Origin of the sequence: Flavobacterium sp. WC2421, assembly GCF_040822115.1 — a bacterium.
Taxonomy (GTDB): domain Bacteria; phylum Bacteroidota; class Bacteroidia; order Flavobacteriales; family Flavobacteriaceae; genus Flavobacterium.
The window spans coordinates 346,028-461,370 of sequence record NZ_CP162004.1; the positions used below are offsets into that span (position 1 = coordinate 346,028).

The 115,343-nt window shown below is 32.7% G+C and carries 94 protein-coding genes, 1 tRNA gene and 1 riboswitch (2 of these 96 running past the window's edge); of the genes, 31 read left to right on the plus strand and 64 right to left on the minus strand.

Annotated elements, in window-relative coordinates; genetic code table 11:
- The 27 genes from AB3G33_RS01615 to AB3G33_RS01745 form a co-directional block, all read right to left on the minus strand.
- Nucleotides 1–277: the 5' portion of a DUF420 domain-containing protein gene (locus AB3G33_RS01615; protein WP_367772149.1), read on the minus strand. 269 nt of this gene lie to the left of the window's left edge; only the first 277 of its 546 coding nucleotides appear in the window; the start codon lies at nt 275–277; its stop codon lies off the left edge, out of view.
- A gap of 6 nt (nt 278–283) precedes the next feature.
- Complete coding sequence (locus AB3G33_RS01620; RefSeq protein ID WP_367755351.1) at nt 284–970, minus strand: SCO family protein; 687 nt, start codon at nt 968–970, stop codon at nt 284–286.
- A 1-nt stretch (nt 971) separates the two neighbouring features.
- Nucleotides 972–1,622, minus strand: coding sequence for a hypothetical protein (locus AB3G33_RS01625; protein ID WP_367772151.1), 651 nt, complete (start codon nt 1,620–1,622; stop codon nt 972–974).
- A gap of 74 nt (nt 1,623–1,696) precedes the next feature.
- A complete protein-coding gene (locus AB3G33_RS01630; protein WP_367755355.1) occupies nt 1,697–2,047 on the minus strand; it encodes a cytochrome C oxidase subunit IV family protein in 351 nt (116 codons plus the stop codon).
- An 18-nt stretch (nt 2,048–2,065) separates the two neighbouring features.
- Entirely contained in the window at nt 2,066–3,094 is a 1,029-nt protein-coding gene (locus tag AB3G33_RS01635) for a cytochrome c oxidase subunit 3 (protein ID WP_367772152.1), read from the minus strand.
- A gap of 42 nt (nt 3,095–3,136) precedes the next feature.
- Nucleotides 3,137–3,724, minus strand: coding sequence for a heme-copper oxidase subunit III (locus AB3G33_RS01640; protein ID WP_367755359.1), 588 nt, complete (start codon nt 3,722–3,724; stop codon nt 3,137–3,139).
- A gap of 2 nt (nt 3,725–3,726) precedes the next feature.
- Complete coding sequence (cyoE, locus tag AB3G33_RS01645; RefSeq protein ID WP_367774184.1) at nt 3,727–4,629, minus strand: heme o synthase; 903 nt, start codon at nt 4,627–4,629, stop codon at nt 3,727–3,729.
- Nucleotides 4,630–4,813: 184 nt separating this feature from the next.
- Nucleotides 4,814–6,937, minus strand: coding sequence for a gliding motility protein RemB (locus AB3G33_RS01650; protein ID WP_367772154.1), 2,124 nt, complete (start codon nt 6,935–6,937; stop codon nt 4,814–4,816).
- 19 nt (nt 6,938–6,956) lie between these two features.
- Nucleotides 6,957–7,700, minus strand: coding sequence for a deoxyribose-phosphate aldolase (deoC, locus tag AB3G33_RS01655; protein WP_367772156.1), 744 nt, complete (start codon nt 7,698–7,700; stop codon nt 6,957–6,959).
- A 140-nt stretch (nt 7,701–7,840) separates the two neighbouring features.
- Nucleotides 7,841–8,212: a VanZ family protein gene (locus tag AB3G33_RS01660; protein ID WP_367755362.1), complete on the minus strand. Its 372-nt coding sequence runs from the start codon at nt 8,210–8,212 to the stop codon at nt 7,841–7,843.
- Complete coding sequence (gcvH, locus tag AB3G33_RS01665; protein ID WP_367755363.1) at nt 8,205–8,585, minus strand: glycine cleavage system protein GcvH; 381 nt, start codon at nt 8,583–8,585, stop codon at nt 8,205–8,207. The genes AB3G33_RS01660 and gcvH overlap by 8 nt, the downstream gene beginning before the upstream one ends.
- A gap of 87 nt (nt 8,586–8,672) precedes the next feature.
- Nucleotides 8,673–15,818 carry a cell surface protein SprA gene (gene sprA / locus AB3G33_RS01670; RefSeq protein WP_367772158.1) on the minus strand — a complete coding sequence of 2,382 codons (7,146 nt, stop codon included), beginning with the start codon at nt 15,816–15,818 and terminating at the stop codon, nt 8,673–8,675.
- Between the two features lie 24 nt (nt 15,819–15,842).
- Complete coding sequence (gene ruvA / locus AB3G33_RS01675; protein WP_367755367.1) at nt 15,843–16,424, minus strand: Holliday junction branch migration protein RuvA; 582 nt, start codon at nt 16,422–16,424, stop codon at nt 15,843–15,845.
- A 44-nt stretch (nt 16,425–16,468) separates the two neighbouring features.
- Nucleotides 16,469–18,763 carry an NADP-dependent malic enzyme gene (locus tag AB3G33_RS01680; protein ID WP_367755369.1) on the minus strand — a complete coding sequence of 765 codons (2,295 nt, stop codon included), beginning with the start codon at nt 18,761–18,763 and terminating at the stop codon, nt 16,469–16,471.
- Nucleotides 18,764–18,918: 155 nt separating this feature from the next.
- Nucleotides 18,919–19,353, minus strand: a complete 435-nt coding sequence (locus AB3G33_RS01685; RefSeq protein WP_367755371.1) for a CBS domain-containing protein — start codon at nt 19,351–19,353, stop codon at nt 18,919–18,921.
- A 69-nt stretch (nt 19,354–19,422) separates the two neighbouring features.
- A complete protein-coding gene (locus AB3G33_RS01690; RefSeq protein WP_367772159.1) occupies nt 19,423–21,294 on the minus strand; it encodes a trehalase family glycosidase in 1,872 nt (623 codons plus the stop codon).
- The gene (locus AB3G33_RS01695) at nt 21,291–22,505 is read right to left on the minus strand and encodes a sugar MFS transporter (protein ID WP_367772161.1); all 1,215 of its coding nucleotides are present in this window, start codon (nt 22,503–22,505) and stop codon (nt 21,291–21,293) included. The genes AB3G33_RS01690 and AB3G33_RS01695 overlap by 4 nt, the downstream gene beginning before the upstream one ends.
- Before the next feature lie 29 nt (nt 22,506–22,534).
- Nucleotides 22,535–23,473: a carbohydrate kinase family protein gene (locus AB3G33_RS01700; protein WP_367772163.1), complete on the minus strand. Its 939-nt coding sequence runs from the start codon at nt 23,471–23,473 to the stop codon at nt 22,535–22,537.
- Between the two features lies 1 nt (nt 23,474).
- Entirely contained in the window at nt 23,475–24,650 is a 1,176-nt protein-coding gene (locus AB3G33_RS01705) for a fructofuranosidase/invertase (RefSeq protein WP_367772165.1), read from the minus strand.
- Nucleotides 24,643–25,947 (minus strand): MFS transporter, encoded by a 1,305-nt coding sequence (locus AB3G33_RS01710; RefSeq protein WP_367772167.1) that lies wholly within the window; start codon nt 25,945–25,947, stop codon nt 24,643–24,645. The genes AB3G33_RS01705 and AB3G33_RS01710 overlap by 8 nt, the downstream gene beginning before the upstream one ends.
- A 164-nt stretch (nt 25,948–26,111) precedes the next feature.
- Nucleotides 26,112–27,023, minus strand: coding sequence for a hypothetical protein (locus tag AB3G33_RS01715; RefSeq protein ID WP_367772169.1), 912 nt, complete (start codon nt 27,021–27,023; stop codon nt 26,112–26,114).
- Between the two features lies 1 nt (nt 27,024).
- Complete coding sequence (locus AB3G33_RS01720) at nt 27,025–28,350, minus strand: vanadium-dependent haloperoxidase (RefSeq protein ID WP_367772171.1); 1,326 nt, start codon at nt 28,348–28,350, stop codon at nt 27,025–27,027.
- Between the two features lie 35 nt (nt 28,351–28,385).
- Nucleotides 28,386–31,643, minus strand: a complete 3,258-nt coding sequence (locus AB3G33_RS01725; RefSeq protein ID WP_367772173.1) for a VCBS repeat-containing protein — start codon at nt 31,641–31,643, stop codon at nt 28,386–28,388.
- Complete coding sequence (locus AB3G33_RS01730; RefSeq protein ID WP_367772175.1) at nt 31,636–34,800, minus strand: FG-GAP-like repeat-containing protein; 3,165 nt, start codon at nt 34,798–34,800, stop codon at nt 31,636–31,638. The genes AB3G33_RS01725 and AB3G33_RS01730 overlap by 8 nt, the downstream gene beginning before the upstream one ends.
- A 319-nt stretch (nt 34,801–35,119) precedes the next feature.
- Nucleotides 35,120–36,640, minus strand: a complete 1,521-nt coding sequence (locus AB3G33_RS01735) for a RagB/SusD family nutrient uptake outer membrane protein (protein WP_367772177.1) — start codon at nt 36,638–36,640, stop codon at nt 35,120–35,122.
- A 10-nt stretch (nt 36,641–36,650) separates the two neighbouring features.
- Nucleotides 36,651–39,623, minus strand: a complete 2,973-nt coding sequence (locus AB3G33_RS01740; protein ID WP_367772178.1) for a SusC/RagA family TonB-linked outer membrane protein — start codon at nt 39,621–39,623, stop codon at nt 36,651–36,653.
- Between the two features lie 509 nt (nt 39,624–40,132).
- Nucleotides 40,133–42,139 (minus strand): glycoside hydrolase family 65 protein, encoded by a 2,007-nt coding sequence (locus AB3G33_RS01745; RefSeq protein WP_367772180.1) that lies wholly within the window; start codon nt 42,137–42,139, stop codon nt 40,133–40,135.
- Nucleotides 42,140–42,319: 180 nt separating this feature from the next.
- Here AB3G33_RS01745 and AB3G33_RS01750 point away from each other — a divergent pair, with 180 nt between their 5' ends.
- The 6 genes from AB3G33_RS01750 (at nt 42,320) to AB3G33_RS01775 (ending at nt 50,376) form a co-directional block, all read left to right on the plus strand.
- The gene (locus tag AB3G33_RS01750; RefSeq protein WP_367772182.1) at nt 42,320–43,918 is read left to right on the plus strand and encodes a glycoside hydrolase family 32 protein; all 1,599 of its coding nucleotides are present in this window, start codon (nt 42,320–42,322) and stop codon (nt 43,916–43,918) included.
- A gap of 38 nt (nt 43,919–43,956) precedes the next feature.
- Nucleotides 43,957–45,294, plus strand: coding sequence for a sugar porter family MFS transporter (locus AB3G33_RS01755; protein WP_367772183.1), 1,338 nt, complete (start codon nt 43,957–43,959; stop codon nt 45,292–45,294).
- Entirely contained in the window at nt 45,284–46,186 is a 903-nt protein-coding gene (locus AB3G33_RS01760) for a carbohydrate kinase (protein ID WP_367772184.1), read from the plus strand. Before AB3G33_RS01755 ends, AB3G33_RS01760 begins: the two co-directional genes overlap by 11 nt.
- Before the next feature lie 51 nt (nt 46,187–46,237).
- Nucleotides 46,238–47,929: an alpha-glucosidase gene (locus AB3G33_RS01765; RefSeq protein WP_367774186.1), complete on the plus strand. Its 1,692-nt coding sequence runs from the start codon at nt 46,238–46,240 to the stop codon at nt 47,927–47,929.
- A 149-nt stretch (nt 47,930–48,078) separates the two neighbouring features.
- Complete coding sequence (locus tag AB3G33_RS01770; protein ID WP_367772185.1) at nt 48,079–49,098, plus strand: LacI family DNA-binding transcriptional regulator; 1,020 nt, start codon at nt 48,079–48,081, stop codon at nt 49,096–49,098.
- Nucleotides 49,099–49,344: 246 nt separating this feature from the next.
- On the plus strand, nt 49,345–50,376 hold the full coding sequence (locus tag AB3G33_RS01775; RefSeq protein ID WP_367755402.1) for a LacI family DNA-binding transcriptional regulator: 1,032 nt from the start codon (nt 49,345–49,347) through the stop codon (nt 50,374–50,376).
- Nucleotides 50,377–50,396: 20 nt separating this feature from the next.
- On the opposite strand, the gene queG is transcribed toward AB3G33_RS01775, so the two are convergent.
- The 10 genes from queG to AB3G33_RS01825 form a co-directional block, all read right to left on the minus strand.
- Nucleotides 50,397–51,320, minus strand: a complete 924-nt coding sequence (gene queG / locus AB3G33_RS01780; protein ID WP_367774187.1) for a tRNA epoxyqueuosine(34) reductase QueG — start codon at nt 51,318–51,320, stop codon at nt 50,397–50,399.
- Between the two features lie 104 nt (nt 51,321–51,424).
- On the minus strand, nt 51,425–52,447 hold the full coding sequence (gene ruvB, locus AB3G33_RS01785) for a Holliday junction branch migration DNA helicase RuvB (protein ID WP_367755404.1): 1,023 nt from the start codon (nt 52,445–52,447) through the stop codon (nt 51,425–51,427).
- A 78-nt stretch (nt 52,448–52,525) separates the two neighbouring features.
- Nucleotides 52,526–54,322, minus strand: a complete 1,797-nt coding sequence (locus tag AB3G33_RS01790) for a cbb3-type cytochrome c oxidase subunit I (RefSeq protein WP_367772186.1) — start codon at nt 54,320–54,322, stop codon at nt 52,526–52,528.
- A gap of 28 nt (nt 54,323–54,350) precedes the next feature.
- Nucleotides 54,351–55,505 (minus strand): cytochrome c oxidase subunit II, encoded by a 1,155-nt coding sequence (locus tag AB3G33_RS01795; RefSeq protein WP_367772188.1) that lies wholly within the window; start codon nt 55,503–55,505, stop codon nt 54,351–54,353.
- Nucleotides 55,506–55,524: 19 nt separating this feature from the next.
- Entirely contained in the window at nt 55,525–56,883 is a 1,359-nt protein-coding gene (locus tag AB3G33_RS01800) for a quinol:cytochrome C oxidoreductase (protein WP_367772190.1), read from the minus strand.
- Between the two features lie 27 nt (nt 56,884–56,910).
- Complete coding sequence (locus AB3G33_RS01805; protein WP_367755412.1) at nt 56,911–57,456, minus strand: cytochrome c; 546 nt, start codon at nt 57,454–57,456, stop codon at nt 56,911–56,913.
- Between the two features lie 7 nt (nt 57,457–57,463).
- Nucleotides 57,464–57,988 carry a DUF3341 domain-containing protein gene (locus AB3G33_RS01810; RefSeq protein ID WP_367755414.1) on the minus strand — a complete coding sequence of 175 codons (525 nt, stop codon included), beginning with the start codon at nt 57,986–57,988 and terminating at the stop codon, nt 57,464–57,466.
- Nucleotides 57,981–59,384, minus strand: coding sequence for an NrfD/PsrC family molybdoenzyme membrane anchor subunit (gene nrfD, locus AB3G33_RS01815; RefSeq protein WP_367772192.1), 1,404 nt, complete (start codon nt 59,382–59,384; stop codon nt 57,981–57,983). Before nrfD ends, AB3G33_RS01810 begins: the two co-directional genes overlap by 8 nt.
- Nucleotides 59,385–59,422: 38 nt before the next feature.
- A complete protein-coding gene (locus AB3G33_RS01820) occupies nt 59,423–62,476 on the minus strand; it encodes a TAT-variant-translocated molybdopterin oxidoreductase (RefSeq protein ID WP_367772194.1) in 3,054 nt (1,017 codons plus the stop codon).
- 32 nt (nt 62,477–62,508) lie between these two features.
- Complete coding sequence (locus AB3G33_RS01825) at nt 62,509–63,828, minus strand: cytochrome c3 family protein (RefSeq protein WP_367772196.1); 1,320 nt, start codon at nt 63,826–63,828, stop codon at nt 62,509–62,511.
- A gap of 217 nt (nt 63,829–64,045) precedes the next feature.
- On the opposite strand from AB3G33_RS01825, the gene AB3G33_RS01830 reads away from it, so the two are divergent.
- Nucleotides 64,046–64,435 carry an SPOR domain-containing protein gene (locus AB3G33_RS01830; RefSeq protein WP_367772198.1) on the plus strand — a complete coding sequence of 130 codons (390 nt, stop codon included), beginning with the start codon at nt 64,046–64,048 and terminating at the stop codon, nt 64,433–64,435.
- Nucleotides 64,436–64,816: 381 nt separating this feature from the next.
- On the opposite strand, the gene AB3G33_RS01835 is transcribed toward AB3G33_RS01830, so the two are convergent.
- The 4 genes from AB3G33_RS01835 to rimP form a co-directional block, all read right to left on the minus strand.
- On the minus strand, nt 64,817–65,443 hold the full coding sequence (locus AB3G33_RS01835; protein ID WP_367772199.1) for a hypothetical protein: 627 nt from the start codon (nt 65,441–65,443) through the stop codon (nt 64,817–64,819).
- Nucleotides 65,444–65,614: 171 nt separating this feature from the next.
- Nucleotides 65,615–68,482, minus strand: coding sequence for a translation initiation factor IF-2 (gene infB / locus AB3G33_RS01840; protein WP_367755426.1), 2,868 nt, complete (start codon nt 68,480–68,482; stop codon nt 65,615–65,617).
- A gap of 110 nt (nt 68,483–68,592) precedes the next feature.
- A complete protein-coding gene (gene nusA, locus AB3G33_RS01845; protein ID WP_367755428.1) occupies nt 68,593–69,846 on the minus strand; it encodes a transcription termination factor NusA in 1,254 nt (417 codons plus the stop codon).
- A 13-nt stretch (nt 69,847–69,859) separates the two neighbouring features.
- A complete protein-coding gene (gene rimP, locus AB3G33_RS01850; protein ID WP_367772200.1) occupies nt 69,860–70,324 on the minus strand; it encodes a ribosome assembly cofactor RimP in 465 nt (154 codons plus the stop codon).
- Nucleotides 70,325–70,498: 174 nt separating this feature from the next.
- On the opposite strand from rimP, the gene AB3G33_RS01855 reads away from it, so the two are divergent.
- The gene (locus tag AB3G33_RS01855) at nt 70,499–71,323 is read left to right on the plus strand and encodes a universal stress protein (RefSeq protein WP_367772201.1); all 825 of its coding nucleotides are present in this window, start codon (nt 70,499–70,501) and stop codon (nt 71,321–71,323) included.
- 267 nt (nt 71,324–71,590) lie between these two features.
- A complete protein-coding gene (locus AB3G33_RS01860; RefSeq protein ID WP_367772202.1) occupies nt 71,591–72,985 on the plus strand; it encodes a phage integrase SAM-like domain-containing protein in 1,395 nt (464 codons plus the stop codon).
- Nucleotides 72,986–72,997: 12 nt separating this feature from the next.
- Here the strand turns inward: AB3G33_RS01860 and AB3G33_RS01865 are convergent, their stop codons facing one another.
- Genes AB3G33_RS01865 through AB3G33_RS01875 form a run of 3 tightly spaced genes read right to left on the minus strand, consistent with a single transcriptional unit; the run spans nt 72,998 to nt 74,715 of the window.
- Nucleotides 72,998–73,468, minus strand: coding sequence for a hypothetical protein (locus tag AB3G33_RS01865; protein WP_367772203.1), 471 nt, complete (start codon nt 73,466–73,468; stop codon nt 72,998–73,000).
- Between the two features lie 25 nt (nt 73,469–73,493).
- Nucleotides 73,494–74,066, minus strand: coding sequence for a hypothetical protein (locus tag AB3G33_RS01870; RefSeq protein WP_367772204.1), 573 nt, complete (start codon nt 74,064–74,066; stop codon nt 73,494–73,496).
- A gap of 10 nt (nt 74,067–74,076) precedes the next feature.
- Nucleotides 74,077–74,715, minus strand: coding sequence for a hypothetical protein (locus tag AB3G33_RS01875; protein WP_367772205.1), 639 nt, complete (start codon nt 74,713–74,715; stop codon nt 74,077–74,079).
- A gap of 277 nt (nt 74,716–74,992) precedes the next feature.
- Here AB3G33_RS01875 and AB3G33_RS01880 point away from each other — a divergent pair, with 277 nt between their 5' ends.
- Nucleotides 74,993–75,589, plus strand: coding sequence for a recombinase family protein (locus AB3G33_RS01880; RefSeq protein WP_367772206.1), 597 nt, complete (start codon nt 74,993–74,995; stop codon nt 75,587–75,589).
- 308 nt (nt 75,590–75,897) lie between these two features.
- Here AB3G33_RS01880 and AB3G33_RS01885 read toward each other — a convergent pair whose 3' ends face one another.
- The 5 genes from AB3G33_RS01885 to AB3G33_RS01905 form a co-directional block, all read right to left on the minus strand.
- Nucleotides 75,898–76,059 (minus strand): hypothetical protein, encoded by a 162-nt coding sequence (locus AB3G33_RS01885; protein WP_367772207.1) that lies wholly within the window; start codon nt 76,057–76,059, stop codon nt 75,898–75,900.
- Nucleotides 76,037–76,249 carry a hypothetical protein gene (locus AB3G33_RS01890; RefSeq protein ID WP_367772208.1) on the minus strand — a complete coding sequence of 71 codons (213 nt, stop codon included), beginning with the start codon at nt 76,247–76,249 and terminating at the stop codon, nt 76,037–76,039. Before AB3G33_RS01890 ends, AB3G33_RS01885 begins: the two co-directional genes overlap by 23 nt.
- A gap of 2 nt (nt 76,250–76,251) precedes the next feature.
- Nucleotides 76,252–76,764 (minus strand): hypothetical protein, encoded by a 513-nt coding sequence (locus AB3G33_RS01895; protein ID WP_367772209.1) that lies wholly within the window; start codon nt 76,762–76,764, stop codon nt 76,252–76,254.
- 209 nt (nt 76,765–76,973) lie between these two features.
- Complete coding sequence (locus AB3G33_RS01900; RefSeq protein WP_367772211.1) at nt 76,974–77,159, minus strand: hypothetical protein; 186 nt, start codon at nt 77,157–77,159, stop codon at nt 76,974–76,976.
- A 240-nt stretch (nt 77,160–77,399) separates the two neighbouring features.
- Nucleotides 77,400–77,470: transfer RNA gene (locus tag AB3G33_RS01905), tRNA-Gln, on the minus strand.
- A 238-nt stretch (nt 77,471–77,708) separates the two neighbouring features.
- On the opposite strand from AB3G33_RS01905, the gene AB3G33_RS01910 reads away from it, so the two are divergent.
- A complete protein-coding gene (locus tag AB3G33_RS01910; protein ID WP_367772212.1) occupies nt 77,709–81,020 on the plus strand; it encodes a DUF2723 domain-containing protein in 3,312 nt (1,103 codons plus the stop codon).
- Nucleotides 81,021–81,100: 80 nt separating this feature from the next.
- Complete coding sequence (locus AB3G33_RS01915) at nt 81,101–81,739, plus strand: polysaccharide deacetylase family protein (RefSeq protein ID WP_367772213.1); 639 nt, start codon at nt 81,101–81,103, stop codon at nt 81,737–81,739.
- Between the two features lie 12 nt (nt 81,740–81,751).
- On the opposite strand, the gene AB3G33_RS01920 is transcribed toward AB3G33_RS01915, so the two are convergent.
- The 3 genes from AB3G33_RS01920 to AB3G33_RS01930 all read right to left on the minus strand — a co-directional run bounded on the left by AB3G33_RS01920 (nt 81,752) and on the right by AB3G33_RS01930 (nt 84,980).
- Nucleotides 81,752–82,048: a thioredoxin family protein gene (locus AB3G33_RS01920; protein WP_367755436.1), complete on the minus strand. Its 297-nt coding sequence runs from the start codon at nt 82,046–82,048 to the stop codon at nt 81,752–81,754.
- 73 nt (nt 82,049–82,121) lie between these two features.
- Nucleotides 82,122–83,354, minus strand: a complete 1,233-nt coding sequence (locus AB3G33_RS01925) for a metallophosphoesterase (protein ID WP_367772214.1) — start codon at nt 83,352–83,354, stop codon at nt 82,122–82,124.
- 180 nt (nt 83,355–83,534) lie between these two features.
- Nucleotides 83,535–84,980, minus strand: coding sequence for a hypothetical protein (locus tag AB3G33_RS01930; RefSeq protein WP_367772215.1), 1,446 nt, complete (start codon nt 84,978–84,980; stop codon nt 83,535–83,537).
- 386 nt (nt 84,981–85,366) lie between these two features.
- Here AB3G33_RS01930 and polA point away from each other — a divergent pair, with 386 nt between their 5' ends.
- Nucleotides 85,367–88,207, plus strand: coding sequence for a DNA polymerase I (gene polA / locus AB3G33_RS01935; protein ID WP_367772216.1), 2,841 nt, complete (start codon nt 85,367–85,369; stop codon nt 88,205–88,207).
- A 75-nt stretch (nt 88,208–88,282) separates the two neighbouring features.
- Here the strand turns inward: polA and AB3G33_RS01940 are convergent, their stop codons facing one another.
- Nucleotides 88,283–89,308, minus strand: coding sequence for a LacI family DNA-binding transcriptional regulator (locus AB3G33_RS01940; RefSeq protein WP_367772218.1), 1,026 nt, complete (start codon nt 89,306–89,308; stop codon nt 88,283–88,285).
- Nucleotides 89,309–89,660: 352 nt separating this feature from the next.
- On the opposite strand from AB3G33_RS01940, the gene rplM reads away from it, so the two are divergent.
- The 14 genes from rplM (at nt 89,661) to AB3G33_RS02010 (ending at nt 101,186) form a co-directional block, all read left to right on the plus strand.
- Nucleotides 89,661–90,116 carry a 50S ribosomal protein L13 gene (rplM, locus tag AB3G33_RS01945; protein ID WP_367755447.1) on the plus strand — a complete coding sequence of 152 codons (456 nt, stop codon included), beginning with the start codon at nt 89,661–89,663 and terminating at the stop codon, nt 90,114–90,116.
- Nucleotides 90,116–90,502 carry a 30S ribosomal protein S9 gene (gene rpsI, locus AB3G33_RS01950; RefSeq protein WP_091083100.1) on the plus strand — a complete coding sequence of 129 codons (387 nt, stop codon included), beginning with the start codon at nt 90,116–90,118 and terminating at the stop codon, nt 90,500–90,502. Before rplM ends, rpsI begins: the two co-directional genes overlap by 1 nt.
- A gap of 171 nt (nt 90,503–90,673) precedes the next feature.
- A complete protein-coding gene (gene rpsB, locus AB3G33_RS01955; protein ID WP_367772220.1) occupies nt 90,674–91,480 on the plus strand; it encodes a 30S ribosomal protein S2 in 807 nt (268 codons plus the stop codon).
- Between the two features lie 139 nt (nt 91,481–91,619).
- Nucleotides 91,620–92,444, plus strand: coding sequence for a translation elongation factor Ts (tsf, locus tag AB3G33_RS01960; protein WP_367755452.1), 825 nt, complete (start codon nt 91,620–91,622; stop codon nt 92,442–92,444).
- A gap of 170 nt (nt 92,445–92,614) precedes the next feature.
- Entirely contained in the window at nt 92,615–93,271 is a 657-nt protein-coding gene (locus AB3G33_RS01965) for a queuosine precursor transporter (protein WP_367772222.1), read from the plus strand.
- Nucleotide 93,272: 1 nt separating this feature from the next.
- Nucleotides 93,273–93,833 (plus strand): DNA-3-methyladenine glycosylase I, encoded by a 561-nt coding sequence (locus AB3G33_RS01970; protein WP_367772224.1) that lies wholly within the window; start codon nt 93,273–93,275, stop codon nt 93,831–93,833.
- A gap of 113 nt (nt 93,834–93,946) precedes the next feature.
- Nucleotides 93,947–94,043, plus strand: a riboswitch (TPP riboswitch).
- A gap of 64 nt (nt 94,044–94,107) precedes the next feature.
- Nucleotides 94,108–94,314, plus strand: coding sequence for a sulfur carrier protein ThiS (thiS, locus tag AB3G33_RS01975; RefSeq protein WP_367772226.1), 207 nt, complete (start codon nt 94,108–94,110; stop codon nt 94,312–94,314).
- A 339-nt stretch (nt 94,315–94,653) separates the two neighbouring features.
- Nucleotides 94,654–96,477, plus strand: coding sequence for a phosphomethylpyrimidine synthase ThiC (thiC, locus tag AB3G33_RS01980; RefSeq protein WP_367772228.1), 1,824 nt, complete (start codon nt 94,654–94,656; stop codon nt 96,475–96,477).
- Nucleotides 96,478–96,504: 27 nt separating this feature from the next.
- A complete protein-coding gene (locus AB3G33_RS01985; protein ID WP_367772230.1) occupies nt 96,505–97,086 on the plus strand; it encodes a thiamine phosphate synthase in 582 nt (193 codons plus the stop codon).
- Complete coding sequence (locus tag AB3G33_RS01990; protein ID WP_367772232.1) at nt 97,059–97,814, plus strand: hydroxymethylpyrimidine/phosphomethylpyrimidine kinase; 756 nt, start codon at nt 97,059–97,061, stop codon at nt 97,812–97,814. The genes AB3G33_RS01985 and AB3G33_RS01990 overlap by 28 nt, the downstream gene beginning before the upstream one ends.
- Nucleotides 97,807–98,439 (plus strand): thiamine phosphate synthase, encoded by a 633-nt coding sequence (locus AB3G33_RS01995; protein WP_367772234.1) that lies wholly within the window; start codon nt 97,807–97,809, stop codon nt 98,437–98,439. Before AB3G33_RS01990 ends, AB3G33_RS01995 begins: the two co-directional genes overlap by 8 nt.
- Nucleotides 98,426–99,196: a thiazole synthase gene (locus tag AB3G33_RS02000; RefSeq protein ID WP_367772236.1), complete on the plus strand. Its 771-nt coding sequence runs from the start codon at nt 98,426–98,428 to the stop codon at nt 99,194–99,196. Before AB3G33_RS01995 ends, AB3G33_RS02000 begins: the two co-directional genes overlap by 14 nt.
- Nucleotides 99,197–99,285: 89 nt before the next feature.
- Nucleotides 99,286–100,410 carry a 2-iminoacetate synthase ThiH gene (gene thiH / locus AB3G33_RS02005; protein WP_367772238.1) on the plus strand — a complete coding sequence of 375 codons (1,125 nt, stop codon included), beginning with the start codon at nt 99,286–99,288 and terminating at the stop codon, nt 100,408–100,410.
- Nucleotides 100,411–100,475: 65 nt separating this feature from the next.
- Nucleotides 100,476–101,186 carry a ThiF family adenylyltransferase gene (locus AB3G33_RS02010; protein ID WP_367772239.1) on the plus strand — a complete coding sequence of 237 codons (711 nt, stop codon included), beginning with the start codon at nt 100,476–100,478 and terminating at the stop codon, nt 101,184–101,186.
- A gap of 357 nt (nt 101,187–101,543) precedes the next feature.
- On the opposite strand, the gene aat is transcribed toward AB3G33_RS02010, so the two are convergent.
- The gene (gene aat / locus AB3G33_RS02015; protein WP_367772241.1) at nt 101,544–102,185 is read right to left on the minus strand and encodes a leucyl/phenylalanyl-tRNA--protein transferase; all 642 of its coding nucleotides are present in this window, start codon (nt 102,183–102,185) and stop codon (nt 101,544–101,546) included.
- Between the two features lie 88 nt (nt 102,186–102,273).
- On the opposite strand from aat, the gene AB3G33_RS02020 reads away from it, so the two are divergent.
- Nucleotides 102,274–103,005, plus strand: coding sequence for a phosphatase PAP2 family protein (locus AB3G33_RS02020; RefSeq protein WP_367772243.1), 732 nt, complete (start codon nt 102,274–102,276; stop codon nt 103,003–103,005).
- A gap of 67 nt (nt 103,006–103,072) precedes the next feature.
- On the opposite strand, the gene AB3G33_RS02025 is transcribed toward AB3G33_RS02020, so the two are convergent.
- Together AB3G33_RS02025 and AB3G33_RS02030 are read right to left on the minus strand one after the other, a co-directional pair.
- A complete protein-coding gene (locus AB3G33_RS02025; protein ID WP_367772244.1) occupies nt 103,073–103,444 on the minus strand; it encodes a DUF3127 domain-containing protein in 372 nt (123 codons plus the stop codon).
- 28 nt (nt 103,445–103,472) lie between these two features.
- Nucleotides 103,473–104,348, minus strand: a complete 876-nt coding sequence (locus tag AB3G33_RS02030; RefSeq protein ID WP_367772246.1) for a flavin reductase family protein — start codon at nt 104,346–104,348, stop codon at nt 103,473–103,475.
- Between the two features lie 183 nt (nt 104,349–104,531).
- Between AB3G33_RS02030 and AB3G33_RS02035 the strand changes: the two genes are divergently transcribed.
- On the plus strand, nt 104,532–105,692 hold the full coding sequence (locus tag AB3G33_RS02035; protein ID WP_367755482.1) for a sensor histidine kinase: 1,161 nt from the start codon (nt 104,532–104,534) through the stop codon (nt 105,690–105,692).
- Here the strand turns inward: AB3G33_RS02035 and AB3G33_RS02040 are convergent.
- From AB3G33_RS02040 to greA, 3 genes are all read right to left on the minus strand, one after another.
- The gene (locus AB3G33_RS02040) at nt 105,682–106,845 is read right to left on the minus strand and encodes a transglutaminase domain-containing protein (protein WP_367772248.1); all 1,164 of its coding nucleotides are present in this window, start codon (nt 106,843–106,845) and stop codon (nt 105,682–105,684) included. The two genes, AB3G33_RS02035 and AB3G33_RS02040, sit on opposite strands and share 11 nt — an antisense overlap.
- 88 nt (nt 106,846–106,933) lie before the next feature.
- Nucleotides 106,934–107,323, minus strand: a complete 390-nt coding sequence (locus tag AB3G33_RS02045) for an HIT family protein (protein WP_367755486.1) — start codon at nt 107,321–107,323, stop codon at nt 106,934–106,936.
- Between the two features lie 49 nt (nt 107,324–107,372).
- Entirely contained in the window at nt 107,373–107,849 is a 477-nt protein-coding gene (gene greA / locus AB3G33_RS02050; protein ID WP_367755488.1) for a transcription elongation factor GreA, read from the minus strand.
- A 256-nt stretch (nt 107,850–108,105) separates the two neighbouring features.
- Between greA and AB3G33_RS02055 the strand changes: the two genes are divergently transcribed.
- A complete protein-coding gene (locus AB3G33_RS02055; RefSeq protein ID WP_367772250.1) occupies nt 108,106–108,519 on the plus strand; it encodes a Rieske (2Fe-2S) protein in 414 nt (137 codons plus the stop codon).
- A gap of 57 nt (nt 108,520–108,576) precedes the next feature.
- On the opposite strand, the gene AB3G33_RS02060 is transcribed toward AB3G33_RS02055, so the two are convergent.
- From AB3G33_RS02060 to AB3G33_RS02080, 5 genes are all read right to left on the minus strand, one after another.
- Entirely contained in the window at nt 108,577–110,787 is a 2,211-nt protein-coding gene (locus AB3G33_RS02060) for a TonB-dependent receptor (RefSeq protein ID WP_367772252.1), read from the minus strand.
- Between the two features lie 289 nt (nt 110,788–111,076).
- Nucleotides 111,077–111,481, minus strand: a complete 405-nt coding sequence (gene arfB, locus AB3G33_RS02065; protein ID WP_367772254.1) for an alternative ribosome rescue aminoacyl-tRNA hydrolase ArfB — start codon at nt 111,479–111,481, stop codon at nt 111,077–111,079.
- 24 nt (nt 111,482–111,505) lie between these two features.
- Nucleotides 111,506–113,620 (minus strand): DUF4301 family protein, encoded by a 2,115-nt coding sequence (locus tag AB3G33_RS02070; RefSeq protein WP_367772256.1) that lies wholly within the window; start codon nt 113,618–113,620, stop codon nt 111,506–111,508.
- A complete protein-coding gene (gene pnuC / locus AB3G33_RS02075) occupies nt 113,581–114,204 on the minus strand; it encodes a nicotinamide riboside transporter PnuC (RefSeq protein ID WP_367772258.1) in 624 nt (207 codons plus the stop codon). The genes AB3G33_RS02070 and pnuC overlap by 40 nt, the downstream gene beginning before the upstream one ends.
- Nucleotides 114,201–114,938 carry a geranylgeranylglyceryl/heptaprenylglyceryl phosphate synthase gene (locus AB3G33_RS02080; protein WP_367772260.1) on the minus strand — a complete coding sequence of 246 codons (738 nt, stop codon included), beginning with the start codon at nt 114,936–114,938 and terminating at the stop codon, nt 114,201–114,203. The genes pnuC and AB3G33_RS02080 overlap by 4 nt, the downstream gene beginning before the upstream one ends.
- A gap of 102 nt (nt 114,939–115,040) precedes the next feature.
- Between AB3G33_RS02080 and AB3G33_RS02085 the strand changes: the two genes are divergently transcribed.
- On the plus strand, nt 115,041–115,343 hold the 5' portion of the coding sequence (locus tag AB3G33_RS02085) for a Crp/Fnr family transcriptional regulator (RefSeq protein ID WP_367772262.1). 294 nt of this gene lie beyond the right edge of the window; the window shows 303 of its 597 coding nt (coding positions 1–303); it begins with the start codon at nt 115,041–115,043; the stop codon falls past the right edge of the window.

Consider the following 115,343-nt stretch of genomic DNA (forward strand, 5'->3'; position numbering starts at 1 on the left):
GAAAAGCAATAGAACAGCCTACTGCTCCTTTCATTAAGTTCTCATGCAATTTCCTGTTTCCGTTTTTTATAGCTAAAACAGCCGAAACAAGCAAGACAGCAGTAATACCATTAATTGTTGCGTAAATAGGTGGCAAAAAAGTAAGAGGCTCAACATCAAAACCCATCTTACGCAAATTAACACTAAAAAGCAAAACGACCACTAAAGGAATTGCAACTGACAACAGCACAATCCATTTATTATATTTATTTTCTAAATTTTGTTCACTCTCCTTCATATTCCTTTATTCTTCTAATAAAACATTAATATCTTGTTGAATATCTTTAACTCCTTTTTTGTCAAGACCATCATAATATAAGATTGGATTTCCAAAATCATCTCTTCTGCAACGTATATTACCGTCTTTATCTATTAAAGCAAATAATCCTGAATGTTCAAATCCTCCAGCAACATTACTATTGGCTGCAGCATAAAGGTTAAATCCTTTATTAGCCAAACTATATATGTATTCACGATCACCAGTTAAAAAATTCCAATTAGAGGATTTCACACCTAATAACTCCGCATGATCCTTTAAAACTTTTGCAGTATCGTGATTTGGATCAATTGTAATTGAAGCAATACCAAAATTAGGGTTTCCAAAAAATTTCTTTTCAATAAGCAACATACTTTGATTCATTTTCGGGCAAATTGAAGGACATGTAGTAAAGAAAAACTCTAAAACGTATACTTTCCCTTTATAGCTATCATTAGTAATCTTTTCATTATTTTGATTAACCAATTCAAACTTAGGAGCAGGACCAATTTTCACTAATTTACCCTCTTTATTAGATACAGTTTTAACCAGATCTAAACGATCTGCCTTTACAACTTCCCCATTTTGTATTCTATCAATAATTTTAGGAACAGCATAAATCCCAAAGATTAAAATAACAAATGAAATACCGATATATGATTTATTTTTAAACATATTACTCTTTTAATAGTTGTTTAGTAGCATTATGATTTTTTTTAAGAGCAGCACGATACTCATATAAAATTACTTTAAAATCATCTAACATTTCATTACTCAAGTCTGCAGGGTGAAAAGTATTATAGCCTTCTTTATATTCTTTCTTCTTCTTTCTTCCTCTAAGATTTCTTTCTTTATCAATAATATAAACAAGTGGAGTTCCTGAATTTTTATCAAGGGTTCCTACTAAATTAAGTTGTTTATAATATCCATTAATTTCTTGGGGAGTAGTAAAAACAAAATGCCATTGTGAAACATCTGTAAATTCATCAAGTGCATCTAAAATACTTTTGATATCGTTTTCAGCACCAAGTGGACAAATCATTACAAATTGCAAATCTTTGAATGTATGATAACGCTGGTAAATTTTTTCATTTAGATTAAATAGATTACCTCTGTTTTTTAAAACATCACTTCCAGAAAAACCCAAAATAGTTATTTTATTATCTAAAGTAACTTTTTCATTATTTAAAGACTCCCAATTTCCAAGGTCAGCAACTTTTGGGGTAATAACAGGTAATTTTGTAAAACTATTTATACCTGAAGCAAAAAACAAATAAGCAACGATAGGTAAAATAAAAAGAATAAAAAGAACAATATTTTTTTTCATTACTGGATAAAAATTAAAGTACAAAAATAAAAAAAGGCACGCAATGCGTACCCTTTTTTTGAATTAATATATTGTTAAAAATTCCATTTAATGGTCGAATCTTTAAAAACCCCATAAATATAATGCCCTTCAGTCAAAAGAATGAAAAGTAAATATAAAATTAAGAAAATAACAGGCAAAACAACCGCCCATCTTAGACTACTTTTTTCACCTTCCATGTGCATAAATGCCCATACAATATAATAAGCTTTAAAAACAGTCAAAATATAAAATATCCAATTCAGCAAATTCATGCCAAGAAAATGGTTAAGGTGTAAAAATTCTGGTTTTATAATCCCAAGAAAAACCTCAACAGTTGTTACAAGAGATAATAATCCGAAAACAAACCAAATTCTCTTTGTATTAGAAACGTGTTCGTGTGACATAATAATAATCTTTAAAAATTAAACTAGATAGAATACTGTAAATACAAATACCCAAACTAAATCGACAAAGTGCCAGTATAAACCAACTTTCTCAACCATTTCGTAACTCTTTCTTTTCTCGTATGTTCCAAGAAGTACATTAAAAAATATAATGATATTTATAATTATACCTGAGAATACGTGAAAACCGTGAAATCCTGTTATAAAGAAAAAGAAATCAGCAAACAGCTTACTACCGTATTCGTTTCTTGTCAAGTTTGCACCTTCAACAACATACGTTGCTTGAGCCAACCTCAACTCAGACTCTTGTCTAGTAAGAATCGTTTTGTGTTTAATCTTTGTTAATTCATGATTAATTTTAGGATCTTTAGCAATTGCCTCGTCCCCTTCATAAATAACTTCTGTTCTGATTAATAAATCTGGATGTGCCTTAAAACCTGCCTGAACTTCAGCAACAGAATAAGATGGCAAAGCTGGCTCACTAATAAACCAATCTCCTTTATTACCAGTTAATCGTTCTCTACCTTCATTCAAAGTTGCGGCGAAATCAGCTAAAGCAACACGATGCCCTTCTTTATCGACAAACTGAAGTAAACTACCACCTTTTGTTTCAATTGCACCATACTCCCCTTTTATGAAATTTTTCCATTCCCAAGCTTGTGACCCTACGAAGATCATACCACCGATAATGGTTAAAAACATATAAACAACAACTTTGTTTTTTTTCATTTGATGACCTGCATCAACGGCTAATACCATTGTCACAGATGAGAAAATTAAAATAAAAGTCATTAATGCCACATAATACATCGGTGCAGATACACCATGCATAAATGGGAAGTGAGTAAACACTTCATCGGCCAATGGCCATGTCTCAATAAATTTAAATCGAGAAAAACCGTAAGCTGCTAAAAATCCAGAGAACGTTAAGGCATCTGACACGATAAAAAACCACATCATTAATTTACCATAACTTGCTCCCATTGGCTCATTGCCGCCTCCCCAAGTTTTTTCTTCACTATTTGCAGTAGTAACTGTCGCTTCCATAAAAGTTATTCGTTAAAAAGTTCCCAAATTTACGTTTTTTTCTTATTTAAAGAAATATAAAAATACAAATAAATAAAGCCATAGGAAATCAAGAAAGTGCCAGTACATTGCACCTAGTTCTATTCCAAGAGTTTGAGTCGAATTGTATTTTTGTTTAAAATGATTATAAATTATAATAAGGAGAGAAATTAGCCCTCCAGCAAGATGAATTAAGTGCACAACGGTAACAATATATAAAAATGTTGTTGTTATTGAACTCTCACTTCCTGTAAAATAATACCCGTTTTCTACTATTTGTCCAAAGCCGACAAATTGTAAAACAACAAATAAAATCCCCAGCGCTAAAGTAGCTAAAAGAAATGTAGTAGTCGCACTTTTATTGTCTTTTTGAATCGCTTTTTTTGCTAAATGGAATGTAACACTACAACCAATAATAACAATCGTACTATAATAGAATGCTGTAGGCAATTGAAAATCCTTCAACCAGTCCACTCTCGATTTACTTACCACAAAAGCACTTGTAAGCCCTGCAAACATCATAGTCATACTAACCATCGCAAACAACAAGATCAGCTTATAGGATCTTGCGGTTCTTAATCTATGTTCATTCGTTGTCATTGTAACTTCCATAACTATCTTAAAAATTTATCAAATATATAAACTAACTGCAACAACGTAATATACGAAACACTTACTAACATAAGAGTTCTTGCTGCTTTTGCACTTCTTAACTTGTACAATTGGACTGAATAATACAACATCCATATTCCCAATAAAAAAACCAAAATTGCCGCAACTGGCGTTAAAAATAATTTTCCCGTATAACCTAATGCTGGCAATAAAGAAGCTATAATCAACCAGATGGTATATAAAATAACCTGTAAAGCCGTACCCTTATCTTTTTTTCCAGTAGGAAGCATAAAAAAACCTGCCTTCTCATAATCTTCATACAAAAACCAACCTATTGCCCAAAAATGAGGAAACTGCCAAAAAAACTGTATTAAAAACAAAGTTCCCGCTTCAATTCCAAAATTTCCAGTTGCCGCAACCCAACCCAACATAAATGGGATAGCTCCGGGAAACGCCCCTACAAAAACTGACAACGATGTCATCGTTTTCAAAGGAGTATACACACTAGTATATAAAAATATTGAAATCGCCCCAAACATGGCCGACTTCGGATTAATAGCGTAAAGCAATGAAATTCCAACGATTGTTAGCAAACTAGCTACAATCAAAGCAGTATTTGGAGACATTCTACCTGCTGGGACAGGACGATTTTTAGTTCGATCCATCAATGCATCCAAATCTTTTTCAATAACTTGATTAAAAGCATTTGAAGCACCTACCATACAATACCCACCAATGATAAGCATTATTAACACAGACCACTCAAAAGGATTTGCATCATCTATCCCTAAAAAATATCCAGCAATAGAAGAAAACAATACACTAATAGCAAGTCCAGCTTTAGTAATTTCTTTAAAATCTAAAAAAATCCTCTTTAGAGAAAATGTATTTGTTGTAGTATTCAATCCGGTATCCATTAGGTTTTTATAAAACTGGTGCAAAGGTACAAATTAGATGTAGAAATAAGAATGAAGAATTTAGATTTTTTAAAACTAATATTCATAACGTAATTATTACCTGTTTTTTTACAATCAAAAGACAACTATTAATTCACTTATAATTAAACCCGTTGCGAATCTCGATTAAATACTAATAATCAAAATACCAATTAAAGACATCAGCTCTTAAACCTATCGTAAACCAATTAGTACTTTGGGTAAACGCAGTTTTTGTATTTTGTGTAGGATCAAAACTTCTATAAATATAACTTCCAAAAAGTTTTAAATTGGTAGTCGGATTGATCAAATACCCTCCTTGAATATCTGCAATAAAAACTGCCGTTTTGTTTCCTTGACCTACTTTTACTCCGCTATCAAATGGACGATTCTCATCATAATCCTTATAAATATTTCCGCCATAATTAAAACTATCAGTACTTGTATCAAAATCCAAACCTCGGGTACCCGCAGTAATTTTTGCATCAGCAAAATACCTTCCTTTATGATAACGAGCAATTGCTATAAACTCTTTAAAATTACCTCCCCACTGATGCCCAATACTTTGATTATTATGGCCGTAGTTAGTTATCGGTTCACTATGAGAGTACACATAAGGACGAACATGATTGTATTCTAATTGCAACAATAAATTATCAACCTTAAATGCATTGTAATATTTAACTCCTAGCTGATAACCATATTTGTTTTTCCAACTATTATCCCCCCTTTTAATATCACCAAGTGAAAATTCATCCAAAAGGAACTGACCATAAAAATTGATTTGATTACTCCATTTGTATTTATAACTAAAACCCAAAAGTGCGTTTCCAGTTCTTGCTGAAGAAGCAAACTCAACAGATCTATAAAAAATAATTGGGTTTACAAAACTAACATCAAAACCTCTATTATTGGTATTAGTCCAAATTACTGATTCAAAAAGACCAATATTTAATCTATTCGAAACATTCCAACTTAAATAATGATTGGCCATAAACTTGGTAGCATACGTTCTTTCTAGAGTAACTTCGGGACGAACGTCTTTTAACCACATATAGGTATTCGTGTACTTAATTTTCCAAAACTTAGTATTTATTTTAAAATAAGGGTAAGGACTGGCACCATCACTTTCCAAAAGTGAACGATACCCATCACCAATAAAATTTCTGCCATAGCCCAATTGCAAGTCAATATTTTTATTTGGAGCAAATGTAATATTGGCTTCAGCCAAAGGGAAATCATATGAATTTGTTTTGAAGTCTTTAGCTATTCCTATTCCAGGTATAATAGCAGGATTCCCTCCTGCAGGCGCAATAGATTCAGCATATTGATTAAAATAATCAGCAAATCGTCCTTGGCTTTCAAAAACAGTAGTTGTGAAATTAAGTTGTTTCCCAATTCCTCCTCTAAAATTAAGTGCTCGTGTATTAACGTAGGTATAGGAAACATCACTATGTGTTGCTTTTCCAACTTGTAAATCTAATATTGGATTTAATGTAAGCCAATACCCATCACCTTGAATTTCGACAGCATTTTCATTCCATAATTTTTTTGCCCACCAATTTGAAGCTTTTATTTTAAGTTTTTCATTTGCTTCTTTAAGATTGTAATATTTAGAAACTTCTTGATAAGTATATGGTTTAGAAGCAGTGTGATTATTACTTCCTACTTGATTCATTGCACCATCAAACTGAGCATAATAACTATGAGAGAAAGGTATATTTAGATGGCTTTCGAATTCAGGATTGTGGTATTTTTTATAAACGATACTATCCAATTCAGTAAGTTGTTTTGTCTTATTTGGAACAACTTCTGCTCTAGCCAATGCTTCTGATGCGATTGTTTCCTGGCTTTTCAACGGAATTGAAATCGCAATATTATATCTAGAATAGACCGCCTTACCATTGTAAGTAGAAGGACTAATTTTAGGAAACTTACTAAAAACTCTTTTGGTTTCCTGAATTAACTCTTCATCTACTGCATTAACATAAATTACTTTAAAAATACCATTACTGTCTACTTCAAAAAGCACTTTTATATTCCCTCGGAAATTATTTTTCATTAAAGTTTCTGGCACAACAAAATTTTGAAAAACAAAATCTTGAACTTCACTATAAAAACAACTTTCTAACGCTACAGATTCTAAATTTTGACATTTAGGAAAAACGGGGAACCGTTCTGTAGACAATTTGGCTTGCAAATTATTAGTATCTTCAACTTGAGAATACGTAAAAAAAGATATAAATGATATAAATAAAGTTAAGAAACTTTTTCTCATATTAATTTTGATTGTGAATTTAGTATTCTAGTTGTGTTCCTGCACCATTTGCAATTATTTTCGCTCCAGAGGTACCTATTCGCTTTACACCTAATTGAATCATTGCAACAGCCTCCTCATACGTTCGGACTCCTCCAGCCGCTTTAACTGGAAGCGGAAACGCATTTTCAAGCATCATGGTAATTGTTGAAATTGTAGCCCCGTTCGGAAGATTACCTTGGGTTATAAAAAAACCAGTTGAAGATTTAACAAAAACCGAATTATAAAAAATTTCTTTGAAATTAGAAACAACTACATTTTTTATTAAAGCTGTTAATTGAACGACCTGCTTATCATCAAGGGCAGCCACTTCAATTATCCACTTTACTACTTTTCCCTTTTCCAGACCAAGTTTTGTACACTCTAAAACTTCCTCTTTAACTAAGTCGCTATCGCCCGCAATAAATGCGTTATAATTACAAACAAAGTCTAAATCATCCGCACCATCTTGTATTGCCAGATTAGCTTCAACAAGCTTGTCCTCCACATTTGAATTCCCATCTGGAAAATCGATTACTGTTCCTACTCCTACTTTAGAATTGGCTGTAGTTATCATTTCTTTTGCAATAGCAACCATATTAGGCCGAATCATAATGAGTTTAAAATTCTCATCAATAGCTTCCTGAATAAACTTCTTAACTATAACACTATTCTGGTCTTCATCAAGTCCCGCTTGAATCGCCGTTTTTAAATAGGTAGAATCTAAATATTGTCTAATGTTCATGTTATATCTATTCCATTATAAATGATAGGTTACAAAAATACATTTTATATTCAAAAGAGTTAATTATATGTAATTACTTTTTAAATTTTTACTATAAAAAAATCCCACCAAAGTGGGATTTAAATTGAATTATATACTGTTTATTTCTTGTTTTTAAAATATAGAATCATAACAACGATTGCTAAACTCGCTCCCGTTATATTGGCCAAAACATCAAAAACATCAGCAGTTCGGGTAGTGGTCAATACTTCTTGTAATATTTCAATTGTAATTCCAAAAAAAACAGATAAACCAAATGAATAAAAAAAAGGCTTATAATTATTTGGACTTTGCATTTTTACTTTGAAGAACAAAACCCAAAGAGTAGTAAACACAAAATGAAAAAAGATATGAATCAATTTATCAAGATATAAAATACTTACTTCTGGAATATTACTTGACGGTGTTAAACAAAGAAAAGTAACTATTATAGTCCAAAAAACTGCAATCCAAAAATACAATTGTTTATGCACCGATCAATTCTTTGTAAGCTTCACTAGATAGTAACGAATCAAAATCCGCAACATCAGAAACTTTTATTTTTATCATCCACCCCGCTCCGTAAGGATCTGAATTTACAGTTTCTGGAGTACTTTCTAAAGCATCATTGAATTCAATAATTTCTCCAGCTAATGGAAGAAATAAATCAGAAACTGTTTTTACCGCTTCAACAGTTCCAAAAACCTCATCTTTTTCAAGAGTTTGATCTAACGTTTCTACTTCAACATAAACAATATCTCCTAATTCTTTTTGAGCAAAATGAGTAATCCCTACTGTTGCAACATCCCCTTGTAAACTAACCCATTCGTGATCTTTAGTGTACTTTAAATTTGATGGTATATTCATATAAATACTAATTGATAATTGATAATTGATTTTTTGTACGGCAAATGTAACAATCTTCTAATGAAAATTGGTTTAGATTTTAAAAAATTAATTCCCAAAATTATAACGAAGTGTAAACCCCGAACGGATATTTGTTAATGGAAATGAAGTCGATATTACAGCTTTAGAAAAAGAATGATCGTAATAAAATATGGCGGTAAGATTCTTACTGAAAGAGTAATCAGCAGTTAATTTTAATGACCAAATATTTTGACCTCCCGCCAATTGATTATTATCGTAGTCCAAATAACGTACAATTGTTTGATTATTTCGATAAGAAAAATCAGCTTTCATATTAATATCTCCTTTTATAATGCCTGATGGATTATCAGCCAGTCTAGAAGAAAAGATAACATCTTTAAATCGATATCCTAGCCCAACAACATATTCAATTCCTTTTACCTCGGTCAATAAATTATTATCAAAACTCATCGATAATGCTCTATCTTTTTTAATTTCAGTAAGAATTTTTAATGAGCTTTTCAATTCAAAATCCATTCTAATCAGCGGACTAAATTGCTCCACTAAGTTAATATTTGACATGATTGTTTTATTCAAAAAATTACCACTTGCATCAACTCCATTCTTGTCATTATCATAATCAAAATTAGATCGGTATTGATTAATGGTATAAGAAGCTCTATAATTATGCTGCAACGAGAATCGTTTAAAATTCCTTTTAAACAAATCATAACGCATTAATCCATTGTATTTTACAGCCCAGTTTGGTATTGGAAAACTTCTAAAAATCCCTAAGGAAACATTTGAGGCACTACTGCCAGAATAGGCAGCTAAAAAAGCTGGCAATAAAACTGCTTGATTATTTTTACCATACCCTAACGGATATCCATCTTCATCCAAATTAGCTGGGTTAGTAACATCAATACCACGTTGTGATGCCAATCGATTAGCAACTATTAATCTATTGCTTCTAAAGTCATCAAATGCCACTGAGGAAACTTCATTGCTTGCCGAAAAAGACGTTTTAATCAAAACCGTTGATATTGAAAAAAGTCCGTATGTATAAGGAGATCTCGAATTATATTCTCCATTAGTCACATCGTATTGTTCTGAATAATTTTCAGAATACGATCTGTCTGCATTTAAATCAATTTTTAAATCGGGGAACAAATCTACATTCGCAGTTGACTTAAACATCTTATTACTTACCTGTGAAAAGTTTTGATTAAAATCCTGATAATTGGTCAACCAACCATTTTTAGCAGCTTCATAACGAACATCATCTTGACTACCAAATATAAACCCTAAAGTAGGTCTTGAAGACCCAAAGAAACCTACACTTGGAGTATAACCCGGTAAAACTGTACCGCTGTTCTCCGTATAATTTACCTGAATATTTTTTACACTCGTTAAAACACCCATAAGTCCATCTACAAATTCATTGTTTTGAACAACTGGTTTTGCTGTATTATTCACTACCTTTTCTCCTGGTTTAGGAGCTGAAGCTTTGGGTTTACTTGTTACTTTAGCATTATTTTTTGTTAACCCTAAATACTTATAAAGCATATCCATATTAAAAGTTGCATTCAAAGTATTCGAACGCGCATTTTGAACCGTATTTCCTAAATTATAATCTACTCCTCCTATTTCTATTTGTGACAATGCATTTGACGAACGTTGCCAGCTATAGTCTCCTGTATAGGAATAATTTGCTTTCACAAAACTAAATAAAGGAATCTTATTGATTGGAATTTCATAATTCAAAACCAACTGTTGCATGTGTTGGTTAGGCGTTCCTATGTTCCAGTAGCTATCCCAAATCGTAAAACTGTCAATAGGTTCATTATCCTGATTTAAATAATTTTTTACAATATTATTAGATGACGCTGTATAACTTAGTTTTAAAGATTTTGTAAGGTTATAATTAAATCCATACTGATAATTAAAGGAGAAATTTCTCCTATACAAAGGATCCAAACCTATTCCCTCAACATCAACTTGACGAAATTGTTGACGATTGTATTGTCTAATTATATTAGTATTAAAAGAAACATTAGAAGGCAAATAATTAAAATTGAAATCACTAAGCAACTTCCAATAACTGCTTTTTTTCATGAATTCCGTTTTCTTGAATGGTTCAACAGGTTTTGGCTGAAAACTATAAGCATAATCCACTGACGTATTTACCTGTTGATCAATATAATCTTCAATTTCAAAATCATGTCGTTCTACCTTATTGTATGACTGAGAAAAAGTAAAATTCTCTGGATCATAAACATGCTGTTTTTGCTCAGGACTTCTTTGTTTTCTAACACCAATAAAATTAATACTTGTTCGTTTTGTATAATCTATAGCCCTATTAGTAATATTATTTCTATCCGCAGTATCGCTTGTATTGTCCAGCAACTGTTTTAGTTTGATATCTTGATTAAAAGGATCATATTCTGGTGTGATTGTCTCTTCTCCAACGGCATAATTAAATGGTAAATTTATCCCCCATTTAACTGGCAGTAATTTCCCTAAATTAAGATTAGTGACAATATTATATTGTTCAATATCTTCCCGACTTCTCTCATTTGGCCCTTGCTCCAAAGCTCCGAAACCAATAGTGCTTTTTTTACCTGTTGCGGAAATAGTTGCAAAATCGGCAAGGTTTGTATCAACATTTAAAACTGCCGCCATACCGCCTTGATTATCCATATCAGCCAAGCGAAGTTCATTGAACCAAACTTCTCCTTTTATATCTTGGTGTGTTTCATTGCTTTTCACACCAACCATAAGTGTACGAACCAATCCAAAATTAGGATTTCCTTTTATCCCCAATCTCAACTTATTTGTTTTATTGGCCAGACTTGGGTTTAACTCATCTTCATTTTGATAATAGATTCCATCCAATGGTAGAGTACTCAAATCGATACTCATTGCCTGAATTTTAAGCTGAGTTAACAAGGCTAGCGTTAAATCAATATTATTATCTTCTGGCCAAACCTCTTCTGCGCTCAATGCGGAACAATTAGAACCTGAAGTAGAAGAAGGAGTCGTTACTTTCAAAGGAATTTCTATTTGATAGAAGTTCTGTGTAAAATCATTTCCAAAACGAATAAATCCAATCATTTGATCGTCTCTAAGTACTGTTTGATTTGGCAATGATTCTGCATGCAAAAACATTTTTAATTTTTTGAACTGCCTCATATCGATGCTAACATTCTTAAAAACGGCTCTTGAATCTTCCGGCTCAAGACCGTTCCCAGAAACTCTAAGTGACAGCGACTGTTCATTTTGATTTATAATCGTATTATTATTATACAATTGTTCTCGTTGCACTCCAGGAGGGATAATATAATTAACTGGGCATCTGTCATTATTTTCTTGAACATTCACTGCTAACACATCTAAATCAGTTCCATCATCAGCTACGTTTGTATCATTAAAATCCAATGTATTCGTATATCTTCTCCATTCTCCTCTGACCAAATCTAGAGCACCAAAACGAACAGTTACGTCTTGATTAAAACCAGTCATAAACATTCTCATAAAACGAATGGATCTAAAATCTGAAATATTTCCTATTGTATTTTCTGGCTGAGAAACAGGGATTTTAAATTGTAACCATCTTGCATCAGTAACTTCACCATTTGCTAATGTTACTTGCGTATTTTTCACATCAGTAATATAGTTTTGACCAACATTCATATTCGGTTGAATATCCACACTATATTCATAATAAGCATTAATGGTATTCATTGTATTATCTCTATTAATATCTTCAACATCTGGAACTGTTGATGAACCTCTATTGGGATCACTTACACTTACAGCTGAGTTTCCATCAACACCATTATAGTTCTTATATCGCTCTTTTACACTACCTGTAGTGTTTAAGTAATAGGTATAATCATCAGCTGCTGGATCAGACTCTGAAGCAAAATTAGTATAGACAGTCCCTTCATTCGCATTAGACAATCCATCTAAACCTATATCTTGATTCTTTCTATTATCCGCATTAGTATCAAAAGCATAAATCAAAGATTGTGACGCAGGAACATCTCCCCAAATAGGTTTTGGATTTACTAATATTTGATCTGGCCCTAGTCCATTTTCATATTGTTTGCGCCCATCTTTCAAAACATCTTCTGATATCTCCCCTAAATTGAAATATATTTTTCCAGTATTATCATTTGGAACCTGGCCTTTACCAACGTAGGGATCCATTACCCAAAACTGAATATATTCCACATTTCCTTGTTCAAAATTTGTTGAATTTATAGCTCTCATAATTCCACCATAATTAGTTCCGGGGCTTGCAGAAAAACTCGAACTGTTATTATAAGGACCTCTATCAGAAGGATAATAACTTAAGTCCAAAGTATTAACAACTTGCGATTGTCCTTGAGCAATATCAGTTAATGGGTATAATTCTTCACTATAAATTCTTCTTGTAGTATTCAATGACAAATCATCATTTGAAATTCCAGATGGTTTTTGCGTATAAAAAACGGGATCAATAGTATACCAAGCTAGCTTCGCTCTTTTAAACCCATAACTTAAATCATTAGCGTTAGCGTTAAAATCATAGGCACTTCTTGTATTTCTATCTGGTGTAGAAGATAAACTCCAGGCATAAGCAGAACGCATATCAATTGTAGATTGAGATCCCTCAAAGTCATCTACATAAATTGTTGACTCTCCTTGAAACTGATCTGCTTTTGGTGTGTCTGGTTTCAAAAAAGCGATTTCTCCACGTACCGAAAGATTTGAAGGCACATCGGTATCAATATTAGGGAGTTTATTCACTAATCGAGTAAAGAAAGGAACCTCAGTAGAATAATTAGTATTAAAACCAAAAATAGTATTGTTTACCGATTCTTGACCAAAACTTGATTTTTGAGTAAAGGGTTTTTCAGTCATTTTTAAAAATGTAGCTCCAACCAAAAACTTATCCGAAATTTTATGTTCTACATTTACCCCCATAAACCTTCTGGTTTGCTGACCAAAAACAGAATTATTTTCCAGAGAAACATTAATAGGCGTATTTGATGCTTGAAGAGATGGATCCAAAATTTGAACCCTACCCAATTGATAATTTACACTATAATCAATTCCTTCAACTAAAACTCGTCCTCCAGCAGTCACTACAACGGAACCTTGAGGAACATTGAACGCTCCAATAGGAATTCCATCACCTCCTGATGATTTATATTTACCTCTTAAAAGAAATTTATTCTTGTCACTATCTTGCAATGCTCCAGATTGGGTGTTGCGATACATATTACGAAACACATATTTCTTTTGATTTGCATTATAAGTATTAGCATCGTTATAGTTTTCTCCTGAACCTGTGTTTGACAATTTGGAAAACAATAATTCACCAAATGGCTCTTTGGTAGTAAATATTATTCTTCCATTTTGGGAATCAATAGTGATGCCTTGCATAAAATCAAAAAAACCATCCCCTCCAGTTTGTGGATCATTATTATAATTTAATTTATCTAAATTAAATACTTTCAATAAAGGAGTTTCAGCAACTTTATTATCAGGTGATGGACTTGCAGGAAAAGGACTTCCCGACACTTCAGTAATGTAATTTAATGGAGACGGATCAGTATATAGTATATTAAACCTAAAATCCTCTTGTTTCACTTGATAAGCTCCTGGTATTTGATAAATGTTTTTCATCATCAAGTTCCAAACTGGATTTTTGACATTTGTTAAATTACTTTTCAACATTTTCAAAATTAAACTTTGAGTGATAATTGCTTGGGAAGAATTAGTCCCCGTTACAACAGTTGCATCGATACCATCACTACCAAATTCACCTACCTGATACACTTTATCACCTATTGTATATTGATAAGCAACGGCTAGCACCTCATCATTTGCTAATCGTTGTTGCAACGATATATATCCTAATTGAGCATTATAGGTATATTCATTTGAAGTTAATTTTCGAGCATTTTCTAATTTAGAATAATCTTGACCTTCGCTAACAGTGACATTAAATCCAGAATTAGAAGTAACTATTTCCCTAATATTACTATTTAACAAACCTGAACCAGTTAAAATTTGTGCTGGATCATAATCGTTATTAGAGTTGTCTGTGGGCGAATTTATTGGATTATTAAATATTCCTGTTGAAGGATCAAGCACTACCACTTCATTATCTGCCAAGCCCGATAATTGCGATTCTCCTAAATCTTGAAGCGCAATAATATTTCGTAAGTTATTTGAATTAGTACTAACACGAGTTTGTTTATTAGTAACCCAAATTTCAAGTCTTGTAATTTGAACCCTACTATCAATAAAAGGGTAGTTTTTTAACGAAGCATCGTATTTATTTCTAAAATATTGTGACAAGAAAAAATGCCTGTCATTATCGTAATCAAGTGCATACATATCAAAGTCCTGAATTACTCCACCACCTTCTGCAACTACACTTTTTGTTTTTGATTTTTGTTCTGAAAAGACTCCTGTAACTGTAGTTTTTCCAAATTGCAATTGGGCTTTTACACCAAATAAGCTTTGCGCTCCCCTAATTAATGAGCTATTCAAAGGCATACTTACATTTCCAACTTCAATTTTTTGAATAATATCATCTTCTGAAGGAGCATATTCTAATTTAATTAAATTTTGAAATGCGAAAGTAGACTGCGTATCATAATTTGCATTAACATTCAACCTTGTACCTACTTTCCCCATTAAGCTCATGCTTATCCTTTGATTAAAATCAAAAGACAAATTAGATCTATTTCTTGGAGAGAAAGAAGGATTATCTTGTTTGGTATATCGAGCACCCAAATCCATTTCAACGGAACCTGTAGGCTTAACATCAATTGTATTACTACCAAAAATAGTTTCAAAAAGACCCGAATTCACATAATATTTAGGTAATAAATCTTTTTTCGCAGCCTCACTTCCTTCTTTTTTACCATCGATAGCATCCGTTTTTTTCTTGAAATAATCTCTCATAGATTCTTTCAAGACTAAACTTTCATACTCTTTTGGAGTTAATATAATAGGGTAATTGATAGAAAACCCATCAACAGAATTAGTATAAACATACCTATCCGTAACAGGATCATAAGTATAGGCCGAGAGAATACTTTGAGGGTTTTTTATTTGGACTTTTCCTAAAGAGAAACCCTTATTAATTGTATCTTGAGCTTCTTCTTTTACCTGAGCCCTAGACGCAAAACCACAAAATAAAACTAACAAAAAAAGACAAATTTTCTGCATATAATTCGTGTTTCCGAGTTCCTTTTATAAGTTCTTTAAAGCTTTTTTAATAATTGATTCAACAGAAGCATCTGGATCCTCTTTTACAATTTTTTCAATGATTTTTTCAGAAGTTTTTCGAACAAAACCTAATACCTCCAAAGCTGATAACGCTTCATCTCGGTTTGTATTGCTTTGCACCATTGAAACTTCATCTAAATCATATAGTTTCAACACTTTTTCTTTTAAATCAAGTATCACCCTTTGAGCTGTTTTACTACCGATTCCTTTTATCGATTGAACTGTAACTACATCCCCTGAAGCAATCGCATTTGTAATTTGTTTAGGATCTAATGACGACAACATTGTTCTCGCAATATTGGCCCCAATTCCCGAAACGGAAATTAACAATTTAAAAATCTCTTTCTCAGATTTTTCTACAAATCCAAATAAAGTATGCGAATCCTCTTTAACTTGAAGATGTGTAAATAACTTTACAAAATCAGTATTAGGAAGCAATGAATAAGTATGTAACGAGATATTTACATGATAACCAACACCACCGCAGTCAATTACGATATGTGTTGGTGTTTTTTCCACTAATTTCCCTTGTAAATGTGCTATCATTTATAGTTTGTATATGAAACAATTTATTGTTTTTATAAAGCTAATTATAAAGAAGCATTAATTTGTTTTTTCTTTTGTTTTTCCTGCGCATCAATTACAGCAATTGCTGCCATATTGACCATCTCTTCTACACTTGCACCTAATTGAAAAATGTGAACTGGTTTTCCCATTCCAAGCATAATAGGCCCGATTGAATCCACTTTGTTTAATTCTTTCAATAATTTATACGTAATATTAGCAGAATCTAAATTAGGAAAAATTAAAGTGTTTACCTTTTTTCCAGCTAGTTTAGAAAACGGGAATTTCTCTTTCAGCATTTCTGGATTCAAGGCAAAATCTGCTTGAACTTCACCGTCAATAATAAGGTCAGGATGATGCTCATGTAAATAAGCTACTGCCTGTCTTACTTTAGTAGCATTAGCATCACTAGAAGAACCAAAGTTAGAAAATGAAACCATCGCTATTACTGGCTCTACACCAAACATTCTTGCTGTTTTAGCAGTCATAATAGCAATTTTTGCCAAGTCATCTGCAGAAGGATCGATGTTTATCGCAGTATCTGACAAAAACATTGGACCACGAGCAGTCATCATCATGTTTGTAGTCGCCACAATAGAGGCTCCAGGCGCTTTTTCAATTAATTGCAACATTGGTTTCACTACAGAAGAATAACTTCTAGAATGACCTGTAACTAATCCATCAGCCTCTCCTTCATTGACCATCATGGCAGCAAAATAATTTCTTTCACGCATTAACTTTTCAGCATCATATAAAGAAATTCCTTTTCTTTTTCTAGTTTCCCAATAGGTAGTCGCAAATTTATTTCTTCTAGCGTCTTCTTCTTTTATTTTAGGATCAATTATCTCAATATCAGCATCAAAACCTAATTCTTCTTTTAATTCTAAAATAATTTCCTTGTTTCCTAATAAAATAGGATGTCCAATTCCTTCTTCTAATACAATTTGTGCTGCCTTAAGTACATCTAAATGATCTGCTTCTGCAAATACAATTCTTTTAGGATCCATTTTAGCTCTATTGGTAATCAATCGAACCATTTTATTATCATTCCCTAATCGGTCTAGAAGTTCTTCTTCGTACTTATGCCAATCAGTAATAGGGTTTAATGCCACACCAGAATCCATAGCAGCTTTAGCAACTGCAGGAGCCACAATAGTAATTAATCTTGGATCAAATGGTTTTGGGATAATATAATCTCTACCAAAAACTAATTTAGTAGCGCCATAAGCAACATTAACTTGCTCTGGAACTGACTCTTTAGCTAATAAAGCCAATGCTTTAACAGCAGCCATTTTCATCGCTTCATTTATTTTAGTAGCGCGAACATCTAAAGCACCCCTAAAAATATATGGAAACCCAAGTACATTATTCACTTGGTTAGGATGATCAGATCTTCCTGTAGCCATGATAATATCTTTTCGTGTTGAAATAGCAAGATTATAATCTATTTCTGGGTCTGGATTTGCCATTGCAAAAACGATTGGATTATCAGCCATTCCCAATAACATTTGAGGACTCATAATATCTCCAGAAGATAGTCCTAAGAAAATATCTGCTCCCTTTAAAGCTTCTTCAAGACTTACTGGCTTTATATCTTTTGCATATTTTAATTGCATAACAGATAGTGATGGATTGTCTTTTGTCAAGACTCCTTTACTGTTAAACATCAATATATTTTCTATTTTAACTCCTAGTAAAACATATAAATCAGCACAAGCTAATGCTGCTGAACCTGCACCTGAAACTACCATTTTCACATCCTCAGCTTTTTTATCAGCTAATTCCAATGCGTTTATTAAAGCTGCAGAAGATATAATTGCTGTTCCATGTTGATCATCATGCATCACTGGAATATTCAATTCTTCAACTAACCTACGTTCAATTTCAAAAGACTCAGGTGCCTTTATATCTTCTAAATTTATCCCTCCAAATGTAGGAGCAATATTTTTTACGGTTTGAATAAATTCCTCAATATCTTTAGTACCAATCTCAATGTCAAAAACATCAATATCTGCAAAAATCTTAAACAATAATCCTTTTCCTTCCATAACTGGTTTTGAAGCTTCAGGTCCAATATCTCCTAGACCCAAAACTGCAGTTCCGTTAGTAATTACCGCAACTAAATTTCCTTTAGCTGTATATTTATATACGTTATTTACATCTTTAGCAATTTCTAAACAAGGTTCAGCTACACCAGGTGAATAAGCCAAAGATAAATCTCTTTGGGTTGCATATTTCTTAGTTGGAACTACTTGAATTTTTCCTGGAGTAGGTTTTGCATGATATAATAACGCTTCTCTTCTTTTGCTGTTTTTGTTCATTTTTTAATGTTTTATTCTAGCTTACAAAGATATAAGACTTGGTTTAAAAAGCAGACTTTTCTTCTATTCTTTTAAAAAAAAACCAAACCCTATTTGTAGAAAAAAAAATAGCCGCACTAAATTGCAGCTATTTATACTTATTTTTAAATTCTATTTTAACCTTTTGATCCACTAATATAAGAATCCAAATGCTGAATTGTTTCTTTTTGAATTTCTATTATTGCTTTCACTACGTCACCAATTGAAATAACACCAGTAACGGCATCATTTTCTACAACTGGTAAATGTCTAACCCTTCTTTTACTCATAATTCCCATACAGAAATCAAGATCATCCGTTGGTTTTACCGTAATGACATCCTTTTCCATGATTTCATGTACAAACGTATCTTTTGAAGCTTTATTTTTTAGGACAATTTTCCTAGCATAATCTCTTTCAGAAAGTATTCCTTTTAAAATATTATCTTCAATGACTAATACTGCTCCAACATTTTTTTCTCCCATCACTTTCAATGCATCATATACGGTGATTGTAGAAACTATAGAATGAACATCCTTTCCTTTTGTGCTTAATATTTGATTTACAGTCATGTTGAAAAAATTTAGTTGACTATAAAGTTAAAAAAAATAACATACAAAATACAGCTTTACAAAAAAAAATTAGCCTTTAAATAAATCTTCCGGAGAAGTAAGTCTATTTAGTTCTTGTTTCAAATGATCGTTTAGTATTTGCAATCCATATTGATAGGACGCATTAACCCATCCAAAACCTTCTTTAGAAATATAATCGAATTCCGTCCCAACATTACCATACTCTGCAAAAACTTTATGGGAACTGGTTTCCAAATCAAATTTCTCTGGAATCGTTCCATTGTATTCCACTGCATTTTTAGTAATCAACCAAAGCCATCTGTACACCATTTCTTGGGCTTTATCAATAAAACCATAATTAAGTAAGCCCTCCCACAACAGCATTTGGTGTGGAGCCCACCCAAAAGGATAATCCCACTGCCTTTGTGGCGCATCCTCAGGAAAATTTGCCGTACTTGCTTTTGTACTTCCTGTAATTCCTCCACTTTTTATAAATTGTGGCAAGGCTACTTCGACTAATTGTTTTGCCTGATGAGCATTGCATAATCCGGCCCATAAAGGGAAAAAAGTAGTTGCAGCTTCAAAAGGGAATTGTCTATTATTTACAAAATCATAATCAAAATACATAGTTGATTCTTCATTCCAGCATAATTCATCCATTTTTTCTTTTCTTGAATTTGCTTTGGATTCCCAATCTTTAGATGTGTAATGAGTATCAGCTATTTGTATTTTATCATCATAGAAATTCTTAATCAAAAAGGCTATATCTTTTTCATATTTGTAAAGAAAACTATTTACATCAACTGAATTTAAGTTAGCACAAGTATTAATCAATCTATTAGTAGTGTCATGTCCGCTTTCGCGTAAACTTCTATCATGAACAAAATACTCATCAAGTTCAGCATCAACAATAGTTCTATTTAAATATTGCTTTTCAAATTCTCTAATTGGCAAATTATATTTTATTGCATACGATTCTAAAACATCATCAAAATGTCCTGGCTCCACTTCAAAAGGCATTCCTACACCACCTGACTTATATCTATTTAATCCTGTAGGAGTCAATCGACCGCCTTGCACCATCCAAACTGTATTGTATTCTAGAATAACCGTTTCTAGATGGCCTTTCAACCATTCTAAATTTGGAACTTTATTCTTTACAATCTCAACTAATAAAGAGGAGTATAATGGTGGCTGTGTTCTAGTTAAATAGTAACTCCTATTGGCATTTAGTATTTTTCCGTAGTGAACAATTTGATATTTAAAGTTATCTGCTATAGCCATCGCTTTCTCCAGCTGATTATCAATTAGCAATCCAACACCAATAAAATAGCTATCCCAACCATACATTTCATTAAATCTCCCACCTGGGACAACAAATGGAACTCCTTGTAAACTGTATAATTTTTGCTCTAAAGCCAACGCAAGAATCCCGGGTTTTGTATTCAACGTATCAACATACTCTTCTGTATAATCTTCCGGTAAAACTCCTACTTTGAAATTTTGCAGTTCTTTTTCTAAATCCTGAAAATACTTCACCCCTTGTTTATCTTTAGCGGAAACATATAGAGTTGGTATTTCATTTGTCGTTTTTTCATCTTGTAGAATTTGCATCAGGCCTTTCTTATCAATAGTTCTAGTAAGTTCATCCCAATAATCCTCTCTGATTTTTCTCGAAATACGATCTACAGGCTCCTCTTGAATCCGTGTTAAATCGACTTCACCCAATTCCGTTTTTTTATCTTTGAGGACTGCCAGTTCTTGAAGTAAATTTGCCAAATGATAGGTTCCTTCAATTACTCTTTCTTTTTTAGTTTTTTCATCAACTAAAACGAATCTTTTAGGACCATTGTCATCCTTTGTAATCTTTTTATCATTATCAGTATCCTCTTGAAGCAAAAGTTCGCGAAATGTTTTATCTATGTTTAGTGAAATTTTCATGATTTAGCAGTTAGTTTTTTTAATATAAAGAAAGAGACTAATAATAAAGACATTGGAATCAAAGTATAATAGAACGCATTTTCAGGCCCTTCATTTTTAAACAAATACCCAATTACTCTTGAACCTAATGTACCTCCTAATGCTGAAAAAACAACAATTAAACCCGTCATGGAACTGTGCAGTTTCTTGGGCAAAGCACTTAAAACAACTGAATTTAAAAGGGGATATATTGGAGCGATAAACAATCCCACAAGAGGAAATGCAAATCCTATTAAAGGAATATCTCCTAGCGAATTGATTTCTTTAACATCCAGCCCAACCGTCCTTGGCAATACAAAAATAACGATTAACATGGCCATCACAATACAAAAACTAAGGACCCAAATCCAATTTATACTTTTAGTAATTACACCCGCAAGTAATCGTCCTACCGCCAAAGTAATAGCCAAAATACTCGCCATCATTATGCTTATATTCTCTGGAAGGTGTAATACTTTACTATTAAAAGTAGGCAACCATGACATAATTCCTTGTTCAATCATTACAAATAGAAAGGCACTAATTACAAAAACAATAGTCAGTAGTTTAGCAAACAGCTTGAACATTTGTTTAAAATCATCCGCTAAATCAACTCCAGGAATATCGGTTTGGTCTTCAAATTTGGCAAAGAACAAGAATCCAAATGATAACAATGAAATTCCCGCTAATAACCAATACACGTTCAACCATGCATCAGGATCCGATTCTGAGTTGAAAGCGGGGAATAAAAAGTATGCCAGCGCAATTCCAATCATAAAAACCCCTTCAATACTACTCATTAAACTATTGTGTTCTTTTTGATTTTCAGTAACGGTTCCAATAAGAGAATAAACGGACACCTTTATCAAAGCAAATGAAACTCCAACAGTCGCAAAAAGTATTTTAGCTGTTTCAAATGAGTTTCCAAAATACATCGTAATACAAGCTACAGATACCAAAGCTAAACCAATAAGCATGGCTTTTTTATAACCTAATCTAGGCAAAAAAGAAGCTATCAAAAAAGAGACAATTGCGATAGGTAAATCTTTAAAAGCCTCTAGAATACTAGCTTGTAACTCATCTACTCCATAATTTTTTTGGGCTTTTAAAATCACTATTCCTACACTATTCAATAGAATAGCAAAGACAAAATAATTCAAATACATCGCTAATTTAATAGTACTTTTTTTCATTTTTAATTGGTTTTATTATTTTATAAAAACTAGCTGTCCGTATTCAAATAGGTAGCAATATTAATCCCCTCTGGTAATCTCCCTACGTTTTGCAATTTTAAAACGGCTAACTTTTGAGCAATCGTAATGGTTTCTTCAAAATTTTTATTCAATAATTGCGCATACAAAAAACCAGTCCAAAAAGCATCTCCAGCACCAGTTGTGTCTTTTATCTCATCAATTTTTTGTGCTTTTTGATAAAACATACCAAAATTTTTATCAGATAAGACCACCCCATCTTTCCCTTTAGTCAAGCATATTGTTGCCGCACCCAAATCATGAAAATAGTCAAAAATAAAATCTTCGGTTTTTGTTTCAGCAAAAAGACGATAACAATCATCTTCACTTAATTTTACAAATGGGTTTGTTCCCAAATATTCTTTCAAAACCAGCTTAGCTTCCTCTCTATCTGGCCAAATTCTCTCCGAAAAATTAATATCAATACTTGTTTGCAAACCTAACGATTGGGCTTTTTTTGCACTTTCTAAAATAGTCGTTCTAGCTGGGTTTTTGCTTAATGCAAAACAGGTTGTATGAAAAATTTTGGCACTTGCCAATAAATCGTCTGGAATTTGACTCTGATGAATTTGGTAATCTGCCTCTCTATATGGAATAAAATCAGGAGTTCCAGTCGATTTTGAAACAAAAATAACAGAAGTTGGCTCTGTATCTGATTTTCTTATTTGGGAAGTAATCACCTTATTTGCTTTCAGTTTACGAACAATATATTCTCCCAATCCGTCTTGACCACAAGTTGCCACTAAAACAGAGTTCAAACCTAACCTTGCCGCATTCACCGCTACATTAGTTGGAGAGCCACCTAAAAATCGGTGGTAATCTTTTGTTCTGTTTATTGAAGTATTTACTTCGTGTCCTATAAAATCTATCAGTACTTCCCCTGCACAGATTATGTCAATTTTCTTTTCCAATTTAAACTAAAAATTTAAAATTTGTATTTATACTTTGATGCAACATTACTGTTGCGGCGCCACTCCATGCACAAAATGGAACTCCGTTTGGCTTTTGAGTTTCACTATTGAAATTTTCATAAAAACTATAATCCTCCACTTTGTTCACTGCATTTATAGCCTCTAATATTTCTAATGCTTCGCTACTTTTGTTTTTAGATTGTAATGCTAATCCATAAAACCCATTGACCATAGACCAACTACCTCCATTATGAAATTCATTTGGATAATTTCTAAATTCATATTTGCAATTGTTCTTCAAAAGATTCCAATCAATATCACTTTCCTCTATTGGAGGCCAAAAGGCGGGCAACAATTGTAGAGGTCTTTCCTTTTTCAGTTCAATTGAATACTCTAAAATAGAATGCTGAAAATTTTCTGATCCAATATTTAAGTATAGCGCCAATGAGTTAGCAAAAGCATCAAACTGGGTTTTGTAACCCGCTGGTGAAAAAGAGCAAGGCATAAATTTGTTAATATTTATTTCGTTGTATGCTCTTTCATGGTATTTCTCTCCAACTGAATTTGGAGTAAAATTAATTTCAATCTGTTCCGTTATTTTTTCTATTTTTTCTGTAATTGACTCCTTCTTTGCAAAATGATTGTAACTTCTTAATGCCCAAATTCGGAGCAATTGATCGTATAAAACATAGCCATCCGTTATATATTCATCAGCCCAATTTCCAGAAAGCGGGACATACAACAGCCCTTTATTATTAAACTCCCAAGCCTCAAGAAGTTGCAAGCATTTTTGAATGTTTTGTTCGTATTTTATTACGAAAGAAGGATCCTTTTTATAAAAAGCATATTGACAAATTCCAATAACAAACCAAGTAACTGCATCCACTCTTCCTGCTAATCCACCATAACTAACTTCTACATCGGCTCCATTTGTCATTACATTTGAAGGGATTGTTCCGTTATAATGTTGATTTTCAGCCAATGTGTCTAATGTTTTACGAAAGGTTTCTATCAAATCATTATCCCCAGATGCTAAAGCGGCCAATCCACAAATTACTCCATCACGAGCCCAAACTCTTTTGTAATTAGAAATATCCTGAGCACTCGCTAAAAACCCCTCAGTTGACGAAGCTCTATGCAACAATTCCATTGCCTTTTTATAATTTAAATCATTCACTTAATTCCACTTTTTTTGTTTTAATAAATAAGGTACATATCGCACTAATAACCAATAGTACTCCTGCAAATGTGATCGCTAATCTAGGATCATTGTTTAAAAAATGTTTTAAAATATACCCGAAAGTAATCGTTTGGATAAACATAGGAATAACAATCATCATGTTAATGATTCCCATATAAACCCCATAACGTTCTTTAGGAATATTGTTCACCACCATTAAATAAGGGATCCCCATCATACTTGCCCAACCGATTCCAAAACCAGTTATAGCCGGGAATAATAAATATTTATTTTCAATATGCGGAAATATTAAAAATCCTATTGCTGCTAATACTAAACATGAAAAATGCACCATTTTTGGCGAATATTTCTTTGCAAAATAGACCAATCCAAAAGCGCATAAAAAAGTAACGACATTATACCATCCATTTACTAAGCCAGTCCAACTAACAGCCTCTCCATATAATTTCATGTCTTTTTGAGGAGTAGTATGCCAAACAGAAAGAGCAATACTTTTTGATGAATTTTGCCAATAACAAAATAAGGCATACCATTGAAACAAATACACCAAAGCCAATTGCCACATTACTTTTGGCATGTCTTTTATTGCTGAAAATATATCCACAAATGGAGTAAAAACATGTAAGGGTTCCTCTTTAATTTTTTTTAATTCTTCTTCAGTAGGCGGAATTTCTTTAGTAGTATGTGAACTCCACCAAACGGATCCAATCGAACAAACTGCACCAAGAAAAAAGGAAGCAAATACCCAAGTGGGTAGTTTCCCTGTTGTTCCAATAAAAATTAATGGGAAAATAAATAGTGAAACGTTTGCCAAAGTTTGCCCAAAACCTGTAAAAAAACTTTGAGCTTGAAATCCTGTAGGCTGTTGATCAGTATCTAGTGTATCAGCAATGAAAGCTCTATAAGGTTCCATAGCTGTATTATTACCTACATCTAATATCCAAAGTAACCCTGCGGCCATCCATAACGAACTACTAAAAGGAAACATAAATAAAGCGATACTACATATCAAAGCTCCAATAAAAAAGTATGGCTTTCTTCTTCCTCCTAATTTTGGAGACCATGTTTTGTCACTCATTGCACCTATAATTGGCTGAATCAACAACCCTGTTAGTGGACCAGCAAGATTAAGCAATGGTAATTGATCAGGACTTGCGCCCAAAAAATCATAAATGGGATTAACGGCGCTTTGTTGTAATCCAAAACTATATTGAATTCCGAAAAACCCAACATTCATATTAATTATCTGCCAAAAACTAAGCTTTAATTTCATTGCACTTCTTTATAAATTAATTATTTCGTAAATTTTTTAGATATTTTATTTAAAATTAATTTTTAAATCGACAATTTATTGCATTATAAAAATAAAAACGTTTTCGGAAGTACCGAAAACGTTTTCGAATTCTTAAAATAAACTTAAATTATAACTTTGTAGTTTTACTCAAATGGGATAACAATTTTAGTTTCCCAAGATAGTTCATCCCCTCCGTTGAAAGGGTTAGCAAGGAAGTGTTCAAGAGGTTTATTAACTAATTTATAATTATGGGCTTTAGCATAATCCAACAAAGCAAACCAAGCTCTATCTGACGTTCTGAAATTGCCATAATAAGTGGCTTCTAGACCTTTTACTGCTTTTATCGTTTTAAATTTTACAATCCCATTATTGATCATTTTTACATCCTTATCAATAGGGAAGCAATAATTAAAATCAAGTTGCTCTTTGTCAAGATCCCAATTTTCAATTTCTAAATAGGGCCTTCCTATAATTTTAATTTTACTTTGTTCCAAAAAACCAGTAATAGCAGCATCATTCATTATCATGGTTTGTGCCTTTTCCTGCAGTACACTTTTTAAACTGATATAGGCCACAAAAGTTTCTTCAGATTGTCCTAACCCATCAATTTTAACTTTAAAATTTTCTAAATGCTTATTTAAACCATTTCTAAAATCAGTAATCTTTTTAATTTGTTCTTTTTTAAAGCTAGTATTATAAAAGGGCGCTGTCAATCTATTGTATATGCTATTCTTTTGCTCCTTTATACCTACATTCACCATAGTAATAGAATCATTTATGGAATTAAAATCCCAAGTATATTCCATTTTAGTACTATCTTTTGTCATTTCTTGCTTAATAAAACCAAAGTTTTTCTTTTCAACAAGAACAAAATTTTCTTTATCAGTAGTCATACGTGTCTTTGACCACTCTTGAACTCCTTGAAAAACAGTACCAGTCGCAGTTTTAATTTTAAATGAAATACAATAGTCACTTTCTTTAATAAATAGATACCAGATTAAGAAAAGAGAGAAAACAAAACTAAAAACTAATATTATTATTTTCTTTGTTTTCATTTTACTTCTTCATTTTTAATTTATCAACTATAAAATCGGCTATTTCCTTTCCTTGAACTATCCCGTTTTCAATTGCTGCTCTATAATGAATCCCTCCATAAAAACGACTCATAGCCGCTTCTTTTGATGCTTCATTAAACGATTTAAATGTCCTATTTGGCAAACCAAATTGTAATTCTGAATCATCTACAAAAGAGAAATTATCACCGAAAATAGAAGTCAAGATATTTGAAGACACTGTAGAAACAACTGAATGCCCACTTGTATATTCAGGAAATGGAGGAGTTTGTAAAGCGGGTTTCCAGTTTTCATCAATTTTTTGATTAATTACAGTTTCTGGACGTATTACATTACTTCTGAATTTTTCATCCCAACAACTTATAAAAGCTTCAAACATCCCGATTGAGGTTTCTGTATAAGCGAATACCGTTTTCTCAAAATTAGCTTTCGATGTTTTACATGCAATTTTTGTAATCCCCATCCAGTGTGCACCTGGGGTAATTTTCTTTTTAGCAAACATCATGTGCCCTTGACTCACTGATACATACGGGTTACAGTCCCAAAATTGAGCCATTTTTACCTCGTTGCACGTATCTCCCATTTTTTTCATCTTCAAACTGATATCATAAACTTCTTGTACTTCTTTGAAAAAAGGAGAGTTTTTATCTAATGAAAAAGGAAGAGCTGGAATGGGTTTAAATTGTGAAGCTGAATCTAAAACCAGAGTTCTAATCTCAGCCCAATGAGGCTCAATTGCATCCATATATGCTGGAGGTGTAGGCTGCCATCTACCAGCAACATTAGGAAGTACAGAAAACTTAGACATTGTACGCGTTTCCTTGTAATTATCCTTATCCATCCATTTTTTTATACGAGCAGCCACTTTTAGCCCGTATTCTTTAGAAACTTCAAATTCCTTTTCATTTTCCTTACTCCATTTTTGGTACAAACTATCTCTGAATTTTTCCACTAATTCTTCAGAAAAAACCAATTGTTTACTAACATCCATATGGGCAACTAAAGCTGCAACTTCTATATTCACTCCGCTTTTAGGATCCAATTTTGGAATAGAATCTAGGCCTTTCAATTGATTTTGAAGACTTCCGTAGGTCTTACTGTTTTGAGCAATTATCTCGTATGCTGCAATATTTGGATATACAAAAATCCTACTAGCAACTGGTGGCGAAAAAATATCATGAACCATAATTTGGGTCACATTTTCAACAGCAGCACTATATTCATCTGGAGTTACTATAATCGATTTTTCTTTTTTACAAGAAACAAAAAGGAGACTTAACGAAGCGATTATAAAAAATTTAGTTTTCATTTTAATCTGTTTTTTAATATTTATTTTAGAATGAATTATTGAGCCATTGGTATTTCGAATACCTCAGCTTTATTATTATTAACAGTTACTAATAGGTACTTTTTACCATTAAATTTTATAATATCTAAATGTCTAACTGCCTTCTGTGACAAATCAATACCTATTTTACTCCCTAATATTATTTCCTTTTGGTTCTTAATTAAAGCACCAGAAAATCCATCAAATCTACTATGATAAGGAGCTACCCCAAAATAATTTCCAGCTGCAAATACAGATTCTTTTTTAGCAGAATCAAAATTTGATTTTACAAAGCAATTAATTGGTGCCACTTGTAAATCATTTGAAAAAGGTACAAAGATGAATTTACCATTTTGATTTTTCAAATAACCTGATTTCAAATTATCAACCTCAAACAATTTAGCTTTAGAAAGCATTTGTGGACTAAATACCTCTTCTACCGTTTTTCCTGCAAATGATTTATACGATTTGAATTTCTTTTTTATCATCCCACTGAATTGTTCGGCAAGCTCATCAAGACCTAATGTAGTGTAGTATCTTCCATTTTTTTCAATGGCCACAATTGTTTCAAAAGAGCCATTAGCATCAAAATCATCATAATACATTTTCATTGGAAATTCATCAGAAGCTTTAAACTTGGAATTTAATCCCCAATTCCCAACCATATAGTCTAAATCTCCGTCATTATCAATATCAAACGGAATAATAGCTTGCCATAAACCATTACTTTTTTCTGGAAAAACGGTTGCAGTTACATCAGTAAATTTTCCATTTTTATTCGCAAAAAATGTTGGTTTCATCCACTCTCCTATAACTATAATGTCCACTTTACCGTCTTTATTGAAATCAGTAAAGACAGCGTCTGTAACCATTCCAACTTTAGAAAAAGTATTATTTTCTACTTTAGTAAATACCCCTTTATTATTATTTAGTAAAAAACAATCTGGCATACTTCCAAAACGATTGTTTATTGAACTATTCCCTATAAAAAGATCCAGGTCCCCATCATTATCATAATCAAACATTCTGACAACTGAAGCATTTTGAGCTAATTCCGTCAATGTAGTTTTGGCCAGTTGCTTATTCATAGAAAGATACAAACGATCTTGCAAATTAGAGGCGTTTTCACCACCTCCAGAGACAACAAATAAATCATTTAGTTTGTCATTATTAAAATCACCTATAACCGCAGATGCATCTTCATAAATAGAATCTTTTTCAATTTCAGCAAATGATTTTTTTGAAAACCCATTTGAGTTTTGAATGTAAATACTCGCTTTTTTATCTTTAGAACCTCCAAAGAATATATCTTCTTTACCATCTCCATTCAAATCGCCAATAGCTGTTGCTGGACCACGATCAGAACGTTGGTATGGTATCATCTTTTGTGCTAAGAAATCAATATAATCATTTTCTTGGTGAACAAAATTAATCCCCAAATTAGTTTCGTTCTTTCTAAAAACTGGCGAAACCATAGGATGCAACTTTTGGTAATCAAATACTTTTCTGTTTTTAGCTGCCTTTACAATAAGCGTTTGATTTACTTTTACATTTTTTAATGTTTGATATGTTTTGTCTGGCCAAATCACAACTAAAGAATCTACGATGGTTGTTTTCCCATATCCAAAATGGATCATTGGTTCAGACGAAGATTGAAAACCTCTTGTAGTTTGCAATTCTTTAAATTGTTTTTTGCCTTTTACATATGAAATTACTTTTGCTCCTATTCCAAAGGTGTTTTCCCCTTCAAACTCCAATTTCAATTTTAAATAATTTGAGGCAGTATCCGTTCGATTAATATAAACTGATGCAATGCTATTTAAATTATTTGTGATCACATCAAGATCTCCATCATTATCAATATCAGCATATCCACTACCATTTGAAATTATAGAATCATTTTCAATCCATTGCTTTGATTTATTTTTGAACTGCAAATCTTTAGATCCTTGAAAAACAAAATTGGTCACATTTCCTTTCGGCATTTTTTTCAACGCTTCTTTATCTAGTAATTTTGTAGATGTAATTTTATTTTTTATTTGATCATTTGAGTAATATTTCACATAATCCAAATCATTTGGACGCTTAGGAATTCCGTTACATATAAATATATCTTGTTCACCATCTTGATCATAATCCGCAAAAAGAGCACTCCAACTCCAGTCTGAAGCTGCAACACCATTTAGTAATGCCGTTTCTGTAAAGTTATTTCCAGCATTATTCAATTGCAGCATATTTCGAGTATATTGATAATGATACCCCAATTTTTCAGTTCGCATTTTCAACATCTGAACATTATCATCTCCTAATGAAGATTTTAATACTTTTTCATCCTCAGGAAGCATATCTAAAGTTAAGATATCTGGAAAACCATCATGATTAATGTCGGCTACGTCCACTCCCATAGAAAATCTACTAGTATGTCCAAAATGACTTTTTAAACTTTCCGTAAAAGTTCCATCTCCATTATTCAAGTAATAATAGTCATCTTCATGAAAATCATTCCCTACATAAATATCTGGATAACCATCTAAATTAAAATCTGAAATAGCCAATCCAAGCCCATAACCATTAGCTCCACCAAAAATTCCTGCTTTTTCACTTACATCAACAAATTTTCCATTATCATTTCGAAATAACTTGTCTCCACATTCGTAACTTCTTTTATTTCTAATATCTGAATTTCCAAAAGACTCTTCCGAATGGACTGCGTGATTTAATAAATACATATCTAAATCCCCATCTAAATCATAATCAAAAAAAGCTACTGATGAACTATAATTATCAAGATCCAATCCATATTCTGCAGCACTTTCTGTAAATGTATTGTTCTTATTATTGATAAATAATTCATTATGCCCTTCGAATCCATTGATTCCAACTACTGCACAAACATAAATATCTAGATAACCATCTCCATTTACATCAGCCATCACGGTGCCTGAACTCCAATCACTTTGACCCTCAACTCCCGCTTTTACGGTAATATCTTCAAATTTATTTCCCCCTTTGTTTAAATACAACTTATTCTTACCTTGATTTGAAGTGAAATAAATATCTACTAGTCCATCATTATTTATATCTCCAAGCGCTACTCCACCTCCATTATAATAATAAAGGTAGTCCAGAATTGAAATATTTTTGGATGGGACTAACTGGTTGTTGAACGTAATATTACTTTTGTCTGAAGCTAGTTTCTCAAATAAATGGTTTTGTTTTTTAGTACAACTTACCACCAAAAAGAAAAATAGTACTATTCGAAAAAAATTATTCATTGCTTTTAAATATTTTTGGTGAGTTGTCGTTAATAACTGCAATAACCGAAACAGAGTTATTTGCATTTTTTATTGATTTTAAATGTTTTACTTCCCCTCTCATGAAGAATCCTGATTTATTATAGGGAACCCAAGAATAGGTTCCGTTTTTATTTCCTAGAAGTAGGCTTCCATAGTTTGAATCCAATCTAGAAAACTGAGGTTTAAATTCATATTGATTTCCACCCAAAAGAATATCTAAAATACCATCTTTATTCACATCCATAGTACAAATTGTATTTACACAAGAGAACTGAACTTCTTTAGGAAGCAATTTTATTTCAAATTGTCCATTCTCTTTATTAATAGCAATTACACTTTCCTGAATCGTAGCCTCTTTTTGTATTGTATTGTCAACAACCTCTTTAGCGAATAATTCTTGAAAAGTCTTTTTAGCATAATCAGCATAACTTAAATTCTTCTTTTTAATCATCGGAATTTGTTTTGCAACATCTTGTTTTAAGTTCAGCGGTAAATCCTTTCCGTCAATAGAACGCGTTGCAATTTGCTCAATTGTTCCATTATTGTCAAAATCATTTACAAATAAACGCATCGGATTTGCCTTTGTAGCCTTGTAATTTGTGTTTGTTCCTTTATTTCCTAAAATCAAATCCTTTTTTCCATCATTATTCAAATCAACACAGGTTACTGCATTCCAAAAACCGGAATATTCTGAAAGATTAGACTTGAATTCAGCCAATCTTTTCCCTGTGTTTCTAAATATTCTTGGAGCCATCCAATCCCCAACAAGGATTAAATCTTTTTTGGAGTCATTATCAATATCTTCCCAAACTGCATCTGTAACCATTCCAACTTCATTCAATTTGAATGCCACTTTATCAGTACTGTTTGTGAAATTTCCTTTTCCATCATTTTCTAATAGTAAATGTTTGGGATTAATTCCATAAACCCCAGGAACAGATCGGCTACCAATAAAAACATCAACATCCCCATCATTGTCAAAATCATAAGCTGCTATAACAGAAACGTTACTGTTAGTTGTAGGAACAACCGTTTTACTTTTGGTAAACATCCCTTTTCCATTATTCAAATACAAACGGTTTTTATAATTCGCCTGATCTGCTTTTTCATTTCCTCCAGAACCAACTAATAAATCCAAATCGCCATCGCCATCTGCATCAAAAAAGCTGGCAGCCGTATCTTCATAATTAGCATCCGAATCTAAATCAACTTGGCTTGTGATAGCAAAATTATCATTTCCTTTATTCAAATATATTTTCCCTGGGGCTCCTTTAGCGCCACCAATATAAAGATCTTCATTCCCATCACCATTAATATCTCCAACCGCTAGTGAAGGTCCTTCTTGAGAAAGTTCTTTTGAGATTAAACCTTCGTAATCAAAATCGATATAATCATTTTCTTTATGTGTAATGAAATTTGATTTCTTTTCTGTAAATAAAGGTTTAGTTTTATCAACTTTAGGAATATAATTTAATTTAGCATCTGCAACATTCAAATTAAGTGTCGTATTATTGACCACTTTATTAATGGTTTGAAATTTACCATTTGGCCAAATTACTTGTAATGAGTCAATTTTTTTAGTTCCAATACCAAAAGTCATTACATAATCTATAGACGATTGAAACCCTCTTGAAGGAATTAATTCTTGTCGTATAATTTCATTTCCAGAAAACAATTCTACAACACTCCCTACACCAAATTTATTCAGATTATCGCCTTTCAACTTCACTTTTACAAAATGATTTTTTTTGTTTTTCTCTGAATTATTTTTATAAACAAAAGCCTCCATATTAACATTATTGACAATCAAATCTAAATCTCCATCATTGTCTAAATCACCATATGCCGCACCATTTGAAAAACTAGGCGTACTTAATCCCCAGTTTTGAGCTTCATTTGTAAAGGTTAAATTTTTATTGTTTTTAAAGGCATAATTAGGAATAGGTGTGCTTGGCATCCTATTTATAATGGTTTCAATTTGTTCTTTTTTACCAGTAACAACCATTTTTTGCATAAATTCATTCGCAAAAAAATCAACAAAATCTTGATTGGTTAAATCATGATAAATACCATTACAAACATAAATATCTTTGTATCCGTCATTATCCATATCAAACATTAAAGCCCCCCAACTCCAATCAGTTTTTGAAACCCCTGCATAATTGGCAATTTCCGAAAATTGATTGTTGCCATTATTAATTTGAAGGGTATTTTCCATGTATTGATTGAAAAAATCCAAATTCAATTTTCGAAGATATAAATCGTAATTTTCAAAACTAGTAGTGTTTTTCAATCGCTCATCTCCTTCAGGCAACATATCCGTTACAAATATATCCGCCTTACCATCATTATTAACATCGGCCATGTCAGCACCCATCGAAGATTGACTGATGTGAGAAGCCCATCCTTGAATTTGCTCAGTGAAGGTTCCATTTTTATTATTTATGTATAAGTAATCTCTTTCATAAAAATCATTTGAGATATAAATATCTGGATACAAATCTCCATTTACATCACCTACTGTGACTCCTAAACCAAAACCAATAAGGCTTCCATATATCCCAGATTCCTTACTTACATCAACAAATTTACCATTATCATTACGTAATAATCTGTCTCCACCACCTTTTAGAATATCGGCAACATCCCAGTCTTTATCCCTTAATTCTCTTTTATTAGAATAATTAAGACTACTTACAGGTATAAAACTATTATTTAAGATATATACATCTAGGTCTCCATCTTTATCATAGTCAAAAAATGCAGCATGGGTTGTTATTCCGGTATCGGCCAAATTATATTGTTCAGCTTTATCTGTAAAAGTACCATTTCCATTATTAATAAAAAGTTCGTTTTTTTGATTATCACCTTTAATACTTCCTGCATTACAAACATAAATATCTAATAATCCATCCCCATTAAGGTCGACCATTACTACACCAGTTGACCAGGATTTAGTCCCTTCAACACCTGCTTTTTTAGATATATCTTCAAATTTGAAATTTCCTTTATTTAAGTATAATTTATTAGCACCCAGATTTGAAGTAAAATAGATATCAGAAAGCCCGTCATTGTTTATATCACCAATAGCGACACCTCCACCATTATAGAAATTTCGGTATTTGAATATATTCATATCCTCCCCATTTTTCACCTCATTAATAAAATTAATACCGGTTTGTGAAGTTTCAAGTTTGGAAAAAAGGGCATTTTTATTATCAGAATTTTCTTGGGAACAATTGACAAAAAGAAGAATAAAAATTGAAAAGAAAATAGAACGATTAAACATATTATACGTAGTATTTGGTTAAGACATTTTGAAAGGAAAGAAAGGTCTAATTTATATAATATTCAGTAAATAAAACAATGAATAGCGTTAAAATTAAAAAAATAAAGAGGGCAATACGATTGCCCTCTTTATAACTAACTCAAAACATAATAATATTTTCTAAAACCTAGTAACCAGGGTTTTGTTTCAAATTTGCGTTAAATAACGCATCTGCTGGAATAGGAAACAAAGCATATCTTTTATCAGATACGTAAGGTTTTAATTCTCTTGCGGCAAGGAATGTTCCAAAACGAATCATATCATTTCTTCTCCATCCTTCTAACCACAATTCTTTACCTCTTTCTTTATATATTCCATCTAGAGTAGTTGGAAAAACTCCAACTTGCCCAGATCTAGAAACGATTGTTGCCAATTTAGCTACATCATTTGTACCAGCACCACCTCTAGCTATTGCTTCTGCTTTCATCATTAAAGCATCAGAATATCTCATGAATACAAAATCATTATTAGGTGCACCAAGATTGGCAGCATCTGGAATGTATTTTTCCATTCTAATACCTGCTGTTTCTAGTGTAGCTCCACTAGTAATCAATGTTATTGCAGATGTATAAAATAAAGGATTTCCATTTCTGTCTTTTAAAGCAACAGTTCCACCCGGTTTATACATTTGACCTATTTGCATCCCAACATTGTTACCAAAATCAGCAATGATTTGTGGATCTGAATTTTTAATACGTCTGTCATTAGGATTAAAGTTATTGTAGTATTCTGCTACAATTGCAAAACCATTCCATCCATCAGGAGTTTGGTTGTAATGCATCCCCATTCTCCAGTGGTATTGGATTCCTCCACCTGCACCACCTTGAACATTTTTAGAAGAAAGCAAAATTTCAGGTGATGTATTGTTTGTTGGTTTAAAGTTATCCCAATAATCTGTAGCTAAAGAACTATTTATTGCATCAACATTTGTAACCACTTTCGTCATATCAGCAGCAGCAAAAGTAAATGGTCCAGAAGCATCTGCTGCTTCAAAAACCCCTTTATTCAAGTACAATTTAGCTAATAAAAAGTGAGCAGCATCAGCATTTGCTAAACTTGCGTCTCCAGCTGTTCTTGCAGGCAACGAACCTACAATAGCTTCTAATTCGCTAATTACGAATTCCGTTGCTTCTGTTCTAGTCCATACTTTAGGATCATCAGTTAACGGCGACCCAGCTTCTCTATAAGGAGCTTGTCCAAACAAATCGATTACATTGTAGTAATAAAAAGCTCTTAAGAAACGAGCTTCAGCAATTTGTGAACCTGAACCATTTTCAATAACTAAGTTACAATTGTACACTTGAGACAATAAAGCGTTCCAAGCATTTTTAACCTCATTATGATCAGGAGCCCAAGTATGCACGTGGATTTGTCTCCAAGTAGCGTTATCATCCCAGTCACCTCCACGTGTTGGTCCAACTAATGCATCAGATGACATTTCGTCCAAAGCAAACATTTGCCCTTGCGTCTCAAAGCCTCTTAAACCCTCATAAGAACTAGTTAAAAGTGAAGCAGCGTTTACTGTTCCTCCACCCGTATTAGAGATAACAACACCATCTAATACTTCTTCATCTAGATTAGTACAACTTACACCTAATACTATCGTACTAGTTAATAAGATGCCTTTTATAATATTAATTCTTTTCATCGTTTTTTAATTAAAATGTTACGTTAAGACCTACAGATACACTTTTATCTCTTGGATATGATAAATATTCCATTCCAGCTGAAGGAACACCATTCAATGATTTATCAGTATCTACCTCAGGATCTGTTCCTGAATACCCTGTTATTATAAATAAATTAGAAGCATTTACATATAATCTTGCTGTAGACATTTTAAATCTATCCAAAATAGCACCTTTAACTGTATAACCAAAAGTTAAGTTACCCATTCTTAAGAAATCTCCTTTTTCTAAGTATTTAGTAGAAGGTGAATTTGGATCTCCTTGCGCTTGAGCAGATGTAGCTGCTTCTTGAGTTACGTTTCTACCACCTAAGAAAGCTCCTTTAAAGAAATAAGCATTCGTAGTATTGTTGTAAATGTAATGACCAAAAGCACCATAGAATGAAGCTCCTAAGTCAAAATTCTTGTAAGTAAAGTTTGTATTGAAACCAACATTGATTTTTGGTAACGGTTGTTTGTCTAATAATTTTTTAGCTGCAGTACCTAAACCAGTATCATTTCCTGCTGCATCAGCGTAAATTGAATTTCCTGTTGAATCATATCCTCTCCACTCATACATGTAATAAGAATAGATTGGTTTGTCATTAGTAATAACTTGTGCATAAGCACCTGATAAACCTTGACCGTTAATTCCACCTGTAGAAATGAAACCCGCAAAATTTGTCATTTTATTACTTAAGAATGAAGCATTCCCAGAAACATCCCAACTAAAATCTTCTTTGTCAATCACTTTATAGCTTAAAGAAACCTCAAAACCTTTATTGATTAAGTTTCCTGGTAAGTTTTTGAAACGTGGAGATGGAGGACCTGGTTGCGTTGCTGCAGCAGGAACAGGGAAGATTAAATCTTTAGTGTCTTTTTGAAAATAATCAACTGTACCAGTTAATCTGTTATTGAATAATTCAAAATCAGCACCTACACCATACGACTTAGTAGTTTCCCATTTCAAATCAGCATTTGCGTTACTATCTACATTCAAACTTCCGTTTAGACCATAAGCCCCTCTTGAAATAGCTGAGTTAGGTGCAAATTCTTGGTTACCTGTTTTACCAAAGTTTCCTCTAATTTTAAAATCATTTACAATCCCGTCTTTATTTTCAACTACTTTGTAAGCGATACCTACAGATGGGAAATAATCGTATTTATTATTTACCCCTAATTTTGTAGAACCGTCAGAACGTAAAGTTCCAGTAAGAATTAATTTATTATATAAAGTTGCATTAACTCTTGCGAAATAAGACTGTAATTCCGATCTGTTTCTAGCAGAATAAACTCTAAACTCATTTTGAAGACCACCTTCAATATTGTCAATCAAATTAGTTTGAGCCATGTCATACCCTTTACCTATTGCAGAATTTGCATCATAAGTATAGTCATAGTAAGAATAACCAACTAAAGCATCTAAATTAAAATTATCACTAAAATCATTATTATAATTCAATGTGTGCTCAAAAGTTTTATTAAACTTATTAATAGCATTAATTGACGCTTGACCATGTTTAACATCTGTAGATCCAGGAACTGAAGCTTGTGCCACATTCTGAATATCCATTGTAGGTAACAATTGACTTTTTCTACTAGAAGTTGAACTTTCGATACCAAATAAGAATTGGTATTTCAATTTACTGTTGATTTTCCAAGTTGTATTGATACTTCCTAAAAATTTATTAGTGTTTGTAAAATCTTTATAAGAATTCAATAATTGAACTGGATTCAAATATGTATTACTAACTACATTATAAGTACCATCTGTATTATAGATTGGCAAAGTTGGATTCCAGTACAAAGCAGTACCAATGATGTTTCCAATATATCCAGCATCGTTAGACAAGATAGTCGTTTCATCTTTTAATGAAGCATACATAATTCTTTCTTCTACTTTCAAAGCTCCACCAAAGAAGTCATTTGAGTTGTAAACAGTAGCCGAATATTTATCTAAACCTGTATTTTTTACAATACCATCAGTATTAGATGCACCCAAAGAGATTCTTGTATTCGAATTCTCAGTTGATTTTGTAAAAGATAAATCGTGATTCATAGAAAAACCATTACGTAAAACAGCATCTTTCCAATTGTAACTTCTAGATCCTTTATCATCACCCCCTGCAGCAACGAATTGCTCTGGAGTCATCACATCAAAATTCCCTGCCATTTTACTAAATGTCACAGAGCTACTGTATGCTAATTGTGGTTCTTTAGATTTTCCTTTTTTAGTTGTAATAACAATTACTCCATTAGCTCCACGAGAACCGTAGATAGCTGTAGAAGAAGCATCTTTTAATACACTAATGCTTTCAATATCATTTTGGTTTACGAAGTTCAAAGGATTTCTTGCAGAAGAAGCTCCTAATAAATTATCTCCACCTCCAGAAACGCTTCCTCCATCTAACGGCACACCATCAATAACGATAAGTGGTCCATTACCTGAACGAATAGAAGTATTACCACGAACTCTAATTGCAACTCCACCTCCTGGCTCCCCACTTGATTGTGTCACTTGTACACCCGCTACTTTACCTCTTAATAATTGTGCTGGTGAAGGAGAAGCTACATTGTCAAAATCTTTTGCACCAATCTGGTCAACTGCACCAGTTGCATCTTTCTTTTTAACTGTACCGTAACCTACAACAATCACTTCTTGTAATTCAGCTGAGTCTTCTTTTAAGATAACCTTAACTGAAGTTTTTCCTGCTACATTTACTTCTTGAGCTTTAAGACCAATGTAACTAAAAACTAAAACTGCATTTGCTCCAACATTTCTGATAGTAAACTTTCCATCGAGATCTGTTTGTGCTCCAATTGTTGTTCCTTTAACTAATATTGAAGCCCCTGGAAGTGGACCGCTAGCGTCAGATACTGTACCAGACACATCTTGCGAATACGTCAAACTTGTACATAGTACCGTTAGAAACACCATCAAGCCTTTGATTAGACTATTTTTCATACGTAATAAATAAGTTGGTTAATAAATTGTTTAAATGGTTTTGTTTAAATTCAAAACCAAACTTAGACAAAATTTATGAAAATTTTAAGAAACCTTTAAACTATAACGTTTTCGTTAAGCCGAAAACGTTTTCGATTTTAAAATTAATCCTTCAAAAATTTAATAATAAAATTATATAAAACATAAAAAAAATAAGAATAATTATTAATTGTCATGATTTTTTAAGTTTTTAGAGGTAAAATGATTGCATTTTTGTTAAAAAAAACGGCCTAAACTAGAAAACGTTGCAGATTAGTTATTCTTTTGCCATTTTTTTTGATTTTTATTCAAAACAGATTTAAACTTATTACCTATGCGTTTCGTACTATTTATCCTAAAAAACCTAAAACCAACAACATACCTATTAAAGCAGAGAATATACAGGGAAATTTAAAAAACAAATGCATCTATCCTCATTTCATTGGATAGATGCATTTGTGGTAAAAAAATGTTAAATAAATAATAAGGAACTATTCTATTTTTATGGTCTTATTATCTACACCAAGGCCTATTATTTTTAAAGATTTCCATTGTTTTGGCAAAAGTCCTTTGTTGTACTTCAAGCCTTCATCAGTTTGTTCTACTCCACCAAAACCATAAATTACAGCTTGAAGCATCGCTCCTGCCCCTGTTGCAAAATAAGGGTTATTACTATTAGCTGATTCAGAAAATACCCCAAAAGGAGGGCGACTGTTTGGCATATATGATTTTACAAAGTAACTATACGCTTTTTCCCTATCTCCCAAACGGGCATACAAAACAGATAAAACTCCGGAAGCCATGGCTGGTCCGTCTTTAGGGTCTATTTTAGCAGCATAATACTCCAAATCCTTTTCAATTTGTTTTTTATCTGTAATTACATGTAAAGGGTACGCTAATAAATTCACATCGGCTTGTTTAATTATTTGTCCGTCATATCCTTTATAATTTTGAGTAATCCCGTTTTTTGAATGAATAACCAAATGATCCGAAACTTCAATCCATCTAGGATCAATTGGTTCTCCTAGAATTGTAGCCGCTTTAATTGTATTCTTTAAAGATTCAATAGCCGATGCATTAGTAAAAGCATTGTCATCTATATGTTGCGCATATTCATCTGCACCCACAACATTTAATATAGAATAACTACCATCTTGATTTTTTACCACTCTGCTCACCCAAAAATCAGCAGTCTCTTTCAAAACATTCCATTCTTTTTTCAACCACGATTTATCCTGTGTATAGGTGTAGTAATTCCAAAATGCTATAGAAACATCAGCTGTAATATGTTGTTCAAAAATACCTGTCAATGCCCAAGTTGGAGTTGCCTCCTCACCTGTATCATCAGATTCCCATGGAAACATTGCTCCTTTATACCCATAAACAGTTGCTTTTTGTTTTGCTTTTTGTAAACGATCTGAACGGTAATCTAAACATGATTTAGCCATATCAGGTTGTAAAGCCAAAAGTGTTGGATACATCCAAAGCTCAGAATCCCAAAAAATGTGTCCATTATATCCTTGAGAAGACAATCCCATTGGCGCAACACTTTGTCTTGTTTCTGGACGGATAAATGAATATAAGTTATACAATGCAAAACGCACTCTTTGTTGTGATTCTAGATCTCCTTCAATTTGTATGTCTCCCGTTTTCCATAATTCAGCCCAAGCTTTTTTATGTTTATCTAATAATTTATCAATTCCTTCTTGAAGTGCATATATGGGTTGTCTTTCGGATTCATTTAAAGGATCCGTAAAATCTTTGGAAGTACAAATTCCACCAGCAATCGCAAATCTATATTTTTTGCCTTTCAAAAGTTTTTTCGAAAAACCAACTTCATTTCCTGTTTGCTTTAAAGTCTCATTTTGTCCATCAAACAAAAATGTAGTAGATGCCGAAACAATATATTTCCCAAATAAAGTTTTTGCCGTAGTTCCAAAAACTGGCATCATATATTGATTGTCTTTTAAAACACGAAATTGACTTTTGGCTTCTTTCAATTCATCGGGAACAACCATATAATTATTAGCTACAATTTCTATATCTTTTTTAGGGGTGATTTCTACAATAGCCATAGCTGAGTACGGAATTGCCCTATTGGCCAAAATAGTATAATCTACAGCAACCAAATCTTTAAAAGTAAATGAAGTAGTACTCATTCCCTCTTTCATTGAAACCACCTGACTCCAATTATCAATATTATCTGATTTAATTTCTTGATTATTAATCGACAAATGAAGGTTTAAAAATTCAATTCCTCTCACAATTCTACTTATTCCATTTTCAGGACTGCCTTCATAAACGCCATTTAAAATAATTTCTTTTGTTTTCAACGGAGTATCATCAGTGACGATTCCAATTTGACCATTGGCCATAGCCACACCATAATAATTAGCTCTTGAATTAGCGTACAAATGCCATTCATCTGATTTTGTTTGTCCAAAAACAACTGGGCCCACTAAAAGCACTAATAAAAAAATCTTCCTGTATACAATCATAATATTTCTATTTTTTAATATTTCAAACTTACATAATTAAATACTTAAGCATCCTTTTATTTCTTAAAAAGCCGAACCGATAACGTTTTCGGAATTTCGAAAACGTTATCGATTTTTTCAAATGTGATTTATTCAAAATGAATGTTAATTTTATGATAAAAAAACACAACCCATAATTAAATGAATATAAAATTACAAAAAATATTATTTTTAAGCATAATTTCGGTAGTATTATCATTCTATTCTTGCGCTAAAAAATTAGAAAAAACAGCAATAACTGTTAATTCTAATGAAAAAATAGTAGTTGACTTAACAAAACGGTACAAAGAGTCTTTCCGACCACAATTTCATTTTACTCCAGAAATAAAATGGATGAATGATCCAAATGGATTAGTTTATTATAAAGGCATCTATCATCTATTTTATCAGTATTACCCAGATGACATCGTTTGGGGACCGATGCATTGGGGGCACGCTACTAGTACTGACTTAATTCATTGGGAACATAAAAAAATAGCACTATTCCCTGACAAACTTGGACTTATTTTCTCAGGAAGTGCCGTTGTCGATTTAAAAAACACTTCAGGATTAGGAACTCTTGAAAACCCTCCCATGGTTGCGATTTTCACTTATCATAATATGGAAGGTGAGAAATCAGGTAGAAAAGATTTTCAAACACAAGGATTAGCTTACAGCTTGGACGAAGGTAATACTTGGCTGAAGTACAATGGAAATCCAATCATAAAAAACACCAACCAAAAAGATTTTAGAGATCCGAAAGCTTTTTGGAATCCAGAGACAAATCTTTGGAATCTAGTTTTAGTAGCAGGTGATCACGCTCAATTTTACACCTCCAAAAACTTAATTAATTGGGAGTTTGAAAGTGAATTTGGAAAAAACACAGGAGCACATGGAGGTGTTTGGGAATGCCCCGATATTTTCAAACTAAAAGTAGCCGATTCAAAGGAAGAAAAATGGGTGTTGCTTATAAGCATCAACCCTGGCGCACCGAATGGTGGTTCAGGTACTCAATATTTCATTGGTGACTATGACGGTGAAAATTTCATAAGCGATCAAAAAGACATCAAATGGCTAGATTACGGTACAGACAATTATGCTGGTGTCACCTACAACAACACCCCTGATGGCAAGCGTCTTTTTATTGGTTGGATGAGTAACTGGAATTATGCAAGAGATACGCCAACTAAAAATTGGAGAAGCGCTATGACATTACCGAGAGAACTTTCACTTGAAAAAATAAGCAATAATTATGTATTAAAAAGCAAACCTGTTGAACAACTACAAAAACAATTAAAACAGGACTATTCGAATAAACTAATTGCTTTGAAAGCAAACGAAAAAGCAGTTGTTAATTATGGAAATTTAAATCAATCTGAAATTAAATTCACAGGAGAAAATAAAGATTTAAAGTTTATTTTCTCAAATGAAGCACACGATTCTTTAAGAGTAGAGTACAATGCCAAGCAGAAAACATTTTCTATAGACAGGCGCCATTCCGGAATTGTCGCTTTTGAAGAAAGCTTTGGGAAACAAATTCACAAAACAGTAATTCCTAATGTTATTTCGAAAACTATTGATTATCAAATCATCATGGATTGGTCATCAATTGAAATCTTTCTAAACGGAGGGATTTATAGCTTTACTGAACAAATTTTTCCAAATAAACCGTACACAAAAATGATCCTAATATCGAGTGAAAATCAAGATATAAAAGATTTCACAATCCACTATATAAAAGACATTTGGAATAAAAAATAAACCAAAAAACAATAAATAAACAACCAAAAAACCAATAAATGAATAAAGTTAGAAACTGGTCTCTCACCGTAGCGGTAGCGGGATTTTTATTTGGATTTGACACTGTCGTCATCTCCGGAGCCAACTTGCCAATCAAAGAATTGTGGCATACTACTCCCCTGTTTCACGGAATTTTCATAATGTCAATGGCATTATGGGGAACAGTATTAGGTTCATTACTAGGAGGAATACCATGTGATAAATGGGGACGAAAAAAAACATTATTTTGGATTGGAATATTATTTTTGGTATCGGCTATAGGTTCGGCATTAGCACCTAATCCATATATATTCTCGTTTTTTAGATTTATAGGTGGTATTGGCGTAGGTGCTTCGTCTGTTGCGGCACCCATTTATATATCAGAAATATCTACTCCTGAAAACAGAGGTAAATTAGGTACCCTGTTTCAATTCAATATCGTCTTTGGAATCTTAATCGCCTTTTTTTCCAATTATTTATTTGAAGGATTTGGAGGAGTTAATGATTGGAGATGGATGATAGGAATAGTAGCTTTACCTGCACTTGTTTATAGTTTAATTGTCACACAAATACCCGATAGTCCCCGCTGGTTGATCTTGAAAAAAAGGGATGATACAACTGCTATGAACGTACTGGAAATGATTTATAACAAAGAAGATGCTTTAGCCAATTTTAACGAAATAAAAAAGGACCTTGTTGAAGACTCAGCTTTTAAAGAAACTATTTTCTCTTACAAATATAAACTACCTGTAATCTTAGCTTTTTTGCTGGCTTTCTTCAATCAATTATCTGGAATCAATTTCATCCTATATTATGCCCCAGAAATATTAGAAATGGCGGGATTAGGATCTAAAGAATCTTTAATGAATTCTATTTTAATTGGATTTACAAACCTGATTTTCACCCTTGCAGGGATGCGGTTAATTGATGTTCTAGGAAGAAAACAATTAATGTTAATAGGATCTATTGGTTACATTTTAAGTTTGGGAATGGTGGCCTTGGCCTTTCTTAATAATCTAGGACCAATTGTTTTAATGGTATCAATTCTCGTATTCATTGCTTCTCACGCCATTGGTCAGGGAGCAGTAATTTGGGTGTTTATTTCTGAAATATTTCCAAATAACGTTAGGGCAAATGGACAGTCATTTGGAACAGGGATCCATTGGATTTTTGCTGCCTTAATCACTTTGGCTGGTCCAGTAGTAATCGATTTATTCAAAGAAAATCCTTGGCCAATTTTCGCTTTCTTTGCGTTTATGATGGTATTACAGTTAATATTTGTCTTATTTATGATGCCTGAAACAAAAGGTTTGTCACTAGAAGATTTAGAACATAAAATGCTTAGCAATGGAAAATAATTTACAAAAACCTAATGTAGTATGTTTTGGAGAAGTGCTTTATGATGTTTTTCCAACGCACAAGAAAATTGGTGGAGCACCACTAAACGTGGCTTTACGTCTTGCATCCCTGGGCATAAATACTCAAATAGTAAGTCGTATTGGTAATGATGAAATTGGAAAAGAACTCCTGTCTTTCATAAAGAAAAACAAAGTAAAAACAAATTTGATTCAGGTTGATCCTCTTTATAAAACGGGTGAAGTAATAGTAGAATTAAACGACAAAGGATCGGCATCTTACACTATTAATTATCCTGTGGCTTGGGATAAAATTGAATGCAATCCAGAAATAGAAAATACAGTAAAAAAAGCAGATGCATTTATTTATGGCAGCCTAGTTTGCAGAGATTCTACCTCTTTTGAGACCTTAGTTGAATTAATAGGATACGCTAAATACAAAGTATTTGATGTCAATCTACGCGCCCCATTTTACAAGAAAAAAGTACTTATTAATTTGATGATGCAGTCTGATTTTATCAAGTTTAATGATGAAGAGTTGTACGAAATAAGTAAGTTTCTAAATTCACCTTACCATTCTTTAAAGCAAAATATCCTTTATATAGCTGAAACAACAAATACAAGTCGCATATGTGTAACATTAGGGTGCCATGGAGCCATTTTATATTATGACGATACGTTTTATTACAATAGTGGATATGAAATAAAGGTAGCGGACACTGTTGGAGCTGGAGATTCATTTTTGGCCGGTTTAATTAGTGAATTACTAACCCAAAACGACCCTCAAAAAGCGATTGACTTTGCTTGTGCTTTAGGTGCTCTTGTTGCTGAAAAAGAAGGAGCTAACCCAATAATTTCAAATTCAAAAATAACTAAATTCATGAATCCAATATAAGTAATTATGAAACCTATATCTGTTTTTACACTAACGCTATTATTTATAAGCATGACTATTAACGCACAAATTGATAAAAATCTAATAATCCCAGTTAAAGATGCCAAATGGTGGAAAGAAGCTGTTGTTTACCAAATATATCCTAGAAGTTTTAAAGATAGCGATGGTGATGGAGTTGGAGATTTGAAAGGAATAATATCTAAATTAGACTATATAAAAAGTCTTGGAATTGATGCCGTTTGGCTAAATCCAATCTATACTTCTCCAAATGACGATAATGGATACGACATTAGTAATTATCGGGAAATCATGAAGGATTTTGGGACTATGGAAGATTTTGACGTTCTATTGAAAGAAATGCATAAACGCAAAATCAAACTTATCATGGATTTAGTGGTCAATCACAGTAGTGATGAACATGATTGGTTCAAACAATCCAGAAGTTCTCGTGACAACCCATATAGAGATTATTACCATTGGTGGCCAGCCGAAAAAGGAAAGCCTCCCTACAGATGGAGTTTCTTTGATGTAAATAGTGAAGCTTGGAAATACGATGCGAAAACGGATTCCTATTATCTACATTACTTCTCACAAAAACAACCTGACTTGAATTGGGAAAACCCAAAATTACGAGAAGAAGTATACGATATCATGCGTTTTTGGCTGGACAAGGGAATTGATGGATTTAGAATGGATGCTTTTCAATTTGCCTCAAAAGATACAACTTGGCCAGAATTACCAAAAGGGTATGAAAAAGACATTATAAAATACTATGGTGTAGGACCCCATTTACATGAGTATTTACAAGAAATGAATAAAAAAGTATTTAGCAAATACGACATCATGACTGTAGCCGAAGGTGCTGGAAGTTCACCAGCAGATGCATTACAATTTGTAGATCCAGATCGAAAAGAACTGGACATTGCGTATCATTTTGAAAGTGTTGACATTGGTAAGCATGTGCTTGATTTTGGCTTAGTAAAATATAAAAAAATATTTTCGAGATACGATAATGCATTCAAAGACAAAGGATGGTTAGCCATTTTTCTTGCTAATCATGATCAACCAAGAATGGTCAGTAAGTTTGGAAATGACACCCCTAAATTTAGAGAAATCTCTTCAAAAATGCTTTCAACTTTTATCCTGACCATGAGAGGGACTCCATTTTATTACAATGGAGATGAATTAGGAATGGTCAATATTCGTTTTGATTCTATTGAAGATTATCAAGATGTAGATACCCGTAACAAATACATCGGGTTGAAAAACAAGAATGGAGATTTAGAAGGATTCTTAGAAGGACAAAAACAAACTTCAAGAGAAAATGGACGTACCCCTTTTCAATGGAACACTACAAAAAATGCAGGTTTTACATCAGGAACTCCATGGTTGAAGGTAAATCAAAACTTTAAAACGGTAAATGCTGAAGAGCAAGAAAAGGACCCAAAATCAGTTTTGAATTACTTTAGAAAATTAGTTCAAGTCCGTAAAGAAATTCCCGCACTTATTTATGGTAAATATACCTTATTGGATGAGAACAACTCAGCTGTATATGCCTATACAAGAGAACTCAACAATAAAAAAATATTGGTTTTATTAAATTTTACCAATAAAAAAGCTACCTATAATTTAAATTTCAAGCTAGGCAAACATGAAGTGATTTTAGATAATTATGAAGATTGTAATAAAGTTAAAAGCAATTCATTAAGACCCTATGAGGCGATGATAATTCATTTTGATTGATTTAGAATAATTAGTTCAACTACCACATAGCGTAATCAACTATAATTTTTAACGTAACTGTTTATTTGAAATCTGAATTACAATAAATAAATTGTAAGTTTGTTTTCAAATAAACCGTTTTTCATTCTAAACAATCTGGAAATCAATTCATGAAAGAAGCTACTCTTAAACAAATCGCTACTCAACTAGGGGTGTCAATTACAACTGTTTCTAAAGCACTGAAAAATTATCCTGATGTTAGTGAAAAAACAAAAAAAAAGATTGTAGACTTAGCAATTAAACTAAATTATACCCCAAATAGTTTTGCAGTTAATTTAAGAACAAAAGAGTCAAAAATTATAGGAGTTATAATACCCACGGTGGATTACAATTTTTTTTCCAAAGTTTTCAAGGGTGTGCTAGAAGAAGCTGAAAAAAGAAAATACCAAGTAATAATATTACGCTCCAATGAAAAGCTAGAGGTTGAAAAAAAACAAATTGAACTTTTATTAAACAAAAGAGTTGACGGAATTATAATGTCACTTTCTAATGAAACTGGGGATTTTAATCATATTAAAAACATAATTAAACATAAAACTCCTTTAGTTCTTTTTGACAAAATCGCAAAATTAGTCAACTGTTCAAAAGTGGCAATCAATGATCGAAAAGCAGCTTATGATGCTGTAAATTATCTTATCAAAAAAGGGCATAAAAAAATTGCCCACTTTCGAGGATCCTATATGCCACAAAATTCTATAGATCGTTTTTTAGGTTATAAAAAAGCACTTGAAGATAACAATATTGTGTATGATCCCTCACTAGTATATTTATGTGATAATAATACCGATTTTGAAGATGGGTATGAAAATGCAAAAAAAATATTAATGGAACATCCTGATATTGAGGCCATTTTTGCCATAACAGATCTCGTGGCAGTTGGAATAATAAAATACTTTAATGATATAGATCTAAAAATACCCGCACAAATAGCAGTTTTTGGCTTTTGCAATTCATTCATGTCCGAAATAATAACTCCAAAGCTAACAACAATTGACCAACCAGGATTTGAAATAGGGAACAGAGCGGCTTCCATTTTATTTGATGAAATTGACTTAAAAAAGAAAAACAAACCTGTCATCTTTCAATCCATTGAATTAGAAACTAAAATAATTGAAAGGGATTCTGCATAAAATTTGATCTAGATTATTTTTTGTGAATTTATTTTTAATAAATAATACCTGAATTTTAACTAATCTAATTTATTCATTAAATAAAAAAAATAACACACATTTAAGATAAAAATTAATATCTTGGTAAAGAAAATTACACCTCCATTTTATTTGAAAATAAGTCTAAACGAGTTCCAGACCTTAAAATAGAAAAATAGTTGATTCGAAAATGTATTTTTTAAACTTAAACTATCAGAAAATTAGTTCATGAAAGACATCACTCTTAAAGAAATTGCAACAAAATTAGGTATTTCGATAACGACCGTATCTAAAGCATTAAAGAACTACCCTGATGTTAGTGAAAAAACTAAAAAAGCGGTCATTGACCTTGCACAAAAATTGCATTATACCCCAAATAGTTTTGCAGTAAACTTAAGAACAAAAGAATCCAAAACTATTGGTTTAATTATTCCAGAAGTAATGCATCATTTTTTTTCCAATATTATTAATGCAATAATTGATGAAGCTGAAAAAAATGGTTACCTGGTTATCATTTTACAATCAAACGAGTCATTAGCCTTAGAAAAAAAACAAGTTGAACTACTAATTAACAAACGAGTAGACGGGATTTTAATCTCCCTATCTAATGAATCAAATAATGACGAACATATAAAGGAAATTATAAATAGAAAGATTCCATTTGTCATGTTTGATAAAATATCTAAACTTTCTAAGTGTTCTAAAGTAATTATTGATGATCAAAAAGCGGCTTTTAACGCTGTTCAGCATTTAATTGATAATGGGTGCAAAAAAATTGTTCATTTGCGTGGCCCATTAAACCCTCAAAATTCTATTGATCGTTATATTGGATATAAAAAAGCTTTAGAGAAAAACAACATTCCTTTTGATTCAAAATTAGTATACACTTGCGAAAATGTTACATTTGACGAAGGTGTTTATTTTGCCAAACACATAATAGAAGAACATCCAGATGTAGACGGAATATTTGCAATCACTGATTTAGTAGCAGTAGGTGTATTGTCCTATTTTAACGATCATAAAATTAAAGTTCCAGAACAAGTAAAAATAATAGGATTTAGTAATTGGTTTATGTCGCAAGTATTGACTCCAAAATTGAGTACTGTAGATCAACCGAGTAATGAAATGGGTGTTGTATCATTTAATCTACTATTAGAAGAGATGAACTGTCATAAAAATGATATGGAGTTTACACCTAGAACTATCGAACTAGAAACCAACGTATTAATTAGAGAGTCCTCATTAAAAACCGATAATTAGACTTACATACTAAAAAAAAGCTACTTAATAAAATCAATATTACGCTTAATACCTTGAAATTTTGATCTTTTTAACGGAGAGTCTTTAAATACCGCATTAAAAGTTTCTTCAGTAATTTCATTCCAATCTTTTTTACTAAACTTTAATAATTCGGGATTTGGATTAAATAATGGTTCACTATGAGGTTTAGAGAACTTATTCCAAGGACAAACGTCTTGACATATATCGCAACCAAAGGCCCAATCATCAAATTTCCCTTTCATCTCTATTGGAATATTTTCTTTAAGTTCGATAGTAAAATAAGAGATGCATTTGCTGCCATCCACGACGTAAGGAGCAACTATTGCTTCTGTGGGGCAAGAATCTATACAAGCAGTACAAGTACCGCAATGATCAGTAGTAGCGTAATCATAGTTTAATTCCAAATCAATAATTAATTCGGCAATAAAGTAAAAAGAACCTACTTTTTGAGTCAATAAATTACTGTTTTTACCAATCCATCCCAAACCACTTTTGGCTGCCCAAGCTTTATCCAGCACTGGAGCTGAGTCAACAAAAGTACGTCCTGACACCTCTCCTATTGTAGATTGAATAGAAAAAAGAAGTTCATTTAATTTTTCTTTGATGACAAAATGGTAATCTTTACCATAAGCATATTTTGAAATTTTATAAGAATCAGTTTCTTGAAATTGTTGTGGGTAATAATTTAGGAGTAAAGAAACCACACTTTTTGAATCATCAACCAGTAAAGTAGGGTTTAAACGTTTGTCAAAATTATTTTCCATATAGGACATTTGTCCGTTATGGTTGTTATTTAGCCAAGTTTCTAATCTTGGTGCTTCTTGTTCTAAAAAACCAGCTTTGGATATACCACATGAAAGGAAACCGAGCCGTTTCGCTTCTGCTTTTATAAATTGGGTATATTTTGTTTTAGAATTAATAATATATCTTATAAACGATGTTTAGCCCTGATGGCAGCGGCATCCTTTACTTGCTTTCTTTATGCAAGTAAAGATATAGCGGACAGCAGGAAATAGCTTCTTAAAAATTAAAACAAACCTCCTTGAATATTAGAATTGACTTTCCCTAAATGCTTATATGCTTTTTCGGTGACTTCTCTTCCTCTAGGAGTTCTCATAATAAAACCTTCTTGAATCAAAAAAGGTTCATATACCTCTTCAATTGTTTCACTACTTTCAGAAACCGCCGTTGCTAAAGTAGATAACCCTACAGGGCCTCCCTTGAACTTATCAATAATAGTATTTAGAATTTTATTGTCCATTTCATCTAATCCGTGTGCATCAACATTTAACGCTTTTAAGGCATAACGAGCGATAGCAACGTCAATAGTTCCGTTTCCTTTAATTTGGGCAAAATCACGTACCCTACGCAACAAAGCATTTGCGATACGAGGTGTTCCTCTACTTCTACCAGCAATTTCAATAGCTGCTTCTAAAGAAATAGGCATTTTCAAAATACTTGCGCTACGTTCTACGATAGTTGTTAATAGTTCTGCTGTATAATATTGCAAGCGTGATGATATTCCGAAACGAGCCCTCATAGGAGCCGTTAAAAGACCTGAACGAGTAGTGGCACCTATTAATGTAAATGGATTTAAATTGATTTGGACCGTACGCGCATTTGGTCCAGATTCAATCATAATATCGATCTTAAAATCCTCCATTGCTGAATATAAATATTCTTCCACAATGGGACTCAACCGATGGATTTCATCAATGAATAAAACATCTCTTTCCTCAAGATTAGTTAACAAACCAGCTAAATCGCCCGGTTTATCTAAAACAGGACCAGATGTGATTTTTATACCCACCTGCAATTCATTAGCCAAAATATTAGCCAATGTAGTTTTCCCTAATCCTGGAGGTCCATGGAAAAGGGTATGATCCAAAGCTTCATTCCTTTGGTTAGCTGCTTCAACAAAAACCTTAAGGTTTTCTAACACTTGATCTTGTCCAGCAAAATCATCAAATGATAAAGGTCTTAATTTTTTTTCAAGATCAAATTCTTCCGAATTATAACCATTGGTAGTTGGATCTAGATTCTCATTCATACAACAAAGATAAGACAAAGTTAGAACTAAAAAAAAATGCCTTTCCATTTAGAAAGGCATTTTATATATAAATAAAATCTAGTGATGTAAAACTTCTTCACCTGGTTTCATTGGAATATTTTGAGGAACAAAATCTTCGTCATGACTTGGGTTACTATAATCATATGGCCATCTATGAACTTCAGGAATTTCTCCAGGCCAGTTCCCATGCATATGTTCTACAGGTGCTGTCCATTCAAGAGTATTAGATTTCCAAGGGTTTTGTACCGCTTTCTTACCGTAGAAAATACTGCTAAAAAAGTTATACAAAAATACCAATTGAAAAGCTCCACCAATTAATGCGAAAGTAGTAATCAATACATTTACGTTTTGTAAATCATCAAATAAAGGAAAATTAGTATTTGTATAATAGCGTCTTGGTAAACCAGCTAGTCCAATAAAGTGCATTGGAAAGAAAACACCGTACGCACAAACCGCAGTTACCCAAAAGTGAACATACCCTAAGTTTTTGTTAAGCATTCTTCCAAACATCTTAGGAAACCAGTGATAGATTCCCGCAAACATACCATAAAGAGCAGAAATACCCATTACTAAGTGAAAGTGCGCTACAACAAAATAAGTATCGTGAACATTAATATCTAATGTACTATCTCCTAATATAATTCCAGTCAATCCACCAGTAATAAAAGTAGAAACTAATCCGATAGAGAATAACATTGCTGGATTTAATTGTAGATTACCTTTCCAAAGAGTGGTAATGTAGTTAAAAGCTTTAACGGCAGATGGTATTGCAATCAATAGAGTTGTAAAGGTAAATACAGAACCTAGAAAGGGATTCATTCCTGAGATAAACATATGGTGACCCCAAACAATAGTTGATAAAAATGCAATAGCTAAAATTGACATAATCATCGCTCTATAACCAAAAATAGGTTTACGTGAATTCGTAGCAATAACTTCAGAAGTAATACCCAATGCAGGTAGCAAAACGATATAAACCTCAGGATGTCCTAAAAACCAAAACAAGTGTTCGAACAATACTGGAGAACCACCTTGATAATGTAATACTTCACCAGCAATATATATATCAGACAAGAAGAAAGAAGTACCAAAACTTCTATCAAAAATCAATAATAAAGCAGCTGATAAAAGAACAGGAAATGAAACGATACCAATAATAGCGGTTACAAAAAATGCCCATATAGTTAAAGGTAGTCTAGTCATAGACATTCCTTTTGTTCTCAAATTAATTACTGTAACTACATAATTCAAAGATCCCATTAAAGAAGATGCAATAAATATAGCCATTGAAACTAACCATAAAGTCATACCTAAACCAGAACCTGAAATAGCCTGAGGCAATGCACTTAAAGGAGGGTAGATTGTCCAACCAGCATTAGCAGGACCTGATTCTACAAAAAGAGACCCAATCATGATTACGCTAGACAAAAAGAATAACCAATAAGAAATCATATTCATAAAACCAGAAGCCATATCTCTAGCACCAATTTGAAGTGGAATCAATAAATTACTAAAAGTTCCACTTAACCCAGCGGTAAGTACAAAAAATACCATTATAGTTCCATGAATAGTAACTAAAGACAAATAAATATCGTTAGCCATTACACCATTGGGAGCCCATTTGTCTCCTAATAATATATTAAATATTTTAAAAGACTCCTCTGGCCATGCTAATTGCATTCTAAAAAGCATTGACATACTAACTCCAATAATTCCCATAATAATACCAGTAATAAGGTATTGTTTAGCAATCATTTTATGATCAATACTAAAAATGTATTTAGTAATGAAAGTGTCTTTATGATGATGTTCGTGTTCGTGATCGTGTCCGTGATCGTGACCTTCTGCTGACATATATGTATACTTTAAATTTTCTTATTAATTATTTCATAGCTATTTTAGAAACAGCTGCTGTATCTTTTGATTTTAAAGAATCTGTACTTATTGCACCTTCAACAGGAGCTGGTGTATTAGCTTCTTTTACTTGTTGTACTAAAATTGCTTGCTCAGACAACCATTTTTTATAGTCTTCTGGAGTATCAACAATAATTTTCATTTGCATATTATAGTGAGATGCACCACAAATTTTGTTACAAAGAAGCAAATAATCAAATGAATAAGGATCAAGAGCAGTTTCTCCTTTTGCAACTAAAGCAATACTTTTCTTAGCTCTTAAAGCATTAATATTAGAAACCTTTTCTACCATATAAGGTAATTCTCTATATTCAGCTGTAGTATAAATTGGTTCAAAAGCAAATTCTGTAACCATTCCAGGAACACAATTCATTTGCGCTCTAAAGTAAGGCATATAAGCTGAATGCAATACATCTTGAGATCTCATTTTAAAATGAATCTTTTTTCCTTTAGGAATATGTAATTCAGAAACCACAATATCATCTTGAGAATAAGGATCTGCAAGATCAACACCTAACGTATTAATTCCCTCAATGTATCTAACATTTGCTTTTCCAAGAACATTATCTTCTCCTGCAATTCTAGCTGTCCATTTAAATTGTTGTGCATATAATTCTACTACAACTGTATCATCTTCGTCATCGATGAACATAATATTTGTCCAAGCATATAATCCGTAAAGAATTAATCCAGCTAAAACAATTGCAGGAATTACACTCCAAATCGCTTCTAATTTATTATTATCAGCAAAATACAATGCTTTTTGATCTTTTTTACCTCTATATTTAAAGGCAAAATAATGTAATAAAACTTGTGTTATTGCCTGAACAATAAAAATTAAAACCCAAGTAATATTCATCAAGTTATCAACCTGACCTCCATGTGCTGATGCTGGTGTATGAAGAACTAAAGGTCCCCATTGAAACAAACCATATATAGTAAATATATATATGAAAGCTAAAAAGCCAAACATCAAATAACCTTGAACATTATTATCATTATCAGAAGCTACCTGAGAACTGTCTGAATCAGAACCTACTTGCGTAAGATCAAATATTTTAGTCAATTGCCATAAAGCAACAGCTAATAAAACTAAAACTATAATTACCAACAAACTTGTCATCTGTTTATTTCTTTAAATATTAATAATGAAAATGTTTACTCTCTTCGATGTAAGGATTTCTTTTTGGCAATAAAGGCGCTTTAGTCAATGCTGTAAAAACAACATAAATAAATAAACCTAAGAAGAAAAGTACAGAAGCAATTTCTGATATTCCAATAAACCACTTATCACCTACTGTTCCTGGCATAATCATATTAAAAAAGTCAATATAATGTCCAGTTAATATTACTACCCCTGCCATAACAAGTATCCAAGTAATTCTTTTGAAATCTGTATTTACTAAAATTAGTATTGGGAATACAAAATTCATAACAACAGCACCAAAAAAGGGCAAATTATATAATTGTATTCTAGTTACGAAATAAGTAATCTCTTCAGGAATATTAGCATACCAAATCAACATAAATTGAGAGAACCAAAGGTAAGTCCAGAAAACACTAATCCCAAACATAAATTTAGCTAAATCATGGATATGACTTGTATTTACATATTCTAAATACCCTCTTGATTTCAAATACAAAGTAACCATCGCAATCATTGTGATACCACTTACGAAGAAACTAGCAAAAACATACCATCCAAATAAAGTACTAGACCAGTGAGGATCTATTGACATAATCCAATCCCACGACATAATTGATTCAGTAACGATAAAGAATACTAAAAAACCAGCCGTTATGTTAAAATTCTTTTTGTAGAAAGCATCATCTGTTGCTTCATCTTGAGCTAAACAATTCTTTCTTGAATAAAACCTGTAAAGATTCCATCCAATCAAAAATACTGCGGCTCTAACAATCCAAAAAGGAAAGTTTAAATATCCTGACTTACCAGCAATAATTTTATCAAAATTAGGACTAGTAGGATCTGTAACACCTTCAACTAACCAAGCAAATAGATGATTAAAATGAAGACCACAAAGAATCAAGATAACAAAGAATATAACTGAACCTACAGGCAAATAAGCTGTGATTCCTTGCATTACTCTAAACAAAACTGGAGACCAACCTGCTAATGCAACTTGCTGAATTGCATAAAAAGCTAATACTCCCATTGAAAGCAACATAAAGAAAATACAAGCTACATATAATGCTGCCCAAGGCTTATTTTGCAATTGATGCAAAACATGAGTTAAGTGCTCTTTATGCTCTGTAGCTTCATTTGTATCTTTAACTTCTTCATGAGAAGCTTTAACAGCATGAGCTTCATCAGCTGATTCATGCTTAACCTCACCATGACCTTCATGGCTTTCAGAAGCAAGAATTTTCTCCACTTCTTGAATATCTTTAGGTGCATTTAAAAAACCATATCCAATTCCTAAAAGACCAATAGCCATTAAGACGAGAGAAAAAGTTTTTAATTTACTTGAAAATGTATACATATCTATTACGATCAGTTTGTTCAACAATTATAATTGGCTTTTTAGTTTTAAAACATAGTCAGCAACTAACCATCGCTCATGAGCGCTTAATTGATTAGCATGAGACCCCATTGCATTTAAACCATAAGTTTCAACAAAAAAAATACTCCCTTCTGTGATAACCCTATCTTTATAACTAGGCACTCCAAGAAATTTTTCTCTTTCAACTAATTTACCTTTACCATTTCCAGCTGCACCATGACAACTAATACAGTAAATTTCAAAAAGTTCTTTACCTTTTCCAGAATTTCTATCTAAAGAATCTAATGGAGATTTAAGGTTAGCTTTAGCTAGTTCATAATCAGCAGTTGTATTCTCATAAGCAAAAGGCTCAAAACCTCTATTTATAGTACCAGCTACTGGAAGTTGTCCCTCTTTACCATTATTGAATGCATTAGACTCTGAATATGTTTCATACCCAACAGACTCGTACATATTTGGAAAATACTGATAGTTTGGTGCGGAATTATTATGACAAGACGTTACTAATATAGTGATGCCAAATAATAGTGTTATTTTATATATCGTTTTCATATCTAAATTAATGCTTTTCTATTACTTTAACTTCTACAGCTCCTGTATTCTTGAAAAAAGAAACTAATTCCTCTTCATTATTATTCACTGCAACTTCCATTAAAAAATGATCATCTGTTGTTCTAACATCTGGATTTTCAGCTTTTTTGAAAGGCCATATTTTACTTCTCATATAAAAAGTAACTACCATTAAATGCGCTGCAAAAAACACAGTCATTTCAAACATAATAGGTACAAATGCAGGCATATTTTGAATGAAACTAAAACTTGGTTTACCTCCGATATCCTGAGGCCAATCTTGAATCATTATATAATTCATCATTGTTGTTGCTACTGTTATACCAACACAACCGTACATGAAAGCACAAATAGCTAATCTTGTTGGAGCAAGCCCCATCGCTTTATCCAAACCGTGAACCGGAAATGGAGTAAAAACTTCTTCAATATGATGATGAGCTGCTCTGGTTTGTTTAACCGCATCCATCAATATATCATCGTCATTATAAATGGCGTATATTACTTTATTACTCATGATGTGAATCTTTATTTGCTTCTCTTTCTCTTTTGTAATTATCTCCTGTTCCTTTTAATATTGTTTTCACCTCTGCTTGAGCTATAACTGGGAAAGTTCTAGAATATAACAAAAATAATACAAAGAAGAAACCTATTGTTCCAATGAAAATTCCAATATCAACAAACGTAGGAGAAAACATAGTCCATGAAGATGGTAAATAATCTCTATGTAAAGAAGTAACAATAATTACAAATCTTTCAAACCACATACCTATGTTTACAACAATAGATATGATAAAAGAAAACATAATACTTGTTCTTAATTTTTTAAACCACATAAACTGAGGTGAAAAAACATTACATGTCATCATCGACCAGTAAGCCCACCAGTAAGGTCCAGTAGCTCTATTCAAGAAGGCGTATTGTTCATACTCAACTCCTGAATACCATGCGATAAACAGCTCAGTTATATAAGCAACCCCGACTATAGAACCCGTAATCATAATTACGATATTCATCAACTCAATATGCTGTATAGTAATGTAAGCTTCAAGATTAGAAACTTTTCTCATGATAATAAGCAAAGTATTTACCATTGCAAATCCTGAAAAAACTGCTCCTGCAACAAAGTAAGGAGGGAAAATAGTAGTATGCCATCCTGGTATAACAGAAGTAGCAAAGTCCATCGATACAATAGTATGTACAGAAAGTACAAGTGGAGTTGCTAAGCCTGCAAGAACCAAAGATACTTCTTCAAAACGTTGCCAGTCTTTAGCTCTACCACTCCATCCAAAACTCAAGATAGAATATATCTTTTTATTAAAAGGAGTTATTGCTCTATCTCTAAGCATTGCAAAATCGGGTAATAAACCAGTCCACCAAAAAACAAGCGATACTGATAAGTAAGTTGATATTGCAAATACATCCCAAAGTAAAGGAGAGTTAAAATTCACCCATAGTGAGCCAAATTGATTTGGAATTGGCAATACCCAATAGGCCAACCAAGGGCGACCCATGTGAATAATTGGAAATAAACCTGCTTGAATAACAGAAAAGATTGTCATAGCTTCTGCAGAACGGTTAATTGCCATTCTCCATCGTTGACGGAATAATAATAGAACTGCAGATATTAATGTTCCTGCGTGACCAATACCAACCCACCAAACGAAGTTCGTGATATCCCATGCCCATCCAACAGTTTTATTTAATCCCCATGTTCCTATACCTGTAGACACGGTGTAAATTATACAGCTCACTCCCCAAAGGAAGGCTATTAATGCGATTGTAAATACAATCCACCAATGCTTGTTAGCTTTTCCTTCAACAGGTGCAGCTATGTCTACTGTTACGTCGTGATAAGATTTATCACCTATAACTAAGGGTTTTCTAATGGTTGCTTCGTAGTGAGACGACATAATACTTTATATTGTTTCTTAATTAATAATTTTTTGTACTAGGTATTTCTAACTTTAACGTGATAGATAACATTAGGTTTTGTCCCAACATGCTCTAATAAATGATACATTCTATCATCAGCAGCTAATTTAGCAATTTGACTTTCTGTATCATTAACATCTCCAAAAGCCATTGCTCCAGTAGAACAAGCATTTGAACACGCCGTTTGAAATTCTCCATCAACAATAGCTCTACCTTCTCTCTTCGCACTTAAAATTGTCGCTTGTGTCATTTGAATACACATTGAACATTTTTCCATTACTCCACGAGAACGAACATTTACATCAGGATTTAAAACCATACGTCCTAAATCATCATTCATATGATAATCAAATTCACTGTTTTTGTTATACAAGAACCAGTTAAAACGACGTACTTTATAAGGACAGTTATTAGCACAATAACGAGTACCAACACATCTATTATAAGCCATCATGTTTTGACCTTGACGACCATGAGAAGTCGCAGCAACAGGACAAACTGTTTCACAAGGTGCGTGATTACAATGTTGACACATTACAGGTTGAAAAGAAACTTGAGGATTATCTCCTGCTTTTTCCATTTCATTAAAAGTAGACAAAGAACTAGACAAACCAGCTATATTCTCTTTTCTTTCATTATCACCTGCAAAAGTACTTTCAGAAGAGTAATATCTATCGATACGCAACCAGTGCATATCACGACTTCTTCTTACTTCAGACTTACCTACAACTGGCACATTATTCTCAGCGTGACATGCTATTACACAAGCCCCACATCCAGTACAAGCATTTAAATCAATTGAAAGATTAAAATGATGTCCAACTGAACGATCAAATGAATCCCATAAATCAACTTTTGTAGCCTCTACTTCTTCATGGTCTAAAGATACCATAGGTACTTCATTCCAAAATTTAGCATCTTTAGTATTGAAGATTTCCAAGGTAGTTTCCTTGATGATATCCCCTCTACCCATTAATGTTTTTTGACCTTGAACACAAGCAAACTCATGTTCTCCATTAGCTTTAACTAAACTAACAGATTGTACATCATTAAAACCTTTATATAAAGCGTAAGCATTTAAACCTACTTGCATTTCTTCTTTCAAAGCCGCTTTACGACCATAACCTAATGCCAATCCAATAGTTCCTACAGCTTGACCTGGCTGAACAATAACTGGCACATTATCTAATTTTAAACCGTCAGCAGTAGTAATTGTAGCATAACTACCATTCAAACCACCATTAGCAACGATTTCATTAGTCATCAACAATTGTTTTGCATCTGCATTAGAAACAGTAACATAATTATCCCATGACACTCTTGTAATTGGATCAGGAAACTCTTGTAACCAAGGGTTATTAGCCTGTTGCCCATCACCCATACCTGTTTTAGTATACAGTACCAATTCAAATCCAGCACCAGCTTTTGATTTTGCTAAAGCATTTGCAGCAGCAGAATAATCAGCAGAACCTCCAGATAAAGATTGAGAATCTCCAACATAAACACCATCATGCAACACTTTATTCCAAGAAGCACCTGCAATAACTGAAGCAGAAGTTGCTTTTAAGTAATCGTAATAAGTACCTGACATTCCATTCAAAGACATTAAAACATCTTGAAATTGTTTTGTATCAAATAAAGGACGAATTGTTGGTTGCGTTAAACTATAAGTTCCTTTTGTCAAACTTAAATCACCCCATGATTCCAAATAATGAGGAACTGGCATAGCAATAGTAGTTACAGAAGCAGTTTCATCTTCTTTCAAAGATAAAGAAACTGACGTTTTAACTTTCTTAAGACCTTCAGCGAATAAACCTGAATCGGCCAAAGTATATATTGGGTTAACACCACTCATTATTAAGGTATGAACACTACCCGCATTCATGTCACTTACTAACTGAGCCACTTTTTCATTAGACCCTTTTCTAATTTGTCTTGTTCCAGAAGTTATAAAAGCTTCACTTGATAAAGCTTGATTAATTGCTAAAACTAACAATTGAGCATTTTTATCTTGAATACCAGAAACTAAAACTCCATTTGACCCAGCAGCTTTCAACTGTTGAGCCGCTTTACTAACTTCAGCTTTAAATTTATCATCTAAATTTACCGCTACAGAAGAACCAGTAATAACATTATATATATGTACTAACGCTTGTTTTTGATTTGCAGTTGACATAGCCAAACGCTTATCAGCAGCAGCACCAGACAAAGTCATATTAGCTTCTAATTGAAAGTGACGAGACATTTTTCCACTTTTAGGAATCCTACCTTGTGCATAACTAGAATCATATCCTCCACCTTGCCAATCTCCTAAGAAATCCGCACCAACAGAAACAATTAGCGATGATTTTGAAAAATCATAATCAACTAAAGCTCTTTCACCATAAACGGACTCAAAAGCATCTAAAGCTTCAGATGAAGAAACAGCATCATAAACCACATGCTTAGCAGTAGGATTTAACGCAATAAATTCTCCAATTAATTTTTCAGTGGACGGGCTAGCTAAAGTATTAGTTAACAATACTACCTGACTACCATTTGCTTTAGCTTCAGCCAAACTTGCTTTTATATCTGCATCAACTGCAGACCAAGTAGCACTTTTACCTTTTGACTTAGGCTCTTTCAAACGCATACTATCATATAAAGATAATATAGACGCATGAATTCTAGCATTAGCAGCAAATTTAGCTCCTGAAATAGTATTATTATCTATTTTAATAGGACGCCCTTCACGTGTTTTAACAAGTAGATTTGCAAAATCAAAACCATCAAAAACAGAAGTAGCATAATAATCAGCTACTCCAGGAATGATTTGCTCTGGCTGCAATACATAAGGAATCGACTTGTTCACAGGACCTTCGCATGCCGCAAGCGTGGCTGCAGCAGTACTAAACCCAACGTACTTTAAAAAATCACGACGTGATGTTGAAGAAGATGACATTGCATCATTATTTCCTAAAAAATCTTCAGTAGGAATTTCTTCAACAAATTCGTTATTTCTAAGCGTCTCAACAATAGAACTATTTTCTAGTTCCTCAACACTTTTCCAGTATTTTTTGTTTGATGACATTGTATATAAATATTAAAATCTTAATAATTTGATTAATAGTGGCATTTACCGCATTCTAAACCTCCCATTTGAGCTGCAGTCAATTTGTCTACACCATATTTTTTAGAAAGTTCTTTGTGAATTTTAGTATAATAGTCGTTTCCTTCCATTTTAACGTCGGTTTTTCTATGGCAATTAATACACCATCCCATCGTTAATGGAGCAAACTGTTTTTGAATTTCGTAAGTTTCAACTGGACCGTGACAAGTTTGACATTCAATTCCAGCAACAGTAACGTGTTGTGAGTGATTAAAATAAACGAAGTCAGGCAAGTTATGAATACGAACCCATTTAACTGGCTGTGTTTTACCAGTATAAGATTGCGTTGCTTTATCCCAACCCACAGCAGTATACAATTTTTGGATTTGCTCATCATAAAATGCTTTACTGTACTCAGGAGTAGCAGTAGATTCAGCAACTTCAGAAATGTTTTTATGACAATTCATACAAACATTCAAAGAAGGAATTCCAGAATTTTTACTCACTCTAGCTGCAGAGTGACAATATTTACAATTTATCTCGTTATCACCAGCATGAATTCTGTGTGAATAATGAATTGGCTGTATTGGCTCATATCCTTGATCAACTCCTACCTGCATTAAAAATCCATAAACAAAGTACCCACTGGCCAATAATAAAAATATTGAAGTAATAAGCACTAAAAATTGATTTTTAACAAATGCCTTCCATATAGGCGTAGTTGGTGTTTTAGGAGCTACTTCAATTCCATTTGATTTTGCCACCTTAGTTAAAACATTGTTCACCAAGAACAACATCACAACTAACATAAGCATCACAAGAGCCAAAGCACCTAAGATTATATTATTAGAAACACCACTTTGATCAGCCGATCCCGCAACAGCAGTTCCTGGTACAGGAGCCGGTGCCTCAGCCTTAACTTCAGAAGTATAAGCCATTATATTATCAATATCTCCAGTTGCTAATTGTGGAAATGCAGTCATTACTGACTTATTATTATCCGCAAAAAGTTTAACAGCTGCAGCATCTCCTGATTTAATAAGTTCTGAGCTATTGTGAACCCACTTGTAAATCCAAGCCATTTCGTGCTTACCAGCAACCCCTCTTAAAGCAGGACCTGTTGATTTCGCATCAAGCTTATGACACGCAGCACAATTTGAATTAAAAAGCTCTTTACCCTTTACTGGGTCACCACCTTGTGTAGCTACTGGTGCTTCCGTTGCTGCCGCAGGTGCAACAACTTGCGCAAATGAAGTTAAGGAAAAAGTTAGCATTAAAGCTAAGCTATAAAATAATTTCCTTGAAGTCGAATTATGGTTACCCACCTTTTTCATAAAGTATAATGATTATCTACTAAAAATTGGCACAATTTTTTCTATATAGACTTATAGAAAACTGTTCCTTTATTTTAAAACTTCGACAAAAATACGACTTATGAACTATTCTCAAAACCTTAAAATAGTCTTAATTTCAATTTATATTAATTCTAAATAATATTTATGTTTTACAATCATTCAATAAATAGTATTTTTGCTTAAAAACCATCACGTTATGAGAATTTTAACAACTTCAAAATTCATTTTCTTTACAATAGCCCTTAGTATTTCAACAAGTAAATTAATGGCACAAGATCAAAACATTAACATTCGCCAAGATCCAAAGTTTGAACAATTATTGATTGAAAAGAGAAAAACAAACAGTTCATCAGCTGTTAATGAGCGCTATAAAATCCAAATTTTTAGTGGAGAAAGTGAAAAAGCAAAAAAAGCACTTAATGACTGCAAACAAGAATTTAGAGACTTAGACGGTACAATAGTGTTTAATACCCCAAATTACAAAGTATGGATTGGAGATTTCAGGACTCGCATTGAAGCAGAAAAGTATTTAGTAGAAATTAAGAAAAAATACGATAATGTCCTTTTAATAAAACCACAGAAATAAATTCTAAACAGAAAAAAAATAATTTTAATATAAAAAGCAACTCCTTTTACGAGTTGCTTTTGTGCTTTTTGACTTATTTAATATGCCCTTGATGATAATTTGAATTAAATATTGCTCACGTTAGATAGATTGAGACTGCTTTTTTTAGAAACTTGGTAAATACCCATAGTAACTATTGACTACAACCAGGAGAACGCTTTCAGAGCTCATTATACATGCACGGTCCTTTTAAATCACTTATCATTATTTTATATTTTTATTACCAAGGACATTTCTCAATAGTATAAAAAAGCATTTATTTAGTCCGTGCAATGAATTAAATACATTGTATCATTTAATTCGATAATCTCTAGGTTCAGGTACAAAAACGAGAACTTGTCATTACCAAATTACCAACCAATAAATAACCAAATTATTTTCTAAATCGATTGCATATCCTCTACTAAATCCATCTTTCCATTCATTAGGCATATACCAAGTTCCGTGATGAAATTTTTCAGAACAACATTGTTTAGGCTCGGCTTCAATTAAATATATTGCATATGATTTGTTCAACAAATTATACCTATCCCCATCAAAATCACTTACTTTATAAAAATTCGGTATTGGAACTGCACTTTGGTGTTCTATTTGTGCTTTAAATTGCTCATGATTTTTAGTGATGCTTAATATATTTGAATCTCTGAGGTATTTATTTACAATATAATATGATGAATCTGAATATTTAATTTTGCGAGAAACCGAGATTAATGAATCAACCATTGATTTGGATTCTTTCTGCCTAACAATTAATTGCGAAGGTGAATACATTGACAAATAATTATGATGAATCTGATAATCGTATTTTATTTCCTTTTCATTTGGGAAATGTCTTGTCAGTCCCTTTGGGTATTCTCTTAAGAATTGTAAATAGCCTAATTTCAATTTCTGCTCCTGAGCAGATTTATCTTGGCAGGATAATACAAAAATGAAAGACAAAAACACTAAATATAATTTCAATTTATTCATAACTATTTTTTTAAACCTCAAAAAACTAGGCTTTGCAATCCGTAGCAACAAAAAAAATAAAAGCCTAAAACAAATCTAATCCAAAAAAATCTAAACCCTCAAAATACATAAACACTTAAAAACAAAAAAATCCCGATTGCTCGGGATTTTTTAACAAATATATTGAAAATTCTATTTCAATTTTTTCTTGATCGCTACCTCATGGTACGCTTCAATAACATCTCTTTCTTCAATGTCGTTGTATCCTTTAATTTGAATACCACAGTCATACCCTTTAGCTACTTCTTTCACATCGTCTTTGAAACGTTTCAGTGCAATAAGCTCTCCTGTATGAACAACAACTCCTTCACGGATAACTCTAATTTTAGAGCTTCTAGCTATTTTACCGTCCATAACCATACAACCTGCAATAGATCCTACTTTAGAAATTTTAAATATCTCTCTAATTTCAGCAGTACCTAGAATTTCTTCTTTCATTTCAGGAGCTAACATTCCTTCCATTGCATCTTTCAAGTCATCAATCGCCGCATATATAATTGAGTAGTAACGGATATCGATTTCTTCTTTATCAGCCAGTTGTCTCGCATTTCCTGCAGGACGAACATTAAATCCAATAATAATCGCATCTGAAGCAGAAGCCAACATAACGTCAGTCTCCGTAATTGCTCCAACTCCTTTATGTATAATGTTAATTTGAATTTCTTCAGTCGATAATTTAGAGAACGAATCAGATAATGCTTCAACAGAACCATCAACATCTCCTTTAAGAATTACGTTCAATTCTTTAAATTGACCTAAAGCAATACGACGTCCAATTTCATCAAGTGTAATATGACGTTGTGTACGTACGGATTGTTCACGCATTAATTGAGAACGTTTAGAAGCAATTTGTTTCGCTTCTTTTTCATCTTCAAAAATATTAAACTTATCTCCTGCAGTAGCTGCACCATCTAAACCTAATACTGAAACTGGTGTTGAAGGACCTGCTACAGTAACGATATTTCCTCTTTCATCATGCATAGCTTTAATTTTACCATGATGTTTTCCAGCTAACATATAATCTCCCACTTTCAACGTTCCGTGTTGAACTAAAATTGTAGAAACATATCCTTTCCCTTTGTCCAAGAATGCCTCAACAACAGTTCCTTGAGCAGCCTTATTAGGATTAGATTTTAAATCTAAAACTTCCGCTTCTAATAAAACTTTTTCTAATAATTCTTTAACTCCGGTTCCCACTTTTGCAGAAATATCATGAGATTGGTATTTACCACCCCAATCCTCAACAAGTAAATTCATACCTGCTAATTTCTCTTTAATTTTTTCAGGATTAGCATTTGGCTTATCCACTTTATTAATTGCAAATATAATTGGCACACCAGCCGCTTGAGCGTGACTGATTGCTTCTTTAGTTTGCGGCATGATATCATCATCTGCTGCAATTACAATAATTGCAATATCTGTAACTTGAGCTCCACGTGCACGCATTGCGGTAAACGCTTCGTGACCTGGTGTATCAAGGAATGCTATTTTTTGTCCGTTATCTAAAGTTACTCCGTAGGCACCAATGTGTTGTGTAATTCCTCCAGACTCTCCTGCAATAACATTTTCTTTACGAATATAATCCAGTAAAGATGTTTTACCGTGATCGACGTGACCCATTACCGTAACAATAGGCGCTCTAAACACTAGGTCTTCTTCTTTATCTTCAACAACTTCAATTGCTTCTTCAATATCAACAGTTATGAATTCAACTTCATAACCAAATTCATCAGCAACAATAGTTAATGTTTCTGCATCCAAACGTTGATTCATGGTAACCATGATTCCAAGCGACATACATGTTCCAATAACCTTAGTAATTGGCACATCCATCATTATCGCAATTTCACCAACGGTAACAAATTCAGTAACCTTAATAGTTTTACTACCTTCGTCTATTGCTCTTTGCTCCTCATCCGATTTTTGACGGTGCGTATCTCTTTTGTCTCTTCTGTATTTCGCTGCTTTAGATTTACCTCCTTTTTTACCTTGAAGTTTTTCTAAAGTCTCACGAATTTGATTTTTAACTTCCTCTTCTGTTGGCTCAACTTTAGCTACAATAGCTGGTCTATTCCCTTTAACAAATCCAGGTCTAGAACTTCTATTTGCATTAAAACCACCCCCACCAGTATTTGGTGTAATTTTGTTTGGGTTTGGCGCACCAGGAACTCCAGGAGGTCTAGGTGTTCCAGGTTTTGGAGCAATTCTTTTACGCTTATTTTTATTTGCACCAGCAGCTCCTGGAGCACCAGGCTTATTAGGTGTAATTTTAGGCTCTTCTTTTTTCTTTTTTGGCTTATTAAATTGAGACAAGTCAATTGTTTGACCAGTTAATTTAGTACCAGATAATTTTTGATACTGCGTTGTGATTGCCTCTTCAACAGGAGCTTCATCAGTTTTAGGAACGACTTTTGCTTCAGGAACAATTGCCTTAGCAACCACTTTCTTAACATTTTCTTTTTTCTCTTCCTTTATTGCCTCTTTTACTTCAACAGTAGGTTTTACTTCTTTTTTGTCTGAAACAAGATTTTCCTGTACTGGTTCTTTTTCAACTGGTTTTTCAACTGGAACTATTGCTTTTGGAGCCTCTGTTTTTTCAACTTCCGCTTTTACTGGAGCAACTACTTTTTTAGGATTAAGATCTATCTTCCCAACTTGAACAGGACCGGTAACTACAGCTCTCGCTTTTATCACTTCTTGTTGTTGTTTCAGAACTTCATCGTCATGCTTGCGTTTATCTTCAATTTCTTTTTCTCGCTCCACACGCAATGCCTCTTTCTCTTTTCTTTTCTCTTCTCCTACTTCTTTCGAAGCTTCTTTTTTCCCTCTGTCACCTGCAAATTGACCGCACAAGACATTGTACACATCATCAGAAATTTTTGTGTTTGGATTTGCTTCAATAGCAATCCCTTTATCTTTTAGATAATCCACAGCTCTTTCCAAAGAAATGTTCAATTCCCTTAAAACTTTGTTTATTCTAATAATTCTCTCTTCAGACATAAAACCTTTTTATTATTACCTTTTTTGTTATTCCTCACTTTACTCCCAACTAGGTACTTATTGACCAAGAAAATTATAAAGTGGCATGTTTATCGTTGAAGATACATTGACTAACTGTCAAATTCTTCTTTCAATATTCTCATTACATCTAGAATCGTTTCCTCTTCTAGGTCAGTTCTTCTTACCAAATCCTCTACATCTTGTTTTAAAATACTTTTTGCAGTATCCAATCCAATTTTTGCAAATTCTTCTATTACCCACTCTTCAATTTCATCCGAAAACTCAGTTAATTCAACATCATCTTCATCAGCAGTTGCTCCAGCTACATCACCTTCACGAATCACATCTAATTCATAACCTGTCAATAAACCTGCTAATCTAATATTGTGTCCACCTCTACCAATTGCTTTAGAAACTTCTTCCAATTTCAAAAACACTTCAGCTCTTTTAGTTTCTTCATTAATTTTAATTGAAGATACTTTGGCTGGACTTAATGCTCTTGTAATATATAATTGTATGTTACTTGTAAAATTAATAACATCTATATTTTCATTTCCTAATTCACGAACAATACCGTGAATACGTGATCCTTTCATCCCAACACAAGCTCCTACAGGATCAATTCTATCATCATAAGAATCAACAGCTACTTTTGCTTTTTCACCAGGAATTCGCACTACATTTTTAACCATTATCAATCCGTCAAACACTTCAGGAATTTCTTGTTCAAATAATTTCTCTAAAAACTTCTCAGAAGTTCTAGACATAATAATTTGAGGTTTGTTTCCTTTCAGCTCAACGCTTTCAATGATACCACGAACATTATCTCCTTTACGGAAAAAATCAGATGGAATTTGTTTTTCTTTTGGTAAAACTATTTCATTCCCTTCGTCATCAACTAAAATAACAACTCTAGGTCTTACATGATGCACTTCGGCAGTATAAATTTCACCAATTAAATCTTTAAATTGCTTGTAAAGATTCGTGTTGTCATGTTCATGAATTTTAGAAATTAAGTTTTGGCGTAAAGCCAAAATTGCTCTTCTTCCTAAGTCAATTAACTTCACTTCTTCAGAAACTTCTTCTCCAATTTCAAAATCTTCTTCTATTTTTCTAGCTTCAGTAAGTGTAATTTCTTCGTTTTCAAAATCTAAATCTTCGTCAGCAACGATCACCCTTCTTCTCCAAATTTCCATATCTCCTTTATCAGGATTTATAATAATATCGAAATTATCGTCTGAACCGTATTTTTTCTTCAATGCATTTCTAAATACATCTTCCAAAATTGCCATAAGCGTTACACGATCAATAAGTTTATCATCTTTAAACTCTGAGAATGAATCGATTAATGCTAAATTTTCCATGCGAATTCTTTAATTAAAATGTTACTGTAACAATTGCTTCTTTTATGTCTACATAAGGTATCTCAAGTCTTTTTTGAACTGTCTCCTTACCTTTTCCAATTTTTTTAGGTTCTCTTGCTTTCCACGACAAAATTACAAAATCATCATTAGCTTCCACCAATTCTGCCTCTATATTTTCTGTTCCCGTTTTAACAATCAACATTCTACCTATGTTTTTCTTGTATTGTCTTATCAATTTTAAAGGTGATCCAACTCCTACTGACGCTACTTCCAGAGAGTAATCTTGCTCTTCTCTATCTAAATTAGCATCGATAAAACGACTCACATCTATACAATCTTGAAGAGCCACACCATTGTCTCCATCTAAGTTCACAATTACTTTAAAAGCATCCGTAATAATTAAATCAATTAAGAAGATAGAGGGCTTATCCACAAGACCTTCCACTAACAATGTATTTACTTTTTCTTTAAATGTCATATTTTTTATAAAAAGAGGGGACATTTAGTCCCCTCATTATCTAGATTTTAATAAATAACGGTGCAAATATAGTGTTTTTTTTATAAACCAAAATAATTGATTGCTGTTAAAATATTTCTTATCTTTATTGGAGCATTTAAATAAAGGTTTTCTGAATAATTAATTCTATAAATTATGAAACGAATTCTAGTTCCTATCGATTTTTCAGCTCATTCTGAAAACGCTTTAAAAGTAGCTGCTCAAATTGCAAAAAAAAATAATAGCGAAATCCATTTGCTTCACATGTTAGAAATTCCAACTCAAATGAACGATGCTATTACTGGAGCAACAGGCATCCCAGAAGTCATGTTATTTATTAAAAAAGCCAATGAAACGTTACAAAAATTTAAAGAAAAAAACTACCTAAACGGCATACAAGTAACTGAGCAAGTGAAATTTGAAAGAGCTTTCGAAGGCATTCTTTCTTATAACAAAAAAAACAACCCTGACTTAATCGTCATGGGATCACATGGCGTTTCGGGCATCGAAGAAATTCTAGTTGGATCTAATACTGAAAAAGTAGTTCGCCTTTCAGACACCCCTGTTTTAGTAATTAAAAAAAGCATCCCTGAATTTAAATCTGCTGATTTTGTTTTCGCTTCTGATTTTTCAAAAGAAATAAAAAAACCATTTAAAAAAATGATTGAGTTTACTAATCTTTTTGATGCAAATTTACACTTAGTCATGATTTGCACCCCTAATAGTTTTAAAACTACTGAACTTTCAGAGAAAATAATGAATGACTTTTTAGCTGAATTCGATATTAAAAACTATTCAACGCATATTTACAATGATGTTAACATTGAAAAAGGGATCCTTAATTTTTCAAGAAAAATAGATGCTGACTTAATAGGCTTGTGCACACATGGCAGAACAGGATTATCACATTTCTTTTCAGGAAGCGTATCCGAAGATTTAGTAAACCATGCTATTAAACCCGTAATAACATTTAAAATTTAGCCAAAAAAATCATAACTGACTAAATAAAATCATTTCTCACTCTAAATTTAATCCAAAAAAAAAAGCCTCTCAAAAATTGAGAGGCTTTATGTTGGTCTACAAGGACTATACCCCTAACACCTCATCAAACTTCAAAAAACGCTGAAACCCCTTTAAAATGGAGACTTAATCAAAACTTTAAAATAACAACACCTCAAAAAGTTTTGTAAAACCGTATTAAATAGCATACTTTTACTACGTCAATTACTACGTTACTAAATAATAGCTATGAAGCAACCAACTCATTATTTCAATTTAGAAGCTCGAAAAGCTAAGTCGGAAGAACAATTAATTTTCTTTAATCTATCATACGGTCATCGAGAATATGTCTCAAAGTTGAATAATTTCAGATATGTTCCTTTTAGAATTTCAACTCAATGGCGAATCAAAAAAGAATATTGGATTGACAAACCTACATACAGAGCAAACCCAACCTTTGTTAGAAAATATGGGAAAGACTTAAATAACGTATTGGATAAAATTGAACGAATATCATACGAACAACTTTCTTTTTTCAGAAACACATTTGACAAAGACCCAAACATCGAAGAATTAAAACAATTAGTTTTTGAGAAACTTGGTAGAAGAGAAAAAAGAGAAAACGAAACTAACATAGCTGATTATACGGAAAAACTGGTTTCATATCGAACCAAGCTAACAAATACTTCAAGTGAATATTGGAAAGAAACTACAGGAAACCAATATCAAGCAATAGCGAATCGATTGAGAAAATATGAAACTGATAAAAATATCAATCTGACTTTTGGCGAAATCACCGAGGAACTTTATTGGGATTACTTCAAAACCATTAATGAGTATCAAAAAGCAGACAATGGGGAGTATTACACCCAAACCACCATTAATAAAGAATTTAGGTCACTTCGTGCAATTTTCAATTGTGCAAAAGAAGATGAAATTGAAATACAAATTGCTTATTCCAAAAAAAGTTTAAAAATTCCATCAAGTCCTCCATCTTACGAAACCTATCTAAACCAAGAACAGTTAACCACAATTATCAATACCGACACAAGTCACTCGAAAGAATTCGAACACGCTAGAAACTACATTATTCTTTGCTCTTTCACAGGATTAAGAATTGGAGACATGATACATTTACACGAGGTAAAACCTGAAACTATAATTCACAAATCCAAAAAGTATAATTGTTTTACAACTAAAATAAGAAAATCAAACGAAAACACACAAGAGCTAATCGTAACAATACCAATATTGAAACCTGTTAAAAATCTATTGGAAGCTAATGGCAATAAATTTCCAAAATTCACATCTGAACCAAACATTAGAAAAGTAATAAAGAAGTTCTTGAAACATCTTAAATTTAAAGACACGGTTACAACGAAGACAAAATATTATTTGGTTAATGAAATCAAAATCGAGAAAGAGGAACAACATACCTTATTTACACCTCACGACTGCCGTAGAACCTTTATAACAAATATTAAACAACTTGGTGTACAGAACGACACCATTGAACCTATTACACATCCAAAAATAAAAAACGCATCGGTTTTAGATGGTTATGACAAATCCACACTTAATGACAAAGCAGTTAAATTCCTAAACCAACTGAATTCAAAAGAATCCTCATTATTTAAGTACTAAAATTCCAATTCACTATTTTCCAACATAAGGAACCCAGCCCCAATAACCAATCATCAAATCATTATTAAAAATAAAAAAAGCAACAAAAGCAAATAGACCCGTCAACATCGACGCTTCTACAAGTATGTTTGCTAGACCACTATTTTTACTTTTATGATGTATATTAAACCTTGTCGCACCCACCCAAATCGGAATTACACACGATAAAAAAGCAATAAACCATATTAAGTATTTCACATACCCTTCGCTATTAATCCTAGATTCTGTCCAGCTTACTACAAAAGCAACGTACGACAAATAAAAATAACATTGCCCCATTGTAGCAACAAAAACCCCTAAATAAAACCTTTGCTTCGTTCTTTTAACAGGCTCCCCGCCAATCATTTCTCCAACTACTCCAGAAAGCGGAACCAAGAATATCACTAAAGGCGTAAGGATAACCCAAAAAAGTATTAATAGAATTATTGTCAAAATTGTATTCATAATTAAACTGCTTTTTATTTGCTTTCTACTGTCTTATTTCATCTATTACTACATTTGGAACTATGTACGCATCAATAGCACTAAAGTCCCCCATTTCATATACTCTCGCCAATCTATAAAATCCTTTTATTAAAGAAGAATGGTTTTCTTTTTTAATATTTTTAACTATAAACACAAATGTCGTATAGACCAATTTCGACAAAGGTTCTACAAAAATGGTTCCCACATTTAAGTAAAATTCTCCCTCATCATTTCTCAAAAGCTTTATTGTAGTTTTAAACTCTTTAATAGTGACATAATCATGTCCATTATTTAATATATTAAAAACATCAACATTTTTGTTAATACAATCATCTTTATCTGATGCAATTTCATAATTACTATAAAATTCCTTAAATATCAAAATCATCGTCTCTTTTTCAGAATTCAAAGGTTCGATTCGTAATATTCTTGCAAAAATCAACAAACCTAATAAAATCAATTCATCATCTTGAATTACAATTGATTTTTGTAAAACTTCAAAACTAGAAGTATCAGAGATTTTAATTTGAGCTTTCAAAAACAACTCGTCTTTTTTAAATAAATTTTTTAAAAACATATTTTTATTATTATCTTGTCTTTACTCTTTTTAATAATTTTCGTTCTCTATCCACATCATATATTCTTTGCCAATAGGCTGTATTTTCTTCCGTTTCGCAATTCTTAATTTTTTCTAGTTTTTCTACTTCATTTTCAAATTCCCATTTCGCAAAGCTTAAAGCTGACCACATAACACCTCTAACTCCATTTGAATACCCCATTCCTAATGCTTTTTTATCATAATCCTTATTTTGTTCATTGTCTTCTTGTGCTAATTCATATGCTTTTGTTAAATCTTCATATTGTCCTAAATAATCCAAAACCGCACATTTTGATATAGCCCGAGTATAATATAAATGACAATCAGTCTTCAATAGTTCAATAGCCTTATCAAAATCTAAAATTGCATCATAATGAAAATCAAATTTTTGTAGACAAAAAGCTCTAGATTTAAATATTTCGCCATAACTGCTATTATAACCATAAGAAAGAGCCTTGTCATAACATTCTAAAGCTTCTTTATATTTTTTTTCTTGGTAAAGCTTTTCGCCTTTTTTATACTTTTCAAAGCTTGAATAATTAATGTTTTTTGAGACTGGTAAATTATTTGAGACTGGTAAATTAGTTGTTGCTGTATTTAATTTGAATATCTTAAAAAACCAATTCATAATAGTTTTGTAATTTCGTTATAGACTGTTATTAATTTTTTAAGCTGAATTAACTTTCTGATAATTACTCTAAAATAGAAGTAATTTCAAGGGTTGTTTTTATTCGCAATCAAATATATAGAAAAACCATTACAAATCATTGTGCTTTTTTTGTTCATTTTTAGACCATGCTTCAAAATGGCACACCTTTTTTAGTTAAAAGCCTGGTTTTTAAGTGTATAATTTTGCCAGTCTAAAAATATACACTATATTTGTCCTGTAATCAATTATGTGCCAAATGTCAAAAGTAAAATACATCCGAGTTTCAACCGAAGAGCAAAACACAGGTCGACAAGAAGTAAACGCCAAAGAATTCTCAAAAATCTACATCGATAAAATATCGGGAGCAATCCAATTCATCGAAAGAAAAGAAGCTAAGAAACTTTTAGCAGACATCGAAACTGGAATCGTTACCGAAATTCACATTGCATCAATCGACCGTCTTGGTAGAAACATCATCGATATTTTAACCATGGTAGAATTTTTCAACCAAAAATCAATAAAACTATTTGTAGAGAATATCGGAATGTTTTCACTAATCGACAACAAGCCGAATCCAAGCTTTAAAATGATTGTAAGTGTTTTGGGGAACGTTGCCGAAATGGAGCGTAACAACATGTTAGAACGTCAACGTCAAGGAATCGAGCTTGCCAAAGCTAAAGGAACATATACAGGTCGCCTTTATGGAACAAAAATGACCAACGAAGAAATTCTTACCAAATACAAGTCAGTTGTCCGTGAATTAAAAAATGGCGAATCCCTTAGAAGAGCTTCAAAAATAGGCGGTTGTAGCTTAGGAACAGCGCAAAAGATTCAAAAAATTATTACAGCATAAGTATTTAAAACAAAAAGGGTCGTGCATTGCACAACCCTTTCATTTTTTACGAAACACTTCACGCATCCCTTCGATGGAACACTCCTTTTTAAGCTTTAAAACGATGTTTCTACAAATAGACCACAGAACATATACAGGAGCATCTGCGTACCAAAAGGAACAAATATGTTCCTAAAAATCTAAAAAAAATATTTTTACGATACCTCGCTTACGTATCAGAAGACCCCATATTTCAAGAAAGCATACCCTCAAAAAGCTTAGAGGTAACGAGACTAAAACATTTTACATTTAGTGTGGGGGCGGGGGTATCATCCCAATTGTTCTATTCTTTTTCGAATTCCTTCAATCTCTTTTTCGAGTTGCAACTTCTGTAACTGCTTTTGTAATTCTTGTTTTCGCTGAGGTTCGTTCTCAATCTGAATTTGCATTTGTTTTAATCTGATTTTGTCATCCGTTGTTATCGCTTCCATCTTTTAGGTAATTTATCAAATACTCCTCTTCAAAAAGAAAATGGAGTTCGTTATTTTTTTTCAAAAGATTGTATTCCTGTATTAAATGCCAATCATCTAAAATTGCATCCATTTCATACGTTCTAATGCAATAATTTACCAATAACCTACGAAGAGTAGGATTGTATCTAAAGTCGTTTATTTCTATCATAATTAATTTATCTTTTTTAATGTTATTATCTGACTACCATCTTTCATTATGTAGTCCTTCCAACCATTTAGGTCAAAAATCACGCTTTCGTGATAACTGATTCTACTAAATCCAAGTTTAAAGCAATCGAGTAGTTTTTTCTTGTCTGAGCATTTAACGAAACAATGTAAGTGATTACGTTTGTTGCTTTTCTTCTGCTCCACCACATAATTAATTTCTAGTATTTCATTCCCCATTTGCTGATAGGCAAACCTCATCACTATATCAATGTCAGCTACCGAATAATCAGTACATGGGTCGATGCTTAACGCATAGTACTTATTCTTTCTTATTCGTTGAGGTTTAAACTTTGGAACTAGCAAATGATGTACTTGCCATTCTCCATTTTTATTTTTGTAAAGTGTAGCTTCGCTACAACTCTCAATTAGTTTGCTAATTATTTTTCTAACATTTCTAGCACCCATGTCGTATTTGATACTAATGTCTTTTACTGTTAAATATTCATTTTTTTGCATTTCTATTAATGATTAAACGCATCATATCTATTAGGGAATGGCTTTAATTCCCTTTGGATATGTTATTTTATAATAAATATGTCGGAAAGTTGGAAAAGTTCCTTCGGACATAAATATTGTTAAAATAATCACGAACAACTAGTTCGTAATTAATTTAGACCACAGAAAAACACAACCAATAAGTTACTGATTGTTGTTTTTCTAAAAATTTACTTTGTTTTTTTAACTTCGAGCTTTTTCAGAGATGCTAAAACGTTTTTTTGGTAATAACGTTTTCTGTTACCAATTCTAAAATCAATAACTATTCTTTCATCTCGCTCCATATCAAGTAATGTATTTTCGCAAATGCCTAACATTTGCATAACATCTCTTGAATTGAGAATTTCTTTTTGCACTTTTAATTGAAGTGTTGTCTTGGTGTTCCGTAATAGGTCTATGCCTCCACTAAGAAAATAATTTTACGCTATCGACACCTAACAGCTCATTTTCGAAGATATACAAAGTTACTACTAACTTCCTATAGATGCAATGTTTTTTAAAAAATAGCTAAAAAGATAATTACTACGTGATTTACTACGTATTAAAAAAAGAAACCCCGTAAACGTTAAGTTTACAGGGTTTTCTTAATTTACCAGTTGGTCTACAAGGACTCGAACCTTGAACGACTGCACCAAAAACAGTTGTGTTACCATTACACCATAGACCATCATTGCTGTTAAGCGAGTGCAAATTTATAATAAAATTTAGTTTGCGCAAACTTTTTTAGAGTTTTTATCAAAAAAATTTACGTCAGAAACCAATAAAATTAAGCAAAACCTTGAAAAATACTAAAAACCAATACGTTACCAAATGTAAATAGTTTCCCAGAAAATTTTGTTAATGCCTACATCCTTAAATAAAAAAACATTTTCTTTGTAACTTAAAATATAACTAAATTTTAATACATGAATAAGGCGACATTCAATTTCAATAAATGGAATACGATAATAGGATGGATTACATTTGGAATCGCACTAATAACATACACGCTTACAGTGGAGCCCACAATGAGTTTCTGGGATTGTGGAGAATATATAGCAACTGCCGCTAAACTCGAGGTAGGTCATCCACCTGGAGCACCCTTATTTCAGATGATTGGCGCATTTTTCGCCATGTTTGCCTCAGACAATCAGCACATCGCATTGATGGTTAACATGACATCCGTATTCTCAAGTGCATTTACGATCTTATTCCTTTTTTGGTCATCATCCATGATTTTAAAAAAATTAGTTTTAAGAGTTACTGACAATACGAATGATAACAATCAAGACTCAACTCTTACTAAAAGCAATGCGATTGTAGTTTTAGGAAGTTCATTTGTTGGCGCTTTAGCTTACACTTATTCAGATAGTTTTTGGTTCAATGCCGTTGAAGCGGAAGTATACGCTATGGCTTCACTGCTTATTTCTTTACTTTTTTGGCTTGGGTTACGCTGGGAACAAGACATGGATTCTCCAAGAGGAAATAAATGGTTACTCATAATTTCGCTTGTAATTGGTCTTTCATTTGGTGTTCACTTCATGGCATTATTGACCATTCCTGCTATAGGTTTTTTATATTATTTCAAACATTACAAAACGGTTACAATCAAAAACTTCCTCATAGCCAATGTTGTTGTAATCTCTATCCTATTGTTCATTTTCAAACTATTACTTCCGTTAACAATGGCTTTCTTTGGTAAAACAGAAATATTCATGGTTAACAACTTAGGAATGCCTTTTAACTCTGGAAGTATATTTGTTACTCTAGCATTAATAGCTTTCTTTTATTTTGGATTAAATTACACTCGCAAAAAAGAAATGGTTCAATATAACACCTTATTATTGTGTGTTTTATTTATTTTTATTGGATTTTCAACATGGATGATGCTACCTATTAGAGCAAATGCCAATACCGTTATTAACGAAAATAAACCTTCTGATGCTGCCGAAGTACTGGCTTATTACAACAGAGAACAATATGGTGTTAATCCATTATTCTACGGACCGCAATACACAGAAACATTTGCCGGATTAGACAAAAACAACCCTTACCTTGACAAAGCTCCAAATTACGAGAGAGACTACAAAACAGGCAAGTACGTTATTGTAAATAACTTTAAAAATGCAGAGCAAAATAGCGATGATAATCAAAAAACTATTTTGCCAAGAATGTGGAGCGCTGATCATATTTCAAATTATATGAACTTCACCAATCCTCCTGAGTTCAAAATAAATCCAGCTTATCCTTATGAAAATGATTTAGCGCAATACGGAATTGACGCTAGTAAATTATCTGAAGAAGATTACAATAAAGCAATCGCTCAGTTGAAAAATGAAGTAGCAAAAACAGTTACGGAATTTAGACACGCCTACGCACAAAAGCAAATTGACAATGACGGATACGTTAAGTTTCTAAAAAGTTACGGCGATTATCTAATAATTGAAAAACCAACAACAATTGACAACTTAAGTTTTATGGTCGAATACCAATTTGGCTATATGTACTGGAGATATCTAATGTGGAATTTTGTTGGACGTCAAAGTGATGTACAAGGAAGATATGACAATCAAGATGGTAACTGGATAAGTGGAATCAATTTTATAGATAATTTACATGTTGGCTCTCAAGATAATTTACCTTCGGATGTTTTAAACAACAAAGGACGTAACGTATATTACTTTCTTCCATTCATTCTTGGACTTATAGGTTTAATGTATCATGCCAATAAAGATTTAAAAAGTTTTTATGTCTTGCTAGCCCTATTCCTTTTTACGGGTTTAGCATTGAAAATCTACTTAAACGAAAGACCCTTTGAACCTCGTGAGCGAGATTATGCCCTCGTAGGTTCCTTTTATGTCTTTGCCATATGGATTGGTTTTGGAGTATATGCTCTTTACGAAAGTTTGCAAAAATACTTAGCTTCAAAAATAGCTGGACCAGTTATCATTGCTGCTTCTTTATTGGCCGCTCCCGTACTTATGGCTTCTCAAAACTGGGATGATCATGATCGCTCTGGCAAATATACTGCAACTGCAATGGCAAAAGCGTACCTTAACTCTTGCGACCCCAACGCCATATTATTCACTATAGGAGACAACGACACCTTCCCACTTTGGTATGCCCAAGAAATAGAAAAAGTAAGAACCGACGTGAAAATTGTGAATACAAGCCTTTTCATGACTGATTGGTATATCGATCAAATGAAAACAAAAACTTACGAATCAAATCCATTGCCTATTTCATTTACACACGACCAATATGTAGGAGACAAACTGGATTATGTAGTTCATATTCCAAAAACAGAAAGCAGATGGGAAATAAAGGATTTTATAAATTTTATAAAAAACCCAAAATCAACAGTTGATATGCAAAATGGACAAAGAATTCATTTTTACCCAACTAATAAAATCAGAATTCCTGTAGACAAAAATAGCATCATAAAAAACAAAGTGGTTGCTACAAAATACAATGACTCTATTGTTCCCTACATTGATTTAGACATCAAAGGAAATGCATTGTATAAAAACAGATTAATGATGTTGGACATTGTAGCCAATAACAACTGGAAAAGACCTATTTTCTTCAGCCCAGGAGCTTTTGATGATGAAGATTATTTATGGATGAAAAACTACCTTCAATTGGACGGAATGGTTTATAAACTAGTCCCAATAAAAACCGCTATTCCTAAAGATGGAAGCCCACTAGATATGGGGCAAATTGATTCTGATAAGATGTATACCAATATTATGAAATGGGATTGGGGAAATAGTGATAGCGATAAAATCTATCATGACCCAGAAACCAGAAGAGAAAGCATAACCTATAGAACAAATCTTGCTCGACTAATGAACCAATTAATTGTGGAAGGAAAAATGGACAAAGCCAAAAAAGTAATTGATTTGGCAATGAAAAAAATGCCATTAGAAAAATTTGGCTATTATTCCCTTCTAGAGCCTTTTACAAGAGGATATTATCAAGTTGGAGAAAAAGCAAAAGCACAAGAACTTTTAGGGAAGCTAATTACAAAATACAGAGAAAACTTAAATTATTATTCAAAACTAGCTCCATCAGAACAAACAAGTATCGCTATTGACATCATTACAGATATTGAGCGCTACAGAGGACTGCTACAAGTAATGATTGAAAGTGGCGACAGTGCGTTTTACAACCAAAACAAAGTTGTATTCAATACCTACATTACGATGTTTGAACGTTTTGGACGTAAAAAAGAATAACTTTAAATCATTTTTAATCTAAAAAATGCAGCAAAATTTTCTGACTTTGCTGCATTTTTTTTAATTTTATAAAAAAACAAATGAGCTTTTATTGGATAAAAACACACTCAATAATAAAGAAATTATTTTCAAAATACATTTGGGATTTACCCAATACTGAAAATAAAATATATCTTACTTTTGATGACGGTCCCACACCAGAAATTACCAAATGGGTGTTAGCAGAATTGAAAAAACATTCCGTCAAAGCTACTTTTTTTTGTATTGGGAAGAACATCGAAACAAATCCAGCCATTTTTAATCAAATAATAAATGAAGGTCACGCAATAGGAAATCACACTTTCGACCACTTAAAAGGATGGAAAACAACTACAGAAACATATATACATAACGTTTCCCTTTGTGCAGATTCAATTTCTAACTTTAAAAAGGGAAAAATAACTTTATTTCGTCCTCCTTACGGCAAAATAAAATCCAATCAAGCTAAAATATTAAAAGCACAGGGATATAAAATTATTATGTGGGATGTACTTAGTGCTGATTTCGACCAAGCAATAACTAAGGAAAAATGTTTAGAAAATGTGATCTCCAATATGAAATCAGGAAGTATAATAGTCTTTCACGATAGCATAAAGGCATTTGATAACCTCAAATATACATTGCCTAAAGTTTTAGATTATATAGCTGAAAATAAATTATCCTGCGAAGTTTTAGAATAATAGAAAGTAAAACTAAAGTTGTTCCTGAACAATACTAATGATAGTATTCGCATCCAATTCACCAGATTGTCTCCAGATCATTTGTCCCTCTTTATAAATCATTAAGGTAGGAAGCCCTTTAATTCTTAAAGCATCTGCTAATTCTTGATTTTTATCCACATCAATCTTGATGACTTTTGCTTTGTCACCAAGAGCTGCTGCAACATCTCTAATAACTGGATGCATCGAAACGGATGATTCATTCCAATCTGTGTAAAAATCGATTAACACAGGTACTTGTGCGCTTATAAGTTCTCCAAATTTTGACATAAAACCAAAAATTTAATTTTTAAATCTATTAAAAAAAATAGATATAATTTACAAATGTAGCATTTTTAACGAATTATGCCACATTCTTGCCTTTTTTTAGTTCAATGACTGTGATTTCGGGCATAATTCCCACTCTTCCAGGGTAAGCATGAAACCCAAACCCTCTATTCACATAGACATATCTACCTAAATTTTCGTATAAACCTGCCCATTGTGCATAAACATATTGTGCCAAACTCCATTTAAAATAACCTGGGATTTCTATTCCAAATTGCATTCCATGTGTATGTCCTGACAATGTAAGATGAAAGTTTTTTACATGATTTTTAATTTCATAATCCCAATGACTCGGATCATGACTCATTAAAATCTTAAAATCATCTTGAGCAACATCCTGAGAAGCTTTGTTTATATCACCTGCTTTTTTAAAATTATGTCCCCAATTCTCAACCCCGATTAGAGCAATTTTATCATTTCCCTTTTCAATATAAGTATGCTCATTCAACATTAGTGTAAAACCAATTTTTCCGTACAACTCTTTTATAGCTTGAAAATTATCTGCTTTATCTTTCTCTGAAGGCCAAGTCACATATTCTCCATAATCATGATTCCCTAGCACCGAATATTTACCATATTCATGCTTTTTAATTCGGTTGAAGGTCTCTAACCACGGATGCATTTCTTTAGCATCAGTATTCACAATATCTCCTGTAAAAAGAATCATATCTGAATTTTGCTCATTAACTAGATCAATTGCATAATTAATTTTCTCAGGATTATCAAAGCTTCCGCTGTGAACATCTGATATTTGAGTAATAGTAAAACCATCAAAAGCATCTGGTAAGTCCGGAAAGAAAATACGTTGCTTTATTACTTTATAATTATACTTCCCTATTGTAATACCATAAATCAATGACATAAATGGAATTGCCGCCAATCCTAACCCTATCTGGCTAACAAATTTTCTTCTTGAACCCAAAAAAGTATCGTTATTGTTTTCTAAAAAATAGTTCACAGAACCAGCACCAATTCGAAAAACATCTTCACCAAGAAGCAAGAATGTAACTATTAATTTCGGAACATATACTATTAGGAGCAACCCCATAGTAAACATTGTCTGTTTTGTTTGCCCAACCGAACTATCAAACTTGGTAAAAGAATAGAGGATAAACAACAAGACTAAAACACTTATTACTTGATATGAAATTAAAATCCATTTTAACTTAACTAATGTTCTAAATGCTTGGAATGCATAAATCTCTATAATAAGAAGAATCAAACCTAGTAACAGTATACGAAAAACCATTATTATATATTTTTTGACAAAATAACAAATTAAGAAAAGACTATGTGCTTATATTAATCAATATTTAACAAAAAGAGACCATTTTTTTTTCAACCTGTCATGTATTTAGAAACAAAAAAGTCAGCAAAAAAACTTGCTGACTTAAAATTATATTAATTTTCATTTCCTTCACAGTTGCTTTTAATTAACCGACAAATTTAAAGAAACTGTTAGCATACTCCCACTTCCAGAATATCTTTCAGCAAAAACTTCAATAAAATCATTTGGACTCAATTCAAGTGTAGTTCCAATAGGAATTGCCAGAATATCGTTTGTTGTTGTTGAATTGACATACACTTTAGATTGATTAACAACAGTACCATTTTTTGCAATATATACAATATAGGTAGTTGTATTCGCTGAGGATTGAAATGAAAGCGAACCGTTTACTCTAAAGTACCGTTTTTTACTGCCTAAATATTTCAACCTATTATTAGTTACATCAGTTGAAAATCGAAATAAATTATTGGATGTAGTCGTTCCTAATAATTTGGTTTTAGTACTTCCCGAAAAAGAAGTTGATGCTCCTGAACCAACTGGATAATCAAAATTAACATCTCCAGTTGAAGCCATATCACTTTCAACAGGAATTCCAGGACAGTTTACCGCCCATTTATTATCAAAATTAAATCCAGAATAACTACCAACCGTATATCCATTTATGTACTTACCAGAAGTAACTACTCCCGTAAAAACTACTTCTCTTAAAACAGCATCGTTTGTAATCATTGGATTAGAGACAACACTCAATCCAACACTACTACCTACAACTTCAGTAAACCCTCCTATTTTTGCCACTAGTCCAAAAGTCCCTTGTAATGTTTCATAAGTACCACTATTATTTCCAAACCAACCAGCATTGTTAATCAGTAATTTATTAATGTCCTTATAAACAATCCCAGTTGTATTTCCTGCAAATTGAATAATACTAACAAAAACCAAAGAAAAATTTTCAATTTTACCAACATTAGAGGAGCTTGCAATAATAGCATCTCTTACAATTAAATTTTGAGTTTGGGTTCCTGCCCCTATTGATCCTGTACCTGTAATATTAAAAACATTACCAGAAGAAGCAACTAATGTCAAAACCCTTATTGACCCTCCTGTTATTCCTGTAAATAAATCTCCTGAAGACTTCACTAATTTATCATCGCTAGAATCCAGCCCCACTACATAGGCATTATTTAACTCAATTGGTAAATCAACAACAACAGTCCCATTAATCTCATATAGAGTTTGAGAGTCTAATAGATACTTTGTACCTCCACCTGCAATTTTTTCAGCAGCTAAAACAATTGCTAAAACATCTGTAGATTTAATTCGCTTGAATTTTGACCTTCCATCACTAGCTGAAGCACCAATACTTACCCAAGAAATAGTAGAACTATCATAATAATTAAACGCTTTAAGCGTGGTATCATAAACCATTAAACCATTAGCTGGACTAGTTATCGCCATTTTTTGCATGGTAGTCATACGAGGAGTTAATAATCCTTGCGTTGTAGAAGACACATCAAGGACAGCACTTGCGTCAGGCGTAGTAGTCCCTATCCCTACTTGTGAAAAAACACTCAAATTTGATATCATGAAAAATAAAAAAAGATAAGCTGAAAAGTTTTTGAAAAATGTAATTTTATGCATGATATTCGAATTAAGAATTAAACAATCTACCTAAGTATTTAGTTGTACTTATTTTTAAATATACAAATAAAACCGATTAAAAGCTAATTAATCCGATAAAGAGTTGCTATTTTTAACTAAAACCCCTTAAATAAAATATTTTATAAGCTATGTATTACAATTTTTAAAAGCCAAATTAAATTTAAAACTCTTTTTTTTACAAAAAAACAAGCTCCTAAATAAATAAAATTCTTTCAAATTAAATAATCGAAACGACAATTATAAATAACAAATTCTAGCACTTCAATATCTTTTAAGTTTTGTACTTTTGAAATCTTTATAAAATTTCAATCATGTCACAACAAAAACGTCTTTTCCTTCTCGATGCATACGCCTTAATATTTAGAGGTTATTATGCTTTTATAAAAAACCCTAGAATAAATTCTAAAGGAATGGATACATCAGCAATTATGGGGTTCATGAATTCCTTGATGGATGTAATAAAAAGAGAAAAACCAGATCATTTGGCCGTGGCCTTTGACAATGGTGGAAGTCAATTACGAAATGAGATTTATCCAGAATACAAAGCACATCGTGACGCCACTCCCGAAGCTATTAAAATAGCCGTGCCTTATATCCAAGATCTATTGCGCGCCATGCACATTCCAATAATTGAAGTAAAAGGCTTTGAAGCCGATGACTTAATTGGAACCATAGCAAAACAAGCTGAAAAAGAAAACTACAAAGTTTTCATGGTTACTCCAGATAAGGATTTTGCTCAATTGGTTTCTGAAAACATTTTCATGTACAAGCCCGCTCGAATGGGGAACGGAATAGAAATTTGGGGAATTCCTGAAGTTCTTGCAAAATTTGAAATAGAAAGACCAGATCAAGTAATCGACTTCCTAGGGATGATGGGTGACGCAGCTGACAATATTCCTGGACTACCAGGGGTAGGCGAAGTAACAGCCAAAAAATTCTTGAAAGAGTACGGAACAATGGAAAACCTTTTAGCAAACACTGATAAGCTAAAAGGAAAAATGAAAGAGAATATTGAAGCCAATAAAGAAAAAGGACTTTTATCTAAAACTTTAGCCACCATATTACTCGATTGCCCTGTCGTATTTAACGAAACTGATTACGAACTATCAACTCCTGATGTCGAAAAAACAGATGCATTATTCAATGAATTAGAATTTCGCCGAATGGCAGAACAATTTGACGCCATATTCAAAAAAGGAGACACAATAGCTACAAGCAATCCAGCTGACGAAGCCAAGTTATACAAAAAACCGCAACCAAAAAACGAAGACCAATTTGACCTTTTTGGAAGCACAATAGCTAATGAAACCTCAGAAGAAACACATCACCAATATTATAACACTTTAGAAAATACAGAACATTCCTATCAAATTATTCAAGGTGATTTAGGATGTAAATTACTATTACAAAATTTACTAAAACAGACTTCCGTATGTTTTGACACTGAAACTACTGGCTTAGATGCATTACATGCAGAACTAGTTGGTGTTTCATTTTCATATGAAAAAGGAAAAGGTTTTTATGTTCCTTTTTCAGAAAATCAAGAAGAAGCAAAAATTTTGATTGAGAAATTCATTCCTTTTTTCGAAAATGAATCTATAGAAAAAATTGGTCAAAATTTAAAATACGACCTAAAGATTCTATCCAACTATGGCGTTTCAGTGGAAGGAAAATTATTTGATACGATGATTGCTCACTATTTGATCAATCCTGATATGCGTCATAATATGGACATCTTGGCCGAAACCTATTTGAAGTACTCTCCAAAATCGATTGAGACATTAATTGGAAAAAAAGGAAAAAACCAAAAATCGATGCGCGATGTTGATTTAGAAGAAATCAAAGAGTACGCCGCTGAAGATGCGGATGTGACTTTTCAATTGAAAGAACAATTTGCTGTTGAATTAGAAAAAACCGAGACAAAAAAACTTTTTGAAGAGATTGAAATTCCTTTGGTAAAAGTACTAGCCGATATGGAAAAAGAAGGGATTCGTTTAGATACCGATTTCTTAAAATCATTATCACATGATCTAGATAATGATATTAAAAAACTAGAAGCTACTATTTACGAAATTGCCGGAGAACATTTTAATTTAGCTTCACCAAAACAACTTGGAGATATCTTATTTGACAAATTAAAAATAGGCGGAGCCAAGCAAAAAAAGACAAAAACAGGTCAATATGCTACAGGTGAAGAAGTATTGAGCTACTTGGCCAACGAAAATCAAATCGTAAAAGATATACTTGATTGGAGACAATTAATTAAACTAAAAAACACTTATGTCGATGCCTTGCCAAATCAAGTTGACCCAATTACATTGCGTGTTCATACTGATTATATGCAAACGGTAGCAGCCACAGGCCGATTGAGCTCTAATAATCCCAATTTACAAAACATTCCTATTCGTACAGAACGAGGAAGACAAATACGAAAAGCATTTGTAGCCAGAGATGAAAATTACACTTTAGTATCTGCGGATTATTCTCAAATTGAACTTCGTGTTATTGCTGCTTTGAGCGGCGAAGAGAATATGATCAAAGCGTTTCAAAATAATGAAGATATTCATAAATCTACTGCTTCTAAAGTTTTTGATGTCCCGTTAGAAGAAGTAACAAGAGAACAACGTAGCCATGCTAAGACGGTCAATTTTGGAATTATATATGGGGTTTCAGCATTTGGATTAAGCAATCAAACTTCACTTTCCCGTTCTGAAAGCGCTACTTTAATTGAAGCGTATTACAAAACATATCCAAGACTCAAATCATATATTCACGAGCAAATTGAATTTGCACGTGAAAACGGATACGTACAAACCGTTCTAGGAAGGCGTCGCTATTTAAAAGACATCAACTCGCAGAATGCAATAGTTCGTGGTGGCGCAGAACGTAATGCAGTAAACGCACCAATTCAAGGAAGCGCTGCCGACATTATCAAAATTGCCATGATTAATATCCATGAAAAATTAAAAACAGAAAACTGGAAAAGTAAAATGCTCCTTCAAGTTCATGATGAACTTGTGTTTGATGTACATAACTCGGAATTAGAAAAAATCCAACCGATGATCAAACACGAAATGGAGAACGCTTTCAAACTTGATGTTCCATTAATTGTAGATCTTGGAATGGGTAAAGATTGGCTGGAAGCACATTAATTTCAATTAAAAAAAGCACAAAAAAACCACTCTTATATAAATAGGAGTGGTTTTTTTTAATATTAAAAATTCTAATTATCCGTTTCTTGTAGACTCTCTTTCTTTCAAAATTGTTTTAATAACCACCGTTTTAAAAGGTAAATTTTCTTCTTTAGCTTCTAAACGATCAATTAACAACAAAGCTGCTTTTTCTCCAATTTCAGGCGCATGTTGGCTTACAGTTGTAACACTTGGAGTTAGCCTTCTCGAAGCTAATATTCCATCTGCAAAACCAATAATTGATAATTCTTCAGGTATTTTAAAACCATGTTTTAGTCCATACTTTAATGCAGCAACCGTATCCGTTTCTTCCAAAGCAAAAATTGCATCTATAGGCTCATTTGAAGGAATATTTAAAACAGCGGCACTTAAATCATCTTCTGAGTTTGTTCTTAAAATAATAGTTTCATTTACTGCAACACCATTATTTTTCAACGCTTGTAAATAACCATCTGTACGCAATTTACCAACACTAAGTTTATCTACTGATGAAAACAATGCTATGTTTTTACAGCCTAAATCAATTAATCTTTGTGTAGAATTTAAAGCTGAATTAAAATCATCAACCACGACTTTATCACATTCAATTTCATCCGCTATTCTATCAAACATTACTATAGGAGTTCCGTCATTTATTATTGCTGAGAAATGAGAATAATCCTGAAGCTTCTGTGCTTCTTCAGATACTGATAAAATGAAGCCATCAATAGTTCCATTACTAAGCATTTCTAATGTATTTATTTCCTTTTCAATCGACTCATTAGAAATACAAGTAATCACATTATATCCTTTTTCATCCGCAACTTTTTCAATACCACTAAAAACTTTTGCGAAAAAAGAATTTAAAATATTGGGTATAATAACACCAATTGTTTTTGTTTTTCTGTTTTTTAGATTTAAACCAATAACATTGGGTTTATAATTTTTAAGTTTAGCGTATTCTTTTATCTTAATTTTTGTTTGATCACTAATCTCAGGACTATCATTAAGGGCTTTTGAAACTGTAGAAACAGAAACGTTAAGTTCTTTTGCAATTTGTTTAAGAGTTGCTTTAACTTTCATAATTATGTATTTGTTGACTAAATTAGTAATAATAGTATCTTGAATAGTCTCTAACTTTAAATATAATAGCAATTTACATGCTATAAAAAAAGACAGTATTATTCTATAAAAATAGCTGGTAAGAATGCAATATAAAAATTTTATTATTGATAACAAAAGTAATACAAAAATAGAATAGATGTATTAAGTAAAAATCCAAAAGATAAAAATACAACGACACCCTAAATATACAATTGATTATCAGTGTAAAAACAAGTGAAAATTATTCTTTTAAGGTATTTGTATTTAAAATAATTAATTGTACTTTTGCATCCCCTTTAATGGGGATGGAATGTTTAATTAAAAAATTATTATGGACGCATTAAGCTACAAGACACAATCAGCAAGCAAAGCCACCGTTACAAAAGAGTGGATCGTTGTAGATGCTGAAGGTCATAACTTAGGTCGTCTTGCTTCAAAAGTCGCTATGATTTTAAGAGGTAAGTACAAGCCAAGTTACACACCGCACGTTGACTGTGGAGATAACGTAATTGTTATCAACTCAGAAAAAATTAACCTTACAGGTAACAAAATGGACGAAAAGATTTACATGCGTCACACAGGTTACCCAGGAGGACAAAGAACTTTAACTGCTAAAGTATTGCAATCGAAAAACCCTGCATTATTAGTAGAAAAAGCAGTAAAAGGAATGTTACCAAAAAACAAAATTGGTGCTGAACTTTTCAGAAATTTAAATGTTGTTGTTGGTTCAGAGCACAAACAAGGTGCACAAAAACCGAGAACAGTTAACCTAAACGATCTTAAGTAATGGGAGTTATTCACAAAATCGGTAGAAGAAAAACCGCTGTTGCACGTGTTTATGTTTCGGAAGGAACAGGAGTAATCACTGTAAACAAAAAAGAATTCGCAACTTACTTCCCAACAGCTACTTTACAGTACAAAGTAATGCAACCTATGTCTATGACAGAAAATGCAACTAACTTTGACGTAAAAGTAAATGTTTATGGAGGTGGTTCAACTGGTCAAGCAGAAGCTGTAAGAATGGCATTAGCACGCGTTATGTGTGAAGTAAATGCTGAAAACAGATTAATCTTGAAACCAGAAGGTTTATTAACAAGAGATCCAAGAATGGTTGAGCGTAAGAAATTCGGTCAAAAGAAAGCTCGTAAGAAATTTCAATTCTCGAAACGTTAATATTGCCTGTCTTGAATACATTTATTCAAGACTTATTGAATTTATTATTGAATTTAAAACAATGTTGTTGTTGCCTACCGAGGTAGGAATTAGTTTAGCATCTAAATGTATTTAGCCGAGAAATCGCCATTCATACATTGCTAATCAACAGAACGTAAACTAGTACAAAAAATGTCAAACAAAGTAGAAGTAAAAGAATTACTAGAAGCAGGTGTTCACTTCGGACACATGACTAGAAAATGGGATCCAAACATGGCTCCGTACATTTATATGGAACGTAATGGTATACACATTATCAATCTATATAAAACTGCAGCAAAAATTGAAGAGGCTAATGAAGCTTTGAAAAAAATCGCTGCATCAGGTAGAAAAATATTATTTGTTGCTACCAAAAAACAAGCAAAAGACATCGTTGCTGAAAAAGCAAAAGCTGCAAACATGCCTTACATCACTGAAAGATGGCCTGGTGGAATGCTAACTAACTTCGTAACTATCCGTAAAGCTGTTAAAAAAATGGCTACTATTGATAAAATGAAGAAAGATGGTACTTTCATGACACTTTCAAAGAAAGAGCGTTTACAAGTTGATCGTCTTCGTGCTAAATTAGAGAAAAATTTAGGTTCAATTTCTGATATGTCAAGATTACCAGCTGCATTATTTGTAGTAGACATCAAAGCTGAACACATCGCAATAAAAGAAGCTCAAAAATTAAACATTCCAGTTTTTGCAATGGTTGATACTAACTCTGATCCTCGTGAAGTAGAGTTTGTAATTCCATCAAATGATGATGCTTCTAAATCAATCGATAAAATTTTATCTTTAGTTACAGCTGCAATCACTGAAGGACTTTCTGATAGAGGGTCTGACAAAGAAGCTGACGCAACTGAAAAAGCTGCTCCTGCTGCTGTAGCAACTGCTACAACTGAAGAAGTAGTAGCTCCAGCTGCTGAAACAGCTGCACCAGCAACTGAAGAATAAAAAACAAATTTTAAATTCCAAATTTTAAATTCCAAATTCCATAAAAAAATTAGAAACAATAAGTTGATAATTTAATAAAATTGGAATTTGGGATTTAAGAATTGGAATTTTTACTTTTAACCTTAAAAAATAATACAACATGGCAACAATTACAGCTGCAGACGTAAATAAATTAAGAACAATAACCGGTGCAGGAATGATGGACTGCAAAAAAGCATTAGTTGAAGCAGAAGGAGATTTTGATTTAGCGATCGAAAACCTTCGTAAAAAAGGACAAAAAGTAGCGGCTAACCGTTCAGATAGAGAATCTACTGAAGGCGCTGCAATTGCTGTTGTAAATGCTGACAAAACTGCTGGTGTAGTGATCACTTTAAACTGTGAGACTGACTTCGTAGGTATGAATGAAAGTTTTGTGAAAATGGCTACTGAAATGGCTACTTTAGCATTAAATTTTGATTCAAAAGAAGCATTTTTAGCTTCAGATTTCAACGGAATTACTATTGCTGATAAATTAATTGAGCAAACTGGAGTTATTGGTGAAAAATTAGAAATCAGAACTTTCGAAAAATTAGAAGGTGCTTTTATCGGATCTTACATCCACTCTGGAAACAAAATCGCAACTTTAGTAGCTCTTTCTGCAAAATTAGAAGGTGGTGAAGAGGTAGCTAGAAATATTGCTATGCAAGCTGCTGCAATGGCTCCTATCGCGTTAAACGAAGAAGGTGTTGATGCTGCAACTATCGAAAAAGAAATTGAAATTGCTAAAGATTTACTTCGTCAAGAAGGAAAACCAGAAGCAATGTTAGACAATATCGCTAAAGGTAAATTGGCTCGTTTCTTTAAAGACAATACTTTAGTAAACCAAGATTACATCAAAGACAATAAATTAAGTGTTGCTAACTACGTAAAATCTTTAGATAAAGATCTTATCGTTACAGGATTTAAAAGAGCGGCTTTAGGTTAATCCTAATTTACTTCCAAAATAGAAAAAGAGCGATTTGTTTATTCAAATCGCTCTTTTTTATTTAATGCTACTTAAACTATTATTTCAAAAAAAATCAGACATATTCTAAATCAATGATTAAAACTTAAAACTCAAAATAAAATATTAAATTTGAGTTTTAAATTAGTTTTATGCTCAAAACAAAAAAAGAATTTGTCTTTATCATCCTTGCAGGAATCTTCATCACTAATGCTGTTGTAGCAGAATTAATAGGCGGTAAATTAATCCAAATTGGCCCTTTTGTAATGAGTATAGGAATCTTGCCTTGGCCAGTTGTATTCCTAACAACTGATTTAATTAATGAATATTTTGGAGAAACAGGCGTAAAAAAACTGTCCTTAATAACGGCTTGCTTAATAGCATATGCTTTTGTCATATTGTTTTTTGCCATAAATGTTCCAGCAGCTGTAGGCATCAGTCCTGTAAATGACAATCAATTTTATGCCGTTTTTGGGCAAAGTATGTGGATTATTGTAGGAAGCATAATTGCATTTATGGTTTCTCAACTAATAGATGTTAGCATCTTTTGGTTTTTCAAGAAGCGCACTGGAGAACAAAAAATATGGCTTCGTACTACTGGTTCCACTGTAATCTCACAATTATTTGACTCCTTCATTGTTTTAGGAATTGCATTTTGGTTGCCTGGAAAAATAAATTTCGATACTTTTATCTCATCTGCATTAACGGGTTATGTTTTTAAATTAACCATTGCTATATTACTCACTCCGTTAATATATTTAGGGCATCATATTATTAAAAAATACTTATCTGAAGAAACTGAAGAATAAAATGGAAGAAAAAACAAGATGCGGCTGGTGCTTATCAAGCGATTTATATAAAGAATACCACGATCAAGAATGGGGAACTCCTGTTTATGATGACGCTACGCTATTCGAATTTTTAATTCTTGAAACCTTTCAAGCTGGATTAAGTTGGATAACTATACTCAACAAAAGAGAGAATTTCAGAAAAGCTTTTGACACATTCGATTATAAAAAAATAGCCAACTATTCTGAAGATAAAATTCAAGAATTACTATTAGACAGTGGAATTATTCGCAACAAATTAAAAGTTCGATCGGCTGTTTCTAATGCACAAGCTTTTATCAAGATTCAAGAAGAATTTGGAACTTTTTCAAAATATATTTGGGGATTTACTGATGGAAAACCGATTGTCAATAACCCCAAAACCCTAAAAGAGGTTCCAGCTACTACTCCATTGTCCGACGTTATTAGCAAAGATTTAAAAAAAAGAGGCTTTAAATTTGTCGGCTCCACTGTAATCTACGCCAACATGCAAGCCACTGGAATGGTTAACGATCATGTTCAAGATTGCTGGAAACGCAACTAATTTTCACTTTCAATCGTAGACTTACCTATTTATAATATCACAAAAAACCACAAACAACCTCAACTTTAAACTTAAAACTTAAAACCTTTAAGTAAAAAAACCATTACATTTGCTGCACACTTTAGGGGTGTCTACAATATTGTAGGCTGAGAATTACCCTCTGAACCTGATCTAGTTCATACTAGCGTAGGGAAAAGTAAGATGACTTCGTCGCGTATTTTTATGCGCCCTTGTAGCCATTCCTAAAGTATAACTATACTAAATTTAAAAAGGAATGGAGCTTAAAATCAACAACCAAACAAAACAATTTGCCGCAGACAGCCTAACTGTTCAAGCACTTCTGGACTTGGAAATTCCCGAAAAACAAAACGGAATTGCCATAGCCATCAACAATACGGTTATTCCAAAATCCACCTGGAATTCCCATTCTATACAAGAAACCGACATTATTCTAATCATTTCTGCGACCCAAGGAGGCTAATTTGGCTGCTCGGGCGGGCTATCCGTTTCAAGTCCGCACTGCAATCTTATAAAACATAGTCTTAGTTAAAGCTTCTTTCAGTCGCTTCACTAATCCTTGTTTTACATCGATTCCACTTTACGGGCTTTTCACTGCTATCCCTAGCAGAAAAGAGTGCATTTTAACAGAGGAAAGAATCAAGATAAAAGAACCAAAAGAAAATCAACAAACTACTACAAACTGAAAAATCCGCTTCAATCCGCGTTTCTGCTTTAGCAAATCAGTCTCATCCGCGTGCCATTACACACAATTAAAACAGACTTTAAGACTTTCGACTTTATAACTTTAAGACCTAAAAAAATGACAAACGAAGAAAAAATATCAAGAACTCCTTTCCCAAATTCCACCAAAATATATGTGGACGGAACAATTCATCCTATAAAAGTAGCCATGCGAGAAATCGCATTGGCGGACACTAAAATGTCAAATGGACGAATTGAAAAAAATCCTCCCGTTACCGTTTACGATACTTCGGGACCATTCACCGATCCAAATATCGACATCGACATTCGAAAAGGTTTGCCTCGCATCCGCGAACAATGGATTCTAGATCGTAATGATGTAGAAGAACTTACAGAAATCACATCAGAATACGGAAAACAACGACTACGTGACGAAAAACTTAACGACTTGCGTTTTGAATATTTGCACAAACCCATGCGTGCCAAAAAAGGGGCTAATGTATCCCAATTGTATTATGCAAAACAAGGAATCATCACTCCCGAAATGGAATACATTGCCATTAGAGAAAACCAAAGAATTGAACAAATAAATGACCAAACTAAAGCAATGCAGTGCCAACATGGTGGTCAAAGTTTTGGTGCCAACACGCCAAAATCTAAAATCACACCAGAGTTTGTTCGTTCTGAAGTAGCCAGAGGTCGTGCCATTATTCCAAACAACATCAACCATCCAGAAAGTGAACCTATGATTGTAGGCCGTAACTTCTTAGTGAAAATTAATGCCAACATTGGTAATAGCGCAGTTACTTCAACTATCGAAGAAGAAGTAGAAAAAGCAGTTTGGGCTTGCCGCTGGGGAGCTGACACAATTATGGATTTATCAACGGGTAAAAATATTCATGAAACCAGAGAATGGATTATCCGTAACTCTCCAGTACCAATTGGTACGGTGCCAATTTACCAAGCATTGGAAAAAGTAAACGGAATTGCCGAGGACTTAACATGGGAAGTTTTTCGTGATACCTTAATCGAACAAGCAGAACAAGGAGTTTCTTATTTTACGATTCATGCCGGAGTATTATTACGCTACATTCACTTAACAGCGGAGCGTGTTACAGGAATCGTTTCTCGAGGTGGTTCGATTATGGCAAAATGGTGTTTGTTCCACCATAAAGAAAACTTTTTATACACCCATTTCGAAGACATTTGCGAAATCATGAAACAATATGATGTTGCTTTTTCATTAGGAGATGGTTTACGTCCGGGTTCAATTGCAGATGCGAATGATGCAGCACAATTTGCCGAATTAGAAACTTTAGGTGAGCTAACAAAAGTAGCTTGGAAGCACGATGTACAAGTTTTTATTGAAGGCCCTGGTCATGTTCCTATGCACATGATTAAAGAAAACATGGACAAACAACTAGAACATTGTGACGAAGCTCCATTTTACACCTTAGGTCCCTTAACTACAGATATTGCACCTGGTTACGACCACATTACTTCAGCCATTGGCGCGGCAATGATTGGTTGGTATGGTTGTGCTATGTTGTGTTATGTTACCCCAAAAGAACACCTTGGACTACCCAATAAAAAAGATGTGAAAGATGGCGTTATCACTTATAAGATTTCTGCACATGCAGCAGACTTAGCCAAAGGGCATCCAGGATCACAATACCGTGACAATGCTTTAAGCAAAGCACGTTTTGAATTCCGTTGGGAAGACCAGTTTAATTTATCATTAGATCCAGACACAGCAAGAGAATTTCATGATGAAACTTTACCTGCTGAAGGAGCTAAAATAGCACATTTTTGTTCGATGTGTGGCCCAAAATTCTGCTCCATGAAAATTTCACAAGAAATCCGTGATGTTGCCGAAGCCGAAAAAGGAATGAAAGAAAAATCAGAAGAATTTATTGAGCAAGGGAAAGAAATTTATATTTAAACGAAAATATAAGAAAGAAGTAAGATTATGATAGTAATCACAAACCCTATTCCCATAGCAAATGAAATCAACACCATTCATTCTCTTTTTGAGAGTGGATTGGAGTTGCTTCATGTCCGCAAACCTGATTATTCTGACGAGGAAATGATAGCGTTTTTATCTAAAATCGAATTAAAACACTGCTCTAAATTGGTTCTACACCACCATCATGATTTAGCTGAAGAATTCGGGATCAACAGAATTCATTTTACAGAAACTAAAAGATTTCAATTAAGGATTACCGCTGACCAATTTATAGAATCTACCTCGACACATTCGATAACAGATTTCAATTCATTGCATACCCGTTTTGATTACGCTTTTCTGAGTCCGATTTACCCAAGTATTTCAAAACCTAACTATGTCTCTAGAATGAACCTTTTAGAAACAACAAAACAACGAACTAATTTCAAAACTAAACTCGTTGCCTTAGGTGGAGTTTCTTCAGAGAACATCACAGAAACATACAAATTTGGTTTTGATTCAGTAGCCCTTTTAGGAACCATTTGGAACAGTAAAAATCCGATAGAAAATTTTAAATTATGTCAACAATTCGCCCATTCGTTCTAAGCATAGCAGGATTTGATCCTTCAGCCGGTGCTGGCATTTTAGCAGATGTAAAAACATTTGAACAACATCAAGTTTACGGTTTTGCCATAAGCACAGCCAATACTATCCAAACTGAAGAGGAGTTCTTCAAAATAGAATGGACTGACATTAATTTTGTTTTAGAATCACTAGAAAAATTATTGAGTACCTATGATATAAAAGCAGTAAAAATTGGAATAATACCTTCATTGGATTACTTAAAAAAAATTGTATTAAGTATCAAACGACTTTCGCCAAAAACAAAAATCGTTTGGGATACAGTTTTGAAATCCACAACCCAATTCAACTTTATAACTGTAGAACAGCAAGATTTATTAATAGAAATCTTAAAAAAAACAGATTTAATAACACCCAATTACGATGAGATTTTATCGTTTTCATTGGATGAAAAAAAACCAGTTCTAATAGCTCTAGCACTTTCAAAATACACTTCGATTTTACTTAAAGGAGGACATAATTCAGCTACAGTTGGGACAGATTATTTATATAGCAAGAATGAAATTTTCAGGCTTTCGCCAAAAACTACTTTGGTTTTCCAAAAGCACGGTTCTGGTTGCGTATTGTCATCGGCCATTACTGCCAATTTAGCTTTAGGCCAAGACTTATTAACTGCTTGTAATAATGCCAAAATATATATAGAAACATACTTATCATCAAATCAAACTAAATTAGGATATCATTATGTATAATAAATTACAATACATTTCTCAAGGAAATACAATCAAAAAACAGTTGTATGCTATCCATAGCGCATTAGACAATGGGTGCGACTGGATCCAAATGCGATTCAAAAATCCAAATGTGCTTGAAGTTTTAACTTTGGCAGAAGCCGTAAAAAAGTTAACTCAAGACTATACATCCACATTTATCATCAATGATAATGTCCAATTAGCAAAACAACTGGACGCAGATGGAGTCCATTTAGGCTTAACAGATATGGGGATTATTGAAGCCCGCTCCATTTTGGGGCCTTCAAAAATCATTGGAGGTACTGCCAATACATTTGAAGACATTCTTAGAAGAGCTGCTGAAGATTGTGATTATATCGGATTGGGACCATTTCAATACACAACAACAAAACAAAATTTGAGCCCAATTTTGGGATTAGAAGGCTATTGTGATATCATAGAAAAAATGAGGACATACTGTATAAAAATACCCATATATGCTATTGGTGGTATCGATTTTGAAAACATAGAAAACCTAATGGAAACTGGCATTTATGGTATTGCAGTTTCTAGTTTAATTACAAAAAATAAAAATCCGTCAGAACTTATTACTCAACTTAACGAAAAATTATATGTCAGTATTTAATTTAGGAGATAAAACCTTCCACTCCCGTTTATTTTTAGGCACTGGTAAATTTGGTTCGAACCAACAAATGGCAGAAGCAATCTTAGCTTCTGCCAGCGAATTAGTGACGGTTGCTTTGAAACGAATCGATTTAGAAACCGAAACAGATGCTATTTTATCACATCTAAAACATCCTCACATCAACTTATTGCCTAATACTTCTGGCGCTAGAAATGCTAAAGAAGCTGTTTTTGCAGCACAATTGGCAAGAGAAGCACTCGAAACCAATTGGCTGAAACTAGAAATTCATCCCGACCCAAAATATCTAATGCCAGATGCCATCGAGACCTTAAAAGCTACTGAAGAATTAGCCAAACTCGGTTTTATAGTCTTGCCTTATATTCATGCCGACCCCGTTTTATGTAAACGGTTAGAAGATGTTGGAACCGCAGCAGTAATGCCTTTGGGCGCACCAATAGGAAGTAATAAAGGACTTAAAACGATTGATTTTCTTGAAATTATAATTGAATCCTCTAAAGTTCCTGTGATTATTGATGCTGGAATTGGCTCTCCATCTGATGCTGCAAAAGCAATGGAACTGGGCGCAGACGCCGTTTTAGTAAATACTGCAATATCAGTTGCTGGAAATCCAATATTAATGGCAGAAGCTTTTAGAGAAGCTGTAATTGCAGGTCGAAAAGCATATGAAGCCAAGCTGGGACAGCAATATAAACACGCAATGGCTTCGAGTCCCTTGACAGCATTTTTAAATCAATAAATTAACCGCAAAATTCACAAAGATAGGCACTAAGCGCGCAAAACTTTGTGAACCTTGCGAAAAACCGTACGCACTTTGCGTTTAAGCTTATGAAAACATTCAAATCTATTTTTGAACAATACGATTGGGAAACCATTAAATCAAAAATATACCAAACCACTTCAAGAGAAGTTGAGCAATCCTTAGCTAAAACTAAAAGAAACCTAGCTGATTTCCTTGTCTTGATTTCTCCTGCAGCCCAACCCTATTTAGAACAAATGGCACAGTTAAGTCATGAACTTACAAAAAAACGTTTTGGCAAAACCATTCAAATGTATGCTCCATTATATTTAAGTAATGAATGTCAAAATATATGTACCTACTGCGGTTTTAGCCTCGACAACAAAATAAAAAGAAAAACTCTAACCGACTCTGAAATTAAACTTGAAGTAGGAGCTTTAAAAAAAGCTGGTTTTGATCATGTACTATTAGTAACTGGAGAAGCCAACTATACCGTTAATATCAATTATTTTCTTAATGCTATAGATGTAATAAAAGAACAGTTTTCCATTATTTCCGTAGAAGTGCAACCGCTGTCCACAGAAGATTATGAGCGTTTGCATCAAGCTGGTGTTTATTCGGTATTAGTCTATCAGGAAACCTACCATCAAGAAGTCTATAAACAATACCATACAAAAGGGAAAAAATCAAATTTTGATTATCGACTAGAAACTCCAGATCGTGTGGGATCGGCTGGAATTCACAAAATAGGTTTAGGGGTCTTACTCGGATTGGAAGATTGGCGTACAGATAGTTTTTTTAACGCTTTGCATTTAGATTATTTACAAAAGACCTATTGGCAAACAAAATACACTGTTTCATTTCCTAGATTACGTCCCGCCGAAGGGGTGATAAAACCCAATTTTATTATGGACGACAAAGATTTAGCCCAACTCATTTGTGCGTATCGTTTGTGGAATGAAGATCTAGAGATTTCTTTATCAACACGTGAAGATGAAAAATTTAGAAACAATATTATTCCACTTGGTATTACTAGTATGAGTGCAGGTTCTAAAACAAATCCAGGTGGATATGTGGTAGATCCACAATCGTTAGAACAATTTGAAATTAGCGACGAACGATCTTCTTTTGAAATTGCATCAATAATTTCTAATAGCGGATATGAACCGGTTTGGAAAGATTGGGACAGGACTTTTAGCCAAAAGTCTAATTGAAGTCAAGAGCTTCCAATAGACTATTATTAAACATAAAAACCTCATACTTTAAGATATAAAATAAAATGGGTGTAATACAAGATTTTTTGCGCTATAACCGCCAAACCATGCTTCCCGAAATAGGTAATGCGGGACAAGAGAAACTAAAAAAAGCCAAAGTACTCGTTATTGGTGCGGGAGGATTGGGTTGTCCCGTTTTACAATATATAGCCACTGCAGGAGTGGGAACTATTGGAATAGTAGATTTTGATATTGTAGAACTACACAATTTACACCGTCAAATTTTATATACTGAAAAACATCTTGGCCATTCGAAAGCAATTATAGCAAAATCAGTTATAGAGTCTTTAAATCCATTAATTAAAATTGATGCTTTTCAAGAAAAATTAACTTCAGATAATGCCATACAAATTATTGCCAATTTTGATATTATCGTCGACGGTAGCGATAATTTTGCTACCCGCTATTTAGTCAATGACACTTGCGTAACTTTAGGAAAAACAGTTGTATATGGAAGTATTCTAGGTTTTGAGGGACAACTTGCTGTTTTTAATCACCAAGGCGGTAAAAACTTGCGTGATTTATTTCCGGAGGCACCTGATCCTAAAGATGTTCCTAACTGCAATTTAAATGGTGTATTGGGTACTTTACCGGGGATGATTGGCACCATGATGGCACATGAAACATTGAAATTAATTATTGGGTTGCCGAGTTTAAGGAATGAATTGGTATTGTTTAAAACTTTGGACTGGCAATTTACTAAATTGAAGTTTTAAGTCAGTCTTAAAATCTATTTTGATTGTGTGGAATGGAACGCGTATGATGCGGATTTACTGAAGCAAAAACACGGATTAAAACGGATTTCAAATTATTCTGTTTACTGTGTGAAATTGGACACGGATTTAACGGATAGATAGTTGTTTTATTGCTGTCTTTCTTATTAATTTATGTGGATTGTGTGTCGTAGTTTTCTTAGTAGGATTGTATGTGTTTTGCCCCAGATGGGAGTGAAAAGCCCGGACTTAAAAAACTATTTTTTCAAGGAATAAAAGAGCGACCGTAGGAAGCTCCTTTTATGACTTTAGAAAAAAAGGTTTTGAAGGAGGACTTGTAACGGACAGCTGGATAAGGCACTACTTACTATTTTTAAGAATTGCCATGAAGTCCTTTCTATCAATTTCACGACAGCCTAGAGTTTCTAAATGAGGATTATAAACCTGGCAGTCCAAGAGTTGATAATTGGCAGTCTTTAGTGAATTAACCAAGGAAATAAAAGCGACTTTGGAAGCGTTAGAAACTTTAGAGAACATACTTTCGCCACAAAAAACGTTACCTAAATCTATACCGTATAAACCACCAACCAAAATACCATCTTGCCAAACCTCAACTGATTTTGCGACTCCTAATTCATGTAAATTGCAATAGGCATCAATCATATCATTAGTAATCCAAGTGCCGTTTTGCCCCTCTCTTTTTATCATTTGACAATTAGAAATAACTTCTCTAAAGTTTTTGTTGAATGTAACTGTAAAGAGATTACGATTTAGGATATTACGCATACTCTTAGAAACGATTAATTCTTCCAAAAACAAAACCATTCTTGGATTTGGTGACCACCAAGTAATAGGTTCTCCATCTTCAAACCAAGGGAAAATACCGCTTTTATAGGCCAATTGCAGCCTTTCGGGAGATAAATCACCACCCAACGCAATAATACCAGAAGAATGCGTTAAACTAACATCTGGAAAAAATAAATCTTGAGACAAATAATACATATTTTAAATAATATCTAAATCATTACCCTTAACTTTGGTATACAATTTTAATTTTCAACCCATTCATTCTTATAATAAAGTCATCCTTATGAAATACAAATCAATTCTACTTGTTTTTATAGTATTGGCAACACAAATGTATGGACAAAAAATTGATAAGTTATCAACTTCCAAGAAACTCAGCTATAAACCTTTTATTGTTCCAACTGCTATGATCACAGCCGGAGTAATATTACTCAATACGGATGATAATCAGGAAATACAAGATAAATCAAATAATTTTTTTGGAAAAAATTTCCATTCTACAGCTGACAACATATTCCCTTTAGTTCCAATTGCACAAATTTATACAGGACGTTATTTAGGTTTTCAACCCAAAAACAACTTTAAACACCAAACTATTGATATTGTCGTTGCCAACGCAACCAGTTTAATTATTGTTGAGATTCTTAAAAATACCATTAAAAAAGAACGCCCCGACCAATCAGACAATTTGAGTTTCCCCTCTGGACATTCGGCCATCGCTTTTACGAATGCAGCACTGTTGTTCAACGAATATAAAGACTCTAATATTTGGTATGCAAGTAGTGGTTTTCTATTTGCTACTACTACCGCAGTTTTTCGAATAGCCAATAACAAACATTACAGTTCTGATGTGTTGACTGGAGCAGGAATCGGCCTGGCATCGGGAATTTTAGTATCGTATTACAATCCTTTTCAATCCATGCGATTTGGAAAAACAAAAAAGACAACTGCTTTCATTTATCCCCAAATTGGCAATAAAATTGGATTTGGGTTACTTATAAAACCTAATTATTGAGATGGGAATTGATTAAACAAAAAAAGCCTTGAGATAAACTCAAGGCTTTTTTTTGTTTTTCTTTTTATTAAAAAGGCAAATCGTCTGGTTCATCTTCATTAAGATTTGTAGCAGGAGCAAATGCTTGTGCTGCTGGCATAGGTGCTGAAGCTGCTGGAGCATCGGCAACTAATTTTTCAATTCTCCATCCTTGAATACTGTTGAAATATTTAGTTTCACCTTGTGGATTAACCCATTCTCTACCTCTTAAATTGATTGAAACTTTTACAGGTTCACCAATACTATAATTGTTTAACAAATCACATTTATCTTGAGTAAACTCAATCATAATGTGTTGTGGATACTGCTCTTCTGTAGTAACAACTAATTCTCTCTTTTTAAATGAGGCACTAACTTGTTGTTCTGGATTAACAACTTTAATTTTTCCTGTAACTTCCATCTTCCTTTATTTTAATTGTTATTTAAGATTATTTTTTTGCAAGAAGTACTTTCCATGCAGAAAGAACATCGTTTTCATCTAAGTATTTCTTTGCTTCCAAATGCACATTTTTTTGGTCATCTGAGCTTAAAACTGCTTTTATCGAAAAATTCTGTTTTACAAATATACTAACTTCTTCTGTTGTAGGCAAGGCTTCTATGTTTCCTAATTTACCAAAATCATTTCCGTCAAATACAACGCTATTCCTCACATGATTAGGAATTGCATCTACCCCAATTCCAAGAGTGGACAATGGCTTTGGTACTTCAAACAATCCTTGATTTGACCTTGAATACCAATTCCCTCCTAGCCTGGAAACTAAATCAATTTTATGTTGATCAATAGCTCCGTTTTCATCTAGTATAGCTTCATCAATATGCAACTTAATCACTTCACACAGAATTAAATTCCCAGCTCCGCCTTCGGTCCCCAAAGCAATAATCTCAATTACTTTACATTCAAATTGCACTGGTGATTCTTTTACTCTAAAAGGTTTTACCAGATCAGATAGTATAGCAGTAAACCCTGATTTCAAAAATTCATTTACCCCATCAGCATACTCTGTACTAGCAAGTGAAGTTTGTTGCACCATATCAAAATTGACAACATTGATGACTACTTCTTTTGTAGCTTCACAATTAATTAAGGTATGCTTTACCGAATTATCACGTACTCGTCTGGCTGGTGAAAAGACTAGAATCGGTGGATTAGCACTAAAAACATTAAAAAAGCTAAAAGGAGACAAATTGGGATTTCCGTTTTCATCTATAGTACTTGCAAATGCAATTGGTCTTGGCCCAACAGAACCCTGTAAATAACCTTGCAACACAGCAGTTCCAACACTTTTTGGATCAATACTAATCATACTTTTTATCGTTTTTATTTGTTTAAATCGCTTGGTTTACAAAAGTAAGCAAATCGTTTAAGTTTAAAAAAGAAGGTACACTATTTTAATCTTAAATGTTTAATACCACGTAAAAAACTTTCTTTCACCTACTAAAACAATCCAGTATTTATTTCGTTATATTTATACCTCAAAATAACATTTATGCAGTTTTCTGAAAGAAGAAATACAAGTCGTTGGATTATTATTTTTGCTTCATTTTTGATTATCTCTCTGATACTTTGGAATACCTATACTTTTTTTCAAATTTTTAAAAACGAAGAACGTTTAAAAATGAATCTTTGGGCAAATGCTCAAAAAACACTTATAAATGCTGATGCAAATACTGATGTCGAATTGCCATTACAAATATTCAGTAACAATACGTCGATACCCATCATTCTTACCGAAAATGACAGCATTATAAATACCGTTAATATTGATGAAGTGATTATAAAAGACAGCAATAAAGCAACTCTTTTTTTAAATGACTTAAAAAATGAAAATGACCCAATTGTAATTAAATACGGCCCTGGGAAATTTCAAAAATTATATTATGGAAATTCTGCTTTACTAAATAAGCTTAAATATTATCCTATTGCTTTATTACTTATTATTGTATTATTTGCCGCCTTAGTCTATTATTTTTATCGAAGTACAAAAATTGCAACTCAAAATAAACTCTGGGCTGGAATGGCCAAGGAAACCGCACACCAAATAGGCACACCACTCTCCTCTTTAATAGGGTGGGTAGAAATATTAAAAGCAGATAACGTAGCTGAGTCAATTACAACTGAAATTGAAAAAGACATCGATCGTTTACTAACTATCACAGATCGTTTCTCGAAAATAGGATCAGAACCCATATTAGAAAATAAAAATATTGTTGAAGAAACACAGCAATCGTATCACTACTTACAATCCCGTTTTTCTAAACAAATTGAATTTATATTTGAAGCTCCAGAGAAACCCATATACGTTATGCTGAACTCTAGCTTACACAGTTGGACTATAGAAAACTTGGTCAAAAACGCCATTGACGCTATGAAAGGAAGAGGGAAATTAACGTTAAAAATTGAACAGGATAATGATTATGTGAAAATAAATGTGTCCGATACCGGAAATGGAATTCAGAAACAACAATTCAAAACAGTATTTGAACCCGGCTTTACTACTAAAAAAAGAGGTTGGGGACTAGGTCTTTCTTTAACAAAAAGAATCGTTGAAGAATATCACAAAGGAAAAATTAGAGTATTAAATTCTGAAATAGGGAAAGGAACCACCATGCAAATTGTATTAAAAAAGAATAAGCCGCTTAATATCTAATGATGGTACGAAACATAGTCTCTCTTGCTGGCTCTGATTTACTTAAGTATTTAAACACAAACTTTTCATGTTCTTGAGTCAATTGCATTGCAACACTTAAAGATTTTTTTATTGAATTTAGGCTTGCATCATTTTTATCACCTACTTGCCCCAAATTATTCAACAAATATTGACAGTTACTAAATATATCTTTGGGGTTACCTATCATTCTTTTTAGTTCTTCATCTGAATGAATGGGTCTAAATTGCTTGTTTCTATAATTAATGAATTCATTTAATTTATTAATCCCTTCTTTATATAAGTTTACTATTATTTTAAAATCGTCTAAAGCTTTGACTTGATCGTAATATTCTATTTTCTTTTTCTCATAAGAAAGCTGATCCAAAATCATAGAATTGATAACACCATTCTTTTTAATTCTTTCCGAAGAACTTATTAATTGTTCTTTCTCTGATACCGTATTATATCTTGAAATTTCTGAATCAAAATCGAAACGTCTTTTTGATGAATTGATTTGGGTTTGCCCATTATAGAATTCCTTATTAGATATTGTATAATTAAGAAATTGCCACATATAATCAAATGGAATGTGAGATGAAATTATTTTACTTGGATCTGTTTTAAAATAATAATTATCAATTGCTTTAACAAATACACCATTTCTTATATAACCAGCGCCCCAAGTTGGATCAAAAACATACCATTTATTATCAATATTAGCACCACACCAAGCATGTGGGTCAGTAAGAATTTCTCCTTTATATTTTGTATATCCGTTTATCACTACGGCATTAATTCCTGCTTTAATTGCAATGTCTTTAAATATTTCTGCATAGTCACTACAAACTCCTTTTCTAGTTTTTAATGTGTTTTTTATTCTGTTTTCAAAAGTATCGGTATAGTTAAGGACACGCATGTTTTCAATATCATAATTGATTGTTGATGCAGTCCAATAAAAAACTGCCCGAATTTTTTCGTCATTAGTTTTAAAATTAGATGTGATATAATCCGCAATTGAATTTGTAGAAAAGGTCAATCGATTTGGAATTTCAGCCATTTTCTTATCAATTGAAGCGTACTCTATTTTGGCTTGACCCAAACAAAACAGGGAGAAAAAGAAAGTGATAAAAAGAAATAAAAAACTATTTTTCATTGTAATGGTGCGCTCTAAATTAAAATTAGCAATTGCTTATTTCATTTTAAACGAAAACCGTACCACTTTATTGGATTGTGCTGATAAACTACAAATTGGATTGAATTTGCTCTGCCAACGATTCAAATTCTTCTTTAGTTAAAGAAACTTTATTTTGAAAACGCATTTCATCCATTTCATTAAGAGGAATTAAATGAACATGGGCATGAGGTACTTCAAGCCCTACAACTGCCATTCCTACTCTTTTACAAGGAACGGCTTTCTCTAAGGCTATAGCTATTTTTCTAGAGAAATGCATTAATCCCAGATAATGCGCTTCGTCCATGTCAAAAATTTTATCAACTTCAAATTTAGGAATACAAAGTGTATGCCCTTTAGCATTAGGATTTACGTCAAGAAAGGCCAAATAGTTATCGTCCTCCGCAATTTTATAACAAGGAATCTCACCGTTTACAATTTTGGTAAATATGCTACTCATAATTTAAGTTCATTTGAAGTTTTAATATATCCGATAATTGAGTACAAAATTAGTCACGTGAAATTTCTAAAATTTCAAATTTCAACACTCCATTCGGCACCGTAATTTCAGCAAATTGACCTACTGATTTTCCTAGCAATCCTTTCCCTATTGGAGATGTTACTGAAATTTTTCCTGTTTTTAGATCTGCTTCACTTTCAGCTACTAATGTGTATTTCATTTCCATTCCGTTCGCTTGATTTTTAATCTTTACAATTGATAAAACTAATACTTTAGAAAGGTCAAGGTGTGTTTCGTCAATCAATCTTGCGTTTGAATGTACTTCTTCTAGTTTAGCAATTCTCATCTCTAACATCCCTTGAGCCTCTTTGGCTGCATCGTATTCAGCATTTTCAGACAAATCCCCTTTATCTCTTGCTTCAGCAATATCTGCAGACGCTTTTGGGCGCATCACACTTTTTAAATAATCTAATTCTTCTCTTAATTTTTTTAATCCTTCTGCTGTGTAATACGATATTGCGCTCATAGTTTAATTATATTATTTGTTGGGTCATATGTAAGCTTTGAATTAAAAGTGAGAGCATCATTCCTCATTTAGTTTTACTCAAATCAAACCTAAATTCTCTTAGCTTATATAAATAGAAAAAATCCCATCAGGACGGGATTTCTTTCCACAAAGATAGTATTATTTTTTTAGTATATAATTATATGTTAATCATATCTAATTCAAAGTTAAATAATTTAAATTTGTTTAACTAATACTTTTAAAATATTATTATTTAATGAAAAAATGTATCGTATTACTCGTTATTATATCTGCTTTTTGGGGCTGTAGCAACAGTGATTTCAATAATAAAAACCCCTATATACCTAGCTATACTTTTACTGTTGATATCAACATGAATTTACCTGCTTACTCAAACTTACAATATCCTAGTAATGCTATCTATTACTCTAGTGTTGGAGCTAAAGGAATTTATATTTTCAATACAGGAAGCGGCTACAATGCATTTGATGCCGCCTGCCCTAATCAAGCAATTGGCAGTTGTTCTACGATGACATTAAAAGGCATTAATATAGTTTGCCCATGTGATGACACTGAATATAGTTTGTTTACTGGACAAGGAAAATTACAATATCCTTTAAAACAATATCGAGTTGAAGTAAATGGAAATGTATTACGCGTGTATAATTAATAAAAAAGCCCGAAAATAAAAACTTTCGGGCTTTTTTATACGTTTCACTATGTTTATCTAAAACTTCAATGTTAATCCTACAAGGAAGTTAATTCCAGCTTGTGGATAGTACCCTGCTCCTTCTATCGTTTTAATTTGATTTTGATCGCTCCAGTTATCATTGTACGTATAGAAATAACCGTTGGACACATATTTATAATCAAAAATATTATTAACTAATCCTGTTACTAAAATTGATTTGAATACTGACTTCGGTGTAAACTCATATGAAACATTCAAGTCGTTTACAAAATAAGACTTCAATTTAGACCCTTCTGAATCTATATTTCCCATGTATTGCTGACCAACCATTTTTGATAAAAACGAAACTTGAAAATTAGTAATTGGCATAAAAGTGATTATGTTCCCCGCAATAAAATCTGGTGAATAGGCAATATTAGTATTTCCTAAAGCAGTTAAGACTCCGTCTCTTTCAAAATGAAAATCTTTATTTTTATTACTACTTAGGGTAAAGTTTGGTCGAATGATTAAATTATCCAATACTGCTATTGTAGCATCAACCTCTACACCTAAGCGATAACTATCCCCGCTATTTTTGCGAATTGGACTTCCTACATCATCTAATTGTCCCGTTAAGATCAACTGATCTTTGTAGGCCATATAATAGACATTTGCATTTAATTTTACTTTTGCAGTACTATGACGCAATCCCAATTCAAAGTCATTTAACTTTTCAGGTCTTGGACTTCCGTTTTCATAATCGGTTCTATTAGGTTCACGATTCGCTCTTGCATATGAAGCATACAGTTGATTGTTGTCGTTAATCTCAAAATTCAATCCTGCTTTTGGATTAAAGAAATTAAAGTTGTCATTTACTACTCCTGTTTCAGGACTATCTGCTTTGTAACGTACATTTCTCAATTGTAAATCTCCATATAAACTAAACTTCTCTGCAATTTGATAATTGGCTTTTGCAAAAACATTTCCATCAGTTTTGGTGGCATAATCATCATAATAATGGTCTCCCAATTCGGTTGTTGAAGCAAAACGTGCCCAAATTACTTTTCCAAAATGACTTCCTTCGTATTTATTGTATCCTCCTCCAAGTATTACATCTAACTTTTCACTTTTATAATTAGCAGAGAATGTAGTTCCATAGAAATCATTGTCTAACCATTTTTGACGGACAAGGTCGGTAGTAGTCACTGTCCCAACAGGCTGTAAACCATAATCAGCCATATCAGCATCTTCCTTGTAATTTTCATAATACCCCTTCCCTTTGGTATAATGAAAAGCTAGGTTTGTATTCCAGTTATCAGATACTTTTTCGTTCCAATGCAATTGGTAATGATCTTGCTGGTAATTATCCGTTTCATTATCATAAAATCGTGTATTTCCAGATTCATCTGTAAATATTCCAGCTGAATTAAATGTCCTGTCACTGATCAATGTTTCCGCATCAATACCATTCCAAGATTGATAGGTTTTTTCCTTTCCCCCAAAGGCCAACGCTTTAATCAAGGTTGTTTTACCTACATAAGTTCCTTGTAAGAAATACGATTTTAAGTCGGAACTAGCGCGATCAATATAACCATCTGATTTTAAAGCAGACAATCGTCCTGCCAATTCAAAATGATTGTTCATTAATCCCGTACTGAATTTAACTGTATGTTTTCTAGTATTGAAACTTCCAAAAGAATTAGAAATCTCCCCATTACTCTCTTTAGAGTAGGCATCAGTCAACATATTTAAACTAGCTCCAAAAGCTCCTGCTCCATTTGTTGATGTTCCTACACCACGTTGCAATTGCAAGCTTTCTACTGAAGAAGCAAAGTCGGGCATATTTACCCAATACGTTCCGTGACTTTCAGAGTCATTATAAGGGATTCCATTAATAGTTACATTCACACGGGTAGCATCACTACCTCGTACCCGAATTCCTGTGTAACCTACTCCATTTCCAGCATCTGATGTTGTAATAACCGAAGGTAGATAGTTCATCAAAATAGGAATATCTTGACCTAGATTTCTAAACTTGATGTCTTTTTTATCTAAATTACTAAAACTAACCGGCGTTTTTGTAGTAACCCGAACCGCTGAAACCAGTACCTCATCGAGTTGGTTTACTTTGGTAGTGTCTTTAACTTGTGAAAAAGAGATAAAAGAAAAAAGAGATAAAATAATTGACGTTGAGATTGTCAATTTTTGTTGTTTTGCAGCTTTGCAGCTTTGCAACTTTGCGACTTTGTAATCAATAATAGTATTCATCCGTAAATAAGATTACGAATAAAAGGGGGAATTATTCTTTTGTTAAATTAATAAATGATTGTTTCCTATGACTATCAGATAGCGTACACACTATTGATTTATCATTTTTTCCCTTGACAACATTACTCGTCTAGGTTCGTTGGGTATAATCTCAGCTCGTTATTTAGAGCACCCCTTTGAGACGGGGCAAATGTAATCTTAAAAAAGATAAAAATCAAACATGAAAATGCAAATAAAACCGGAATAACAAATAAAACAAAACAAGTTAAAAAGAAGCTTTATTATCAAATCAATCCAAATCCGGTTTTTTCCGATTTTGTTTTAATTGAGAAATGTTTTTTTTATTTTTAATACGCTTTCTTATTGCTGATTTTGGAACCCTAGTCTCTTTTCTCGGTTTTTGTACAATTAGTCCCTTTCTAATTAATTCCAAAAATCGTTTAGTGACAATTTCCTTATTTCTTAATTGACTTCTGTCTTCATCACAGTTGAGTATCAAAATCAAATCAGCGGTTAATCTTGTGGAAAGACTCATTTCAAGCACTGCTTTTTCCTCATCAGACAAAGCAGTAGAATTTTTCAAATCAAAAGTCAATACAATCTTTGAAGAGACCTTATTTACATTTTGCCCACCAGCACCACTGCTACGAACCGCCTTGTACTGTAATTCTGATATAATTTTTTGAACTTCCATTATGTTTTCTTACTAATTCAAAAACTATTGGGGTTGATGCGCTAGGTTTAATAAATCATTCACTGTTTTAACTGGATTAAAGGTAATTAAAGGTACCTGTACAAAAACCGTTAACCAATTAGCCATTGCTCCATTCCATAAACCAGGTAATTCATAAGCTTTTATATCTTTCCCAGAAATACTTTTACTAACAATAAATCCGCGATTATGATCCACAAAATTCATTAAATCGAACTTCTCATTTTTGTAGTTTTTTAAACTACAAACCAAATCTACAGGGTTAAAATGAGAAGCATTTTCCATAATTTTCAGTTGTGCTTTAACTGATAAATCTACCTCCGAAGATTCTACAATTTGAAGTGATACATTTCCATTATTCTCTTTCGTCCAAAAAGGACCTCCTCCTGGCTCACCTTCATTTTTAACCATACCGCAAATACGAATAGGTCTATTTAAAATATCCCTAATTTCCTTAACGCTGTTTTCAAATGTAAGACTTTGAAAATCAGAAGAAAATGACATGTTTATTTTTTCTTTCAAAAACGTCATTGTCTCCTCTAATAATTCTTGATCAAATGCATTAGTATCAATTGCATTGAGATATAAAAATATTTTTTGTTGTAAATCAATCAAAATTCCTGCTAACGCTTTCTTATACAATGAAATTTTATCGTGATTAATTTGAGTTACATTATCAATATTTTTTATAAAAACAATATCAGCATCTAATTCATTTAAATTTTTAATTAATGCCCCATGACCACCAGGTCTAAACACTAATCTCCCATTTTCATTTCGAAAAGGTTTATTGTTTAAACCCACTGCAATTGTATCAGTGCTTTTATTTTGAAAAGAAAAATTCACGCTTATTGAAGTCTCCGTTTTTTTCTCTACTATAGGTTTAACCTCTTTTATTATATCTACAAATTGCTCTAAATGAGTTTCAGAAACAGTAAAATGTAAATTTGAAACCCCGTTTGAACTTGAGTAATTAGCACATTCATACAAATGTTCTTCTATTGCTGTTGCGCTATGTGTTTCATATTTATGAAATGGAAGAACTCCTTTTGGTTTATTAGAAAAATCAAAATAATCCTCCGATAACATTAATTTTATAAAATAGTAATTTTTTAAATTGCGATGAAGAGAGTCAAAGCTTATAAATTCTTCTTTTAATTTTTTATTTATCTCTTCATAAAAAGCGAGTCTTTCCAACCCTACCACAAAAACAGGTAGCTTACTATTCTTTTTTCTATTTACATAAGCCTTAATACTTTCGTTTTCAACATCAAATTCATTCAAAAAAGTAATCAAAAACTTAAACATTCTACTAGCAGCGCCAGATGCTGGAACAAATTTCTCTAACTTTAATTCCGCCTTATTTGAATCAAAATAAGCGGCTTTCTCTTTAAATTCAATTTCGGATAGTTTTAAGATTCCATTGTATAGGGTTGCAGGCTCTAATAACACCGTTTTTTTAACACCATTTTTAAATATCGACAACTGTTTTCGAATATTCTCTAATGGAATCCCATATTCATAAATCTGTACAAAATCACGGGAGCTCAAACCCATTTCTTTAGCCTTAGCTAAATCATCAATAATAGAAATTGCAGTATTTAATCGAAGATTTTTATCTCCAGACAGTGTTATAAATGGTTTTTTATTTTCTATCAATGCCCTTTTAAAAACCTCAAAAACAGATTTTCTACCTTCTGGCTTGTCCCTCAAATCATCTTTTTCCCACGGCACATCGATATCAGTAAGAAAAAACAAGTCGTATTCATGTTTAAGCGAAGCTTTATCTAGCGAAGGGTCGCAAAAATTATAGTAAACTTCAGAAAAAACTTTTGTCACCATTAAGTTGGTATCACAAAACAAATAATCATTTGCATGAGCAAGAGCATCATTTTCTAATTTAGTTTGGCCATACGCAATGGGTAGCATATCATTAACATCACAAACAAGTTGCTGCTTATCCCATTTTTCTTGCAAATAATCACGCGCAAACTCTGGAACCCACAGTGTCTTATAGTATTCCGCAAGTTGCTTTGCTAAAGTTGTTTTCCCTGTACTTTCAGGGCCAAACATAGCAATTTTTATAATTGCAGACTGCTTTTGTTTAAGATTTTCCTCCATTCTAAATAAGCTGAAACAGCTAAAATTGTAAATATTAAATATTGTAAAGACAACATCCCTAACCCTCTATAAGCATACAACGGTGTTACAATTATATCACCAATAATCCAAAGCGTCCAATTTTCGATTTTTTTATTGGCCATATACCACATCCCTGTAAAGAAAACACCAGAGGCAATGATGTCTATATAATTATCATTATGAATTTTATAATCAAATAATTTATATATCCCGAAAACTACGAAAATTGTCACAAAAAACAACAAAATACCAATTAATTTTTCTTTACCATTTGTTCTCGTTATTGGCAATGAGTCGCTATCTTTTGTCTTTCTAGTCCATTTATACCAACCATAAATACTCATAATTGTAAAATAACCGTTAATCATCATGTCACCAAGATAACCAGCTATAAAAAGTAAATATACTGAAATTATTGTGGCTATCAATCCAGTAGGATATACTAAAATATTTTCTTGTCTAGCAAACCAAACGCTTAATATCCCAAAAACGAAAGCTATAAACTCTAATACAATATGCGTCATACTTACATCTTTGTAAGCATTTAAAAAAAAATCTATCATTGATTAAAGTGATTAAAAAAATTAAAATCTTTTTCAAAAGCAGTCCCTATAACTACCAAATCAGCCCCTGCAGCATATGCTTTTTGAATTCCTTGTAAATCTACAATTCCACCCCCAACAATTAAAGGAATTTCTAAATTTTGAGCAACTAATGCAATCATTTCAAATGGAACTGCTTGCTGCGCTCCACTACCCGCTTCTAAATAAATGAGCTTATTACCCAGCATTTCGCCCGCTTGGGCAGTTGCAAGCACTAAATCACCGTTGCTTCTCGCTACAGGATTTGTTTTACTAACTCTGGCTACGGCAGTTTCATTTCCGCTTTCGATCAATATATAACCTGTCGAAATAATTTCGAGATCACTTTGTTTTAAAATTGGAGCTGCTATAACCTGATGGCCTATTAAATAATCTGGATTTCTTCCTGACAATAAGGAGAGAAACAATATCGCATCGGCTTCATTTGAAATTTGAGACGGATTGCCTGGAAAAAGAACGATTGGTAAATTAACGTTCTGCTTTAATCGAATAATTAATTCATCGATTCGATTCGATTCTACCAAACTCCCACCAATGAAAACATGTGAAGCAGGAGATTGATTAATTTTCAAAATCAAATTATCCAAATCTCTCCAGACAATTTTATCTGGATCCAACAAAATGGCCAATAGTTTTTTTTTATCTGCCTTACTTTTTACTATTTCTTGATATGTGTTTTCTGTTTTTTTTTGCATTGGAACGTAAAAGTAAAAGTTTTTTTTTTAGCACAATAACTATTTTTGAAACAATTACATTTGCTTGAAAGGCTCTCCATAACAAAACCAAAAAAATAAAAAATGATTGCTATTGAATTATTAGAAAAATATGGCGCCGTAAAAAAAAGATATGACAAAGCCTCCACTATATTTGAAGAAGGAAAACTGCCTACACATTATTATCAAATTCTTTCTGGCGAAGTGAAAATGAACAATTATAATGACGATGGACGTGAATTTATTCAAGGTTTTTTTTATGAAAATCAATGTTTTGGAGAACCTCCTTTATTCCTAAATCGAGTTTATCCAGCTAGTGCAGTTGCCTTAGAAAATACCGAATTGATTTGCATCACTAAAGAATGCTTTTTAGAATTGCTCGCTAAT

Bases quoted from the DNA above. Each gene is read 5' to 3' on its own strand.
- AB3G33_RS01875 (WP_367772205.1), bottom strand. From the start codon at position 74,715: ATGAATTGGTTTTTTAAGATATTCAAATTAAATACAGCAACAACTAAT.
- AB3G33_RS01985 (WP_367772230.1), top strand. From the start codon at position 96,505: ATGATAGTAATCACAAACCCTATTCCCATAGCAAATGAAATCAACACC.
- AB3G33_RS01795 (WP_367772188.1), bottom strand. From the start codon at position 55,505: ATGACAAGTTTGTTGGTAATTATAGTTTTAGTTTTATTAGCTGTTGCT.
- AB3G33_RS02080 (WP_367772260.1), bottom strand. From the start codon at position 114,938: ATGCAAAAAAAAACAGAAAACACATATCAAGAAATAGTAAAAAGTAAG.
- AB3G33_RS01895 (WP_367772209.1), bottom strand. From the start codon at position 76,764: ATGCAAAAAAATGAATATTTAACAGTAAAAGACATTAGTATCAAATAC.
- ruvB (WP_367755404.1), bottom strand. From the start codon at position 52,447: ATGAATGAGAATCTAGATCCAACTACCAATGGTTATAATTCGGAAGAA.
- AB3G33_RS02020 (WP_367772243.1), top strand. From the start codon at position 102,274: ATGAAATACAAATCAATTCTACTTGTTTTTATAGTATTGGCAACACAA.
- thiS (WP_367772226.1), top strand. From the start codon at position 94,108: ATGGAGCTTAAAATCAACAACCAAACAAAACAATTTGCCGCAGACAGC.
- AB3G33_RS01970 (WP_367772224.1), top strand. From the start codon at position 93,273: ATGGAAGAAAAAACAAGATGCGGCTGGTGCTTATCAAGCGATTTATAT.
- AB3G33_RS02070 (WP_367772256.1), bottom strand. From the start codon at position 113,620: ATGGAGGAAAATCTTAAACAAAAGCAGTCTGCAATTATAAAAATTGCT.
- AB3G33_RS01725 (WP_367772173.1), bottom strand. From the start codon at position 31,643: ATGAATAATTTTTTTCGAATAGTACTATTTTTCTTTTTGGTGGTAAGT.
- greA (WP_367755488.1), bottom strand. From the start codon at position 107,849: ATGAGCGCAATATCGTATTACACAGCAGAAGGATTAAAAAAATTAAGA.
- AB3G33_RS01865 (WP_367772203.1), bottom strand. From the start codon at position 73,468: ATGAATACAATTTTGACAATAATTCTATTAATACTTTTTTGGGTTATC.
- AB3G33_RS02000 (WP_367772236.1), top strand. From the start codon at position 98,426: ATGTCAGTATTTAATTTAGGAGATAAAACCTTCCACTCCCGTTTATTT.
- rimP (WP_367772200.1), bottom strand. From the start codon at position 70,324: ATGACATTTAAAGAAAAAGTAAATACATTGTTAGTGGAAGGTCTTGTG.
- aat (WP_367772241.1), bottom strand. From the start codon at position 102,185: ATGTATTATTTGTCTCAAGATTTATTTTTTCCAGATGTTAGTTTAACG.
- arfB (WP_367772254.1), bottom strand. From the start codon at position 111,481: ATGGAAGTTCAAAAAATTATATCAGAATTACAGTACAAGGCGGTTCGT.
- AB3G33_RS01740 (WP_367772178.1), bottom strand. From the start codon at position 39,623: ATGAAAAATAGTCTAATCAAAGGCTTGATGGTGTTTCTAACGGTACTA.
- AB3G33_RS02025 (WP_367772244.1), bottom strand. From the start codon at position 103,444: ATGGAAGTTACAGGAAAAATTAAAGTTGTTAATCCAGAACAACAAGTT.
- AB3G33_RS01720 (WP_367772171.1), bottom strand. From the start codon at position 28,350: ATGAAAACTAAATTTTTTATAATCGCTTCGTTAAGTCTCCTTTTTGTT.
- AB3G33_RS01650 (WP_367772154.1), bottom strand. From the start codon at position 6,937: ATGAGAAAAAGTTTCTTAACTTTATTTATATCATTTATATCTTTTTTT.
- AB3G33_RS01750 (WP_367772182.1), top strand. From the start codon at position 42,320: ATGAATATAAAATTACAAAAAATATTATTTTTAAGCATAATTTCGGTA.
- AB3G33_RS01855 (WP_367772201.1), top strand. From the start codon at position 70,499: ATGAAACGAATTCTAGTTCCTATCGATTTTTCAGCTCATTCTGAAAAC.
- AB3G33_RS01800 (WP_367772190.1), bottom strand. From the start codon at position 56,883: ATGTATACATTTTCAAGTAAATTAAAAACTTTTTCTCTCGTCTTAATG.
- AB3G33_RS01745 (WP_367772180.1), bottom strand. From the start codon at position 42,139: ATGATTGTATACAGGAAGATTTTTTTATTAGTGCTTTTAGTGGGCCCA.
- AB3G33_RS01775 (WP_367755402.1), top strand. From the start codon at position 49,345: ATGAAAGACATCACTCTTAAAGAAATTGCAACAAAATTAGGTATTTCG.
- AB3G33_RS02055 (WP_367772250.1), top strand. From the start codon at position 108,106: ATGAAAAAATGTATCGTATTACTCGTTATTATATCTGCTTTTTGGGGC.
- AB3G33_RS02040 (WP_367772248.1), bottom strand. From the start codon at position 106,845: ATGAAAAATAGTTTTTTATTTCTTTTTATCACTTTCTTTTTCTCCCTG.
- infB (WP_367755426.1), bottom strand. From the start codon at position 68,482: ATGTCTGAAGAGAGAATTATTAGAATAAACAAAGTTTTAAGGGAATTG.
- rplM (WP_367755447.1), top strand. From the start codon at position 89,661: ATGGACGCATTAAGCTACAAGACACAATCAGCAAGCAAAGCCACCGTT.
- nusA (WP_367755428.1), bottom strand. From the start codon at position 69,846: ATGGAAAATTTAGCATTAATCGATTCATTCTCAGAGTTTAAAGATGAT.
- gcvH (WP_367755363.1), bottom strand. From the start codon at position 8,585: ATGAATATACCATCAAATTTAAAGTACACTAAAGATCACGAATGGGTT.
- AB3G33_RS02010 (WP_367772239.1), top strand. From the start codon at position 100,476: ATGGGTGTAATACAAGATTTTTTGCGCTATAACCGCCAAACCATGCTT.
- deoC (WP_367772156.1), bottom strand. From the start codon at position 7,700: ATGAACATTAGACAATATTTAGATTCTACCTATTTAAAAACGGCGATT.
- AB3G33_RS01710 (WP_367772167.1), bottom strand. From the start codon at position 25,947: ATGAAATTAAAGCTTAGTTTTTGGCAGATAATTAATATGAATGTTGGG.
- AB3G33_RS01765 (WP_367774186.1), top strand. From the start codon at position 46,238: ATGACTATTAACGCACAAATTGATAAAAATCTAATAATCCCAGTTAAA.
- nrfD (WP_367772192.1), bottom strand. From the start codon at position 59,384: ATGTCGTCTCACTACGAAGCAACCATTAGAAAACCCTTAGTTATAGGT.
- AB3G33_RS01825 (WP_367772196.1), bottom strand. From the start codon at position 63,828: ATGAAAAAGGTGGGTAACCATAATTCGACTTCAAGGAAATTATTTTAT.
- AB3G33_RS01695 (WP_367772161.1), bottom strand. From the start codon at position 22,505: ATGAAAAAAAGTACTATTAAATTAGCGATGTATTTGAATTATTTTGTC.
- AB3G33_RS01755 (WP_367772183.1), top strand. From the start codon at position 43,957: ATGAATAAAGTTAGAAACTGGTCTCTCACCGTAGCGGTAGCGGGATTT.
- AB3G33_RS01890 (WP_367772208.1), bottom strand. From the start codon at position 76,249: ATGATAGAAATAAACGACTTTAGATACAATCCTACTCTTCGTAGGTTA.
- AB3G33_RS02030 (WP_367772246.1), bottom strand. From the start codon at position 104,348: ATGATTAGTATTGATCCAAAAAGTGTTGGAACTGCTGTGTTGCAAGGT.
- AB3G33_RS01870 (WP_367772204.1), bottom strand. From the start codon at position 74,066: ATGTTTTTAAAAAATTTATTTAAAAAAGACGAGTTGTTTTTGAAAGCT.
- AB3G33_RS01880 (WP_367772206.1), top strand. From the start codon at position 74,993: ATGTCAAAAGTAAAATACATCCGAGTTTCAACCGAAGAGCAAAACACA.
- AB3G33_RS01770 (WP_367772185.1), top strand. From the start codon at position 48,079: ATGAAAGAAGCTACTCTTAAACAAATCGCTACTCAACTAGGGGTGTCA.
- tsf (WP_367755452.1), top strand. From the start codon at position 91,620: ATGGCAACAATTACAGCTGCAGACGTAAATAAATTAAGAACAATAACC.
- AB3G33_RS01990 (WP_367772232.1), top strand. From the start codon at position 97,059: ATGTCAACAATTCGCCCATTCGTTCTAAGCATAGCAGGATTTGATCCT.
- AB3G33_RS01910 (WP_367772212.1), top strand. From the start codon at position 77,709: ATGAATAAGGCGACATTCAATTTCAATAAATGGAATACGATAATAGGA.
- AB3G33_RS01835 (WP_367772199.1), bottom strand. From the start codon at position 65,443: ATGAATAAATTGAAATTATATTTAGTGTTTTTGTCTTTCATTTTTGTA.
- AB3G33_RS01915 (WP_367772213.1), top strand. From the start codon at position 81,101: ATGAGCTTTTATTGGATAAAAACACACTCAATAATAAAGAAATTATTT.
- AB3G33_RS01940 (WP_367772218.1), bottom strand. From the start codon at position 89,308: ATGAAAGTTAAAGCAACTCTTAAACAAATTGCAAAAGAACTTAACGTT.
- AB3G33_RS01630 (WP_367755355.1), bottom strand. From the start codon at position 2,047: ATGTCACACGAACACGTTTCTAATACAAAGAGAATTTGGTTTGTTTTC.
- AB3G33_RS01635 (WP_367772152.1), bottom strand. From the start codon at position 3,094: ATGGAAGCGACAGTTACTACTGCAAATAGTGAAGAAAAAACTTGGGGA.
- AB3G33_RS01760 (WP_367772184.1), top strand. From the start codon at position 45,284: ATGGAAAATAATTTACAAAAACCTAATGTAGTATGTTTTGGAGAAGTG.
- polA (WP_367772216.1), top strand. From the start codon at position 85,367: ATGTCACAACAAAAACGTCTTTTCCTTCTCGATGCATACGCCTTAATA.
- AB3G33_RS01715 (WP_367772169.1), bottom strand. From the start codon at position 27,023: ATGAAAACAAAGAAAATAATAATATTAGTTTTTAGTTTTGTTTTCTCT.
- AB3G33_RS01830 (WP_367772198.1), top strand. From the start codon at position 64,046: ATGAGAATTTTAACAACTTCAAAATTCATTTTCTTTACAATAGCCCTT.
- ruvA (WP_367755367.1), bottom strand. From the start codon at position 16,424: ATGATAGCACATTTACAAGGGAAATTAGTGGAAAAAACACCAACACAT.
- AB3G33_RS01685 (WP_367755371.1), bottom strand. From the start codon at position 19,353: ATGACTGTAAATCAAATATTAAGCACAAAAGGAAAGGATGTTCATTCT.
- AB3G33_RS01920 (WP_367755436.1), bottom strand. From the start codon at position 82,048: ATGTCAAAATTTGGAGAACTTATAAGCGCACAAGTACCTGTGTTAATC.
- AB3G33_RS01820 (WP_367772194.1), bottom strand. From the start codon at position 62,476: ATGTCATCAAACAAAAAATACTGGAAAAGTGTTGAGGAACTAGAAAAT.
- AB3G33_RS01930 (WP_367772215.1), bottom strand. From the start codon at position 84,980: ATGATATCAAATTTGAGTGTTTTTTCACAAGTAGGGATAGGGACTACT.
- AB3G33_RS01860 (WP_367772202.1), top strand. From the start codon at position 71,591: ATGAAGCAACCAACTCATTATTTCAATTTAGAAGCTCGAAAAGCTAAG.
- sprA (WP_367772158.1), bottom strand. From the start codon at position 15,818: ATGCAGAAAATTTGTCTTTTTTTGTTAGTTTTATTTTGTGGTTTTGCG.
- AB3G33_RS01995 (WP_367772234.1), top strand. From the start codon at position 97,807: ATGTATAATAAATTACAATACATTTCTCAAGGAAATACAATCAAAAAA.
- AB3G33_RS01810 (WP_367755414.1), bottom strand. From the start codon at position 57,988: ATGAGTAATAAAGTAATATACGCCATTTATAATGACGATGATATATTG.
- AB3G33_RS01925 (WP_367772214.1), bottom strand. From the start codon at position 83,354: ATGGTTTTTCGTATACTGTTACTAGGTTTGATTCTTCTTATTATAGAG.
- AB3G33_RS01690 (WP_367772159.1), bottom strand. From the start codon at position 21,294: ATGAAAATTTCACTAAACATAGATAAAACATTTCGCGAACTTTTGCTT.
- thiH (WP_367772238.1), top strand. From the start codon at position 99,286: ATGAAAACATTCAAATCTATTTTTGAACAATACGATTGGGAAACCATT.
- rpsB (WP_367772220.1), top strand. From the start codon at position 90,674: ATGTCAAACAAAGTAGAAGTAAAAGAATTACTAGAAGCAGGTGTTCAC.
- AB3G33_RS01680 (WP_367755369.1), bottom strand. From the start codon at position 18,763: ATGAACAAAAACAGCAAAAGAAGAGAAGCGTTATTATATCATGCAAAA.
- AB3G33_RS01640 (WP_367755359.1), bottom strand. From the start codon at position 3,724: ATGGAAGTTACAATGACAACGAATGAACATAGATTAAGAACCGCAAGA.
- AB3G33_RS01730 (WP_367772175.1), bottom strand. From the start codon at position 34,800: ATGAATATATTCAAATACCGAAATTTCTATAATGGTGGAGGTGTCGCT.
- AB3G33_RS02045 (WP_367755486.1), bottom strand. From the start codon at position 107,323: ATGAGTAGCATATTTACCAAAATTGTAAACGGTGAGATTCCTTGTTAT.
- thiC (WP_367772228.1), top strand. From the start codon at position 94,654: ATGACAAACGAAGAAAAAATATCAAGAACTCCTTTCCCAAATTCCACC.
- pnuC (WP_367772258.1), bottom strand. From the start codon at position 114,204: ATGATAGATTTTTTTTTAAATGCTTACAAAGATGTAAGTATGACGCAT.
- AB3G33_RS01625 (WP_367772151.1), bottom strand. From the start codon at position 1,622: ATGAAAAAAAATATTGTTCTTTTTATTCTTTTTATTTTACCTATCGTT.
- AB3G33_RS01885 (WP_367772207.1), bottom strand. From the start codon at position 76,059: ATGGAAGCGATAACAACGGATGACAAAATCAGATTAAAACAAATGCAA.
- AB3G33_RS01735 (WP_367772177.1), bottom strand. From the start codon at position 36,640: ATGAAAAGAATTAATATTATAAAAGGCATCTTATTAACTAGTACGATA.
- AB3G33_RS01790 (WP_367772186.1), bottom strand. From the start codon at position 54,322: ATGTCAGCAGAAGGTCACGATCACGGACACGATCACGAACACGAACAT.
- AB3G33_RS01965 (WP_367772222.1), top strand. From the start codon at position 92,615: ATGCTCAAAACAAAAAAAGAATTTGTCTTTATCATCCTTGCAGGAATC.
- AB3G33_RS02060 (WP_367772252.1), bottom strand. From the start codon at position 110,787: ATGAATACTATTATTGATTACAAAGTCGCAAAGTTGCAAAGCTGCAAA.
- AB3G33_RS01620 (WP_367755351.1), bottom strand. From the start codon at position 970: ATGTTTAAAAATAAATCATATATCGGTATTTCATTTGTTATTTTAATC.
- AB3G33_RS02035 (WP_367755482.1), top strand. From the start codon at position 104,532: ATGCAGTTTTCTGAAAGAAGAAATACAAGTCGTTGGATTATTATTTTT.
- AB3G33_RS01805 (WP_367755412.1), bottom strand. From the start codon at position 57,456: ATGAAAACGATATATAAAATAACACTATTATTTGGCATCACTATATTA.
- rpsI (WP_091083100.1), top strand. From the start codon at position 90,116: ATGGGAGTTATTCACAAAATCGGTAGAAGAAAAACCGCTGTTGCACGT.